Source organism: Staphylococcus sp. GDX8P114P-2 (assembly GCF_017892945.1).
Lineage (GTDB): Bacteria > Bacillota > Bacilli > Staphylococcales > Staphylococcaceae > Staphylococcus > Staphylococcus arlettae.
Window position 1 is genome coordinate 1 of the sequence record NZ_JAESMB010000016.1, and the last position, 115343, is coordinate 115343.

The 115343-nt window shown below is 33.3% G+C and carries 107 protein-coding genes and 1 tRNA gene (1 of these 108 running past the window's edge); 95 read left to right on the forward strand and 13 right to left on the reverse strand.

Going from position 1 to position 115343, the window contains the following annotated elements:
* Nucleotides 1-326: 326 nt before the first annotated feature.
* Nucleotides 327-1235, reverse strand: coding sequence for a COX15/CtaA family protein (locus tag KA845_RS08650; protein ID WP_021458950.1), 909 nt, complete (start codon nt 1233-1235; stop codon nt 327-329).
* A 291-nt stretch (nt 1236-1526) separates the two neighbouring features.
* On the opposite strand from KA845_RS08650, the gene cyoE reads away from it, so the two are divergent.
* From cyoE to KA845_RS08670, 4 genes are all read left to right on the forward strand, one after another.
* The gene (gene cyoE / locus KA845_RS08655) at nt 1527-2438 is read left to right on the forward strand and encodes a heme o synthase (RefSeq protein WP_002510873.1); all 912 of its coding nucleotides are present in this window, start codon (nt 1527-1529) and stop codon (nt 2436-2438) included.
* Nucleotides 2439-2462: 24 nt separating this feature from the next.
* Entirely contained in the window at nt 2463-2924 is a 462-nt protein-coding gene (locus tag KA845_RS08660) for a DUF420 domain-containing protein (protein WP_002510874.1), read from the forward strand.
* Between the two features lie 193 nt (nt 2925-3117).
* On the forward strand, nt 3118-4167 hold the full coding sequence (locus KA845_RS08665; RefSeq protein ID WP_021458949.1) for a CAP-associated domain-containing protein: 1050 nt from the start codon (nt 3118-3120) through the stop codon (nt 4165-4167).
* Between the two features lie 12 nt (nt 4168-4179).
* The gene (locus KA845_RS08670; RefSeq protein WP_002510875.1) at nt 4180-4614 is read left to right on the forward strand and encodes a YlbF/YmcA family competence regulator; all 435 of its coding nucleotides are present in this window, start codon (nt 4180-4182) and stop codon (nt 4612-4614) included.
* Nucleotides 4615-4694: 80 nt separating this feature from the next.
* On the opposite strand, the gene KA845_RS08675 is transcribed toward KA845_RS08670, so the two are convergent.
* Complete coding sequence (locus tag KA845_RS08675) at nt 4695-5612, reverse strand: glycerophosphodiester phosphodiesterase family protein (RefSeq protein WP_002510876.1); 918 nt, start codon at nt 5610-5612, stop codon at nt 4695-4697.
* A gap of 117 nt (nt 5613-5729) precedes the next feature.
* Between KA845_RS08675 and KA845_RS08680 the strand changes: the two genes are divergently transcribed.
* Nucleotides 5730-5981 carry a YlbG family protein gene (locus KA845_RS08680; RefSeq protein ID WP_002510877.1) on the forward strand — a complete coding sequence of 84 codons (252 nt, stop codon included), beginning with the start codon at nt 5730-5732 and terminating at the stop codon, nt 5979-5981.
* A gap of 23 nt (nt 5982-6004) precedes the next feature.
* Here the strand turns inward: KA845_RS08680 and KA845_RS08685 are convergent, their stop codons facing one another.
* On the reverse strand, nt 6005-6394 hold the full coding sequence (locus KA845_RS08685) for a DUF7147 family protein (RefSeq protein WP_021458948.1): 390 nt from the start codon (nt 6392-6394) through the stop codon (nt 6005-6007).
* Between the two features lie 74 nt (nt 6395-6468).
* On the opposite strand from KA845_RS08685, the gene rsmD reads away from it, so the two are divergent.
* Nucleotides 6469-7011: a 16S rRNA (guanine(966)-N(2))-methyltransferase RsmD gene (rsmD, locus tag KA845_RS08690; RefSeq protein ID WP_021458947.1), complete on the forward strand. Its 543-nt coding sequence runs from the start codon at nt 6469-6471 to the stop codon at nt 7009-7011.
* 1 nt (nt 7012) lies between these two features.
* Complete coding sequence (gene coaD / locus KA845_RS08695; RefSeq protein ID WP_002510880.1) at nt 7013-7498, forward strand: pantetheine-phosphate adenylyltransferase; 486 nt, start codon at nt 7013-7015, stop codon at nt 7496-7498.
* A gap of 73 nt (nt 7499-7571) precedes the next feature.
* Here the strand turns inward: coaD and KA845_RS08700 are convergent, their stop codons facing one another.
* On the reverse strand, nt 7572-8711 hold the full coding sequence (locus tag KA845_RS08700; protein ID WP_210127970.1) for a nucleotidyltransferase: 1140 nt from the start codon (nt 8709-8711) through the stop codon (nt 7572-7574).
* 126 nt (nt 8712-8837) lie between these two features.
* Between KA845_RS08700 and KA845_RS08705 the strand changes: the two genes are divergently transcribed.
* The 6 genes from KA845_RS08705 to pheT all read left to right on the forward strand — a co-directional run bounded on the left by KA845_RS08705 (nt 8838) and on the right by pheT (nt 15238).
* Nucleotides 8838-9377, forward strand: coding sequence for a YceD family protein (locus KA845_RS08705; protein WP_002510882.1), 540 nt, complete (start codon nt 8838-8840; stop codon nt 9375-9377).
* A gap of 82 nt (nt 9378-9459) precedes the next feature.
* Nucleotides 9460-9633, forward strand: a complete 174-nt coding sequence (gene rpmF / locus KA845_RS08710; protein WP_002435373.1) for a 50S ribosomal protein L32 — start codon at nt 9460-9462, stop codon at nt 9631-9633.
* Between the two features lie 119 nt (nt 9634-9752).
* The gene (locus tag KA845_RS08715) at nt 9753-10694 is read left to right on the forward strand and encodes a M23 family metallopeptidase (RefSeq protein ID WP_250330939.1); all 942 of its coding nucleotides are present in this window, start codon (nt 9753-9755) and stop codon (nt 10692-10694) included.
* 18 nt (nt 10695-10712) lie between these two features.
* Nucleotides 10713-11453 (forward strand): TrmH family RNA methyltransferase, encoded by a 741-nt coding sequence (locus KA845_RS08720; protein WP_002510884.1) that lies wholly within the window; start codon nt 10713-10715, stop codon nt 11451-11453.
* Between the two features lie 324 nt (nt 11454-11777).
* The gene (gene pheS, locus KA845_RS08725; RefSeq protein WP_002510885.1) at nt 11778-12836 is read left to right on the forward strand and encodes a phenylalanine--tRNA ligase subunit alpha; all 1059 of its coding nucleotides are present in this window, start codon (nt 11778-11780) and stop codon (nt 12834-12836) included.
* Nucleotides 12836-15238, forward strand: coding sequence for a phenylalanine--tRNA ligase subunit beta (gene pheT / locus KA845_RS08730; RefSeq protein WP_103388161.1), 2403 nt, complete (start codon nt 12836-12838; stop codon nt 15236-15238). Before pheS ends, pheT begins: the two co-directional genes overlap by 1 nt.
* Before the next feature lie 162 nt (nt 15239-15400).
* On the opposite strand, the gene rnhC is transcribed toward pheT, so the two are convergent.
* Nucleotides 15401-16330, reverse strand: a complete 930-nt coding sequence (gene rnhC, locus KA845_RS08735; protein WP_103388162.1) for a ribonuclease HIII — start codon at nt 16328-16330, stop codon at nt 15401-15403.
* 382 nt (nt 16331-16712) lie between these two features.
* Between rnhC and zapA the strand changes: the two genes are divergently transcribed.
* The 14 genes from zapA (at nt 16713) to KA845_RS08805 (ending at nt 30518) form a co-directional block, all read left to right on the forward strand.
* Complete coding sequence (gene zapA, locus KA845_RS08740) at nt 16713-16982, forward strand: cell division protein ZapA (RefSeq protein ID WP_103388163.1); 270 nt, start codon at nt 16713-16715, stop codon at nt 16980-16982.
* Nucleotides 16979-17500: a CvpA family protein gene (locus KA845_RS08745; protein ID WP_002510889.1), complete on the forward strand. Its 522-nt coding sequence runs from the start codon at nt 16979-16981 to the stop codon at nt 17498-17500. The genes zapA and KA845_RS08745 overlap by 4 nt, the downstream gene beginning before the upstream one ends.
* A 112-nt stretch (nt 17501-17612) precedes the next feature.
* Entirely contained in the window at nt 17613-19325 is a 1713-nt protein-coding gene (polX, locus tag KA845_RS08750) for a DNA polymerase/3'-5' exonuclease PolX (protein ID WP_210127972.1), read from the forward strand.
* Between the two features lie 9 nt (nt 19326-19334).
* Nucleotides 19335-21686: an endonuclease MutS2 gene (locus KA845_RS08755; protein ID WP_021458941.1), complete on the forward strand. Its 2352-nt coding sequence runs from the start codon at nt 19335-19337 to the stop codon at nt 21684-21686.
* 80 nt (nt 21687-21766) lie between these two features.
* Entirely contained in the window at nt 21767-22081 is a 315-nt protein-coding gene (gene trxA, locus KA845_RS08760) for a thioredoxin (RefSeq protein WP_002510893.1), read from the forward strand.
* Between the two features lie 203 nt (nt 22082-22284).
* The gene (gene uvrC / locus KA845_RS08765; protein WP_021458940.1) at nt 22285-24087 is read left to right on the forward strand and encodes an excinuclease ABC subunit UvrC; all 1803 of its coding nucleotides are present in this window, start codon (nt 22285-22287) and stop codon (nt 24085-24087) included.
* 301 nt (nt 24088-24388) lie between these two features.
* Nucleotides 24389-25000 (forward strand): succinate dehydrogenase cytochrome b558 subunit, encoded by a 612-nt coding sequence (locus KA845_RS08770; RefSeq protein ID WP_002510894.1) that lies wholly within the window; start codon nt 24389-24391, stop codon nt 24998-25000.
* A gap of 50 nt (nt 25001-25050) precedes the next feature.
* Nucleotides 25051-26814 carry a succinate dehydrogenase flavoprotein subunit gene (gene sdhA / locus KA845_RS08775; protein WP_002510895.1) on the forward strand — a complete coding sequence of 588 codons (1764 nt, stop codon included), beginning with the start codon at nt 25051-25053 and terminating at the stop codon, nt 26812-26814.
* A gap of 2 nt (nt 26815-26816) precedes the next feature.
* On the forward strand, nt 26817-27614 hold the full coding sequence (gene sdhB / locus KA845_RS08780; RefSeq protein WP_002510896.1) for a succinate dehydrogenase iron-sulfur subunit: 798 nt from the start codon (nt 26817-26819) through the stop codon (nt 27612-27614).
* A 156-nt stretch (nt 27615-27770) separates the two neighbouring features.
* Entirely contained in the window at nt 27771-28604 is an 834-nt protein-coding gene (gene racE / locus KA845_RS08785; protein ID WP_002510897.1) for a glutamate racemase, read from the forward strand.
* The gene (locus KA845_RS08790; protein ID WP_210127974.1) at nt 28579-29160 is read left to right on the forward strand and encodes an XTP/dITP diphosphatase; all 582 of its coding nucleotides are present in this window, start codon (nt 28579-28581) and stop codon (nt 29158-29160) included. Before racE ends, KA845_RS08790 begins: the two co-directional genes overlap by 26 nt.
* Complete coding sequence (locus KA845_RS08795) at nt 29160-29669, forward strand: metallophosphoesterase family protein (protein ID WP_210127976.1); 510 nt, start codon at nt 29160-29162, stop codon at nt 29667-29669. Before KA845_RS08790 ends, KA845_RS08795 begins: the two co-directional genes overlap by 1 nt.
* Before the next feature lie 232 nt (nt 29670-29901).
* A tRNA-Arg gene (locus tag KA845_RS08800) sits at nt 29902-29975 on the forward strand.
* Nucleotides 29976-30299: 324 nt separating this feature from the next.
* On the forward strand, nt 30300-30518 hold the full coding sequence (locus KA845_RS08805) for a hypothetical protein (protein ID WP_002510900.1): 219 nt from the start codon (nt 30300-30302) through the stop codon (nt 30516-30518).
* 623 nt (nt 30519-31141) lie between these two features.
* Here the strand turns inward: KA845_RS08805 and KA845_RS08810 are convergent.
* The gene (locus KA845_RS08810) at nt 31142-31579 is read right to left on the reverse strand and encodes a GNAT family N-acetyltransferase (protein WP_021458938.1); all 438 of its coding nucleotides are present in this window, start codon (nt 31577-31579) and stop codon (nt 31142-31144) included.
* 275 nt (nt 31580-31854) lie between these two features.
* Here KA845_RS08810 and KA845_RS08815 point away from each other — a divergent pair, with 275 nt between their 5' ends.
* A complete protein-coding gene (locus KA845_RS08815; protein ID WP_103387971.1) occupies nt 31855-32724 on the forward strand; it encodes a hypothetical protein in 870 nt (289 codons plus the stop codon).
* A gap of 99 nt (nt 32725-32823) precedes the next feature.
* On the opposite strand, the gene KA845_RS08820 is transcribed toward KA845_RS08815, so the two are convergent.
* Nucleotides 32824-33240 (reverse strand): hypothetical protein, encoded by a 417-nt coding sequence (locus KA845_RS08820; RefSeq protein WP_021458936.1) that lies wholly within the window; start codon nt 33238-33240, stop codon nt 32824-32826.
* 683 nt (nt 33241-33923) lie between these two features.
* Here KA845_RS08820 and KA845_RS08825 point away from each other — a divergent pair.
* The 3 genes from KA845_RS08825 to KA845_RS08835 all read left to right on the forward strand — a co-directional run bounded on the left by KA845_RS08825 (nt 33924) and on the right by KA845_RS08835 (nt 36673).
* Nucleotides 33924-34703, forward strand: coding sequence for a helix-turn-helix transcriptional regulator (locus KA845_RS08825; RefSeq protein WP_172606418.1), 780 nt, complete (start codon nt 33924-33926; stop codon nt 34701-34703).
* 659 nt (nt 34704-35362) lie between these two features.
* Nucleotides 35363-35518, forward strand: a complete 156-nt coding sequence (locus tag KA845_RS08830; protein WP_021458935.1) for a hypothetical protein — start codon at nt 35363-35365, stop codon at nt 35516-35518.
* 471 nt (nt 35519-35989) lie between these two features.
* On the forward strand, nt 35990-36673 hold the full coding sequence (locus KA845_RS08835; RefSeq protein ID WP_002510902.1) for a YjjG family noncanonical pyrimidine nucleotidase: 684 nt from the start codon (nt 35990-35992) through the stop codon (nt 36671-36673).
* A 39-nt stretch (nt 36674-36712) separates the two neighbouring features.
* Here KA845_RS08835 and KA845_RS08840 read toward each other — a convergent pair whose 3' ends face one another.
* A complete protein-coding gene (locus KA845_RS08840) occupies nt 36713-37153 on the reverse strand; it encodes an N-acetyltransferase (RefSeq protein ID WP_021458934.1) in 441 nt (146 codons plus the stop codon).
* Between the two features lie 248 nt (nt 37154-37401).
* Between KA845_RS08840 and bshC the strand changes: the two genes are divergently transcribed.
* From bshC to KA845_RS08995, 31 genes are all read left to right on the forward strand, one after another.
* Nucleotides 37402-39015 carry a bacillithiol biosynthesis cysteine-adding enzyme BshC gene (gene bshC, locus KA845_RS08845; protein WP_210127978.1) on the forward strand — a complete coding sequence of 538 codons (1614 nt, stop codon included), beginning with the start codon at nt 37402-37404 and terminating at the stop codon, nt 39013-39015.
* Between the two features lie 149 nt (nt 39016-39164).
* Nucleotides 39165-39596: a division/cell wall cluster transcriptional repressor MraZ gene (gene mraZ, locus KA845_RS08850; RefSeq protein WP_002510905.1), complete on the forward strand. Its 432-nt coding sequence runs from the start codon at nt 39165-39167 to the stop codon at nt 39594-39596.
* 14 nt (nt 39597-39610) lie between these two features.
* Nucleotides 39611-40546 carry a 16S rRNA (cytosine(1402)-N(4))-methyltransferase RsmH gene (gene rsmH, locus KA845_RS08855; RefSeq protein ID WP_021458932.1) on the forward strand — a complete coding sequence of 312 codons (936 nt, stop codon included), beginning with the start codon at nt 39611-39613 and terminating at the stop codon, nt 40544-40546.
* Nucleotides 40547-40560: 14 nt separating this feature from the next.
* Entirely contained in the window at nt 40561-40959 is a 399-nt protein-coding gene (ftsL, locus tag KA845_RS08860) for a cell division protein FtsL (protein ID WP_021458931.1), read from the forward strand.
* Nucleotides 40940-43138 (forward strand): penicillin-binding protein, encoded by a 2199-nt coding sequence (locus KA845_RS08865; protein ID WP_052032782.1) that lies wholly within the window; start codon nt 40940-40942, stop codon nt 43136-43138. Before ftsL ends, KA845_RS08865 begins: the two co-directional genes overlap by 20 nt.
* 192 nt (nt 43139-43330) lie before the next feature.
* Nucleotides 43331-44296 (forward strand): phospho-N-acetylmuramoyl-pentapeptide-transferase, encoded by a 966-nt coding sequence (gene mraY, locus KA845_RS08870; protein ID WP_002510909.1) that lies wholly within the window; start codon nt 43331-43333, stop codon nt 44294-44296.
* A gap of 1 nt (nt 44297) precedes the next feature.
* On the forward strand, nt 44298-45647 hold the full coding sequence (murD, locus tag KA845_RS08875; protein WP_021458929.1) for a UDP-N-acetylmuramoyl-L-alanine--D-glutamate ligase: 1350 nt from the start codon (nt 44298-44300) through the stop codon (nt 45645-45647).
* 15 nt (nt 45648-45662) lie between these two features.
* Entirely contained in the window at nt 45663-46541 is an 879-nt protein-coding gene (locus KA845_RS08880) for a cell division protein FtsQ/DivIB (protein ID WP_021458928.1), read from the forward strand.
* Nucleotides 46542-46652: 111 nt separating this feature from the next.
* Nucleotides 46653-48077, forward strand: a complete 1425-nt coding sequence (gene ftsA, locus KA845_RS08885) for a cell division protein FtsA (RefSeq protein ID WP_002510911.1) — start codon at nt 46653-46655, stop codon at nt 48075-48077.
* Between the two features lie 29 nt (nt 48078-48106).
* On the forward strand, nt 48107-49282 hold the full coding sequence (gene ftsZ / locus KA845_RS08890; RefSeq protein WP_002510912.1) for a cell division protein FtsZ: 1176 nt from the start codon (nt 48107-48109) through the stop codon (nt 49280-49282).
* 171 nt (nt 49283-49453) lie between these two features.
* The gene (gene pgeF / locus KA845_RS08895; protein WP_210127980.1) at nt 49454-50242 is read left to right on the forward strand and encodes a peptidoglycan editing factor PgeF; all 789 of its coding nucleotides are present in this window, start codon (nt 49454-49456) and stop codon (nt 50240-50242) included.
* A gap of 18 nt (nt 50243-50260) precedes the next feature.
* Nucleotides 50261-50935, forward strand: a complete 675-nt coding sequence (locus KA845_RS08900) for a YggS family pyridoxal phosphate-dependent enzyme (RefSeq protein WP_021458926.1) — start codon at nt 50261-50263, stop codon at nt 50933-50935.
* 5 nt (nt 50936-50940) lie between these two features.
* Complete coding sequence (locus tag KA845_RS08905) at nt 50941-51543, forward strand: cell division protein SepF (protein ID WP_021458925.1); 603 nt, start codon at nt 50941-50943, stop codon at nt 51541-51543.
* Between the two features lie 13 nt (nt 51544-51556).
* Nucleotides 51557-51847 (forward strand): YggT family protein, encoded by a 291-nt coding sequence (locus tag KA845_RS08910; RefSeq protein ID WP_002510916.1) that lies wholly within the window; start codon nt 51557-51559, stop codon nt 51845-51847.
* 144 nt (nt 51848-51991) lie between these two features.
* Nucleotides 51992-52714 carry a YlmH family RNA-binding protein gene (locus tag KA845_RS08915; RefSeq protein WP_021458924.1) on the forward strand — a complete coding sequence of 241 codons (723 nt, stop codon included), beginning with the start codon at nt 51992-51994 and terminating at the stop codon, nt 52712-52714.
* A 104-nt stretch (nt 52715-52818) separates the two neighbouring features.
* Nucleotides 52819-53412, forward strand: a complete 594-nt coding sequence (locus KA845_RS08920) for a DivIVA domain-containing protein (protein WP_002510918.1) — start codon at nt 52819-52821, stop codon at nt 53410-53412.
* Nucleotides 53413-53650: 238 nt separating this feature from the next.
* Complete coding sequence (gene ileS / locus KA845_RS08925) at nt 53651-56401, forward strand: isoleucine--tRNA ligase (protein WP_210127982.1); 2751 nt, start codon at nt 53651-53653, stop codon at nt 56399-56401.
* Nucleotides 56402-56652: 251 nt separating this feature from the next.
* On the forward strand, nt 56653-57450 hold the full coding sequence (locus KA845_RS08930; protein ID WP_210127984.1) for a VOC family protein: 798 nt from the start codon (nt 56653-56655) through the stop codon (nt 57448-57450).
* 281 nt (nt 57451-57731) lie between these two features.
* Entirely contained in the window at nt 57732-58205 is a 474-nt protein-coding gene (gene lspA / locus KA845_RS08935) for a signal peptidase II (protein ID WP_002510922.1), read from the forward strand.
* A 16-nt stretch (nt 58206-58221) separates the two neighbouring features.
* Complete coding sequence (locus tag KA845_RS08940; protein ID WP_021458920.1) at nt 58222-59139, forward strand: RluA family pseudouridine synthase; 918 nt, start codon at nt 58222-58224, stop codon at nt 59137-59139.
* Nucleotides 59140-59513: 374 nt separating this feature from the next.
* Nucleotides 59514-60041: a bifunctional pyr operon transcriptional regulator/uracil phosphoribosyltransferase PyrR gene (gene pyrR / locus KA845_RS08945; protein ID WP_002510924.1), complete on the forward strand. Its 528-nt coding sequence runs from the start codon at nt 59514-59516 to the stop codon at nt 60039-60041.
* 193 nt (nt 60042-60234) lie between these two features.
* Nucleotides 60235-61545, forward strand: coding sequence for a uracil-xanthine permease family protein (locus tag KA845_RS08950; protein ID WP_002510925.1), 1311 nt, complete (start codon nt 60235-60237; stop codon nt 61543-61545).
* Between the two features lie 10 nt (nt 61546-61555).
* Nucleotides 61556-62467 (forward strand): aspartate carbamoyltransferase catalytic subunit, encoded by a 912-nt coding sequence (locus tag KA845_RS08955; RefSeq protein ID WP_002510926.1) that lies wholly within the window; start codon nt 61556-61558, stop codon nt 62465-62467.
* A complete protein-coding gene (locus tag KA845_RS08960) occupies nt 62454-63728 on the forward strand; it encodes a dihydroorotase (RefSeq protein WP_002510927.1) in 1275 nt (424 codons plus the stop codon). The genes KA845_RS08955 and KA845_RS08960 overlap by 14 nt, the downstream gene beginning before the upstream one ends.
* Nucleotides 63728-64828, forward strand: coding sequence for a carbamoyl phosphate synthase small subunit (locus KA845_RS08965; protein ID WP_002510928.1), 1101 nt, complete (start codon nt 63728-63730; stop codon nt 64826-64828). The genes KA845_RS08960 and KA845_RS08965 overlap by 1 nt, the downstream gene beginning before the upstream one ends.
* Entirely contained in the window at nt 64821-67994 is a 3174-nt protein-coding gene (gene carB / locus KA845_RS08970) for a carbamoyl-phosphate synthase large subunit (protein ID WP_021458919.1), read from the forward strand. The genes KA845_RS08965 and carB overlap by 8 nt, the downstream gene beginning before the upstream one ends.
* A gap of 30 nt (nt 67995-68024) precedes the next feature.
* Nucleotides 68025-68717 carry an orotidine-5'-phosphate decarboxylase gene (gene pyrF / locus KA845_RS08975; protein ID WP_021458918.1) on the forward strand — a complete coding sequence of 231 codons (693 nt, stop codon included), beginning with the start codon at nt 68025-68027 and terminating at the stop codon, nt 68715-68717.
* A complete protein-coding gene (gene pyrE / locus KA845_RS08980; RefSeq protein ID WP_103387964.1) occupies nt 68718-69329 on the forward strand; it encodes an orotate phosphoribosyltransferase in 612 nt (203 codons plus the stop codon).
* 24 nt (nt 69330-69353) lie between these two features.
* Nucleotides 69354-69536 carry a hypothetical protein gene (locus KA845_RS08985; protein WP_002510932.1) on the forward strand — a complete coding sequence of 61 codons (183 nt, stop codon included), beginning with the start codon at nt 69354-69356 and terminating at the stop codon, nt 69534-69536.
* 451 nt (nt 69537-69987) lie between these two features.
* On the forward strand, nt 69988-70833 hold the full coding sequence (locus KA845_RS08990; protein ID WP_002510933.1) for a YitT family protein: 846 nt from the start codon (nt 69988-69990) through the stop codon (nt 70831-70833).
* A gap of 81 nt (nt 70834-70914) precedes the next feature.
* Nucleotides 70915-71325: a VOC family protein gene (locus tag KA845_RS08995; protein ID WP_002510934.1), complete on the forward strand. Its 411-nt coding sequence runs from the start codon at nt 70915-70917 to the stop codon at nt 71323-71325.
* A gap of 48 nt (nt 71326-71373) precedes the next feature.
* On the opposite strand, the gene KA845_RS09000 is transcribed toward KA845_RS08995, so the two are convergent.
* The gene (locus KA845_RS09000) at nt 71374-73071 is read right to left on the reverse strand and encodes an Rqc2 family fibronectin-binding protein (RefSeq protein WP_021458916.1); all 1698 of its coding nucleotides are present in this window, start codon (nt 73069-73071) and stop codon (nt 71374-71376) included.
* Nucleotides 73072-73227: 156 nt separating this feature from the next.
* Between KA845_RS09000 and gmk the strand changes: the two genes are divergently transcribed.
* The 14 genes from gmk to KA845_RS09070 all read left to right on the forward strand — a co-directional run bounded on the left by gmk (nt 73228) and on the right by KA845_RS09070 (nt 89011).
* Complete coding sequence (gene gmk / locus KA845_RS09005; protein ID WP_002510936.1) at nt 73228-73851, forward strand: guanylate kinase; 624 nt, start codon at nt 73228-73230, stop codon at nt 73849-73851.
* Nucleotides 73851-74054 carry a DNA-directed RNA polymerase subunit omega gene (rpoZ, locus tag KA845_RS09010; RefSeq protein ID WP_021458915.1) on the forward strand — a complete coding sequence of 68 codons (204 nt, stop codon included), beginning with the start codon at nt 73851-73853 and terminating at the stop codon, nt 74052-74054. Before gmk ends, rpoZ begins: the two co-directional genes overlap by 1 nt.
* Before the next feature lie 188 nt (nt 74055-74242).
* Complete coding sequence (coaBC, locus tag KA845_RS09015) at nt 74243-75454, forward strand: bifunctional phosphopantothenoylcysteine decarboxylase/phosphopantothenate--cysteine ligase CoaBC (protein ID WP_210127986.1); 1212 nt, start codon at nt 74243-74245, stop codon at nt 75452-75454.
* A 1-nt stretch (nt 75455) separates the two neighbouring features.
* Nucleotides 75456-77873: a primosomal protein N' gene (gene priA / locus KA845_RS09020; protein ID WP_021458913.1), complete on the forward strand. Its 2418-nt coding sequence runs from the start codon at nt 75456-75458 to the stop codon at nt 77871-77873.
* A 1107-nt stretch (nt 77874-78980) separates the two neighbouring features.
* Complete coding sequence (locus tag KA845_RS09025; protein ID WP_021458912.1) at nt 78981-79676, forward strand: GNAT family N-acetyltransferase; 696 nt, start codon at nt 78981-78983, stop codon at nt 79674-79676.
* A 361-nt stretch (nt 79677-80037) separates the two neighbouring features.
* A complete protein-coding gene (locus KA845_RS09030) occupies nt 80038-80526 on the forward strand; it encodes a peptide deformylase (RefSeq protein WP_021458911.1) in 489 nt (162 codons plus the stop codon).
* The gene (gene fmt / locus KA845_RS09035) at nt 80519-81451 is read left to right on the forward strand and encodes a methionyl-tRNA formyltransferase (protein ID WP_002510941.1); all 933 of its coding nucleotides are present in this window, start codon (nt 80519-80521) and stop codon (nt 81449-81451) included. The genes KA845_RS09030 and fmt overlap by 8 nt, the downstream gene beginning before the upstream one ends.
* Nucleotides 81451-82758, forward strand: a complete 1308-nt coding sequence (rsmB, locus tag KA845_RS09040; RefSeq protein WP_210124513.1) for a 16S rRNA (cytosine(967)-C(5))-methyltransferase RsmB — start codon at nt 81451-81453, stop codon at nt 82756-82758. The genes fmt and rsmB overlap by 1 nt, the downstream gene beginning before the upstream one ends.
* A 4-nt stretch (nt 82759-82762) precedes the next feature.
* Complete coding sequence (gene rlmN, locus KA845_RS09045; RefSeq protein ID WP_002510943.1) at nt 82763-83857, forward strand: dual-specificity RNA methyltransferase RlmN; 1095 nt, start codon at nt 82763-82765, stop codon at nt 83855-83857.
* Nucleotides 83858-83863: 6 nt separating this feature from the next.
* Nucleotides 83864-84610: a Stp1/IreP family PP2C-type Ser/Thr phosphatase gene (locus KA845_RS09050; protein ID WP_002510944.1), complete on the forward strand. Its 747-nt coding sequence runs from the start codon at nt 83864-83866 to the stop codon at nt 84608-84610.
* The gene (pknB, locus tag KA845_RS09055) at nt 84607-86640 is read left to right on the forward strand and encodes a Stk1 family PASTA domain-containing Ser/Thr kinase (protein WP_103387961.1); all 2034 of its coding nucleotides are present in this window, start codon (nt 84607-84609) and stop codon (nt 86638-86640) included. The genes KA845_RS09050 and pknB overlap by 4 nt, the downstream gene beginning before the upstream one ends.
* A gap of 208 nt (nt 86641-86848) precedes the next feature.
* Nucleotides 86849-87724 (forward strand): ribosome small subunit-dependent GTPase A, encoded by an 876-nt coding sequence (gene rsgA / locus KA845_RS09060; protein ID WP_021458909.1) that lies wholly within the window; start codon nt 86849-86851, stop codon nt 87722-87724.
* A complete protein-coding gene (gene rpe / locus KA845_RS09065) occupies nt 87724-88368 on the forward strand; it encodes a ribulose-phosphate 3-epimerase (protein ID WP_002510946.1) in 645 nt (214 codons plus the stop codon). The genes rsgA and rpe overlap by 1 nt, the downstream gene beginning before the upstream one ends.
* A gap of 4 nt (nt 88369-88372) precedes the next feature.
* Complete coding sequence (locus KA845_RS09070; protein ID WP_002510947.1) at nt 88373-89011, forward strand: thiamine diphosphokinase; 639 nt, start codon at nt 88373-88375, stop codon at nt 89009-89011.
* A gap of 60 nt (nt 89012-89071) precedes the next feature.
* Here KA845_RS09070 and rpmB read toward each other — a convergent pair whose 3' ends face one another.
* The gene (gene rpmB, locus KA845_RS09075; protein ID WP_002510948.1) at nt 89072-89260 is read right to left on the reverse strand and encodes a 50S ribosomal protein L28; all 189 of its coding nucleotides are present in this window, start codon (nt 89258-89260) and stop codon (nt 89072-89074) included.
* A 236-nt stretch (nt 89261-89496) separates the two neighbouring features.
* On the opposite strand from rpmB, the gene KA845_RS09080 reads away from it, so the two are divergent.
* The 5 genes from KA845_RS09080 (at nt 89497) to recG (ending at nt 95457) form a co-directional block, all read left to right on the forward strand.
* Nucleotides 89497-89868 carry an Asp23/Gls24 family envelope stress response protein gene (locus KA845_RS09080; RefSeq protein ID WP_002510949.1) on the forward strand — a complete coding sequence of 124 codons (372 nt, stop codon included), beginning with the start codon at nt 89497-89499 and terminating at the stop codon, nt 89866-89868.
* Between the two features lie 15 nt (nt 89869-89883).
* Nucleotides 89884-91542, forward strand: coding sequence for a fatty acid kinase catalytic subunit FakA (gene fakA, locus KA845_RS09085; RefSeq protein ID WP_002510950.1), 1659 nt, complete (start codon nt 89884-89886; stop codon nt 91540-91542).
* A 319-nt stretch (nt 91543-91861) separates the two neighbouring features.
* Nucleotides 91862-92527, forward strand: a complete 666-nt coding sequence (gene sdaAB / locus KA845_RS09090; protein WP_002510951.1) for an L-serine ammonia-lyase, iron-sulfur-dependent subunit beta — start codon at nt 91862-91864, stop codon at nt 92525-92527.
* 12 nt (nt 92528-92539) lie between these two features.
* A complete protein-coding gene (gene sdaAA, locus KA845_RS09095; RefSeq protein WP_002510952.1) occupies nt 92540-93409 on the forward strand; it encodes an L-serine ammonia-lyase, iron-sulfur-dependent, subunit alpha in 870 nt (289 codons plus the stop codon).
* Nucleotides 93410-93411: 2 nt separating this feature from the next.
* The gene (gene recG, locus KA845_RS09100) at nt 93412-95457 is read left to right on the forward strand and encodes an ATP-dependent DNA helicase RecG (RefSeq protein ID WP_103387959.1); all 2046 of its coding nucleotides are present in this window, start codon (nt 93412-93414) and stop codon (nt 95455-95457) included.
* Between the two features lie 58 nt (nt 95458-95515).
* Here the strand turns inward: recG and KA845_RS09105 are convergent, their stop codons facing one another.
* The gene (locus tag KA845_RS09105) at nt 95516-97096 is read right to left on the reverse strand and encodes a M4 family metallopeptidase (protein WP_103387958.1); all 1581 of its coding nucleotides are present in this window, start codon (nt 97094-97096) and stop codon (nt 95516-95518) included.
* A gap of 318 nt (nt 97097-97414) precedes the next feature.
* Between KA845_RS09105 and fapR the strand changes: the two genes are divergently transcribed.
* The 14 genes from fapR (at nt 97415) to rplS (ending at nt 111067) form a co-directional block, all read left to right on the forward strand.
* Nucleotides 97415-97984 (forward strand): transcription factor FapR, encoded by a 570-nt coding sequence (gene fapR, locus KA845_RS09110; RefSeq protein ID WP_103387957.1) that lies wholly within the window; start codon nt 97415-97417, stop codon nt 97982-97984.
* Entirely contained in the window at nt 97977-98957 is a 981-nt protein-coding gene (gene plsX, locus KA845_RS09115; protein WP_103387956.1) for a phosphate acyltransferase PlsX, read from the forward strand. Before fapR ends, plsX begins: the two co-directional genes overlap by 8 nt.
* Nucleotides 98958-99884: an ACP S-malonyltransferase gene (gene fabD / locus KA845_RS09120; RefSeq protein WP_002510958.1), complete on the forward strand. Its 927-nt coding sequence runs from the start codon at nt 98958-98960 to the stop codon at nt 99882-99884.
* The gene (gene fabG / locus KA845_RS09125) at nt 99877-100614 is read left to right on the forward strand and encodes a 3-oxoacyl-[acyl-carrier-protein] reductase (RefSeq protein WP_021458903.1); all 738 of its coding nucleotides are present in this window, start codon (nt 99877-99879) and stop codon (nt 100612-100614) included. Before fabD ends, fabG begins: the two co-directional genes overlap by 8 nt.
* Before the next feature lie 133 nt (nt 100615-100747).
* Nucleotides 100748-100981: an acyl carrier protein gene (locus tag KA845_RS09130; RefSeq protein ID WP_002510960.1), complete on the forward strand. Its 234-nt coding sequence runs from the start codon at nt 100748-100750 to the stop codon at nt 100979-100981.
* 162 nt (nt 100982-101143) lie between these two features.
* On the forward strand, nt 101144-101914 hold the full coding sequence (gene rnc, locus KA845_RS09135) for a ribonuclease III (protein ID WP_371861089.1): 771 nt from the start codon (nt 101144-101146) through the stop codon (nt 101912-101914).
* A gap of 54 nt (nt 101915-101968) precedes the next feature.
* Nucleotides 101969-105538, forward strand: a complete 3570-nt coding sequence (gene smc / locus KA845_RS09140) for a chromosome segregation protein SMC (protein ID WP_107377644.1) — start codon at nt 101969-101971, stop codon at nt 105536-105538.
* Nucleotides 105535-106755 (forward strand): signal recognition particle-docking protein FtsY, encoded by a 1221-nt coding sequence (gene ftsY / locus KA845_RS09145; RefSeq protein WP_002510963.1) that lies wholly within the window; start codon nt 105535-105537, stop codon nt 106753-106755. Before smc ends, ftsY begins: the two co-directional genes overlap by 4 nt.
* Nucleotides 106742-107077 carry a putative DNA-binding protein gene (locus KA845_RS09150; RefSeq protein ID WP_002510964.1) on the forward strand — a complete coding sequence of 112 codons (336 nt, stop codon included), beginning with the start codon at nt 106742-106744 and terminating at the stop codon, nt 107075-107077. Before ftsY ends, KA845_RS09150 begins: the two co-directional genes overlap by 14 nt.
* Nucleotides 107078-107091: 14 nt before the next feature.
* Nucleotides 107092-108456 carry a signal recognition particle protein gene (gene ffh / locus KA845_RS09155; RefSeq protein ID WP_002510965.1) on the forward strand — a complete coding sequence of 455 codons (1365 nt, stop codon included), beginning with the start codon at nt 107092-107094 and terminating at the stop codon, nt 108454-108456.
* Nucleotides 108457-108924: 468 nt separating this feature from the next.
* Nucleotides 108925-109191: a 30S ribosomal protein S16 gene (gene rpsP, locus KA845_RS09160; protein ID WP_002510966.1), complete on the forward strand. Its 267-nt coding sequence runs from the start codon at nt 108925-108927 to the stop codon at nt 109189-109191.
* Nucleotides 109192-109371: 180 nt separating this feature from the next.
* Entirely contained in the window at nt 109372-109878 is a 507-nt protein-coding gene (gene rimM / locus KA845_RS09165; protein WP_002510967.1) for a ribosome maturation factor RimM, read from the forward strand.
* A complete protein-coding gene (gene trmD / locus KA845_RS09170; RefSeq protein WP_002510968.1) occupies nt 109878-110612 on the forward strand; it encodes a tRNA (guanosine(37)-N1)-methyltransferase TrmD in 735 nt (244 codons plus the stop codon). Before rimM ends, trmD begins: the two co-directional genes overlap by 1 nt.
* 104 nt (nt 110613-110716) lie before the next feature.
* Nucleotides 110717-111067 carry a 50S ribosomal protein L19 gene (rplS, locus tag KA845_RS09175; RefSeq protein ID WP_002510969.1) on the forward strand — a complete coding sequence of 117 codons (351 nt, stop codon included), beginning with the start codon at nt 110717-110719 and terminating at the stop codon, nt 111065-111067.
* A 55-nt stretch (nt 111068-111122) separates the two neighbouring features.
* Here rplS and KA845_RS09180 read toward each other — a convergent pair whose 3' ends face one another.
* Both KA845_RS09180 and KA845_RS09185 read right to left on the reverse strand, forming a co-directional pair.
* Nucleotides 111123-113735, reverse strand: coding sequence for a YfhO family protein (locus KA845_RS09180; RefSeq protein WP_210127988.1), 2613 nt, complete (start codon nt 113733-113735; stop codon nt 111123-111125).
* Nucleotides 113736-113740: 5 nt separating this feature from the next.
* Nucleotides 113741-115343, reverse strand: partial view of a YfhO family protein gene (locus KA845_RS09185; protein WP_210127990.1) — the 3' portion only. Its footprint extends 995 nt past the window's final position; 1603 of the gene's 2598 nt are visible here — the last part of the coding sequence; its start codon lies beyond the right edge, outside the window — the gene reads right to left on this strand; the stop codon is at nt 113741-113743.

The window sequence follows — 115343 nt, forward strand, 5'->3', positions numbered from 1 at the left end:
ATGAACTGACCCCAATTAGTGGGAATAAAATAAAAACACCTCCGTATGATTCATTTTAAATGAATTCAACGAAAGTGTTTTTATTTTATTCCCACTAATTGGGGTCAGTTCAGATTATTGCCTAAGGTTTGTTTGTTTATAGTTAATAGTTAATTTTAGTAAATAGCAGAGGTCTTTTAGATCAATGTTAGCTCTTTGGTATCACCAAATGGCTGAGGCAGTGCCCGCGGAAAGCGTGCACAAAAAAACTGCCAACAAAGTCGGTGGACTTTGTCGACAGTATAAGAGATGCGACGTCAAAGCGTTTCTCTTTTTTAATGATTTAATCAACCGCCACTTCGTATTGTTCGTAACATAAGAACGATGAAATAAGCGATTAGACCAAATAAAAACGTAATGAATAAAGCATGTAGTAATGCGATAAACAAATTAACATTCGTCATCATTGATAATGCACCAGTAATTACTTGTAAAATAACAAGGATAAATGCAGTAGTATATCCGTAACGAATTGTACGATTATGTTGATAATGATTTATGGCATGAATAAATGTTATTAAAATCCATACAAAAGCGATAAATGCCATACCTCTATGTGCAAAATTAACCCAGTCCGCCACATTATGTGGTATTAAATCATTAAATGGTAATGGCCATGCACCATATGCTAGACTTGCTTCTTTATGTCTAACTAATGCGCCCGTGTAAATTGTTAAATATACAATTACAGCCATAATCCAAGTATAAACACGTAAAGGTTTTCTGATAAATAACTCGTCAGCTTCATATTTTTGATCAATTTCATATATAATTAAAGTCAGTACGAAAACGGAAGAGAAACTTATTAAAGAGATACCAAAATGCAACGCTAAAACATAAGAATTTTGTTGCCACATTACAGCTGCTGCACCAATTAATGCTTGTAATAGTAAAAAGCCAACACTAATCATACATAAAGGTTTAACTTCTTTAATATGACCAATATGCTTCCAAGCAACGATTGTTAACCACAAGACAACCATTAAAGATAATCCTGAAACAGCTCTATGACTTAATTCAATTAATGTTTGTATTGGTAAGTTTTGTGGCAAAAATGCACCGTGACACAATGGCCAGTCTGATCCACAACCATCAGCTGAACCAGTTTTTGTAACTAACGCTCCACCGAGTTGTACAAAAGCCATAATAATTGTTGCTAAAATGGATAACCATTTTAGGTTTTGTTTTTTAAACAATAATGAACACCCCACTAAAAATAACCTGATTCAGACTAAAATTTCCAATACATAATAGTATAGTATAATTTACAAGTTTTGCAAAAAGTACAATAACTATAAAATGACTAGTAATTTATAGTCTTTAAACTCACTTAAAAACAATTATAACAAGAATAATTATATAAATTGTGTCTTAATCATGACGATTTTGAATGTCGCTAAAGTGTCACAAATAAATTTTATTAAATCTAGTCAACGCATTAAATATGCTTTATCATAGATATTATATGAGAAATTAGGAGGGGAACTATGAACAAAGAGCAAACTTTGTCACATTCAACAAGTCGTGTAACCTATAAAGAGTTACAACAAATTATCAAAATGGGACTTGTACAAGGTAACTTGATTCCTGCTTTCGCAGGTTCATGGCTGGCGATTGTTTTGGCAAACCATTCCTTCCTCATGTCAATACCACAAATTCTTATGATGTTAATAGGGTCAACATTAATTATGGGTGGCGCATGCGCGTTGAATAATTATTATGATCAAGATATTGACAGTATCATGCCAAGTAAACAAAAAAGACCAACTGTTAATGGCAGAATATCAGAAAGAAACTTATTACTGTTAAGTTTCGGCATGATGCTGATAGGGGAAGCGTTATTATTTGCATTAAATGTACCATCTGGAGTAATCGGTCTATTGGGCATAGTAGGCTATGTTTCTTTTTATTCAATTTGGTCAAAACGTCACACAGTATGGAATACTGTAATTGGTAGTTTCCCAGGGGCAGTACCACCACTTATCGGTTGGACTGCAATAGAAGGAAATATAAGTATGACAGCAATTGCACTATTTTTAGTTGTATTTTGTTGGCAACCAATCCACTTTTATGCATTGGCTATCAAGAGAAAAGATGAATACTCATTAGCGAATATTCCAATGTTACCATCTGTTAAAGGTTTTAACAGAACGCGTATAGGAATGTTTGTATGGTTAGTGTGTTTATTACCATTACCATTTTTATTTGCAGACTTAGGTGTTACTTTTATAATTTTAGCCACGTTGCTTAACTTAGGGTGGTTAGCAATGGGATTAACGAGTTTCAAGAAAAATGTAGATCAAACGAAATGGGCAACAAATATGTTTATATATTCTTTGAATTATTTAGTTGTTTTCTTTGTTCTTACAGTTATCGTTTCGTTAATTCAGATGTTTTAAATTTTAAATATAAGGATGGAACTTATGAATTTACCAATTTTACCGACTATAAGTACGTCATGTATTATTATTAGTGCAATATTAATCGCAATAGGCTGGCGATTAATTTGGAAACGAAACATAGAAGCACATAAAAAAGTAATGTTAACAGCAGCTGTTTTTGCACTTATATTCTTTATTATTTATGCCTCACGCACTATTTTTATAGGAAACACTGCTTTTGGTGGTCCTGATTCAATAGAGATATACTATACAATTTTCTTAGTATTTCATATTAATTTAGCAACAATTGGTGCAATTTTAGGTATAATTCAAATAATCACAGCATTTAAAGATAAATTTAACATTCACCGTAAAGTAGGGCCTGTAGCATCGATTATTTGGTTCTTTACAGCTATTACGGGTGTCGCTGTTTATTTATTGTTATATGTTATTTATCCTGGAGGAGAAACAACTTCTCTATTAAAAGCTACATTTGGAGGATAATTAACAGAACTCAAAGCTTAGCATAAGGCTAAGCTTTTTATTTTTGTACAATTTGAAGTGTAATCAATAGTCATCGAATTATTATTAGGCTAAACTGATACATCTAGGTTACTGTTAAACCATGATGAAGATTCTTGCTAATGACTTGATAAAATGTGTACAATGACCATATGATGAATTAGGTGGGTGAATGATGAATAAGCTAATAATAAAAGTTATTGGTGCTTTAGTTTTAATATTATTCCTAATTTATTTATTTTATTCTCCAAGATTAAAATTTGATGTATTAGAAAATCCAAATAACAATAGTAAACAAACAACGTCGAATAAAGATTACAAACAGCAAAAGGGAGATACAGAAAATAAAACACCTGAAAGTGGTGTAGGTACTTGGATAGGAAAAAATATTAATAATTTAACAGATAAATATGGTCAAGCTGATCGTGTTTATCCATATCAAAATGGATTTAAAACATATGTATTTAAAGATAAAGATCAGTATTATTTAGTTTCAGCGAAAAAGAACGTTATCAAGTCTGTCTATGCTACTGGAACAAAATCTGATGTATCGCCATTAAAAATATCAGATAATGCTTCGAGTGTGTTTGAAGATTTAACAATTAATCCAGAACCAACAATCTCAACGCAGAATAAAACATATGATTTAGAACTATCAGATGAAGATATGAAAACACAAACTTTAGTTAAATTTGATCATATGTATGCTCAAGTTTATACAGACCAACAAACTAACAAAATTGTTGGCGTTCGCTATTTAGATAGTGAAGCTTTAACAACTTTCAAACCGTATCAAACAGTGGAAAATGAAGAAGCTAATGACAAAAAAGAAAAAGAGCCTAAAAGACCATATGAACAAAATGCCAACCAATTAATGACTTTGTATGAAATCACTAATGAAATGCGTAAATTAAAAGGGGCAAAACCTTTAAATGTTAAGAATGAGCTATCTCATATAGCTTCATATAACTTATATGAGGCAACAGATTCAGAAAGTGTAGAATTTACAGAAGAAGCATTAAAACAACAACTAGATGCACGACAAATTCCATTTAATTCAGCGAGTCAAAACGTTGGATATGAATTTAATGATGTGCCAACGTTGATTCATAGTTGGTTAAATTCAGACATTCACCGTTCACGAATGTTGAACACTAAGTACAATACTATGGGTGGAGAAGTAATGGATGATTATTATACATTAATCTTTGTTGAAGATAAGTAAGGAGGATATAAGATGATAACGGAAGAAACAGTAAAAGTCCTCGACAAAATTGAAATGTTAGGTGAAATGATTGGTAACTCAGACTTATATGACGCGTATCGTCAAGCGGAGCAAGCGTTAGAAGCTGATGATGAAGCCCATTTATTGTACCAAGCATTTTTGAAGTCGAAAGAATCATACGATGAAGTGATGCGCTTTGGCAAATACCATCCTGATTATCAAACAGTAATGATGGACACGCGAAAACGTAAAAGAGCATATGAAATGTTACCTGTAGTGATGGACTTTAAACAAAAAGAGATGGCACTTCAAACACTTGTTGACGAAGTGATTACCAAACTAGCACACGCTGTTTCACAAAATGTGAAAATTGAAGCAGGTAATCCATTTTTCCAAAAAGATGTTGGTGGTTGTTCCACTGGCGGTTCGTGTAATTGTTCTATTTAGCAATTGTTATAGACAGTGATATAAATAAATTGAAAATTTTTAAGTAAAAAAGTTAGCGAACAAAGATGTTTGCTAACTTTTTATTTAATATTATTAAAACGTTGAGCTAAATCTGGTCGATCGGTAACTATCGAATGGACACCATGTTTCGTTAATTCTTGCATTAAATCTAAGTTGTTCACTGGGCTATAACTAGGAACTATATTTAAACGTAGTAACCATTGAATATAGTTGTATTCTAGACGTTTTGTATGGTTTATTTGAGGTGTTAATTGAAAAAAGTGTGATTTAGGTTTGAACGTATGTCCTATTCCTAAAATGTATTTAATAAATGCTTCAGTCATTTCCTTTTGACTTGCTCCAACAGCAATCTCTTCCTCATTGTAGTCAGCGAATGCTGTTAAATGTTCTACGAATGGACTCATAACAACAACACGGTGTTGTGCGTGATGCTGTACGATAATATCAAAGAGCAACTTAGGTATACGATGTGCATTAGTAGTATCAGGCGCATCTAAGATATGTACAATGATTAATTGATTAGGATATTTTGTTAATACCTCTGATAGCGATAGTATTTTAGCCAAATGATGGTCTCTGTATGGGTGGTGTTTATTTATATCTGTAAAGTAATATCCAGCATCTAAATGTTGTAATTCAGCTAAATTATGAGTCATAACAGCGCCCGAACCATTTGTTGTGCGGTCAAGTTCACTATCATGAAAAGCAACTAAATGATAATCTTGTGTTAACCTAATATCAATATCAAAACCAGTTACTTTGTGGTTATTGGCATAATCAAAAGCAAGTTGTGTGTGCTCTGGACGAACGGCCATACCGCCTCTACGTGCAAAAATATAAGGGCTTGCATGAGTGAAAAACGTAGGGACAGCCATATTTGTGCGTTTGTAGTTATATTTTTTGAGAAAGAATAAACTGCCAACTACTCCCACTGTGCCTATAAAAGCACTTTTGATTAATACATTAAATTTAGTCATTATAGATAACCTCCTATAAACTATATACCCAAACATCGTACTACTACATATAATTGTTATTTATAAAAATAAAAAGTCATGATATTATAAAGTGGCTAACAAATGGAGTGAAATAATATGGATATTATAGCGAGAACAAGTTTAGTTATTTATTTGAAACATATGAAACACGAACGTCAAATTAGGAAATTCGGTCACATCGTCCATTCAAATAAGCAAAAAAAATATGTCATGTTGTATATAAATGAAGATGAAGCGGACGCCATTGTACACAAGTTGATGAAGCTAAAATATGTGCGTAAAATTGACGGGTCACCATACAAATATTTGAAGAAAGTTTATGAAAAAGAAAGACATGAACTTTCATAAATATAACGAGCGCTAATTTGAATTTATTGTAACGGTGGAATCCAATTTTGCATGCGTAAAACACTGGTCAAATAATTAAAATATAGATCTAAATCATGATACGTTTCAGGTGGTTGGACATCAATCCCTTTAAACGATAGATTATATTGTTCTGCGTATTCTTTAATGAGTTCAAATTTTTTATTAGTTTTTGGATACGGATAATTAAAGGCATTTATCATAATGTACATAGCTTGAAAATGTCGTTCTGTTGTTGGATGCATAATTATCGCTACAGAAGAACGCTGTTTGTCCGACATGGGTGTATGAAAATTGACAATGGCTGCAATTCGTTGATGGTTATATTCAATTAATGTTGTAAATTCAAACAAATCGGTGAGACCTTCACCTAGCAAAATAAATGATTGTTTCATTTTATATGTCTCCTTTTACGTTGTGCATATAAAATTATATAAAATTTGGTGTGAGATTGGAAGTGTAGATAACAATGAGAGTAATTTCAGGTGTACACAAAAGTAAACCGTTAGAAAGTATGGAAGGGCGTAATACACGACCAACTATGGACAAAGTCAAAGAGGGGATTTTTAATAGTTTACATGAAGTATCGGGCTTAGGCTTAGATTTATTTGCAGGCAGTGGTGCCTTAGGTATAGAGGCACTGTCTAGAGGTATGGAAAAAGTTATTTTTGTAGATCAAAATTTTAAAGCAACACAAGTCATTAAAGGTAATTTAAAAAGTTTAGGTATTGAAGCACAAGCAGAAGTATATAAAAACAATGCAGATAGAGCGTTAAAAGCATTAAGTAAACGAGAGATTCAGTTTGATTACATCTTTTTAGACCCACCCTATGATAAAGGGCTTATTGACGAAGCATTAGAAGCAATAGCAAAATTTGATTTATTAAAAGAACATGGTATTATCATCTGTGAGTTTAATCATAAAGAAACTATAAAGTATGAACCATTTCATAAAATAAAGCAGTATCATTACGGGCTAACAGACACATTGTTACTAGAAAAGGGAGAATAATATGACTACTACAAAAGCTGTGATTCCAGGAAGTTTTGACCCAATTACTTTTGGACATCTAGATATCATTGAAAGAAGTACGGATCGATTTGATGAAATACATATTTGTGTATTAAAAAACAGCAGTAAAGCAGGCACTTTTTCGGTGGATGAACGGATGGCTTTAATTGAAGAATCTGTTAAAGGTTTAGACAATGTCACTGTGCATGCCTTTAGTGGGCTTTTAGTGGATTTCTGTGATGAAATTGGTGCACAAACTATTATTAGAGGACTACGTGCTGTAAGTGATTTTGAATATGAACTGAGATTGACTTCAATGAACAAAAAACTTAATAGCGATGTTGAAACATTGTATATGATGACGAGTACTAATTATTCATTTATTAGTTCTAGTGTGGTCAAAGAGGTAGCTGCATATAAAGCAGATGTTTCTGATTTTGTGCCAGAGCATGTTGCAAAAGCATTGAATGAAAAGTTTAAAAAATAATAGCTGTGCAAACGTATAACTACCTAGTGCATCCACACTAGGTAGTTATACGTTTTTTGTAAACAGTAGGTTTTTAAGTTTCAGTACGAATTACCGGGGTGTTGAAATCGGTAGCTTGTTGTTGTGACAATAAATTATAAACTGTTGTTGCGCGAATTTCGGAAGAGAAAAAGTGTGCATTTTGCTTATTGATATTAGTAATAAAATGACGTTCTGGGAACTGCTTTTTGAGTTGCTTTAGATAGCGTTGTCCTTGTTGTGACATTCCTAATATATGCACGGCTTCGATATTTTGTGGCTTGTCACCTTGATAGAACTGTAACAATATATTCATTAAGACACGTTGTATATGTGTATAAGTATAACGTTTAGTTTTTAAAAGTTGCATTAATTCAGCAAAAGAGGTTGCTTGTCCAATATACTTTTTAATACGTTGTTCTAGTCCTTCATTCATTAAATGAATGCCTTGTAATGCTTCAATAGAGTGTGTGATGATAGCATACTTTAAAAATGGAAAGCACTGTTCTACTGTCAAATGTGGCGCAGTATATAGCTGTTGAATATCATTAGGTACGACAGACTGCCAACTTGGATCATTGTCTTGTAGTGCATTTCTAATAGAAGTACCACTAGCATATGTTGGATTGATAATATTACTCTCATGGTGATTAGTTTGATGACGTGAAATGGTCCAAGGTTGGATATGTGGCGCATATTGTTGAATTGCTCTCACATAGGATACACCTAATGTATTATTCGGTGACTTTAAAATTGTATTATTATTCGTCAGTTCACTTATAATTCGAGGATAACTTTTACCTTCTTTTACTTTTTGGGTGAAAGCTGGTGTATGTTCCAATTGTGTTAATTGTTGCGCTACTTGTTGAAATTCTGTGATATTTCCAGATTCGCTGCCAAATGACAAGTGATCAACATTGAGGTACTGTGCAACCTTAACAGCACTTTCAGCAAAGTATTGGCCTGCAGATATTGCTGCAAACGCAGGTAATTCAACAACAATATCGACGGCTTGTAATGCCATACGTGTGCGCAGAAATTTATTATAAAATGCAGGGGCACCACGCATGACAAATTGTCCGCTCATGATTGCGACACTAATATCTGCTCCTGAGATTGACTTTGATTGTTTGGCATGGTATAAGTGACCATTGTGGAAGGGATTATACTCTGTTACTAACGCAACGCTTTTCATTTGCATTTCTTCCTTTCGGTATTCATTATAGATATTGTAACAGATATAAAAGTGTTAAGAAAAAATCTTGACAACTTAAATCTATAAAGTTAAAATAAATTTTGTGCTTGTTAGAGGTGAAGCCATATGAAATGGTCAATAACGCAATTAAGAAAATACCAAGATGAGCCATTTGTATTTAAGCAAACGGTGAATTTTGATCATTTGAAAGACTCATTGGATTTGTTAGATTTATCTGCCATTACGGTAGAAGGTGAACTAACCGTTAAATCAAACGAGGTTATCGCAGATATGCATATTACTGGTGTTTATACCATGTCATGTGCCAGAACCTTAGTTCCTGTAGAAGTGCCGCTAGATACTACTTCTCAAGAAATTTTTGATTTAGAGGGATTTGATTCATACAGTGAAGATGATGAACATTATCACGATGCCACTGATGGAATGATAAATTTAAAAGATATTGCAGAAGAACTTGTCATCATAGAAAAGCCAATGCGTGCATTTGCAGAAAATAGTGATCAAATGATGCGCGAAGGTAATGGTTGGGAAGTTATTGACGAAACGCAAGCGGCTGAACTTAAAAAAGAACAAGAAGCGTCAGAGTCTAAGCAAGTCGATCCAAGGCTTCAAAAATTACAACAATTATATGACGAAGAGCAATAGCAGTTTCAAGTAATCTATAGTATAATAGATTATTGAATCTGAACATTAATGATTTTGTGTTTGAATATAAGGAGGATAAATCATGGCAGTACCAAAAAGAAGAACATCTAAAACAAGAAAAAATAAACGTCGTACTCATTTCAAAATTTCAGTACCAGGTATGACAGAATGCCCAAGCTGTGGCGAATACAAATTATCTCACCGCGTATGTAAGAACTGTGGTTCATACAATGGTGAAGAAGTTGTATCAAAATAATTTCAATATGTAAATGACTTCATTAAGTCAACACAATCGTTCATTAATTATTAAGTCAATAATTTTTGGACGATTTTTTTAGATATGTAAATCTAATGACAATGATTGGTAGTGACAATGTGAGCACATTAAAACAGCAGAACATTATAGAGAAAATTGAAGCAAATGATTTCGAGTGGTTATATAACCATTTTAGTGACTATTTTCAAGATGTAACTTCATTAGTAGAGTTAAAATCAATACTAAAAGAGTATAATAAAATTAGCACTACCCACACGCTTTTTCGCCATATAAAAGTCAATAAAACAGATGAATTTATTTGGATAGCTGACAATGGGCAAGCAGGCGTTAGTGTGACACTTAATAAATATAATGAAATTGTCAGTATGGTGTTATTACCATTAGAAAAAAATAAATCGCAAAAATTGACAAAACAATATTATACGATGCCAATTGAAGGAGAATATTTTGTTAGTGCCGGCGGGGATAATGAATTATTAAATCATCATTTTAATTTTAAATATCAGCGTAATGCTTATGATTTAACAATGGTAAATGAAGATATGACTTATCAAGGTACACCTAATCAAAATGAAAATTATTATTGTTATGGTCAATCAGTTGTAGCTCCAGCCAATGGAAAAGTAGTACAAACATTAAAAAATATTAAAGACAATACCCCAGGTGAAGCCAATACGAATCATCCAGAAGGTAATTTCGTTATCGTTCAACATCAACTAAATGAATATAGCATAGTAGCCCATTTGCAAAGTGACTCTATCAAGGTAGATGTAGGTGATATTGTAAGAAGAGGACAACATATTGCTAACATAGGTAACTCTGGCAACAGTAGTGAACCGCATCTCCATTTTCATATTATGAATAAAATTAAAACACATAGTGGTTATACTTATAAAATTAAATTTTTAGACCAAAATGAGCCACTAAGAGGCGATAAGGTTTATTATTCAGGTGATAAAATGAAAATAGAATCACATCACGCGCTCACAAATGTATTGAAAAATTATGGCTTACATCTTTTACACAGATTTAAAAACTAAAGATAGTGAGGATATGTTATGGAAAACATTACTTCTGCACAAAATAGTAAAATTAAGCAAGCTACTAAATTAAAAAAGAAACGGGAACGAGATAAAACAGGTTTGGCATTAATTGAAGGTCATCACTTGATTGAAGAAGCTTTTAAAAGTGACATAAAAATTTTACAATTATTTATGGTTGAACAAGGTCGATTAGATAGCCAAATTGTGGACTATGCTGAAACATGTTTTGAAATTAACATCAAAGTAGCTGAAGCACTGTCTGATACTGTTACACCTCAAGGTTTTTTCGCTGTGATCGAAAAACCAACTTATGATACTACTAAAGCAACACAAGTTTTGCTAATAGATCGTATTCAAGATCCTGGTAATTTAGGGACATTGATTAGAACTGCAGATGCGGCTGGTTTAGATTTAATCGTCTTAGAAAAAGGGACTGCGGATCCGTATCAAGATAAAGTATTACGAGCAAGTCAAGGCAGTGTGTTTCATTTACCAATCGTTACTGACGACTTACATACATTTATGCAATCATTCCAAGGAGATATCTTTGGTACGGCTCTTAACGATGCAAAACCATTTAATGAGGTGGCAAATGTAAATCATTTTGCACTATTGTTAGGTAATGAAGGTGAAGGTGTTAACCCTGACTTATTGGCCGAAACAACACAGAATTTAAATATCCCTATTTATGGTAAAGCTGAAAGTCTCAACGTAGCCATTGCTGGTAGTATTTTAATGTATCATTTGAAAGGTTGACCCTTACTACCAACATCGTATATAATTATTTTGAATGAAAAAAATATAAACCAATAAAAAGACGTAAATTATCACTAATTATTGTTCAGGGAGAATAATCATGACTGTAAATTATTCCAATAATGTATAATTTTTTTCACCTTTTTGGTTACTTAAAGAAATTTAAGTCGGCTCACATTCCGTTACCAATGTCTAACAAGTGTATGCAATTGCATAAATTTGGGTGGTACCACGGAAAGACTTTCGTCCCTTAATTACAGAGGGGTGAAAGTCTTTTTTTGTAATAATGAAGTAAATGAAACGGTAATATAAGGAGGAACTACTATGGCTCTACCAGTAGAAATGTCGGAATTAAAGCAACAAGCTTTAATAGATATAAATGAAGCTAATGACGAACAAATATTACAAGGAATAAAAGTGAAATATCTTGGTAAAAAAGGTTCGGTTAGTGCATTAATGAAACGTATGAAAGATTTGCCTAATGAGGAAAAACCTGCATACGGTCAACAAGTGAATGAAGTACGTCAAGCTATTGAAAATGCAATTGAAGCACGCCAAGGAATTTTAGCAGAGGCTAAATTGGAACAACAATTAGCGACTGAAAAAATTGATGTGACTTTACCTAGTCGTAAAATTGCTATCGGAGCAAAACATCCTTTAACGCGCACAATTGAAGAAATAGAAGACTTGTTCCTCGGTTTAGGTTATGAAATTGTTGATGGCTACGAAGTGGAACAAGATTATTATAATTTTGAAGCTTTAAATCTTCCTAAATCTCACCCAGCAAGAGATATGCAAGATAGTTTTTATATTACTGAAGAAATTTTAATGCGTACACATACGTCACCTGTTCAGGCGCGAACTATGGAACAACGTAATGGCCAAGCACCTGTAAAAATTATTTGTCCAGGTAAAGTATATCGACGTGATTCAGATGATGCGACGCACAGTCATCAATTTACTCAAATTGAAGGATTAGTAGTTGATGAAAATATTAAAATGAGTGACTTAAAAGGTACTTTGGAATTACTTGCTAAAAAACTTTTTGGTGATGCACGTGAAATCCGTTTACGTCCAAGTTATTTCCCATTTACAGAACCATCTGTCGAAGTTGATATTTCATGCTTTAAGTGTAAAGGAAAAGGCTGTAACGTTTGTAAACATACTGGCTGGATTGAAATATTAGGCGCTGGTATGGTACATCCTAATGTACTAGAAAAAGCTGGATTTGACTCAGAGAAATATACTGGTTTCGCCTTTGGTATGGGTCCAGATCGAATTGCTATGTTGAAATATGGCATTGAAGATATTCGTCATTTTTATACTAATGATGTAAGGTTCTTAAATCAATTTAAAGCAGTAGAAGATAGAGGTGAAGCGTAATGTTAATTTCAAAAGAATGGTTAGAATCATATATAGATATAAATCAACCAGTAAATGTATTGGCTGAAAGAATTACACGTACAGGGATTGAAGTAGACGATATTATAGATTACACCGAAGATATCAAAAATTTAGTTGTAGGTTATATTACTGCTATAGCACCTCATCCTAATGCTGACAAATTAAATGTTTGTACGGTAGACATTGGTGAGAGTGAACCTGTACAAATTGTGTGCGGTGCACCTAATGTCGATAAAGGACAAACGGTAATTGTAGCAACAGTAGGTGGAAGATTACCTGGTGGTATTAAAATCAAAAGAGCAAAATTACGTGGCGAACGTTCAGAAGGTATGATTTGTTCATTACAAGAAATTGGTATTGCCGAAAATGTAGTTCCAAAAGCATTTGAAAATGGTATTTTTGTATTTCCAGAAGCAGTCGCTCCAGGAACAAATGCATTGGATGCATTATATTTAAACGATCAAGTAATGGAATTTGATTTGACACCAAATAGAGCTGATGCATTAAGTATGATAGGTACTGCTTATGAAACAGCGGCACTTTATAATACGACAATGACAAAACCACAAAGTACTACTGAAACAGCGACAAGTTCCATCTCAGACCAATTATCTGTCACGATTGATGCTACAGATCATGTACCATATTATAGTGCGCGTGCAGTAGTTGATGTGACAATTGCACCATCTCCAATATGGATGCAAGCGCGTTTAATGAAAGCAGGCATTAGACCAATTAATAATGTAGTAGATATTTCGAATTATGTATTGTTAGAATATGGTCAACCTTTGCATATGTTTGATAAAGATCAAATCGGTTCTGATTCTATCGTGGTACGTCATGCAAATCATCAAGAAACGATGAACACGTTAGATGACCAACAGCGCCAGTTACAATCTTCAGATTTAGTGATTACAAATGGTCAAGAACCAATTGCTATCGCTGGTGTTATGGGTGGAGATTTTTCAGAAGTCACAGCGGAAACAAAAAATGTAGTTATTGAAGGTGCTATCTTTGATCCAGTGTCAATTCGTCATACTTCAAGACGATTGAATTTACGCAGTGAAGCGTCAAGTAGATTTGAAAAAGGTATCGCTACTGAATTTGTAGATGAAGCAGTAGATAGAGCATGTTACTTACTTGCAACGTACGCCAATGGTACGGTATTAGCTGATCGCGTTGCAGCAGGTGATTTAGGTAGTTTTGTAACACCTATTGAGATAACAGTAGCAAAAGTAAATAACACAATAGGTTTTAATCTAACAGTTGAAGATATCGAAAGTATTTTTGTACAACTTGGCTTTGAAACACATAGTGACGGTGACACAATTAAGGTGTTAGTACCGTCAAGACGTAAAGACATTACAATTAAAGAGGATTTAATTGAAGAAATTGCTAGAATTTATGGTTATGATGAAATTCCATCTACATTGCCTGTGTTTGATCAAGTTACGAGTGGTGAACTAACAGATAACCAAGCTAAAGCGCGTCAAATTAAAGCGACTTTAGAAGGGGCAGGTTTAAGTCAAGCTATTAATTACTCACTAATTAGTAAAGAGCGTGCGCAAGACTTTACATTAGAGAAACATAACACAATTGATTTATTAATGCCTATGAGTGAAGCACATGCGACGTTACGTCAAAGTTTAATTCCACATTTGATAGATGCAGTAGCTTATAATGTAGCTCGTAAAAATGATGACGTGCGTCTCTATGAACTTGGTAGAGTTTTCTTTGGTAACGAGGAAGGCGAATTACCAGATGAAGTTGAATATTTAAGCGGAATTTTAACAGGGGATTATGTTGTTAACCAATGGCAAGGTAAAAAAGAAGCAATTGATTTCTTTATTGCCAAAGGTTTTGTAGATCGTATTGCCGAAGTATTAGACCTATCATTCGCTTATGAAGCTACAGAAATTGATGGTTTACACCCTGGCCGTACAGCTCATGTCTATTTGAATGACCAAGTTGTTGGTTTTATTGGTGAGTTACATCCAAATGTCGAAAAAGATTATGATTTAAAACAAACTTATGTCTTTGAATTAAATTATGATAAGTTAATGGCTGTCGCAGTGGGCTATATTAACTACGAACCAATTCCTAGATTCCCGGGAGTAACAAGAGATATAGCTTTAGTTATTAATAGAGATCTGCCATCAGCAAAATTATTAGACACAATTAAACAAAATGGTGGAGATATTTTCCAAAATGCACAAGTCTTTGATGTATATCAAGGTGAACATGTTGCAGAAGACGAAAAATCTGTAGCTATTAGAATTAACTATTTAGATACTGCAGATACATTAACAGATGATAAAGTAAATGCTGTACATGACAATATTTTAGAAGCATTAGTTGCCCAAGGTGCGACAGTAAGATAATGCTCACAAAAAGAGGACTAATCTTTAAAATGGATTGGTCCTCTTTATATTTTGCTATAAAAAATAAAGAAAACGTCAATTTCCATATCTTCTCGATAGAAATTGACGTTTATTTTTGAGTCAGAGACGTTTTATGTCTAGGGCTCTTTTTTATGTTTAATTTTATTGATATTTTGAGGTAACGAGTTGCTGAGCTTTATTACGATTGGCAAAATGCTTTTTACTTAGATGATCAAGAAAACTTACACCATGTCGCTCAATAAGTTTTGCTGCAAATAGATCAACTTTTTTACTGGCACCTTTAGGCACTGTGGCATTAAGTTGTTGTGACATTTTGTCCATGTGTTTTACGAAAGCATATCTGGAAATAATACTAGCTGCGGCAATAGCAATTGATTTAGATTCACCTTTGGTTTCAAATTGAGTTTTTGATTCACAAGGTAACGCTGATAACGTATAGCGTTTGTAAACTTTAGGTTCCGCGAATTGATCGACAACAATATAATCTAGCGGTGCGCTATTTAACTTTGTAACTACGTTTTTTATTGCCTCATTATGTAGTACAGCTTTCATTTTCACTTGAGACCAACCAGTATGTTGTTTGTCATTATAGCAATCATTATCTAAAGTCAGTAAAGAATGTGGAATGAAAGTCACTAATTGTTCAGCAAGTTCTACAATTTTAGCATCAGTTAATTTTTTGGAGTCGTCTACACCCAATGTTTTTAAAATAGCTACATTTTCAGTAGAAACATATGCAGCACATACTGTTAAAGGTCCAAAATAATCGCCACTACCTGCTTCATCGCTTCCTATACAATTAAATTGGTTATAGGCTATAGAAGTTGCTGGCGTTTGTTTGGTTGTTGAAGGTGATGTTGTTGCTGTTTTCTTAGGTAGCAATTGTTGTGCAATAGCTTCTGCATCTTTACCTTGGAACATCACTTTATTAGAATTATAAATTGATATCACTGTACTTTTATACTTTGTTTTTGCTTTCATACCTTGTGGTAATTGCGCTGTATCAAAGTCAATTTGTTGCATTAATGTTTGTATTTCAGTGTTAGTTAATTTATGTACGATATTTCCCATAATGTGTCACCACTTTTGAATTTTAATTGTTTGAAAGACAACGTTAATCTTATCATAAATGTAGAAAATTTAGCGACTATATCATCAATTCAACGGAAAGATAAAAGTATACATTACCACATAATATTCTACGTATTAGTGAGTTATAAAGGTATTTAGCAAATATTTGAACAAAAAGACATCGATTTAATTAATTTTGCTGATTTACTAAATTATCAATCAGCAAATAATAATTATTAGCAGTTCTATATCAATTCAAATACAGGTCTTACAAAATAATTTACAGTCATGTATAATGGTGTGTGATAAATATATTAATAATTTTTAATAAACATAAATTTAACTATATATTGGAAATTACTGAAAAAGGTAGGCGCTAAATATGGGTGATTTTAAAAATCGAATTAACGTCAATATCAATGACCAACACTATACAATTGTTGGTACGGATAATCCAGAGCATATACGCTATGTAGCGAATTTAGTAGATGAAAAGCTAAAGGAGTTAGGCCGTAAAAATGCTGGTTTAGATACTACAAGAAAAGCAATCTTAACAGCGGTTAATGTGATGCATGAAAAAGTGCAATTGGAAGAGGACAATGAACGTTTGCAACAACAGATTAAACAACTCCAAGATAGAAAAGACCAATGATAATCGATGTACTAAGTCTATTATTTATTATTTTTTTAGGATTTATTGGATTTAGACGTGGTACAGCATTTAGTGTTTTACATATAGGTACGACGATGGTAGCCTTATTTATTGCTAAATCCTATTATTTACCAATAGCAGAGCGCTTGGAATTGTTTTTGCCTTATCCTAAAACACAGGCTTATGATATAACATTTGCAATATCATTTAATCATCTAGAAACTCGTTTCTATCATATTATTGCCTTTATTGTAATAGCATCACTGGCAAAACTTATTTTTTATGCCATTATCGTTACGTTTGACAATTTAATATTAGCACATAAGTTAAGTAAGATGAGTAGGGGAATAGGAGTCATTGTCAGTATATTTGCGGCAAGTATTTATCTCGTACCGTTGCTATATATTACTTCACTTTACCCTAACGCGTGGATTCAATCCCAATTGACATCTTCGATAATTGCGAAGCAACTTATAACACAACTACCCATACTATCTCAGTTTGTTGTGAATATTTAATATCTTTCATAGGTGATGAAGGATAAAAACATAGGAGGATAAGACAAAGCGGCCATACTGCTACCAAGGCAAAAGTCATTTGTTTTATCTTTTTTTTATGGAGGGAATTGTAATGACTAAAAAAGATATCATTCAACTATTAGAAAAAATTGCTATATATATGGAATTGAAAGGTGAAAACACATTTAAAGTCTCAGCATATCGTAAAGCAGCACAAAGTCTAGAAATTGACGAACGACCACTTGATGAAATTAACGATGTCACTGAGCTAAAAGGTATCGGAAAAGGTGTAGGTGAAGTCATTAATGAATATTACCAAACAGGAGAATCAATGACTTTAAATAGTTTAGAACAAGAGGTGCCTGCTGGATTAATTCCATTGATGAAAATACAAGGTTTAGGTAGTAAAAAAATTGCCAAACTGTATAAAGAGTTAAATGTCATTGATAAAACAACTTTACAACAAGCATGTGAAGCAGGGAAAGTCAGTGAATTAAGTGGTTTTGCTAAAAAGACAGAACAAAATATTTTAGAAGCGGTTAAAGCATTAGGTGCTAGAAAAGAGAAATACCCAATAGATCAAATGCGTGGTTTAAATCTAAAAATAAAAGCGCATTTGGAGACTATTAATCAAATTGATAAATTTGAAGTTGCAGGTAGCTTTAGACGCTTTAAAGAGATGAGTAAAGATTTAGATTATATTATTAGCACAGATGAACCTGAATTAGTGCAACAAGCATTATTAACAATACCAAATAAAGTCAAAGAAGTTGCCGTGGGCCAAACTAAAGTATCACTTGAAATTGATTATGACGATGAAATTATCGGTGTTGATTTCAGGTTAATTGAACCTGCAGCTTTTTATCATACGTTACAACATTTTACAGGGTCAAAAGATCATAATATACGTATTCGTCAAATGGCAAAGGAACGTAATGAAAAAATTAGTGAGTATGGTATAGAACAAGCAGATGGTAATTTATTACAGTACCAAAGCGAAGCTGAAATTTATCAACATTACGACGTAAATTGGATTGCTCCTCCATTAAGAGAAGATGGTAGTGAATTTGATAAAAATTTAGAGCAAATTGTACAGTTAAATGATATTAATGGCGATATCCACATGCATACAACATATAGTGATGGTGCATTTAGTATTAGAGATATGGTGGAAGCAAATATTGCCAAAGGCTATGAATTTATGGTAATTACTGACCATTCACAAAGTTTAAAAGTAGCGAATGGTTTATCTGAAGAACGGTTATTACGCCAAATCGACGAAATTAAACAATTAAATGCTGAATATGATGAAATTGATATATATTCAGGCATAGAAATGGACATTTTACCTAATGGTGATTTAGATTATAGTAATGAAATTTTAGCGCAATTAGATTATGTTATTGCTGCAATACATCAAAGTTTTAATCAATCTGAAGCAGAGATTATGCAACGTTTAGAAAATGCATGTCGTAATCCTTATGTTAAACATATTGCACATCCAACTGGACGTATTATTGGTAAAAGACCAGGTTATGAACCTAACATTGAGCAATTATGTGCTTTGGCAGAAGAAACGAATACAGTGTTGGAAATTAATGCTAATCCTAAAAGATTAGATTTAAGTGCTGATGTGTTGAGAAAACATCCCAATCTAATGCTAACAATTAATACTGACGCCCACCATATTGACCATTTAGATTTTATGGCTTATGGGGTAGCAACTGCGCAAAAAGGATTTGTAACAAAAAATCGAGTTATTAATGCAATGTCGCGCACAGCTTTTCAGTCATTTGTAAACGACAATATTAAATTGAAGAAGTAGAGGGATTAGATGAGACAGAAATCATTAGATGTCTTAGAATTCGATAAAATCAAGCAGAGTGTTGAAAATGAGGCCATGAGTGATATTGGTCGAGAAAAAGCTCGCGGCATGACACCTGCTATAGATTTTGATACTGTAACTTTTCAAATCGCAGAAATAGATGAAATTGCCCAAATTTATAATAAACATCGCATGCCTAGTATGAGTGGGTTGGCACAAGTGCAACAATATATTCATCGGGCGACAATTGATGGCGTATTAAATGTAAATGAGCTCAATGTGATCAAACGATTGATCCAAATACAAAATCAATTTAAGACGTTTTACAATCAATTAGTAGAGGAAGACGAAGGAGAAATCCAGTTCCCGATTTTAAATGATAAAATGGAACAATTACCGATTTTAACGGATTTATATCAAACAATACATCAAAAATGTGATGCTTATGATTTGTTTGATGATGCTAGTTATGAACTACAAGGTATTCGCAGTAAAATTTCAAATACAACACAAAAAATCAAACAAAATCTAGATAAAATCGTCAAAAGTCAAAGTAATCAAAAGAAATTATCAGATGCTATTGTTACTGTTCGTAATGATCGCAATGTTATACCTGTAAAAGCTGAATATCGTCAAGACTTTAATGGTATCGTTCATGACCAATCAGCTTCAGGACAAACACTTTATATCGAACCATCATCTGTAGTTGAAATGAATAATACAATCAGTAGGTTAAAAAATGATGAGGCTGTCGAACGTGAGCGCATATTAATTGAAATAACGGCACAAGTTGCAGCAGAAGCAGACGCATGCCTAACTGCAGAAAATGTTATGGGACAAATTGACTTTTTAACAGCTAAAGCGAGATATGCACGCTCAATTAAAGGAACAAAACCAACATTTCATCAAGATCGAACAGTCTATTTACCTAAAGCATTTCATCCATTATTAGATAGAGATACTGTTGTCGCCAATACGATTGAATTTGCTGAAGATATTTCAACTGTTATTATTACAGGTCCAAATACGGGTGGTAAAACAGTAACGTTAAAAACTTTAGGACTTATTGTCATCATGGCTCAATCAGGCTTATTAATACCTACTTTAGATGGAGCCCAGTTAAGTGTATTTGAAAATGTCTTTTGTGATATTGGTGATGAACAATCTATTGAACAATCACTGTCTACTTTTTCATCACATATGACGAATATAGTCGAAATTTTAGAAGAAGCGAATGGTAATAGTTTAATACTTTTTGATGAGTTAGGCGCAGGTACCGACCCGAGTGAGGGTGCAGCGTTAGCTATGAGTATTTTAGATTATGTACGAGCAGTTGATTGTCTAGTTATGGCAACGACCCATTATCCTGAGCTCAAGGCTTATAGTTATAATAGACAAGGTGTCATGAATGCCAGTGTAGAATTTGATGTGACAACATTAAGTCCAACATATAAATTATTAATGGGCGTACCTGGACGTTCAAATGCCTTTGATATTTCTAAAAAATTAGGTTTGAAAATGAGTGTGATTCAAAAAGCTAAATCCATGATTGGTCAAGATGAGCAAGAAATAAATGAAATGATTGCGTCGCTAGAACATAATTCTAAACGCGTTGATGAACAACGTATTGAATTAGACGAATTGTTAAGAGATGCACAAGCTACACATGATGCACTAACAAAGCAATATCACAACTACCAAGCATACGAACGTCAACTCATGGATGAAGCCAAAGAAAAAGCTAATCAACGAGTTAAAGCAGCTACTAACGAGGCTGATGAAATTGTTAAAGACTTACGTAAGTTGAGAGATCAAAAAGGTGCAGATGTAAAAGAACATGAACTTATCGATAAGAAAAAACGTCTAGATGACCAATATGAAGCTAAATCCATTAAGCAAAATGTCAAAAAGCAAAAATGGGACAAAATCACTGCGGGTGATGAAGTGAAAGTATTAACCTATGGACAAAAAGGGGAAGTACTTGAGCTGTCAGGAGATGACGAAGCGGTAGTTCAAATGGGTATTATTAAAATGAAATTACCACTTCAAGATTTAGAAAAAACGCAAAAAACTCAAGAACAACCAACGAAAATGGTTAAGCGTTCCAATAGACAAAATATTAAAATGGATTTAGACTTAAGGGGCTATCGATATGAAGAAGCATTGAGCGAATTAGATCAATATATCGATCAAGCTGTGTTAAGTAACTACCAACAAGTGAATATTATTCATGGTAAAGGTACAGGCGCATTACAAAAAGGTGTACAAAACTATTTGAAAAAGCATAAAAGTGTGGCATCATATAGGAATGGAATGCCAAGTGAAGGTGGCTTCGGTGTTACCGTTGTAGAATTAAAATAATAGTGAGCAAGTATTATGCATACGAAAATAAAATTTGTTATAATTTGCTCATCATTTGAAAATAAGGAGGATTGGCATTTATGGCAATCGTAAAAGTAACGGATTCAAATTTTGATGAAAATATTCAATCTGGTGTTAATTTAGTAGACTTCTGGGCAACTTGGTGTGGACCTTGTAAAATGATTGCACCAGTTTTAGAAGAGTTAGCAGGCGACTATGATGGAAAAGCTAATATTTTAAAATTAGATGTAGATGAAAACCCATCAACTGCAGCTAAATTTGAAGTAATGAGTATTCCAACATTAATCGTATTTAAAGATGGAGAACCAGTTGATAAAGTAGTAGGTTTCCAACCAAAAGAAAACTTAGCTGAAGTTATCGACAAACATCTATAAGCATAAAATAAATAAAGTGGACTGTATTTGTAATTTATTGTCCAACTGCACTAAAGTTTATTAATATGACTTTCAGTGCAACAGTCAGCTATTGTTAATACGTTAAATAAGAGAGTGTGGAACATTTACAATGTCTCACGCTCTTTATTTGTATAAATATTGGCAATATGATGATTAAAATTGTAACGAAGGGAGGTAAAACTATGGTGGAACAATATCAAGCAAACATTAAACAAAAATTAACAGTAGTACCTATGGAACCGGGCTGTTATTTAATGAAAGATCGCAATAATCAAATTATTTATGTCGGAAAAGCAAAAAAGTTACGAAATAGATTACGTTCATATTTTACTGGCGCTCATGACGCAAAAACTACAAGACTAGTTGGTGAAATACGTAATTTTGAATATATTGTCACATCAAGTGAAACAGAATCACTTTTATTAGAGTTGAATTTAATTAAACAATATCAACCACGTTATAATATTTTATTAAAAGATGATAAAAGTTATCCCTTCATTAAAATCACAAAAGAAAAGCATCCAAAACTTATTGTGACACGTACGGTCAAGAAGGGCAGTGGTAAGTATTTTGGGCCATATCCAAATGCATACTCAGCGCAAGAAACGAAAAAATTACTAGATCGTATTTATCCATTTAGAAAATGCGATAAAATGCCAGATAAGTTATGTCTGTATTATCATATAGGTCAATGTATGGGGCCGTGTGTTTATCCTGTAGATTTAAATAAATATGCTGAGATGACAAAAGAAATCACGGATTTCCTAAACGGTGAAGATAAAACAATAATGCGTAATTTAGAACATAAAATGCAAGCTGCGAGTGAAGATTTAGACTTTGAACAAGCGAAAGAGTATCGTGATTTAATACAACATATTCAAAATCTCACGAAGAAACAGAAAATTACTTCGACCGATAATACAGTTAGAGATATATTTGGTTATAGTGTCTCTAAAGGTTGGATGTGTATTCAAGTGTTTTTTATAAGACAAGGTAATATGATTAAACGTGATGCTACAATGATTCCTATCCAACAAACTGAAGAAGAAGAGTTTTATACTTTTATCGGGCAATTCTATGATTTAAATCAACATATCCTCCCTAAAGAAGTACACATTCCTAAACATTTAGATAGTGAAGTTGTTCAATCGGTAGTAGATACGAAAATTGTTCAACCGCAAAAAGGGAAGAAAAAAGAGATGGTTGATTTAGCCAATCATAATGCTGAACTTAGTTTAGAGAATAAATTCGAGTTAATTGCTAAAGATGAATCTCGTACGATAAAAGCAATAGAAGAGATTGGTGATAGAATGGGAATTCAAACGCCCATTCGAATTGAAGCGTTTGATAACTCTAATATTCAAGGTGTTGATCCTGTATCAGCAATGGTGTCATTTGTTGATGGAAAACCAAATAAAAAGGGCTATCGCAAATACAAAATTAAATCAGTCGAAGGGCCTGATGATTATAAATCAATGCGTGAAGTTGTACGTAGAAGATATAGTCGTGTCTTAAATGAAGGGTTACCGTTACCAGATTTAATTATCGTTGATGGTGGTAAAGGTCATATGAATGGTGTAATTGATGTTTTAGAAAATGAACTCGGTTTAGATATTCCAGTTGCAGGTTTGAAAAAAAATGATAAACACCAAACTGCAGATTTATTATATGGTAAAGAAGCAGAACTTGTACCATTGAAAAAGAATAGCCAAGCGTTTTATTTATTACAACGTATACAAGACGAGGTACACCGTTTTGCTATTACATTCCATCGCCAAACACGACAAAAAACTGGATTACAATCTGTATTAGATACCGTTGAAGGAATAGGTGCAAAACGTAAAACTAAATTATTACGTACATTCGGATCGATTAAAAAAATGAAAGATGCGTCAATTGAGGAATTACAACAAAGTGGTTTACCACTAAATGTTGCGAAAAACCTACATGATGCATTACATGACAATAGTGACAAAAAAAATTAGGCATGAGAATCATTCTCATGCCCAATTTACAATTATTTAGTGTTACAATAAGAAATAACGAGGTTTCTTTTTTTGGGTTTATTTGGAAGCGTTTTCTAATTGAGAAATATTATCATTTAATTATGGAACATTGTATGTAGTGTAATATATAAACGTATTGAAAATTTAATGCTTAGTTTATATTCAATTATATCACATGTAAGTTTCATTTTTTTGATGATTATACTTTGCTTAATTGGTTTGCGTGTTAAAAAGCAATAAAGAAATCAAAATTTAATTGTTTCACAGGGGGGACTTCCTTTTGGCTTATACGAAAAATCAATTCTATTTAAGACGCTTACATTCATTATTAGGCGTAATACCTATAGGTGGCTTTTTATTAGTTCACTTAATGGTTAACCACCAAGCGACTAAAGGTGCAGAAGCGTTCAATAAAGCAGCTGCATTTATGGAATCATTACCATTTTTAATCGCTTTGGAATTTGTCGTGATTTATATTCCGATATTGTATCACGCAGTTTACGGTGTACATATTGCCTTTACGGCAAAAGAAAATGTTGGTCATTATTCAGCATTTAGAAACTGGATGTTTTTATTCCAACGTATCACGGGTGTAATTACTTTTGTTTTCATTGCAATTCACTTATGGCAAACAAGAATTCAACGTGCATTAGGACATGAAGTTAACTTTGATATGGTACATGACATTGTAACTAACCCAGGATGGTTAATTTTCTATATCGTTTGTTTATTAGCTGTGACATTCCACTTTGCAAACGGCTTATGGTCATTCGGTGTAACGTGGGGTATTTTACAATCTAAAAAATCTCAACAAATTTTCACATGGGTTTCACTAGTCGTATTTATAGTTGTATCATATATAGGAATTAGCGCGATTTTAGCTTTCCTATAAGTTTTTTAATTTAATTTGATTTTTAGAGATATTTAGGGGAGTGACAAGATATGGCAGAGAAGAAAGTTATTGTTGTCGGTGGAGGACTTGCCGGTCTGATGTCAACAATTAAAGCAGCAGAGCAAGGTGCACAAGTAGACTTGTTCTCACTTGTACCTGTTAAACGTTCACATTCAGTGTGTGCGCAAGGTGGTATAAATGGTGCAGTAAATACTAAAGGTGAAGGCGATTCACCGGACATACACTTTGACGATACAGTATATGGTGGGGACTTTTTAGCAAACCAACCTCCAGTTAAAGCAATGACTGAAGCAGCACCTAAAATTATCCATTTACTTGACCGTATGGGTGTAATGTTTAACCGTACCAACGAAGGATTACTCGATTTTAGACGTTTTGGTGGTACAATGCATCATAGAACAGCTTATGCTGGTGCAACAACCGGACAACAGTTGTTATACGCACTAGATGAACAAGTAAGAAGTTTTGAAGTAGATGGTTTAGTAAATAAATACGAAGGCTGGGAATTCTTAGGTATAGTTAAGGATGACGAAAATACAGCTAGAGGTATTGTTGCACAAAATTTAACTACTTCAGAAATCCAATCATTTGGCTCAGATGCTGTAATTATGGCTACAGGTGGACCTGGAATTATCTTTGGTAAAACTACTAATTCTATGATTAATACAGGATCTGCTGCTTCAATTGTTTATCAACAAGGTGCTAAATACGCTAATGGTGAGTTTATTCAAATTCATCCAACAGCAATACCAGGTGATGATAAGTTAAGATTAATGAGTGAATCAGCACGTGGTGAAGGTGGTCGTATTTGGACTTATAAAGACGGTAAGCCTTGGTACTTCTTAGAAGAAAAATATCCGGATTATGGTAACTTAGTACCACGTGATATTGCAACACGTGAAATCTTTGATGTCTGTGTTAACCAAAAATTAGGCATTAACGGTGAAAACATGGTTTACCTTGATTTATCACATAAAGACCCACATGAATTAGACGTTAAATTAGGTGGTATCATTGAGATTTACGAAAAATTCACTGGTGATGATCCTAGAAAAGTACCAATGAAAATCTTCCCAGCAGTACATTACTCTATGGGTGGCTTATATGTTGACTATGATCAAATGACGAATGTTAATGGTCTGTTTGCTGCTGGTGAGTGTGATTACTCACAACACGGTGGTAATCGTTTAGGTGCGAACTCATTACTATCAGCGATTTATGGTGGTACTGTTGCAGGGCCAAATGCTGTCAAATATATTCAAGATATTGAAAAATCATATAGTGATTTAGATGAGACAATTTTTGAACGTCGTGTACAGGAAGAACAAGAAAAATTCGATCACTTATTAGCAATGAAAGGTGAAGAAAATGCCTATAAACTTCATCGCGAATTAGGTGAAATTATGACAGCTAATGTAACTGTAGTACGTGAAAATGAAAGTTTATTAGAAACAGATCGTAAAATTGTAGAATTGATGGAACGTTATAAAAATATTGATATTGAAGATACACAAACTTGGAGTAACCAAGCAGTATTCTTCACTCGCCAATTATGGAATATGCTTGTATTAGCTCGTGTTATTACTATTGGGGCATACAATCGTAATGAATCTAGAGGTGCACATTTCAAACCAGAATTCCCAGATAGAAACGATGAGGAATGGTTGAAAACAACTTTAGCAGAATATCAAGGAAAAACAGAAGCACCAAAATTCACCTACGATCCTGTAGATATTAGCTTAATTCCACCTCGTAAACGTGACTATACGCAAAAGTCTAAAGGAGGTAAATAATCATGGCAGATACTCAACAAGCAACTGAACAACAAAACCAACAAAAAACAATCAAATTAATTATCAAGCGTCAAGATAATGATCAAGCAAAGCCTTACGAAGAAGAATTTGAAATTCCATACAGAGAAAACTTAAACGTTATCGCTTGTCTGATGGAAATTAGACGTAATCCAATCAATAGTAAAGGTGAAAAAACGACACCGGTTATTTGGGATATGAACTGTCTTGAAGAGGTTTGTGGTGCTTGTTCTATGGTTATTAATGGTCAAGCAAGACAATCATGTTCAGCTATCGTTGATCAACTTGAACAACCAATTAGATTAGAGCCAATGAGCACTTTCCCAGTTATTCGTGACTTGCAAGTTGACCGTTCTAGAATGTTCGATAACCTAAAACGTATGAAAGCATGGGTACCAATTGACGGTACATATGATTTAGGTCCTGGACCACGTATGCCAGAGAAAAAACGTCAAACTGCTTATGAATTATCTAAGTGTATGACTTGTGGTGTATGTTTAGAAGTTTGTCCTAACGTTACAAGTAAAAATGACTTCGTTGGTGCACAAGCTATCTCACAAGTTAGATTATTTAACTTACATCCAACAGGTTCAATGACAAAAGACGAAAGATTAGAAGCACTAATGGGCGGTGGAGGCTTACAAGAATGTGGTAATTCACAAAACTGTGTAAATGCTTGTCCAAAAGGCATCCCATTAACTACTTCTATCGCAGCATTGAATAGAGAAACTTCATTCCATATGTTCAAATCATTCTTTGGTTCTGACCATCAAGTAAATTAATATTTATATACCAACATCTGTGGCGTAAACAGGTGTTGGTTTTTTTATGAAAAAATTTATATAAAATTTCTAAGTAATATAAAGTGAGATAGATGAATTAAAAAAAGTATCTGTGCTACAATAGTAGTTACTAATATTAAGAGGATGAACGCATATATGGATAAACCAATCGGAGTTATAGATTCAGGAGTTGGTGGTTTGACTGTTGCTAGTGAAATTATCCGCCAACTTCCCAATGAAACAATTTATTACTTAGGAGATATTAAACGCTGTCCTTATGGTCCGAGAGCAAGTGAGGAAGTTAAAGCATTTACTATTCAATTGGCACAAAAGTTATTACAATATGATATTAAAATGCTAGTTATTGCATGCAACACTGCAACTGCAGTGGCATTAAAAACGCTACAAGAACAATTAACAATTCCTGTTATTGGCGTTATAGAACCTGGCGCAAGGACTGCAATTATGACTACTAAAAATCAAAATGTTTTAATTTTAGGTACAGAAGGTACAATAAAATCTGAAGCTTACCGTCATCATATTAAGAATATCAACCCAAATGTCGAAGTATCAGGCGTAGCATGTCCAGGATTTGCACCTTTAGTAGAGCAAATGCGCTATAAAGATCCGACAATTACGAGCATCTTAATCCATCAAACTTTAAAACAATGGCGTAATTGTAAAGCTGATACAGTAATATTAGGATGTACGCATTATCCATTACTGTATAAGCCAATCTATGACTATTTTGGTGGTAATAAAACAGTGATTTCATCGGGATTAGAGACAGCTAGAGAAGTTAGTGCATTACTAACATTCAGTAACGAACATGCAGGTTATCAAAAAAATCCTAAGCATAAATTTTTTGCGACAGGGGATACAGAACATATCGAAAGAATTATTGCAGAATGGCTAAAAATGAATGTTACAGTCGAAGTAGTCGATGTAGAGGAGGAAGTAGTAAGTGAAAGATATAGTCATAGCATCTAATAACAAAGGAAAAATAAACGATTTTAAAGTTATTTTTCCTGAGTATAATATCATTCCAATCGGTGATTTAATTCCAGGTTTCGATGTTGAAGAAACAGGTACTACTTTTGAAGATAATGCTAAATTAAAGTCTGAAGCAGCAGCACAAGCTTTAAATAAGCCTGTAATCGCAGATGATAGTGGATTAGAAGTATTTGCTTTAAATGGTGAGCCTGGCGTATATTCAGCTAGGTATGCAGGTTTAGAAAAAGATGATGATGCAAATATCAAAAAAGTATTAGAGCAGCTAGGTGACACAGAGGATCGTCGTGCTCAATTTGTTTGTGTCGTTAGCCTAAGTGTACCAAATGAAAAAACAATTCAATTTAAAGGCACAGTTCAAGGTGAAATTACACTAAATAAAATTGGTGATGAGGGATTTGGCTATGATCCAATATTCTACGTACCAGATTTAAATAAAACCATGGCACAGCTACAAGCGCATGAAAAAAGTGAGATTAGCCATCGAGGTAAGGCAATCGACCAATTACAACGCTATTTAAAGGATGATAATTAATGTCGAAATGGATAATTGTAAGTGATAATCATACGGAAAAAGGTATCTTATTTGAAGTGATTAATCACCACCCAGATGCTGATGTAGCCATACATCTTGAAGATTCTGAGTTTACTTATGAAGATAGTGAACTTAGTTATTATTATAAAGTAAAAGGGAATACCGATTTTTATCCAGAATTTGAAAACGAACAAGTCATAAATAGTGAAAGCTGCCGAGCATTTATTACACATGGGCATCTATATCAAGTTAATCGTAGTAGAATGCAACTGGCCGAACGTGCCCTTGAAGCAAACTGTCAATTAGCATTTTATGGGCATACACATGTTGCAAAATATGAAAATATTGCAGGTGTGCATGTCATCAACCCTGGTAGTATTAGTCAATCAAGAAGCAGTGAAGAAGAAAGTTATGCAGAACTGTTAATTGCTGAAGACACTAATGCAGTTACTTTGAATTTTAGAAATCGTCGACATGAAATAATAGAAACAATTAATTTTGAATTATGATCTCTAAAAGCGTGTAAGTGAATGTCGAATTATAATGCATAGTAAGTGGGGTTGTAACTATGCATTATAATTTATATTTACTTAATGATCGTTATTGAAAAAAAGAGGGTTATTAGGTTATAAATCGTGCAAAATGGCTATTTATAGTGAAAAATCATCATTATTTTAATTATAAAAGTATTGCTTTATAAAGATGAATTAGATATAATAATTATTGTGTTCAAAACGTGATGTCCTGGTAGCTCAGCTGGATAGAGCAATGGCCTTCTAAGCCATCGGTCAGGGGTTCGAATCCCTTCCAGGACGCTAACAGAGCTTTATAGCTCACAATTAAAAAAGAAACCCCATTATGATGGGGTTTCTTTTTTTGTTATACAATGCCACACTATAGAAAATAATAATCACTATATAAAAGAATAGATATTCTCAAGTGAAGCAAACTTGAGAAAATGATGATTAGAAATTATAGAGCAATCCTATACGACATATGAACTTAAGACTGTATTTTTTATGTACACTTATATTATGGTATGAAGTTATGATTATTGGTATAATTGATAGTTTTCGTTTATGTTTAGTGCAATGTATTTCAGTGTATTGTTGTAGTATTAAAGATAAGGGGGATTAGAAATGAAATGTGAAGTGATTTTAAAAAATGATAAAACAATTTATGTAGATGATTTTAATTGCATTGAATATACTGATGGGTATGATGCTGAAACGAAATTATTTGAAAATAAAGATTTCGGGGGCTTAGATTTGCTAGACGATGTTACATATACAATTATTGGCAGTAGTATCATAAAAGTTAAAGGAGAACAAATTCTTTATTTACATTTTAAAAAATAAGTATCTCATCTAATCAGGATTGAATAGCGATTGGGAAAAATATTTTGAATAACTACAGAAAAATATAAAGCAAATGAATACTTGATTTTGTTTAACTAATAAATGAGTGTATAAATCAACTATAATTATAATTTCTATCTAATATAGTAGATGTTTTATCCTTAAATCAGTACAACATGAGTTATGTTGTCAATCATTCAACTAATTTTAGAAATAATAAGCGTAAGAGGAATAGTACTAACAAAGCAACTAAGAACGCAATATGTTATATTTTAGCTAATAATCTTTTTTGGATATGCAAATAAATCTTGGCAACAAAATATATTGCCAGGTGTGTTAGTTAATAAAAAGGATGCACAAGAATCACTAAATTGGGTTAAGTTTATTGCCCAAGACGAAAATTGTGTAGAAGCAATAGCAAATCATGATACGAACACAGAACCACATACAATAGTTTTATAATTTTGGAAAGAGTTAATGTAAGGTTTTTTTGTACAACCACCTATTATGATCAATGGGTGGTTGTTTTATGTGCGTCGCTAGTATGAAAGTTTAAATGAATATGACTCGAAAAAATATTTCATAATGTGACTGGGGAAGAGTCCATAAAAGTTGATTATTAGTCACAAGTCGAGTTCCATCATGCTTCCTTCATTTGATTTCATAAATCCCGTTTTTTCATAAAAATATTCTGCAAGTTCCCCACCTGTAATTAGAAAAATTTTATTTATACCATCAACTTTGAGTGAGTTAGAGACAGAGTTCATTAAATTTTTACCTACACCTTTTTGTTGAAATTCAGGTATGACATGGAATTCATCAATACAAAATTGATTCATATTACTGAAATAATAATCTATTCTACCGATACACATAGCGATTATTTTGTTATTGTTTTCAATTACATAACCCTTAGAATTGAAGCCACTCAAAGTGGCTTCAATCCTAAGTAACGCTTCTTCTTCAGTCCATTTATTATACCACGGTGCTCCTTTGTATGCTGAAACTAAATTTTTAGCACAATTAGTATAATCATCGCTTTTAATTTTTCTGAATTTCATATTTATACCCCATTTTGATTGTATAAGAATTTTAGTATCTGTTTTTGTAATTATCGTTTTACAAACGAGTTTCTTCTTGTCTTAATAGTACTATATATATATTGTGTGTCACAATGTGAATATATTTTACTTAAGCAAACGTTTTTATTACTTTATGAACTTACATTTACATTTGACCTGCTAATTATCGTACATTGTTTTTAGATTAAAGCATGCCATTATTTATTTTTCTGCGTTATGTATAGCATAATATCAATTAAAACAAGAGGTAGTGTATGATTAAAACAAAGTTTAAATTGGAAAAAAACAAACGACGTTTTATTCAGCCGATAAAACAATTTATTGATTGGATAGAAGTATATCGAGAATTTAATCAAAATATACATATAATAATTCACGATTATCCCATATTGTCCTACGGTTATGTGAACGATTGCCAAATAGATATGTATCATAAAACAATTTACTATTCCCTATATGATATAGAAAATGATATGAAAAAGAATTATAGTAAGAAATTTAACATAGACATTATAACTAATGTCATGATTGAAGTGTTTGAAGATTTAAGTTTACAGTTAAGTAAATTTTACATTATTAATCAAGAGAACATGACTATACATGACTTCATAGTTAATTATGAGAAGTTTGAAAAGCAAATGTACCATGAACAAAGATGTATGGTTTATCAATTTGCCTGTATGAATACTAAATATAGTAAACATCTAAAAAGTGGTTTAAAGATAACATATGATAATGCTATACCTTATAAATTACAACATGCTATAGAGTTGTTTGAAGGTTTTATAACAGAACATATGAAATTCCCAATTAAAACTAAAGTAAAAATGACTTATGAGAATTTAATTGATTGCGATGGTTATTTTAAGTATCCAAACAATTTATTTAAGTACCCCAAAATTAAAATATCTTTAAATGATTTTGAGTGTATAGAAAATGAGTTAGGTTCATTCGATGCTGTTTTGAATATCTTAAGAATTTTAGCACATGAATTAGGTCATTATCATGCTTTTGTTAATGGGGTTTGGAATTATGATCAACACAAGCGAGAAATCGACGCATACAATTTTGAAAATTTAATAATACAAAAATTTATAGATGAAGTCTATTATAATTACTATTAATAGCAATTAACGTTATTAGAATATAAGTATAATAGATATTTATGTCTTTGAGGGGATTAAAAGTAATGAAATATGTTGTTAGGTAAAGTTGTACCTTTCCTATTGTAAATAGGATTTAATTTCATTTATGAATGCTATAAATGTATTTTTATCTACTTCTAAGCGTATAGACGGACCTGAATCACTTGGACTGTTTGAGTAATTCAATCCAGAATCAAAATTTAAATAAAAGATTATATCAGTTGTAATACTTTCAAAAACGGTAAAAGATATGTTTAGCTCGTAAAATGCATATTCTATTTTGTCCAACTTGTCAGTGAGGTTATTAATTTGATCAATTTCGGGAGAAAATAACACAAATTCATCATTAATTGTATTATCTTCATAAGTAACTGTTAAAGCAAAAATAATCGTTCTCAAATCATCTTCTACATAAGTATTTTTATGTTTTAAACTTATTGAAATATTACTGCATTTATAATTATTATCCTTAAGAACAATAGTATTTTTAGACATGAATTATCCTTCTTTCTCCACATTTTGTAATTTTCATCTTAGTCACAATATAGTAAAGGGGATAACAATCCCATTATGAATAGGCAACTTGATAAGATTAATAATTAAAAAAACAGCACCAACTCTAAAGAGTAAATGCTGTTTATTCTTAAACTTGAGATTGGCAATAATACTAAATGTTTGTCGATAGGATATATCGACTAAATACAGTGTAGCAAATAAAAGTGAAAAGAGCGTAATAGTCATTACAATAGTAAAAAAAGGGACACTATAAGTAATATGGAGAGTAGTTTGTGTAACAAGATTTAGTCATTTGATTCAGCATCATCCACTGATGAAATGAGCTTTTACTGTTCAATTTAAAAATTTTACTTTTAAATTGAATGCTATTTACGTATTTATAAAGAGAAGCTTATTATATGAATAGTCTTAAAAACTATAATTTAAAAAAAGATACATAAATAACAATGTTTGGACGAAGTATTAACTTTTAATATAGATGGCATAATGAGCTACACACTTGAATAAAATAATTTACGTTTTGTATTTATCATCGTATGACGTGATTTTATAAATACTAAGTAATGTGAGATTAATAAAGAAATAAGCATGTTTAGTAATAATTAGTAAATATGAAGAGGAGTGGTTTTATAGATTACCGTTATAATATACATACTAATTGTATGGAAGTATTTGGAAACAGTGATGAAGTTAAAATTTGTTTCGTCGCTGCGGGTACTATTGCAATTAAAAAGGATATGAATTCAATTCAATATATGCAGGGTGAAATCTTTGTACTTACACCTTATGATCAATTACCACTCATTAAATTTACTGGTGTGTTAATAGAATTAAGTATGAACGTGCTTATTTTCAATAGGTTTGCTTTTTATAACATAGAGCATGAAAAGAGTGTTTACTCAGAAAGACATGATTTTTTGAAGCGGCATTTTTTAGAAGTTATATCACAAATTAAAAAACAACAGTGGTTCGATGCTGATGTTAGTGTTATAAAACTTATAAATTATGTGCGTATGTATAATTATTATAATCCAGACGATATTAAGGTTCTGAGTCCTGTAATCAAACAAGTATTGGATTATATTAACGTTAATTATCAGCAAGGTTTAACACTAAACGATTTAGCACAGCAATTTTATGTAAATCCAAGTTATCTGTCGCGACTATTTTCAAAAGAGATGAATATTACTATGGGAAACTATATCAAGAAATTTAAAATATATAAAATAGCGTTGGAGATGTTAATAACTCAAACTACTGAAGGCTTCTATGAAAAGTACGGATATAAAAATTATTCAACGTATAATAAGAATTTTAAAAGTGTATTTGGTGTGCCACCTGAGCAGTTTTTACAAGATAGGAAAAAGTTGAAGGTAAATGACAATAGGTACAAAAACTTTACTGAATTGAAAAATTTTTGTGATGGTATAGAAACTGCATAAATGAATAGCAAAATAGTTCTAGTGTAAATTACACTTACTAAGAAAATATAAAATCAATATGATAAGTAAAATATGTAATTTGCATAAAAAGTAGCGCGCTTTCTGAACTATCATAGTGAAGTGAAGTATGAAACATTCATGATGATATTTTAATTAACGTAATTTAATTGTATGAAAATTTAGATTTATAACAAAAGCACATGGATTTTTGTTAGTTATAGTAGAAAAATAAATTAACTAAAGTAAATTTATAACCTTTGTACATGCGATTATGTAGCTAATCAACTCCATTTTGTGAATAATGTAATAAAATGTGTATATCTATGTAAGTATATAGTCTTATTATTTATATTACTATTTCTTTTCAATGAAATTAATGATATATTACAAATATGTTACAAGTTATTGTGCAAACTTGTAACTAAAAAGTTCTCTACATCTAGTTATGCTCAAACTAAGATGTAATTTAAATTACTTCATGTTAATGAACAAAGACATTCATTTGTAAAGGCAATCGGTTGCGATTGCCTTATTTTAATAATCTTTATAAAAATTATACATTTTTTAATTGTGCAGTAATCGTATTGTAAATTGAATATGCTATTATCTGTGGAGTAACAATTAAAGTTAGAAAAATAAGCTTGTCTGGAGAGATGACATTGAAGGATAAATTACAAAAAAGTTTAAATAAATATGTTGAAAATGGCAAACTTGAACAAGGTTTGCATAAAGTTAATGACCAAGTAAGAAAAAGAAAAGGTAAGGATTTTTCTAAATATATTGATAAAATAATGAAGAAATTACAACACAAATAATTGTTGCTAAGTATAATTAATGGATTAACGGTAAAGAAAAATTGTGATGGGTTAGGGTATGTACCTTAACCTTAGACTGTCGACAAAGTTTCTGACTTTTGTAGGCAGTTTTTTTATGCACGCTTTCCTCGGGCACTGCCTCAGCCTGTAGTCTTCGGCGGGTGCTATTACCGCAGGAGTCGGCATAAATCACTGCTAATATTACCCAAAATATTATAATATATAAATTAAACAGTAGTGATGTTTATTCTGTTAATTAATTGGTAAAAGATAGCAATATGAAATGATTTTTGATTATGAATTAGTTACTAACAATCATTTGTTGCGCTATGTTGATGCGATATTAGTTTTAAATTTTGCATATAGGCTTGTCGAAGACAATATTATGCTAGGGTATACACCTTAGTCTTTTTCTATATTCGATAAATTGTTAAACTAATCTTATAGGTAGCATAGATTGGAGATTAAGATATGACTAGAAAAACGGTACTTCTAGATTTTGATGACACATTGGTTAATTTTAACGACGCCGAAGAATTTGCTTTTTATGCTTTGGCAGAAAATTATCAATTAACATTAAATGAACAAGATTTAATAACATTCAAAGAGATTAACCAAGCGCATTGGGAAGCATTCCAAAATGAACGTTTAACTAAGGAAGAGGTATTGAGTAAGCGATTTGAAGCTTATTTTGCATTACATAAAATGAATGTCAATGGTGCTCATGCCGATCAAGTTTTTCGAGACGCTTTAGCAAATGCGCCTTTAAGTTATTTTGAACATACTTTAACTACATTACGTCAATTAAGCAAAGTGCATGATTTGTATATTGTTACAAATGGCGTATTAGAAACCCAAGAAAAGCGTATTGCTAAGTCTTTATTTAAAGATTATTTTAAAGGCGTCTTCGTATCAGAACAGACAGGTTTTCAAAAGCCAATGCCCGAATTTTTTGATTACGTTTTTAATACAATTGGCCATGAAAAACGTAAAAATAGTATCATTATAGGAGATTCTTTAACTTCGGATATTCTCGGTGGGAAAAATGCAGCAATTGCAACCTGTTGGTTTAATCCAAGACAGAATACTAATAATACACAAATACATGCTGATTATACTATTCAATCATTTGATGAATTATTAACTATTATATAGAAAAAGGTTGTGTAGCAAAAAGCCACACAACCTTTTATTTTATGGTTCCCATGTTAAAATGTCATGGTTTTCATTATTTTGTTGCTCTAAATCTTTAAAGCCATGTTTAAGGAAAAATTGCTTAGATTGATTACGAGCAATGACTTTTATAGGCAAATCTTGAGATTTTGCGAAGTCTAATAGATCAGTACCATAACCACGATTTTGGAAGTCTTTTAATACTTCTAATTTCCAAATTACTAAATAATCATCGAAGTTAGGGAAGTGTTCTTCTTCAACTTCTCCTTTTCTATATAAAGCCATCCTTGCACCGAGTCTATCACCGACGTAAACGCCGTAAAATGGAGAGTCGGAACTAGCGTCAATCATTTCTCCACGAAGCTCATCTACAAGATATAAATCTTTATTTCCGAAGTTTCTAAAATCTTCGAATAGTTCATCAGTTTTATAGTTAATATCAAGACGCTTTACTTCAGACATAGCATCTTCCCCCTTTTTAGTATTAACTTTATTATACCTATTTCTATTATATTAGTACAATAAACAATGTTCTAAACGTATATAAATCATTTTGTTTCCGATAGTTTAAAACTGTGGCAGAGATATTATTACAATAATGGATGTATTAGGTTATAGAAAAAATTTAAAATTTGTAAGCCGTTAAATTGTCATTGAAGAATATAAACTTTATACTTATTAGGAATAGAGTAACATAAGGAGAATTACGAATGGATTGTATGACAACGAAATTAAATGATAAAGATCAATTTATAGAAAAAATTAAAAATAGTGATTCTACATTAGCAGCTTTTTATAATTATGATGCTATGAATGAACAAAATTATAAGTTGAAACTAGATCAAGCTACAAATGGTCGAGAAAAAGCTGTAGCTGCAGTTATCAGTAACTACATGGAAGATTTATCACTTAGTGAAGCTCAAGAAAATAATATTGCTCAGTTACAACAGGGGGCTAAAGTTATAATAGGAGGCCAACAAGCGGGTTTGTTTGGAGGTCCGTTATATACATTTCATAAAATTTTTTCTATTATCTCATTAAGTAATTCGCTTTCTTCCAAATATAATCAACAAGTTATCCCAGTGTTCTGGATCGCTGGTGAAGATCATGACTTTGAAGAAGTAAATCATACATTTACGTATAATAATAAGGAAACGAAATTATATAAAACTAAATATCATACAATGGAGCCTCCTGAAACAAGCGTCTCTAATTATTATCCAAACAAATTGCAATTGAAAGATGCATTGAAGCAATTTTTAAAACAACAGCCGGAAACAAATCATACAAAAGAATTAATAGAATTGTGCCACTCAATAATAGAGCGTTATGACAGCTGGACTGATATATTTAAAGCTTTATTACATGAAGTGTTTAAAGCTTATGGATTATTGTTAATTGACGCGCATAATCCTGACTTGCGTCAAATAGAAAAACCATTTATCCAAACAATTATTGAGCAACATGAAACTATTGATCATGCATTTAGAGCCACACAGGGGCAAACAATGGCAGCTGGACTAAATCAAATGATTCAAACGAATACAAATGTACATTTATTTTTAGAAGAAGATAATATGCGCCAATTAATTTCTTATGAAAATGGTGAATTTGTATTAACTAAGTCTGACAAACGTTACTCAAAACATGAGCTCTTACAGCTTGCGGAACAAGAGCCAGAAAGGTTCTCAAATAATGTTGTGACTAGACCGCTAATGGAAGAATGGCTATTTAATACAGTTGCTTTTATAGGAGGGCCAAGTGAAATTAAATATTGGGCAGAGTTACACGGCGTGTTTAACACGTTATCTGTAGATATGCCGATAGTTTTACCTCGTTTAAGAATCAGCTATATTAATGAAAGAATTGAAAAAGTAATCAATAAATATCAACTATCAGTAGATGACATTTTAACAAATGGTGTCCATAATGCTAAAGCATCTTTTATTCGTGAACACGCATCTCAAACTGTAATTGATCAAATTGAAGAAATGAAACAACAACAACAATCATTTTATGAAACAATAAAATCTGAAGTGGCAGGTAATAATGATAATGAGCAATTAGTTGCAAAAAACAATGATATCCATTTAACACAGTATGATTATTTGCTCAAACGTTATTTATTAAACATAGAACGTGAAAATGCAATTAGTATGAAACACTTTAATGAAATAAATGAATCTCTCCACCCAATGGATGGATTACAAGAAAGAATTTGGAATCCACTACAAATAATGAACGAATATGGGATAGATGTGTTCAGTCCCTCCACTTATCCACCACTTCGTTACACTTTTGATCATATTATCTTAAAACCTTGATAACATAAGGATTTAGCCCGATTTATCGTATTGATAAATCGGGCTTTTTTTGTTTGTATAAACAAAATTTTGGTGAAATTTGTATAATTAGTGGAGGATAGTGGGGAGATGTGGTAAATTATATATATGGGAAGGTGAGGTGAGTATAAATGTTCATGGGTGAATACGAACACCAATTAGATACAAAAGGACGTATGATTGTTCCATCTAAATTTCGATATGACCTAAATGAACGTTTTATTATCACCAGAGGCCTTGATAAATGCCTGTTTGGTTACACTTTAGAAGAGTGGCAAGTTATTGAAGAGAAGATGAAATCTTTACCAATGACAAAAAAAGACGCACGTAAATTTATGCGTATGTTCTTTTCAGGTGCTACTGAAGTTGAGTTGGACAAGCAGGGACGTATTAATATCCCACAAAATCTAAGACAATACGCAAATTTAACTAAAGAATGTACAGTGATCGGTGTATCTAACCGCATTGAAATTTGGGATAGAGATACTTGGAATAACTTCTATGACGAGTCAGAAGATAGTTTCGAGGAGATTGCTGAAGATTTAATAGATTTTGATTTTTAAATGGAGGAATTGAATTGTTTCATCATATCAGCGTAATGCTAAAAGAAACCATTGATTATTTGAATATTAAAGAAGATGGTGTGTATGTCGACTGTACGCTTGGTGGAGCAGGTCATGCCCAATATTTACTGAATCAATTAAGTGATAATGGACATTTGATTGCAATAGATCAAGATACTACAGCCATTGAAAATGCGAAAAATGTATTGAAAGAACATTTACACAAAGTGACATTTGTTCATAGTAACTTCCGTGAATTATCTGAAATTTTAAATGAATTAAATATTGAAAAAGTTGATGGCATTTATTATGACTTGGGTGTATCTAGTCCACAATTAGATGTACCTGAAAGAGGTTTTAGTTATCATCATGATGCAAAACTTGATATGCGTATGGATCAGACACAGGAGTTATCAGCGTACGAAGTTGTTAATGAATGGAAGTTTGAAGAGTTAGTAAGAATTTTTCATCGTTATGGCGAAGAAAAATTTGCAAAACAAATCGCCCGACGCATAGAACAAAACAGAGAACTTAAACCTATTGAGACAACGTTAGAATTAGTCGAAAGTATCAAGGAAGGTATTCCAGCAAAAGCACGACGCAAAGGTGGACATCCAGCAAAACGAATTTTTCAAGCTATTAGGATCGCAGTTAATGATGAATTAGCAGCATTTGAAGATTCTTTAGAACAAGCTATAAATTATGTAGAAGTAAACGGTAGAATTTCAGTTATTACCTTCCATTCATTAGAAGATCGTTTGTGTAAACAAATGTTCCAAGAATATGAAAAAGGACCTGAAGTTCCAAGGGGATTACCAGTTATACCTGAAGCATACACGCCTAAATTAAAACGTGTTAACCGTAAGCCCATTACTGCTACTGATGAAGATACAGATAGTAATAATAGAGCGCGTAGTGCCAAGTTACGTGTTGCAGAAATTTTAAAATAAGGAGTGAACCTTGAGTGGCTGTAGAAAAAATTTACGAACCATATAATGAAGCAGAACAACATTCTCCTGAGAGACAACCCTCGACAAAACCACAAACCAAAACGGTAAAGAAGAAAGTTGTAGTACAATTAACGAAGTTTGAAAAAATGTTATACATAGGATTAATAACAATTATTGCTTTGATAAGTATATATATGCTATCTTTAAAAATGGATGCGTATGATACTCGAGGTAAAATTGCAGATTTAGATACAAAAATTGAAAAACAAGCAAGTGAGAACAGCGCAATTGAATCTGAAATTAAAAAGAACTCTTCTTATGAACGCATTTACGACAAGGCTAAAGATGAAGGAATGAGCCTGAAGAACGACAATGTAAAGGTAGTGCGTAATAATGGCGAAGCGAAAAATTAAATTAAAAAAACCCAGAATACCTAAGATACCAATAAAACAAAATAAAATAGGGGCAGTCCTACTCATCCTTGGATTCGGGCTGCTCTTTTTTATGTTAATCTTAAGGTATTCTTATATCATGCTAACCGGACACTCATCTGGTGAGGACTTAATTTTAAAAGCCAACGAAAAATATTTAGTAAACACGCAACAGCAACCCGAAAGAGGTAAAATATATGATCGTAATGGTAAAATTTTAGCTGAAGACGTGGAACGTTACAAATTAGTAGCGGTAGTTGATAAAAAGGCAAGTGAAGGTAGTGACAAGCCTAAACACGTTGTAGATAAAAAGAAAACAGCTAAAAAATTATCAGAAGTGATAGATATATCTGCAAAAGATATCGAAAAAAGACTACAGCAAAAAGGTAGTTTCCAAGTTGAATTTGGACAAAAAGGAACAGATTTAACATATCAAGAAAAAGAAAAAATTGAAAAGATGAATTTGCCAGGTATTACATTGTATCCGGAAACTGAACGCTTTTATCCTAATGGTAACTTCGCATCACATCTTCTTGGCATTGCTCAAAAAGATCCAGATTCAGGAGAGCTAAAAGGTGCGATGGGTGTAGAAAAAATCTTTGATAGTTATTTATCAGGACAAAAAGGTTCATTGTCATATATTCATGATATTTGGGGTTACTTAGCTCCTAATACTAAGAAAGAAAAAATGCCGAAGCGTGGCGATGATGTGCATTTAACCATTGATTCTAATATTCAAGTCTTTGTAGAAGAAGCACTTGATAAAATGGTTGACCATTATGAACCAAAAGATTTATTTGCGGTAGTTATGGATGCTGATACAGGTGAAATCTTAGCATTTAGTCAACGACCAACATTTAATCCTGAAACAGGTAAAAACTTTGGTGAGAAATGGGCAAATGATTTGTATCAAAACACTTATGAACCTGGTTCTACCTTTAAATCATTTGGTTTAGCAGCGGCTATCCAGGAAGGTAAATTCGATCCTAATAAAAAATATGAATCTGGACATAGAGATATAATGGGCTCAAGAATCTCTGACTGGAATAAAGTTGGTTGGGGCGAGATACCAATGTCTCTAGGATTTACTTATTCATCTAATACATTAATGATGCATTTACAAGATTTAGTTGGTGCAGATAAAATGAAATCGTGGTATGAAAAATTTGGATTTGGTGAAAGTACAAACGGTATGTTTGATGGTGAATCGACAGGTGGAATTGCGTGGGAAAATGAAGCGCAACAAAAAACGTCAGCCTTTGGACAATCTACAACTGTAACACCAGTACAAATGTTACAAGCGCAATCTGCTTTTACAAATAAAGGAGAAATGCTGAAACCATGGTTCGTTGATTCGGTAACAAATCCAGTTACAAAAGATACTTACTATAAAGGTAAAAAGCAAACAGCTGGTAAACCAATTACTGAAAAAACAGCAAAACAAGTTCGTAAAGAACTAGATAAAGTTGTTAATAGTGAAAAAAGTAATGCCAAAAATTATCGAATTGATGACTATGAGGTAGCAGGTAAGACAGGTACTGCTCAAGTAGCCGATTCAGATAATGGCGGTTATGTCGAAGGTGAAAATCCTTATTTTGTAAGCTTTATCGGAGATGCGCCGAAAGATGATCCTGAGGTAATTGTTTACGCAGGTATGAGCTTAGCGCAAAAAAATGATCAAGAAGCATATGAAATGGGAGTTAGCAAAGCATTTAACCCAATTATGGAAAACACATTGAAATATTTAAATGTTGATGACAAGAAGACAAAAGACATGTCAGACGTTAAATATAGTAAAGTACCTAATGTCTCAGGAAAAACAGTTCAAAAAGCAGAAGATAGTCTTAATGCTAAGTCATTGAAACCTATCGTTATCGGAGATGGAGAAAAGGTTGAAAAACAATCTGTATCTGCTGATAAAGAAGTCTTGCCTAATAGTAAAGTATTACTATTAACAAACGGCAACATTACGATGCCAGATATGAAAGGTTGGACTAAAGAAGATGTCATTGCTTTTGAACGTTTAGCAAATGTAAAAATAGAAACTAAAGGCAGTGGCTTTGTTAACGAACAATCTGTATCAGAAGGTCAGCAACTTAAGAAAAATGATAAAATTGAAGTGAAATTCGAAGCAGAAAACGTAGATAGTGAAGCAAAATAAATAAAGCGAATTAACACACAGCTTTAAATAAATGAGGTGTAAATAAGAGGTCAAGACAAAGTTTGGTAAGTTTAATATTAGGTGCTTTTTATCCTAATATGTACCTTTGTCTAGCCTCTTTCCTCATGTTATATTGTTTTAGGTGTTAATGAGATATATTACAATTCCATAATATATAAAAAGGAGAATAAGATGGTTTATTTACTCGCAATAATTGCATTTTTAATTACATTTATATTAGTACCAGTTTTAATACCTACCTTAAAAAGGATGAAGTTTGGTCAAAGTATTAGAGAAGAAGGCCCTCAAAGTCACATGAAAAAAACTGGAACACCAACAATGGGTGGCTTAACATTCCTAATTAGTATTATCGTAACTTCTATATTGGCGATTATATTCATGGATAATTCTAATCCGGTCATTTTATTATTATTTGTCACAATTGGTTTTGGATTGATTGGATTTATCGATGATTATATCATTGTTGTTAAAAAGAATAATCAAGGCTTATCGAGTAAACAGAAATTTTTAGCACAGATTGCTATTGCGATTATCTTTTTCATATTAAGCCAAGTATTCCAATTAACTAGTTTTTCTACAGGCATCCATATTCCATTTACAGGCATTGAAGTTCCATTATCACTTGCTTACGTAGTTTTTATTGTCTTTTGGCAAGTTGGTTTTTCAAATGCGGTTAACTTAACAGATGGATTAGATGGATTAGCAACAGGTTTATCAATTATTGGATTTGTAATGTTTGCAATTATGGCGTATTTCCAAGGTGCAAACTCAATTGGGCTATTTTGTATAATTATGATTTTTGCACTACTTGGTTTCTTGCCATTTAACATGAACCCTGCGAAAGTCTTTATGGGCGATACTGGTAGTTTAGCCCTTGGTGGTATTTTCGCTACGATTTCAATTGTATTAAATCAAGAATTATCATTACTATTGATTGGATTTGTATTTGTTGCTGAAACATTGTCAGTAATGATTCAAGTAACATCTTTCAAATTGACAGGCAAACGAATTTTCAAAATGTCACCATTACATCACCATTTTGAATTGGTGGGTTGGAATGAAAAGAAAGTTGTAACAGTATTTTGGACAGTTGGTTTAATCACAGGTTTAATCGGATTATGGATGGGAGTGCACTAAAATGCTAAAATATACAGGTTTAGAAGATAAAGATGTCTTAGTCATTGGTTTAGCAAAAAGTGGTTACGAAGCAGCAAAGTTGCTTAATAAATTGGGTGCACGTGTAGTAGTTAATGACGGCAAAGATTTGACACAAGACTCTCACGCCAAAGATTTAGAAAATATAGGGATTAAGGTAGTTGGTGGAGAACATCCATTAACATTGTTAGATAATGACCCTATCATCGTTAAAAACCCTGGCATACCTTATACTGCACCTATTTTAGAAGCAGCAGTTGCTAAAGGATTAACGATCTTAACAGAAGTTGAATTAAGTTACTTGGTTTCTGAGGCTCCTATTATTGGTGTTACAGGCACAAATGGTAAGACTACTGTGACATCGTTAATAGGTGATATGTTTCAAAAAAGTAGGTTAGTTGGTAGAATTTCTGGGAATATAGGATATGTTGCCTCAAAAGTGGCACAAGAGGTAACTGCACAGGATTATTTAGTTACAGAGCTTTCATCTTTCCAATTGCTAGGAACAGAGCAATATAAGCCTCATATCGCTATAATTACTAATATTTATTCGGCACATCTAGATTATCACGAAACATTAGAAAATTATCAAAATGCCAAAAAACAAATATATAAAAATCAAGATGAAAATGATTACTTAATTTGTAATTATCAACAACGCCATTTGATAGAATCAGAAAATGTTAAAGCACGTACATTCTACTTTTCAACGCAACAAGAAGTTGAAGGTATTTACATCAAAGATGGTTATATCGTGTTCAAAGGATTTAGAATTATCCATACGGATGACTTAGTGTTACCAGGAGAGCACAATTTAGAAAATATTTTAGCAGCTGTACTTGCTGCATTATTGGCTGGTGTACCTGTAAATGCGATTATTGATAGTTTAACAACATTCTCTGGCATTGAGCATAGATTACAATATATTGGCTCAAATAAAACCAACAAGTATTATAATGACTCAAAAGCAACAAATACATTAGCAACTCAATTTGCGCTCAATTCTTTTAAACAACCAATTATTTGGCTATGTGGAGGACTTGACAGAGGCAATGGTTTTGACGAACTTATCCCATATATGAATAATGTTCGCGTAATGGCTACATTTGGTGAAACGCAAGATAAATTTGTGAAACTCGGAGAAAGCCAAGGTAAATATGTAGTGAAAGCTATAGATGTTGAAGACGCAGTCAACAAAATTCAAGATATTATTGAACCTAATGATGTAGTCTTGTTATCACCAGCTTGTGCAAGTTGGGATCAGTATAATACGTTCGAAGAGCGTGGCAACAAATTCATCAATAGTTTCAAAGCACAATTACCGTCTTTTTAAAGGATGTGACGAATATTGGCTGATAAAGTAAAGAAGTTTGACTCAGAATACTTAAAAGAAAAGCGCGAACGACGTCGAAAACAACAAAAACAAATACAATATGTTATATTTGGGATACTGTTGTTTATAATAATAATCATTTTACTTTATATGTTTACACCACTGAGCAAGATTAATAATGTCAAAGTGGTGGGGAATGATAACGTATCGAAAAGTAAGATTGATAAAATGGTCAATGTCACTTCAAAGTCAAGGATGTACACTTTTAGTACGAAAGATGCAGAAAATAAATTAAAACAACATAAGTTAATTAAAGATGCTAAAGTAACAAAACATTTTCCTAACTCAATGACGATTAAGGTGACTGAATATCAAGTAGTGGGGTTGGTTAAAAAGAAAGATAAATATGTACCTATTTTAGAAGATGGTAAAGAACTAAAAAATTACAGTGGCACAAGTACGGATGACGGACCTATATTAGAAGGTTTTGAGAAAGATAAAAAAGAGAAAATTATCAAGGCTTTAGCAGAAATGCCATCTAAAGTTAGAGCGATGATTTCAGAAATCAAATATGATCCTAAATCTAATTTGAAGAATCAAATAAAGTTATTTACTACGGATGATATTCAAATTATAGGAAATATTAATACAATAGGTAATAAAATGAAATATTACCCTCAGATGTCACAATCACTTGAACGTGATGACTCTGGTAATTTGAAAAAGTCTGGATATATTGATTTGTCTGTAGGTGCTTCATTTATACCATATTCACAATCTGATGATTCTGAGTCAGAAAGTGATAAGGATTTAGAAGAAGGTACCGCAAAAGAAGATAAAGCAAAAGACGAATTACAAAGTGCGTTAAATGACATAAATAAGAATTCAGACTAAACTAATTAAAAATTTTGACAAATACATGTGTTTATAGTTCACAAGCTACGCAACGTATTGTAAACTAAACATAGTGTAAAATAGAAAGTAACTGTCAGGAGGTGCCTATCTATGGAGGAACATTATTATGTAAGTATAGATATAGGTTCATCAAGCGTAAAAACAATTGTAGGCGAAAAATTTCACAATGGTATTAATGTGATAGGTACAGGACAAACCTACACAAGCGGTATTAAGAATGGCTTAATTGATGATTTTGACATCGCTAAGCAAGCGATTAAAGATACAATAAAAAAAGCCTCAATTGCTTCTGGTGTAGATATTAAAGAAGTATTTCTAAAATTACCGATTGTCGGTACTGAAGTTTATGATGAAGCTAATGAAATTGAATTTTATGAAGATACTGAATTAACAGGAGAGCACATTGAGTCTGTATTAGAAGGCATTAGAGAAAAAAATGATGTCCCTGAGACAGAAGTGATTACCGCTTTTCCAATTAAATTTGTTGTAGATGGTGATAATGAAGTTTCTGACCCTAAGGAATTAATTGCAAGACATTCACTTAAAGTCGAAGCTGGCGTAATCGCAATCCAACAATCAATTTTAATTAATATGATTAAATGCGTAGAGTCATGTGGAGTCGATGTATTAGATGTTTATTCTGATGCTTATAATTACGGCTCTGTATTATCAGCAACTGAAAAAGAGCTTGGCGCGTGTATAATTGATGTCGGTGAGGATATTACACAGATTGCCTTTTATGAGCGCGGCGAACTTGTTGATGCTGACTCTGTTCAAATGGCAGGAAGAGACATCACAGAAGATATTGCGGAAGCATTTAATACAACTCATGAAACAGCTGAAAAAATCAAACATCAATACGGACATGCTTTTTTTGACTCAGCTTCAGATCAAGATGTATTTAGTGTTGACCAAATCGATAGTGAAGAAGACGTCCAATATACACAAAAAGATTTAGCTGATGTTATCGAAGCACGTATGGAAGATATCTTCTTTAGTGTATTTGATGTTTTACAAGAATTAGGATTAACAAATGTAAATGGTGGTTTCATTGTCACTGGTGGTTCTGCAAACTTACTCGGCGTCAAAGAATTACTACAAGACATGGTAAGTGAAAAAGTTAGAATTCATACACCATCACAAATGGGAATCAGAAAACCTGAATTTTCTTCAGCAATTTCAACTATTTCTAGTAGCATTACTTTCGACGAATTATTAGATTATGTTACAATTAGTAATCATGATAGTGAAGATTTCGAAGAAGAAGTAATCGAGTCTGATAATAGAGAAAGTGCTTCCAAATCAAATGGTTTTGATTGGTTTAAGAAAAAATCAAACAAGCAAGATGATGAACCATCATATGTATCTGATGAACCAAGTACAACGACAACATCAGAATCGTCACATAGTACAACTGAAAATGACGATACATACGAATACGAAAACAAAAATCATGAGCCTGAACAAAAAGAAGAAGGTAAATTTAAAAAATTGATGAAATCTCTATTCGATTAATTGGCCATTAAAACTAGGAGGAAATATAAATGTTAGAATTTGAACAAGGATTTAATCATTTAGCGACAATAAAAGTCATCGGTGTAGGGGGCGGCGGTAATAACGCTGTAAACCGTATGATTGACCATGGAATGAATAACGTTGAATTTATTTCAATTAACACAGACGGACAAGCATTAAACTTATCAAAAGCAGAATCTAAGATTCAAATTGGTGAAAAGTTAACTCGTGGTTTAGGCGCTGGTGCTAACCCTGAAATTGGTAAAAAAGCTGCTGAAGAATCACGCGAACAAATTGAAGACGCGATTCAAGGTGCTGACATGGTATTCGTTACTGCTGGTATGGGTGGCGGTACAGGTACTGGTGCTGCTCCAGTTGTAGCTAAAATTGCTAAAGAAATGGGATCGTTAACAGTAGGTGTTGTAACTCGTCCATTCGGTTTCGAAGGACGTAAACGTCAAACACAAGCTGCAGCAGGTGTTGAATCTATGAAAGCTGCTGTCGATACATTAATCGTAATTCCAAACGACCGTTTATTAGACATCGTTGATAAATCAACACCAATGATGGAAGCCTTTAAAGAAGCAGATAACGTACTACGACAAGGTGTTCAAGGTATTTCTGATCTAATCGCTGTATCAGGTGAAGTAAACCTTGACTTTGCAGACGTTAAAACAATCATGTCTAACCAAGGTTCAGCATTAATGGGTATTGGTGTTTCTTCTGGCGAAAATCGCGCAGTTGAAGCAGCTAAAAAAGCTATTTCTTCACCATTACTTGAAACTTCAATTGTAGGCGCTCAAGGTGTGTTAATGAATATTACTGGTGGCGAATCACTATCATTATTCGAAGCACAAGAAGCAGCTGATATTGTACAAGATGCAGCGGATGAAGATGTGAATATGATTTTCGGTACAGTTATTAATCCTGAATTACAAGATGAAATTGTAGTTACTGTTATTGCTACTGGTTTCGAAGACAAACCATCAGTTCAAGCACGTAAAGCTTCTAATACTGGATTTGGTTCAAGTGCTACTAGCTCAGCAAAAGATGATTCATTTGCTTCTAACTCAGCTCAATCATCACAATCAACACAATCTTCTGAGTCATCAAGTGAAGGTAGAAGTCATACAACAAAAGAAGATGACATCCCAAGCTTCATCAGAAATAGAGAAGAAAGACGTTCTAGAAGAACAAGAAGATAATTAAAGTTATTACTGTGATTATCTGTTAATAATGGTAGGGAATTAGAATCAACTTAACCATTTTATAATGTCATCAGATCCAGAGATCTGGTGACATTTTTCATATAGTTAGACAACTGAATACTATGTATTTAATAAAACATAATGATTAATCATTTGGAGGACTGAAACATGACGGAAAAATTTGAAAAGTATAATCATGTTTTATTGTATAAACCGCAAAATATCGACAATATCACTCTTGGTATTACCACTAGAGAACAAGGAATCAGTCCATACCCTCAAAATGCCTTTAATATGGCCAGATATATTGATGATGATCAAAATAATGTGACGCAACATCAACGACAATTAGCAGAAATTATCAACTATCCACGTGAACAATGGGTCTTTCCAATTCAAACACATGAAAATCGTGTCGCACATATTACACAGTCACAGCGCGGTACTAATATTGATGAATTAACAGATGCATTACATGGTATTGATGCTATGTATTCATATGATTCGGATGTCTTACTGACGATGTGTTATGCTGATTGTGTACCTATTTACTTTTATAGTGCAAAAAACAACTTTATTGCGTTAGCGCATGCTGGTTGGAGAGGTACAGTGAGCGAAATCGTTATTGAAGTAATTAAAAAGATTGATTTTGATTTACAAGAATTATCGATAGTCATTGGGCCTGCTACCTCAAATTCATATGAAATTAATGAAGATATTAAATCAAAATTTGATACTTTAGCTATCCCAAGTGAAGATTATATCGAGTTTAGAGCTGAAGATCGATATGGTATCGATTTGAAACAAGCGAACAAATTATTATTAATGCATGCTGGCGTCCCAGAAGCTAATATTTATATTACTAATTATGCAACTTCTGAAGACTTATCATTGTTTTTCTCGTATAGAGTTGAACAAGGAAAAACTGGTCGGATGTTAGCATTTATTGGACAGTAAATTAAGAGGTGTAATACAGTGAATGTACAACAAAATTATGACACAATAAAAACTGAATTAGATACATCAATAAAGAAAGCAGGAATTTCCACACAACCTAACGTGATTGCTGTTACAAAATATGTTACAATAGACCGTGCTAATGAAGCTTACGATGCAGGCTTAAGACACTTTGGAGAAAACCGTGTTGAAGGTTTTCTAGCGAAACAAAATGCTTTACCTGACGACGCAGTATTTCATTTTATTGGTACACTTCAAACACGAAAAGTAAAAGAAGTTATTAATCAAGTGGATTATTTTCATGCGTTAGATCGTTTGAAATTAGCTAAAGAAATTCAAAAACGAGCAGAGCATAAAGTAAAATGTTTTGTTCAAGTTAATGTCTCCGAGGAAGAATCTAAACAAGGCATAACTATCAATGAAATTAATGATTTTATCGAGGCTATTAAAGAATATGACAATATAGAAGTTGTTGGTTTAATGACAATGGCACCTCTAACAGGTGATGTTGACTACATTAGACAGTTATTTAACACATTAAAAGAGAAACAATCAGAAATTCAAGCGCTCAATTTATCATATGCGCCCTGTACAGAATTATCAATGGGAATGAGTAATGACTATCAACTTGCAGCAGAAGCAGGTGCGTCATTTGTGCGAATTGGGACTAAACTTGTAGGAAAAGAGGAGTGAGCCCGATGGCTTTAAAGGACTTATTTAACGGATTTTTCGTAGTTGAAGAAGAGGATGAAGAATTAGAGGCGCCACCAGTAGAAGAAAACGAGAATCAACGACAACAAAAGCAAGCACAGGCTCAGACTAACTTTAATGAACAAGCACAACAACCTAAATATGACAATACAGAAAGCGCACGTGCAATTCAATCAGTGCCTAAAAAACAATCTTCAAGACAGCAAAATGGGTCAAATGAACGTAAATATCAAGTGAACCACAATTCACCGAAAAACAATACAAGGAATGTTGTTAATATGAATCAAGACCAAGGTAATCACAATTATTTACAAGAAAGTTCAAAAATGTGTTTATTTGAGCCACGTGTTTTTTCAGACACTCAAGATATAGCTGATGAACTTAAAAATCGCCGAGCTACTCTTGTGAATTTACAACGTATTGATAAGGTGTCTGCAAAACGTATCATCGATTTCTTAAGTGGTACGGTATATGCAATTGGTGGAGACATTCAACGTGTCGGCTCAGACATCTTTTTATGTACACCAGATAATGTAGAAGTAGCTGGTAGTATTACGGACCATATTGAAAATATGGAACAAGGTGAATAGAGGTTAGAAAATTATGGATATTGGACTTTTAGCTACTATTTTTAATTTTATATTAATCGTAGTACAAATATATTATTACGGAATGATTGTCTATTTCTTTATGTCATGGATTCCTAATGCTAGAGAAAATAAATTTGGCCAATTTTTATCAAAAATATACGAACCATTTTTAGAGCCTTTTAGGAAAATCATCCCACCAATCGGTTTTATTGATATTTCATCAATTGTAGCTATTATAGCACTTGTACTATTTCAAAGAGGTTTAGCCAATATATTTAACTTAATCATTAGTAATTTGGCTTAACGTTCAAACGAAGTACATATTAGATATTTAGTAATGTTAAAGCACCTGTCGTTTAAGACGTTAGGTGCTTTATATCGTTGTTAGGGGTGAACTAAAATAGATATTTATCAACATTTTCGACAAGAGGAACGGGCAATTATCGATATGTTACTCGATAAATGCCAACAAGCAAACGAACAATATGCGCCTGTATTAACACATTTCTTAGATCCGAGAGGGCAGTATATTTTAAAAGTCATCGTGGGAAGCTTTGAAGATTTAGATGTTCATTTTTATGGTGGCAATCAAGCAGAAAGACAACGTGCCATTATTGCACCTACTTATTTTGAACCTAATGCAGACGATTTTGATATTGTGCTAATCGAGATTGACTACCCGCAAAAGTTTGTAACGTTACAACATCAACACATCTTAGGCACTATAATGTCATTGGGAATAGAACGTGAACAATTAGGTGATATCATTGTCAATGAGCGTATACAGTTTGTTTTGACAAAACAACTAGAATCTTATATTATATTAGAACTTACGCGTATCAAAGGTGCTACAGTAAAACTTAATACTATTCCACTGACAAATATGATACAATCTAATGAGCAATGGAAATATTTTGAAACAACGGTGAGTGGTTTACGATTGGATGTCGTACTTAAAGAAATGATTCGTAAATCTAGAACTATAGCCAAACAACTTATTGATAAGAAGAGAGTCAAAGTGAATCATACTATAATTGATGCTAGTGATTTTCAATTAGCACAAGAAGATTTACTATCAATTCAAGGATATGGCAGAGCGGTCGTTGTCGAAATCGGCGGCAAAACAAAAAAAGATAAAGTACGCATCAGTTACAAAACTCTTTTTAAATAATGTATAATAAAAGTGTCTTAAAAACACAATAAAATATTGAAAGAAATGGTAGACACATATTTTTGAATTAACTAAAATAGTGTAGTATAGAAGGAGGATATCCCATGCCTTTTACACCAAATGAAATTAAAAATAAAACATTTACACGTGTGAAAAATGGTTTAGAACCTACTGAAGTTGAAAGTTATTTAGAACAATTAAGTAATGAAATAGAACGATTAAAAGAAGATAAACAACAATTAGAAAAAGTCATCGATGATAAAGAAACTAATATTAATTCTTATAAAGAAGTACATCAATCTGTAAGTGACGCTTTAGTGCAAGCACAACATGCTGGTGAAGAAACAAAAGCAGCAGCTACGAAAGAAGCAGAAGCAACAATATCAAAAGCACAAGGACAAGCAAATCAAATTGTTAATGATGCTATTGAAAAGGCACGTCGTTTGTCATTCCAAACAGAAGATATGAAGAGACAATCTAAAATATTTAGATCTCGTTTCCGTATGCTAGTTGAAGCGCAATTGGATTTATTAAAAAATGAAGATTGGGACTATTTATTAAACTACGATTTGGATTCAGAACAAGTTACAGAAGAAAATATTAACCATTTGCATGATAATGATTTAACAGAAGCTGAAAAAGCTCAAAAAGCGGCACAAGATAATAATAATCAATCATCAGATAGTGAATCTAAATAATTACAAATACTATATAGACGCGTAAATAACCATACGTATATCACAGCGAATTAGGGATAGTGTGAGCCTAATATATACCGGTTGTTTATATCACTATATGGCACAGTTTCATAATTATAACGAGAGAACTCTAAGTTGAGTTAATCAGGGTGGTAACGCGGTTAAATCGTCCCTGTTAATTGAACTTAGAGTTCTTTTTTAGTTCTAAAATTTAAAGTGAATATGAGGAGTGAAGAAAATGGATTATAAAGAAACATTATTGATGCCTAAAACGGCTTTTCCAATGCGTGGCGGTTTGCCGAATAAAGAGCCGAAAATTCAAGAGCAATGGGATCAACAAAATATATACCAAAAAGCATTACAACAAAATGAAGGAAATCCTTCATATATTCTACATGATGGACCACCGTACGCTAATGGTAGCTTGCATATGGGCCATGCATTAAATAAAATTTTAAAGGATATCATTACTAGATATAAAACAATGCAAGGTTTCTATACACCATATGTGCCAGGATGGGATACTCATGGTTTACCTATTGAACAAGCACTTGCGAAAAAAGGTGTTAAACGTAAAGAAATGTCTATTTCTGACTTCAGAAAAAAATGTGAAGCATTCGCATTAGAACAAATTGAATTACAGAAAAAAGACTTTAAACGTCTTGGTGTTAAAGGTGACTTTAATAATCCATATATTACTTTAAAACCAGAATATGAAGCTGCTCAGTTACGTTTATTCGGTGAAATGGCAGATAAAGGACTAATTTATAAAGGTAAAAAACCTGTTTATTGGTCACCTTCAAGTGAGTCATCATTAGCAGAAGCCGAAATTGAATATCATGATAAACGTTCAGCTTCTATATATGTAGCGTTTGATGTGAAAGGTGGTAAAGGCATTGTAGATAATGATGCAAAATTTATTATTTGGACAACTACACCATGGACATTGCCTTCAAATGTTGCAATTACAGTGCATCCTGATTTAACTTATGCTCAATATAAAGTTAATGGTGAGAAGTACATTGTTGGGAAAGATTTAATCTCAGACGTTGTGAACCAACTTGAGTGGGATGAAAATGAGATTGAGTTAGAAAAAGAGTTTAGAGGTTCTGAATTAGAATATGTTGAAGCACAACATCCATTTATGGATCGCACTTCTGTAGTAATTAATGGTACGCATGTTACAACAGATGCTGGTACAGGATGTGTTCATACAGCACCTGGTCACGGTGAAGATGACTATATTGTCGGACAAAAATATAATCTACCTGTTATTAGCCCAGTTAATGATAAAGGTGTTTTCACTGAAGAAGCTGGACAATTTGAAGGCTTATTTTATGATAAAGCTAACAAAGAAATTACAGATCTATTGAAAGAGAAGCATGCATTATTAAAATTAGAATTTATCACTCATAGTTATCCACATGACTGGCGTACGAAGAAACCAGTTATTTTCCGTGCTACGCCTCAGTGGTTTGCATCTATTGATAAAGTGCGCTCAGACATTTTGGCAGCTGTTGAAGATACACACTTCAAAGTTGATTGGGGTAAAACAAGAATTTACAATATGATTCGTGATCGTGGTGAATGGGTAATCTCACGTCAACGTGTTTGGGGTGTACCATTACCTGTATTTTATGCAGAAAATGGCGAACCTGTAATCACAACACAGACAGTTAATCATGTGGCTGATTTAGTAGAACAATATGGTTCAAATGTATGGTTTGAGCGTGAAGCTAAAGATTTACTTCCAGAAGGTTTTACACATGAAGGTAGCCCTAATGGCACATTTACTAAAGAAACGGATATTATGGATGTGTGGTTTGATTCTGGTTCTTCACATCGTGGCGTATTAGAAGCTAGACCAGAACTATCATTCCCGGCAGATTTATATCTTGAAGGTAGTGACCAATATCGTGGTTGGTTTAATTCATCAATCACTACAGCAGTTGCTACAAGAGCACAATCACCATACAAAATGTTGCTATCCCATGGATTCGTTATGGATGGTGAAGGTAAAAAAATGAGTAAATCATTAGGAAATACGATAGTGCCAGATCAAATTGTAAAACAAAAAGGCGCGGATATTGCTCGTTTATGGGTAAGTAGTGTTGATTACTTGGCAGACGTTCGTATTTCTGATGAAATTTTAAAACAAACTTCTGACGTTTATCGTAAAATTAGAAATACGCTAAGATTTATGTTAGGTAATGTGAATGATTTTAATCCTGAAACGGATGCATTACCAGAAACAGAATTATTAGAAATTGATCAGTATTTACTCAACCGTTTACGTGAATTTACAGCTAGTACAATTGAGCATTATGACAACTTTGATTATCTAGATATCTATCAAGAAGTACAAAACTTTATCAACGTTGAACTAAGTAACTTCTATTTAGATTATGGTAAAGATATTTTATATATTGAAGCTCAAGATGCACATAAACGTCGTAGTATGCAAACAGTGCTATATCAAATTATTGTCGACATGACGAAATTGTTAGCACCAATTTTAGCGCATACAGCTGAAGAAGTATGGTCACATATTCCTCACGTTAAAGAAGAAAGCGTACATTTAACGCGTATGCCTGAAGTAGTAGAAGTAAACCAGGAAATATTAGAAAAATGGAATACTTTTATGAAATTACGCGATGATGTGAACCGTGCGTTAGAAGTGGCACGAAATGACAAAGTTATTGGTAAATCGTTAGAGGCTAAAGTTATTATTGGTAATAATGCCCAATTTGATGTGACTTCATTCCTAAATCAATTTACGGATCTTGAACAATTGTTTATTACTTCTCAAGCAGAAGTAGTAGACCAAGTTGACAACGGTACATCATACCCTTACGGTGATATTCGCATCGAACATGCTGAAGGTGAAAAATGTGAACGTTGTTGGAATTATAGTACAGAATTAGGTAACGTAGGAAAATTAGAAAATCTCTGTCCACGTTGTCAAGAAGTTGTGAAAACTTTAATTTAAAACTGTACAAACTAAAAATGAATGACTGATAAATAGCTTATGTAACATATATAACGACGAAAGTGATTGTTTAGGTGCACAATAGGTTGATATTTTGCACTGTGAACAATGCAATCAATGTTAATGGGGACGCGTATATGAAATCAAATGATTGTTATTTGGTTTCTATAGCGTCCCCAGTTTTTTTTATTTTGTCATTATAAATGAATAAAGTATAATTAATGAAATAGATTTGTAGAAAGGTGTTTCATATGTCTGAAAACGTAAAAGACCATTTTATTAATGGCATTACTTTAAATGTTCGAGATAAGGCTTTGATGAAATGGTTTTATGGAGAAGTTCTGGGCTTAAATATAGTAAATGAATCATATACTGAAGTACGTTATGAGATAGGCCAACACAATCATTTTATTATATTTAAACAACTTGCAGCAGGTAGAGAACCTTTGCAATCAGAAGCAGGTTTATTTCATTTAGCCATTGAACTGTTCTCATATAGTGAACTTGCGGATTTACTAGTACAGCTAAATCAATATCATATTCCAATGAATGGTGGAGAGCATAGATTTGCAACTTCCTTATATATAGAAGACCCTGAACATAACGGGTTAGAGTTTTATGTTGCAAATCAAAATATTAAGCCAATTAGTACCAATGAAAAAGAACATAACCATGGCATCCAGCCAATTGATGTTTCACAACTTATGACACATGTTTCACAGGAACAGTGGCAACATATACCAGATTTAGCTAAAATTGGCTATGTTAATATCAAAACTATAGGTATAAATGCTGTTAAGCAATATTATCAAGATTATTTTGGTATGAGCGCAATGATTAGAGAAACAGAAGACGCTTTATATTTTGAAAATAGTAATCAGCAACAACATTTAGTATTAAATAATTGGAATTCTCATATTAAACGTATGAACAATGAGCAAACATATGGTTTAGCGTGTATTGATATGCATAATCCTCAAACAACTCATAAGCAATTACAAGGTCCTGATGGGATATTGTACAGGTTTAATCAGCTAAAGGTAAAATGACAACATGAAAATGAGCTGTTGATACTGTGTTTCACTTTAGTGTTATTTAAGAATATCAGAATGAAAATATGGTCATGTAGTATAGTTAGCAACTGTTAATTAGTTGGTTCACACTAGCTATGTAAAATGTGTTTTAGCAATACTTATCATTTTACAACATCTACATAAGTAGATTTTTGAAAAATAATTAATTGTGTTGTGACAACTCGAACTTTTTTTATACTAACGAGTAAGCTATAATGAAAGATGTTGTACAGCAAGGTGAAATAGGAGGAACGATCATGAAACGTCAGTATTATGTTGGATTATCGTTAACAGTTACTTTTTTAATAATTATTATTGATCAGTTAACGAAGTATATTATTGCCACTTCAATGAAGATAGGTGATTCAGTAGAAGTATTGCCAGGATTTTTAAATATTACTTCACATCGTAATGACGGAGCAGCTTGGGGCATTTTAAGTGGGAAAATGGGCTTTTTCTATGTTGTTACAGTTATTATTTTAGTTGTGTTGATAGTGTTCTATATACGAGAAGCCAAACATAATTTGTTTATGCAACTTGCACTAAGTTTATTATTTGCTGGCGCTTTAGGGAATTTTATTGATCGTGTGCTACATGGAGAAGTGGTAGATTTTATAGATACTTATATTTTAGGGTATGATTTTCCAATTTTTAACGTGGCCGATTCTAGTTTAACAATAGGAGTTATTTTGATTATTATAGCTCTATTAACAGATATAAATAAGGAATGATAGGAGTATTATTAATATGGATAGACATGAATTTGTTATAGATAGTCCAGCATCAGCCGGGCAACGTATAGATAAAGTATTACCTGAATTTAATGCTGATTGGTCACGCACACAAATGCAAGATTGGATTAAGGATGGGCTTATTAGTGTTAATGGTAAAGAGGTTAAATCAAATTATAAAGTGAAGATGAATGATACGATTGAAGTAACTGAAAAAGAAGTCGTAGAGGCAGACATACAACCAGAAAATTTAGACTTAGATATTTATTATGAAGATGATGATGTTGCGATAGTCTATAAACCTAAAGGTATGGTAGTGCATCCTTCAGCTGGTCATTATACAGGAACTCTAGTAAATGGGTTGATGTATCAGATGAAAAATTTATCAGGTATCAATGGCGAGGTTCGTCCTGGAATTGTTCACCGAATAGATAAAGATACATCGGGTTTATTAATGGTCGCTAAAAATGATATTGCTCATCGAGGCTTAGTAGACCAACTCGTAGATAAATCAGTGACACGTAAATATACAGCTTTAGTACATGGCAATATTCCACATGATTACGGTACTGTAGATGCACCAATTGGTCGTAATAAAAATGATCGTCAAGCAATGGATGTTGTAGACGACGGAAAAGAAGCGGTCACACATTTCAATGTCAAAAAGCATTTTAAAAATTATACTTTAGTAGAATGTCAATTGGAAACAGGACGTACACATCAAATACGTGTGCATATGAAATATATTGGTTTCCCACTTGTTGGCGACACTAAATACGGTCCTAGAAAAACGATGGATATTGGTGGACAAGCATTACACGCTGGAGTTATTGGTTTTGAGCATCCGATAACAAAAGAATACATTGAGCAAGAAGCACCATTGCCACAATATTTTAATGAAATTTTAACTGAATTAGAAGAAGTAGAATCTTAATTAACAGTAGTATCTACAGCGTGAAAATTAACTTGAATAAATAGAATTCTAATATAGTCGCTTGACTTAAAATAACTAGTGGGTTAAACTAATGACAGTTTAAAAAGAAAACGTTCATCTTTAATTGAAAGTCCAGAGAGGCTTCGAAGATATGAAAATATAGTTGGAATAGAGCATAATATTCTATATATTACAGGAGTTATCATACTTTTGTAGTGGACTACGTGAAGAAAGAGCTACCGGCGGGTAAGCCGTCCAGCGTTCGCGTGTCAGACTGTATATCTAAACCTCATGTCTTCAATGAAGATGTGAGGTTTTTTTGTATCATTGAAGCGCTAGTTATTTTTGAAAACACGAGGAGGCGAGTATATAACATGGCAGAACGAGTTATTATGGATGAGGCTGCGATACAAAGAACAGTAACACGAATTGCACATGAAATATTAGAATACAATAAAGGCACAGATAATCTAATATTACTTGGAATTAAAACACGTGGTGCTTTTTTAGCAAACCGCATACAACAAAAAATTAACTCAATTGAAAATATACAAGTTCCCACTGGTACAATTGATATTACGCAATTTCGAGATGACTTAGAACAAGTTTCAACGACTATGACTGAAAAGTCATATGAAATTGACGTGGATATTACGAATAAAGTAGTAATTATCATTGATGATGTATTATACACAGGCCGAACTGTGAGAGCATCATTAGACGCAGTACTTAAACATGCTCGACCTAAAAAAATTGGTCTAGCAACCTTAGTTGATCGAGGACATCGTGAACTGCCAATAAGAGCAGATTTTGTTGGCAAGAATATACCTACTGCACGTCATGAAGATGTAGAAGTATTTGTAGATGAAATCGATGAGCAAAATGCAGTAATAATTAAATAGACCTTTTAATTCAGTACGAGAGACTGGAAAAGGAAGTGAGTCGCGATTAAGTAGCGGCTCACTTGATACAAACAAAATTTAGTATAGGTATAACTGTTGGCAGTTAAACGCTATTTAAATTACTTTGTATACCTTTGACGTCTCTTTACATGAATTCATGTAAAGAGTTTTTTTGAAGGGAAGCGAATTAAAAATGGAAAATGACATGATGTTTGAACGTACAGCTAAACCAGTGTTAGATGTACGAGATAGGCCAAAATTAGGAAAGTGGGCGTTTTTAAGTACACAGCACCTCTTTGCAATGTTTGGAGCAACAGTACTTGTCCCGTTCTTAACCGGATTGCCAATATCAGCAGCGTTAATTGCTTCAGGAGTTGGCACATTATTATATATCTTAATAACACAAGCAAAGATACCGGCTTATTTAGGATCTAGTTTTGCTTTTATTACTCCAATCATTTCGGGTTTAAAAGCACACAATTTAGGAGACATGTTAGTTGCTTTGTTCATGAGTGGGGTAATGTACGTCATTATAGGCCTATTTATCAAAATCAGTGGTACCAACTGGTTAATGAATTTGCTCCCACCTGTAGTAGTTGGTCCTGTAATTATGGTCATTGGATTAAGTTTAGCTCCTACAGCAGTAAATATGGCGATGTTTGAAAATTCGAATGCTATGGAGGGGTATAACTTAAATTATTTAATAGTAGCAATGATTACGCTTGTAGTTACCGTTGTGGTTCAAGGTTATTTCAAAGGCTTTTTATCACTCATTCCTGTCTTAATAGGAATTGTGACTGGTTATGTAGTAGCGGCATTTATGGGAATTGTTAATTTTGCGCCCATTGCGCAAGCAAAGTGGTTTGCGATTCCTGATATTTATTTACCATTCAAAGATTATACACCTACATTTCACTTAGGCTTAATCCTTATTATGATACCGATTGTCTTTGTCACTGTGAGTGAACATATTGGCCATCAAATGGTAATTAATAAAATTGTAGGTAAAAACTTCTTTAAAGATCCTGGCTTAGATAAATCAATTATCGGCGACGGTGTATCGACAATGTTTGCTAGTATTATTGGCGGGCCACCAAGTACAACATATGGTGAGAACATTGGAGTACTGGCAATAACAAAAATTTATAGCATTTATGTTATTGGTGGTGCAGCAGTTATTGCAATAGTACTAGGTTTTGTAGGTAAATTTACAGCAATTATTTCATCAATACCGACACCAGTTATGGGTGGTGTTTCCATACTCTTGTTTGGAATCATCGCATCAAGTGGCTTGAGAATGTTAGTAGAAAGTGAAATCGACTTTGCACAAAATCGTAATTTAGTTATCGCATCTGTGATACTAGTAATTGGCATTGGTAATTTAATGCTGGATTTAAAAAGTACAGGTATTAACTTGCAAATAGAAGGCATGGCATTAGCGGCATTAGCAGGCATTATACTCAACGTAATTTTACCTAAATCAACGAAGGCAGTTAAAGACTAGGAGGCTAATCATGAATCATCTATTATCTATGGAACATTTAACTACAGCTGAAATAAATACATTAATACAAAAGGCAATTGAATATAAAGAACAAGGAATTCAAACCACACAATTTGATAATAAATATGTTGCTAATTTATTTTTTGAAAACTCAACTAGAACAAAAAGTAGTTTTCTTGTGGCTGAGCAACAACTCGGTTTAAAATTAATAGATTTTGAAACATCAACTTCTTCGATTCAAAAGGGCGAGTCGTTATATGACACATGTAAAACACTTGAAAGCATTGGTGTGAACTTATTAATTATTCGACATTTCCAAAATGAATACTATGAAGAATTGAAAAATATTAACGTGCCAATTATCAATGCAGGCGATGGTAGTGGTCAGCATCCAACACAAAGTTTGCTAGATTTGATGACAATTTATGAAGAATATAGTTCTTTTGAAGGTATGAATGTTTTAATTTGTGGCGATATCAAAAATTCACGTGTCGCCAAAAGTAATTATTTTAGTTTGAAAGCTTTAGGAGCCAACGTAATGTTCTCCAGTCCTGAAGCATGGCGTGATGAAACATTAGATGCACCATATGTAGATATAGATGAAGTTATAGACCAAATCGACATTGTTATGCTGTTAAGAGTTCAGCATGAACGTCATGATAATGGTGATGTTAATACTTTTGAAACAAACAGTTATCATGAAGAATATGGTTTAACACAAGCAAGATATGATCAATTGCAAGCACATGCTATAGTAATGCACCCAGCACCGGTCAATAGAGGTGTAGAAATTGATAGTAACCTAGTAGAAGCATCAAAATCCAGAATATTTAGACAAATGGAAAATGGTATGTATTTAAGAATGGCTGTCATAGATTATATTTTACAAACGAAAGGGGAACAAACAAATGCAATTAATTAAAAACGCACAAATATTACGAGATGGTGAATTATCAGTAGCATCAATTTTGATAGAGGGAAAATATATTAAAGAAATTGGCACGGATATTAGTGTAGATTCAACAGTAGAAGTTATTGACGCACAAGGTCAGTTCATAGCACCGGGTTTAATTGATGTGCATGTTCATTTAAGAGAGCCAGGTGGTGAGCATAAGGAAACTATAGAAACAGGAACAAAAGCAGCTGCACGAGGTGGCTTTACAACAGTTTGCCCTATGCCGAATACACGACCAGTACCAGACTCTGTCGACAATATAGAGCGTTTAAATCAATTAATTGCAAATAACGCACAAGTGCGGGTGCTACCTTACGCAGCTATTACTGAACGTCAAGCTGGTAAAAAGCATGTTGATTTTGCTGCGTTAGCAGAGCACAATGCATTTGCTTTTACAGATGATGGTGTTGGAGTACAAGAAGCAAGTATGATGTATGAAGCTATGCAACAAGCTGCAAAAGTCAATAAACCAGTTGTAGCACATTGTGAGGATAACAGTCTAATTTATGGAGGGGCTATGCATGAAGGTAAACGTAGTGAAGCATTAGGAATACCAGGCATTCCCAATATTTGTGAAGCAGTTCAAATTGCTAGAGATGTATTACTAGCGGAAGCAGCTAATGCACATTATCATGTTTGTCACGTATCTACTAAAGAGAGTGTTCGTGCAATTAGAGATGCTAAACAAGCTGGTATTCATGTGACAGCAGAAGTAACACCGCATCATTTGTTGTTAACTGAAGACGACGTACCTGGTGACGACGCAATTTTCAAAATGAATCCTCCATTAAGAAGTCAAGAAGATCGAGCGGCATTACTCGAAGGCTTAGTAGATGGAACGATTGACTGTATTGCTACTGATCACGCACCACATGCTGCAGACGAAAAAGCACAACCTATGACTAAGGCACCATTCGGTATTGTAGGTAGTGAAACAGCATTCCCACTGTTATATACGCATTTTGTAAAAAATGGCAGTTGGACATTACAACAACTTGTAGATTATTTAACGATAAAACCGGCACAAACGTTTGATTTACCTTATGGTAAGTTGGAAGTAGGTAGCTTGGCAGATTTGACGATTATCAATTTAGATACTGAACGTGAAATTAAAGCTGAAGATTTCCATTCTAAGGCGTTTAATACACCATTCTTAGGTTACAAAGTATATGGTAATCCAGTACTAACAATGGTCGAAGGTGAAGTGAAATTTAAGGAGGAAATGTAATGTTAAAAACGCGTTATCTCGTATTAGAAGATGGATCATATTATGAAGGGTATCAATTAGGTTCAGATCAACTTACAATTGGAGAAATTGTATTTAATACAGCAATGACAGGCTATCAAGAAACTATTTCAGACCCGTCATATACTGGACAAATCATTACATTTACGTACCCGTTAATTGGTAATTATGGTATTAACAGAGATGATTTTGAATCATTAATTCCCACGCTTAATGGTGTAGTGGTGAAGGAAGCAAGTGCCAAACCAAGTAATTTTAGAATGAAAAAAACGTTGCATGAAGTGCTCGATGAATATGATATACCAGGTATTTCAGGTGTAGATACGCGCAGTATTACACGTAAAATTAGACAACATGGTGTTTTGAAAGCAGCTTTTACTGACAATAAAGAAGAAATTACTCAAATCGTAGATAAGTTAAAAACATATGTGTTACCACACAATGAAGTAGAAACTGTCTCTACAAAAACATCATATATTTCAACTGGATATAAATATAGTGTAGTATTAGTAGACTTTGGAAAAAAAGAAAATATCGTGCGTGAACTGAATGCCCGAGGTTGTAATGTGACGGTCGTACCACATAATACTACAGCTGATGAAATTATAAGAATGGAGCCAGATGGCGTAATGTTATCCAATGGTCCAGGTGACCCAGAAGCGGTCAAAGAAGCAGTAACAATGATTAAAGGTATCTTAGGACAAATTCCATTTTTCGGTATATGTTTAGGCCATCAACTATTTGCCCTTTCTCAAGGTGCACAATCATTTAAAATGAAATTTGGTCACCGTGGTGCAAACCACCCAGTTAAAGACTTGAAAACTAATAAAATAGCTTTAACTAGTCAAAACCATGGTTATGCGATAGATAAAGATTCGCTACAAAACACTGATTTAGAAGTAACGCATATAGCTATCAATGACGGAACAGTTGAAGGATTGAGACATAAATTTTTACCGGCTTTTTCTGTTCAATACCATCCAGAAGCATGCCCTGGTCCTTCTGATTCTAATTACTTATTTGATGAATTTATTGAGATGATGAACAACTTTAATACAAAGGAGTCAATTGCCAATGCCTAAACGTAATGATATAAAAACAATATTAGTAATCGGATCTGGACCTATAATAATTGGTCAAGCTGCAGAATTTGATTATGCTGGAACACAGGCTTGTTTAGCTTTAAAAGAAGAAGGCTACAAAGTCATTTTAGTAAACTCAAACCCTGCAACAATCATGACTGATAAAGAAATTGCTGACAAAGTCTATATTGAACCACTAACGCACGATTTTATTGCACGAATAATACGAAAAGAACAACCAGATGCATTATTACCAACACTTGGTGGTCAAACAGGCTTAAATATGGCAATACAATTACATAATAGTGGTGTACTCGCTACAAATAATGTGCAATTACTTGGTACAGAATTGGACTCTATTCAACAAGCAGAAGATAGAGAGTTATTCAGAACATTAATGAACGATTTGGATGTACCAGTACCAGAAAGTGACATTGTCAATACAGTTGAACAAGCATTCGAATTTAAAGAGCGTGTTGGATATCCATTAATAGTAAGACCTGCGTTCACTATGGGCGGTACTGGTGGCGGTATTTGTTACAACGATGAAGACTTACAAGAAATAGTCTCTAACGGCCTACATTACAGTCCAGCTACACAATGTTTGATTGAAAAATCTATCGCAGGATTTAAAGAAATCGAGTATGAAGTTATGCGTGACAAAAATGATAATGCAATTGTTGTGTGTAATATGGAAAACATTGACCCTGTAGGTATTCATACTGGAGATTCAGTTGTGGTAGCGCCGAGTCAAACATTATCAGATATCGAGTATCAAATGTTACGCGATGTATCCTTAAAAGTAATACGTGCATTAGGAATTGAAGGTGGATGTAATGTGCAGTTAGCTTTAGATCCACATTCTATGTCCTATTACATTATCGAGGTTAATCCTCGAGTGTCACGTTCGTCTGCACTTGCGTCTAAGGCAACTGGTTATCCAATAGCAAAATTAGCAGCTAAAATTGCTATTGGTTTAACACTTGATGAAATGTTAAACCCTATAACTGGAACTTCATATGCTGCATTCGAACCAGCGTTGGATTATGTTATTTCAAAAATCCCACGTTTCCCGTTCGATAAATTTGAAAAAGGTGAGCGTATATTAGGTACACAAATGAAGGCCACTGGTGAAGTTATGGCAATAGGTCGGACGTATGAAGAGTCATTACTAAAAGCTATACGTTCATTAGAATATGGTGTCCATCATTTAGGATTACCTAATGGCGAAACTTACGATTTAGACTATATTAAAAATCGTATTCAAGACCAAGATGATGAGCGATTATTCTTTATTGGTGAAGCTATTCGTCGAGGGACAACATTAGAAGAAATTCATGACATGACACAAATTGATTATTTCTTTTTAAATAAATTTCAACATATTATCGATATTGAGCACGATTTAAAAGCACATAAAGGTGATATCAATTATTTAAAATTTGCCAAAAATTACGGTTTCAGCGACCGTGTTATAGCACATCGTTTTGAAATGACTGAGCAAGAAGTATATGAATTGAGAAAAGCACATGGTATAACACCGGTGTACAAGATGGTTGATACTTGTGCAGCTGAGTTTGAGTCAGCAACGCCTTATTATTATGGAACTTATGAACAAGAAAATGAATCAGCAGTAACAGAAAAAGACAAAATCCTAGTACTTGGTTCTGGACCAATTCGTATCGGTCAAGGCGTTGAATTCGATTACGCAACGGTGCATGCAGTGTGGGCAATACAAGATGCAGGTTATGAAGCAATCATAGTTAATAATAACCCTGAGACAGTTTCTACAGACTTTTCAATTTCTGATAAGTTGTATTTCGAACCACTAACTGAAGAAGATGTTATGAGCATTATTGATTTAGAGCAACCTAAAGGCGTTGTTGTTCAATTTGGCGGACAAACAGCAATTAATCTTGCAGACAAATTAAGTAAGCATGGTGTGCAAATATTAGGAACAACGTTAGATGATTTAAATCGTGCTGAAGATAGAAAAGAGTTTGAGGCATTATTGCATACAATTGATGTACCGCAACCACAAGGGAAAACAGCAACATCACCAAAAGAGGCACTTGCAAATGCTCAAACAATTGGTTATCCCGTAGTAGTACGACCATCATATGTACTTGGTGGTAGAGCTATGGAAATTGTTTACAGTGATGAAGAACTAGAAAATTATATGAATCAAGCAGTTAAAGCTAGTCCTGATCATCCCGTGTTAGTAGACCGTTATTTAACAGGTAAAGAAATTGAAGTGGACGCCATTAGCGATGGCGAAACGGTAATTATTCCTGGAATTATGGAACACATTGAACGAGCGGGAGTACATTCTGGTGATTCTATTGCAGTTTATCCACCACAAACATTAACGCAAGCAGAGATTTATACATTGGAAGATTATACTATTAGATTAGCAAAAGGATTAAATATTGTAGGTCTCATCAACATCCAATTTGTAATTGCACATGACGGTGTTTATGTACTTGAAGTAAACCCACGTTCTAGTCGTACTGTACCGTTTTTAAGCAAAATTACAAATATCCAAATGGCACAACTCGCAATGAAAGCAATAATGGGTGAAAAATTAAAATCATTAGGCTACCAAGAAGGCATTCAAGCATATACCGAAGGCGTCTTTGTTAAAGCACCCGTATTCAGTTTCAATAAATTAAAAAATGTCGATGTTACATTAGGGCCTGAAATGAAATCTACTGGCGAAGTAATGGGTAAAGATCAAACTTTAGAAAAAGCATTATTTAAAGGTTTAACAGCAAGTGGAGTGGAAGTTAAAGATCATGGTACTGTACTAATGACTGTCAGTGATAAGGATAAAGAAGAAATTGTGTTGTTAGCACAACGTTTAAATGAAGTGGGTTATAAGATATTAGCTACAGAAGGTACAGCACAGAAATTAATGGAACATCATATTCCCGTTGAAATTGTAGGTAAAATTGGTGCTGAAGGTGATTTGTTAACGCGCATCCAAAATGGAGAAGTTCAAATTGTCATTAATACCATGACTAAAGGGAAAGAAGTGGAAAGAGATGGTTTCCAAATTAGAAGAACTACAGTTGAAAATGGTGTACCATGTCTCACATCTTTAGATACAGCAAGTGCACTTACAAATGTAATAGAAAGTATGACATTTACTATGAGCAACATGTAATTATCATGAATAAGAGGTGTAAAGACGTTGATGAAGAATCTACCAATTATAGCATTAGATTTCGATTCTGCTAGTGCAGTGCATGACTTTTTAGATCAATTTGATGAACCTTTATTTGTTAAAATAGGGATGGAACTATTTTATCAAACTGGGCCTCAATTAATAGACGAAATTAAAGCTAAAGGTCATAACATATTTTTAGATTTAAAACTACATGATATTCCTAATACTGTAGGTAAAGCCATGGAAGGATTAAGTAAGTTAAATGTTGATTTAGTAAATGTGCATGCTGCAGGTGGCATCATGATGATGAAGCAAGCAGTCCAAGGACTGCGTAAATACAACCAAGACATTAAAATTATAGCTGTAACCCAGTTAACATCAACTTCAGAAGCAATGCTACATGACGAACAAAAAATAAACACCACTATGGATGAAGCGGTACTAAATTATGCATCATTAGCACATACTGCGGGTTTAGATGGTGTAGTGTGTTCACCGCTTGAAACGACAATGTTAACCGAACAGTTTGGTCCAACATTTTTGAAAGTTACACCTGGTATAAGATTAAACAGTGCAACAACTGATGATCAACAGCGTATTACAACACCACAACAAGCAAAAGAATTGGGATCTACGCATATTGTAGTCGGTAGACCAATTACTCAAAGTGATTCGCCAGTTGAACAATACAATATTATTAAAGAAAGTTGGTTACAATAAATGACAAAAGCGATTGCACAATCATTATTAGATATAAAAGCGGTGAGTTTATCTCCTAATAATTTATTTACGTGGAGTTCTGGAATTAAATCACCTATTTACTGTGATAATCGAGTTACATTAGGATATCCGACTGTGAGAAAAGCAATTAGAGACGGTTTGACTGATTTAATAAAGCTTCATTTTCCAGAAGTACAAGTAGTATCAGGTACTGCTACTGCTGGTATTCCTCATGCTGCTTATATTTCAGAGCAATTAGACTTACCTATGAATTACGTTCGTTCTAAAAGTAAAAGTCACGGAAAACAAAATCAAATTGAAGGTGCAAATTGCCAACAGCAAAAAGTAGTTGTAGTTGAAGATCTTATTTCTACTGGAGGCTCCTCTATTACTGCAGTTAATGCATTGAAAGAAGCAGGTGCAGAAGTGTTAGGTGTTGTAGCTATATTTACTTACGGTTTAAAAAAAGCTGATGATCAATTCGCTGCAGAAAAGTTGCCATTTTATACACTGAGTGACTATAACGAATTGATTGAAGTTGCACAAGAAAATGGAGAAATTTCTGCTAATGATATACAGACATTAGTTGATTGGAGAGACAACTTGTCATAAAATGATAGGTGGAGGGGATACTCTATGTCCAATAACCCAGATGAGATTTATCGAAAATTTTCGCATGTAAATAAATTTTTACAAAAAGATGAAGATTTTAGACACAATGTAAAACAAGAGAATAGTCATGAATGGCTGTCGAATTCAACAGACAAAGATATTTTTAAAAAAGCAAAGTCCGATATCAAGCAAAAAGGACATATTTAAAACCACATAAATAAGAGGTCGAGACAAAATAGTGTGCACACATCATTGTGAGTGGATACATTATTTTGAATCTCGACCCCTTTTTATATTTATCTAATATAAAGTTTAATTAATAAGTAACCGATTAATAAGACAAGAACAGCAATAGCTACAGGAATAATATAAAACATCATAAATTAAAACCTCCATAGGTATTTGTTATTAATTTTAACGGTTTCTATATAAATGTAAAGTTTTGGCTTTCTATAAACCCGACTATTAAATATATCATGAGTAAAATTCCAAAGCAATTTTGCAAGCTATTTATTGTAATGAAGCTTTAAAGCTAACGTGATGAGAGTTATGTCTTTTTGAGTGAAATATGCTACACTAATTTTATTTCTATGCAATTAAATAAAAGTGTTGAGGTAGTAACATCAATATAAGAAACTACTGGGGGTTAAAAGATCATATGAAAAAATTTATACAAGAACATTATAAAAACGTCTTATTTTGTTTAATTGGCTCATTTATCAATGCACTTGGTGTTAATTTGTTTATTATTGGTGCCAATATGGGGGACGGTGGTACGATAGGTATCGCGTTGGCATTAAAATATACATTAGGATTTTCTCCTGCAATAAGTTCATTAATTATTAATACCCTCGTTATTATAATTGGTTGGAAATTTTTAAGTAAATGGACTGCAGTATATACGTTTATTACAAACACTTCACTCTCGTTATTTTTAGATTTAACGAGTAGTTGGCACCTTGGACTGCATGATTTTATTATTAGTGCAGTATTTGGCGGTGTCTTTATTGGTATTGGTTCAGGTTTTATCATAGCTGCCAACAGTACTTCTGGTGGTACCTCAGTTGTAGCAAAAATGCTTAATAAATATTTTGACGTGAAAACATCACAGGGCATTTTTATTTTAGATGGTATTGTGGTATTATCATTTTTACTCGTATTACCAGTCAAAAATGTCTTGTTCACTGTAATAATGCTCTTTATTACAGAAAGAGCTACAGCATTTATTGTCGAAGGCTTTAATCCGAAAAAAGCAGTTACTGTTATTTCGTCAGAGAATGAGAAAATTAGTGATGCCATTAATTCCTTTACTGGAAGAGGGTCCACACTGCTTAATGGTAAAGGTGGTTACGGAAAAACTGAAACGAGTATGCTGTATGTCGTAGTACCTCAATCACAAGTTACTCGTGTAAAAAGGATGATAAGTGAGATTGATGATAATGCATTTTTAGTTATTCATGATGTTCGTGATGTCTTAGGTAATGGATTTATGAATGTGAAGTGATGGATCGTACAGCGCTTTATTCGATTTCTCAAAGTATATGTTTTATCATTAAGTTACTGAAGTAATGAAAGGGGAATTAGAATGAGCATACCCAAAGTTACAACATTTTTAATGTTTAATGGTAACGCTGAAGAAGCAATAAATCTCTACATGGATGCTTTTGAAGATGCTGAAATATTATCGATGGTCAAATATGACGAAGAGAGTGGGGAAATGGCTGGTGCAGTACAGCACGCTATTTTTAGAATTAAAGACCAAGTGTTAATGGCCATTGATAATATAAATGGAGTCGATATAGAAATAACACCAGCAATGTCTCTATATGTAACAGTTGATAATGCAATGGAGATGGAACGTTTATTTAGTAAATTAAAAAGTGGTGGTGCTATTTTAATGCCGAAAACGGAAATGCCACCAACTTTCAAAGAATTTACATGGATTGTTGACCGTTTTGGAGTCAATTTCCAACTTGCCTTACCAGAAGAAAATTAATAATAAAAATCCGAAGTTCTATGCAATGACAGAACTTCGGATTTTTGTTTATTCGTTTTTCATAGATTGAATGTGATTATAATCTGGTGTTACAAATAAAGTTTTTTGATTATCATAAGTGACAAAACCTGGTTTGGCACCTGAAGGCTTATGCACATGTCGAATTTCAGTGTAATCTACAGGTATTTGACTAGATAATCCAGCTTTAGAAAAATAACCTGCTAACATAGCCGCTTCTTTAATGGTATTTTCCGTAGGATTGTCAGCCAATATAACTACATGTGACCCAGGAATATCTTTAGTATGGAACCATAAGTGATGTTTTGCTGCTTTTTTATTCGTTAAATGGTCATTTTGCTTATTGTTTTTACCGACTAATATGGGCATACCATCTGTTGATGTGTAACTTTGTAAATGTATAGTGTGTTTCTTTTTTTGTTTTTTTTGTTTTCGTTGCTTCATAAATCCTTGTTCAGCAAGCTCATCTCTTATATCATCAATTTCATCAACTGAAATGTGCGTTAACTGTTGCTCTATACTTTCAAAGTAAGCAATGTTTTCTTGTGTTAATTCCATTTGATGTTGTAATTCATGTTCACGTGTTTTCAATTTATTGTATTGTTTATAATAATGTTGAGCATTAACTGATGGTGATTTTGTTGGATTTAATGGAATTGTCAATTCTTCGTTCGTATAATAATTCAATACTGTAACACTATCATCACCTTGTGCAATACGATAAATATTAGCAGTAATCAATTCACCAAACAGCTGTTGTTGTTCTTTGTCCTTAGTTCCTTCCAGTTCAGCTGCCAATTTGGATAATTTATTTTGATTTTTTTGCAATTGTTGATGAACAAATTTTACTAAATCATTCGCACGTTGTTTAACACGTTCGCGTTCGCCACGTGCATCATAGTAGCGATCTAATAGTTCATTTAATGAAGCATAAGTTGTTATATCATCATCGAATTGGTGCAGGCGCATAAAATAAAAATCCTCTTTGCCTGTTTCGTGATTTTTGTGGAATATAGGTACAGGTGTTTCATTTACTTCAGCCATAACTTCATCAAATGCCACTGGTAAAGTTTGTGTTGTCATAAATTGTTGCCTATTAACAATTTCATTTGCAATTAACGGACTAAAGCCTTCAAACGTATTGAGTAACTGCTTAGCAATTTTACCGCTATTAAAATCAATGTATTGTAAAGCATCCGTACCAGTCACGTTGAATGGATTAATTTTATTTTGTGTTGGCGGTGCATCATAAGTAAAACCAGGCATTACAGTACGATATTGATTTGTGTTAGGAGTAAGATGTTTAAAGCCATCGATGATTTTACGCTTATCATCAACTAAGATTAAGTTACTATGTTTACCCATAATTTCTAAAATAATTGTGCGGTATATAGTGTCACCAATTTCATCCTTGCTTTCGACATCAATTTCAATACGACGATCATTGTCGATTTGACGAATTGCTTGAATAAACCCACCCTCTAAATGCTTACGAAAGACACGTGCAAACATAGGTGGGTTAAATGGATTGTCATATTTTTTATCCGTAATTTGTAGACGAGAAAAATTTGGATGTATAGATAGTAATAGTTGGTGATTTTTGCGATTTTGACGAACTACCATAATAATTGTATCGTTTTCGGGTTGATTAATTTTATGAATTCTACCACGTGTTAAAAATTGTAGAGATTCAATCATTTTTCTAGTGAACAGGCCATCATATGCCATTTTTTTCAGCCACCTTACATTAAGTCATTCATTTAATTGTAACATGTAGAGAATCATGAGTCATAGTTAAAGTTTATATGAGTATGCTATACAACTGAAGTGTGGTTATGGTATTATATGTTAATAATATAGTATAGCTTAGAGAGGTTATAAGTCATGGATAATGAGAAAGGTTTGTTAATCGTTCTTTCTGGGCCATCCGGTGTTGGAAAAGGTACGGTAAGAAAAAAAATATTTGATGATCCAACTACTTCCTACAAATATTCTATTTCGATGACGACACGTGAAATGCGTGAAGGAGAAGTAGATGGTGTAGATTATTTCTTCAAAACTAAGGCTGAATTTGAAGAATTGATTAAACAAGATCAATTTATCGAATATGCAGAATATGTTGGAAATTATTATGGTACGCCAGTTCAATATGTTAAAGATACAATGGACCAAGGTCATGATGTTTTTCTAGAGATTGAAGTCGAAGGTGCGAAGCAAGTACGTAAAAAATTTCCAGATGCGTTATTTATTTTTCTGGCACCGCCGAGTTTAGACCATTTACGTGAACGTTTGGTTGGTCGAGGTACAGAATCGGATGAAAAAATCCAAAGCCGTGTGCTAGAAGCACGCAATGAAGTTGAAATGATGAATTTATACGATTATGTGGTAGTTAATGACGAAGTTGATTTAGCTAAACAACGTATACAATCTATTGTTGCTGCAGAGCATTTAAAAAGAGAACGTATTGAAGCAAAGTATAGAAAAATGATATTGGAGGCCAAAAAATAATGTTATATCCACCATTAAACCAATTAACTGACAAAATTACTTCTAAATATTTAGTAGCTACTACGGCTGCTAAACGTGCAAGAGAATTAGAAGATCACGAAGACACTGAATTATTAGAGAGATACCGTTCTAAAAAAGCTGTAGGCAGAGCTTTAGAAGAAATTGCTGGCGGTAAAGTATATCCTGATAAAGTTGAAAAATAACTTTTCTAAGCTATTGGAATATTGATAGATTGGCACACCCTGAAATTCAAGGTGTGTCTTTTTTATAACAATGTTTTTTTGTGTATAATGATTTTAATAGCACTTATAATAGTGACGATATTTCTGTTACTTAAGTAGCAATAGATAATTAAACAGAGACCGATGTTAAACATGGAGGTAAATGGAAAATGAAACGAATTTTATTAGCCGTTTCGGGTGGCATTGCAGCATATAAAGCCATTGATTTAACGAGTAAATTAACTCAAGCAGGATATGAAGTTAGGGTTATGCTCACTGAAAATGCACAAGAATTTGTAACACCATTAGCGTTTCAAGCAATTAGTAGAAATCCAGTCTATACCAATACTTTTAAAGAAGAAAATCCTGCTGAAATTCAACATGTCGCATTAGGTGATTGGGCAGATGCAATTGTCGTGGCACCAGCAACAGCAAATCTAATTGCTAAATTAAGTAATGGCATTGCAGATGATATGATAACGTCTACCTTATTAGCTACAGAAACACCTACATTTATTGCACCGGCTATGAATGTACACATGTATGAAAATAACAGAACGCAACATAATATGGCTGTTTTGAAATCAGATGGCTATCAATTTTTAGAACCTGGTGAAGGGTATTTAGCATGCGGTTATGTAGCAAAAGGGCGTATGGAAGAACCGCTTCAAATTTTAACGCGTTTAGAAACATTCTTTAACGAAGAGCCAGTAACAAATCACACACATAGTTCCTTTGCTGGCAAGCGTGCTTTAGTAACTGCAGGACCAACTATAGAAGAATTGGATCCAGTGCGTTATTTGTCAAACCATTCTTCAGGTAAAATTGGATATGCTTTATCAGAAGCATTGGCTGATAGAGGTGCCAAAGTAACATTAGTGTCGGGACCCACCCATTTAGCTCAGCCTGAACACGCAAATATTGAAGTGATACAAGTACAAAGCGCCGAAGAAATGTTCGAAGCGGTGAAGTCTAAATACAAACAGATAGACATTGTTTTTAAAGCAGCTGCAGTATCTGACTATACACCAGCAGAAGCGTTAACGCATAAATTAAAAAAGCAAGATGGCGAATTAGCTGTCACATTTAAACGTACACCGGATATTTTAAAATATTTAGGGGAACATAAAACACATCAATATTTAGTGGGCTTTGCTGCTGAAACTCAACATATTACAGAATATGCTCAACAGAAACTACAAAAGAAGAATGCCAATGTAATTATCGCTAACAACGTAGGTGATAAGTCAATTGGATTTAGCTCGGATGACAATGATTATACAATGCATTTTGCTAATCAAGAGGTTATAGCATTAGGTAAAGATACTAAAATTAATTTAGCAGCGAAAATTTTAGACGCATTAGAAACTAGGTGGCAATAAAATGATAGCAAAAGTAATCGTCGACATACCATCGAAAAGTGTAGATTTCACCTTTGATTACATTATTCCTCAACGATTACAATTTATGATAGCAGTTGGAATGAGAGTTATAGTGCCATTTGGCCCACGTACGGTACAAGGTTATGTAATGCAAATATCTGAAGAACCAGATTCATCCATTGAGCTTTCAAAGTTAAAAGAAATCAAAGAAATACAAGATATTAAACCTGAACTGACTACTGAATTAATAGACTTAAGTGCATGGTTTAGTAAATATTTTGTGACCAAACGCATTTCTATTTTAGAAATCATGCTACCAAGTGCGCTCAAAGCTAAATATACGAAAGTTTTTACTATACAAGATACTGAGCAAGTTCCGAGTCACTTACTAGCAAAATTTGATTCACAGGGACAATATGCATACAAAGAAGCACAAAAAAATAACGACTTAGAGTCGCTATCTCAATTGTTATCAATAGGTGTCGTTGCGGAACAAACGATATTATCGCAAAATACTAAAAAGAAAAAACAACGTGCAGTCAAAGTTGTGCCAGAAGTGGACCATGAAGCGGTATTAAATGATCTAGCAAGTACTAAAAAATTACAAAAACAACATGACTTATATGCCTACTTACTCGAAGAACAACATCATACAGTATTATTAACAGAGCTAGAATCAATGGCATTTTCTAAATCAAGTATTGATGGTCTTGTGAATAAAGGTTGGATAGAAAAGTATGATACTGTAATTTCTCGTGATCCATTTGAAGCTAGAGTCTTTGAAAAAGAAGACAATCAACAATTAACTGCAGATCAGCAACAAGCATATAATAGTATATTAGAAACGATAAAAGCCGAAAAACAACAAACATATTTATTACATGGGGTTACAGGTTCAGGTAAAACGGAAATTTATTTACAAACTATCGAAGAAGTATTAAATAAAGGGCAACAAGCCATGATGTTAGTACCAGAAATTGCATTAACTCCACAAATGGTATTGCGATTTAAACGGCGTTTTGGTGATGATGTTGCGGTACTTCACTCAGGCTTATCTAAAGGCGAACGCTATGACGAATGGCAAAAAATTCGTGATGGTCAAGCGAGTGTTAGCGTAGGTGCACGTTCCAGTGTATTCGCCCCTTTTAAAAATTTAGGGATGATTATTATTGATGAGGAACATGAATCTTCATATAAACAAGAAGACTATCCTCGTTATCATGCTAAAGACATTGCAGAATGGCGTAGCCAATACCATCAGTGTCCATTAGTTTTAGGAAGTGCTACACCAAGTTTAGAATCATATGCACGTGCTGAAAAGGGTGTTTATCAATTATTATCTTTACCGAATAGGGTAAATAATCAAGCGTTACCAGAAATAGATATTGTTGATATGCGTAAAGAATTAAGTGAGGGCAATCGTTCGATGTTTTCAGAGAATTTACGTAGCGCTATTCAACAACGGTTAGATAATAAAGAACAAATCGTCCTTTTTCTAAATCGTCGTGGTTATGCTTCATTTATGTTATGTCGTGACTGTGGTCATGTACCACAATGCCCAAATTGTGATATTTCGTTGACGTACCATAAATCATCAGACTTACTAAAGTGTCACTATTGTGGCCATCAAGAACAACCGACAAATCAATGTCCAAATTGCGAAAGCGAGCATATACGTCAAGTTGGTACCGGAACACAGCGTGTAGAAGAATTGCTACAACAAGTATTTTCAGAAGCACAAATTATAAGGATGGATGTAGATACTACGTCGAGAAAAGGTGCTCATGAAAAATTGTTAAATGATTTTGGTGCAGGCAAAGGTGATATTTTACTAGGCACACAGATGATAGCTAAAGGGTTAGATTTTCCTAATATTACTTTAGTAGGTGTCTTAAATGCGGATACGATGCTCAACTTACCAGACTTTAGATCAAGTGAACGCACTTATCAATTGTTAACTCAAGTCTCAGGTAGAGCTGGAAGACATGAAAAAGAAGGCCAAGTAATTATACAAACATATAATCCTGAACATTATGCTATAAAAGATGTGCAAGCGAATGATTTCACTGCATTTTATTATAAAGAGATGAATTATCGAAAATTAGGTAAATATCCACCATATTTCTTTTTGATTAATTTTACGATAGCACATCAAAATATGAAAAAAGTTATGGAAGCATCTAAACATATTCATCAAATATTATTACAACACATTTCTGATAAAGCTTTTGTTTTAGGTCCGTCACCAGCTGCTTTGTCACGTATAAACAACGAATATCGCTTTCAAATACTGGTAAAATATAAAAATGAACCAGCATTACATGAAGCTTTACAATATTTAGATGATTATTATCATGAACAATATATAAAAGACAAATTATCGTTAAAAATAGATATCAATCCACAAATGATGATGTAAAATAGGTTGATAAATGGCTTTATGCCAATATTTTCAAGAGTTTGATTACCTTATTAAATAATAAAAAGGGCAGATAGTTTAACTTGAACTATTCACTAAGCTAGAGAAAAGATACCTGAAAGATTTAAACAGTTCATATACAGAACAGAGATAAACCCTTCGCATTAATTTGCGAAGGGTTTATTTATTTCAATTTATATGTTGTAGTGATTTATGCCTATTTTTGCGAGAAAAGCACGAGCCGAAGACTACGCAGGCTGAGGCAGTGCCCACGGAAAGCATGCACAAAAACTGCCAACAAAGTCTAAGTCCAATTTCACATTGACTTAATGTAATAAATAATTATTAGGAAATAATTCAGAGATAAACATCATTTTAGTTGATCTCAATTGTCATTTGATGTATTCAACATAATAGACAACTTTACTACTTAATATAAATACCAATATTTTCCTATCATAAATGGCAGCTTTTTGAGCTGACTCCTGCGGGAAAAGCACGAGCCGAAGACTAAATAGGCTGAGGCAGTGCCCGCGGAAAGCATGCACAAAAACTGCCAACAAAGACGGTAACTTTGTCGACAGTCTGGTATAGAATGATGTCTCTATAGATGGAAGAATATTTAATCATTGATGTTAAATTATTGTTTTTACTAACAATAATTAATATTTTACCTTTCAATTATACTGTCTATACAAACATATAAATGAATTATAGAATTTACTATGTGGAGTGACTTCCGCTTCACATTAATATTAACTTAAATCTATGATGACCGAGATATATTTACAACTACTAAGCAAAGAGGCTAGGACAATGTTGATTCGTCCTAGTCTCTTTTCATATTGACAATACTGGTTGCATTGAAAATGCGCTTCAAATCAAGTTTTTTTCAACGTTAAGTTAAAAAATAATTATACAATATAATGACCGACATATTTACTTTTTACAAGTTAGAATGCTATATTATTTATAATTCACAAACGTATACAGTAATAAATGGTAAGCGTTGGAAACAAAATAATAGGTAAGCCCACTTTTCAAACTCAGAACACTTTCATAAATAAAAATACCTTCATCTATAACATTAAGTAAGGAGAAATTAACATGCCATATAATAAATATAATCAACAAATTGGTTTCGCATTGCCAGACTTTGAAATGCCTAAAAAACCTACTGCACAAGTATTAGAAGGTAATTATAGCCGCTTAGAAAAAATTGATAATACACATATTGATGATTTATTTAAAAATTTAGGAAATGAAAAAGACAATAATAATTGGACATACTTACCAAGAGAGCCAATCACTGATTATAATCAGTTTAAACAATTTATTCAAAATCAAATTGACTCAACAGATCCTTACTTTTTCGCAATAGTTGATAAAGAAACAAATGAGGCATTAGGTGAATTAGCGTTATTAAGAATTAATGTACAGGATGGATCGATAGAAGTAGGTCATATACAATATTCAACAAAGTTACAGCGCACACGTATCGCCACGGAAGTTCATTTTTTATTAGCTCAATATATTTTTGAAACTTTAGGATTTCGACGTTACGAATGGAAATGTGATGCTTTAAATAAAGCTTCATTTCGTAGTGCCCAACGTTTAGGTTTTACCTTCGAAGGTATTTTTAGGCAACATAAGATTTATAAAAATAGAAATCGTGATACAGCTTGGTTTTCAATGTTAGATGCGGAATGGCCTGAAATCAAAAGTGAATTTCAGCGTTGGCTCATACCAAATAACTTTACTTCAACTGGTGAACAACGGACGAAACTTACAATGAAGGAATAAAAATAGATTGTGAAAGTTGTAGTAACTTGTGATAAATCGAGAGTTACTACTATTATGGCATGTATAAGTAGATAAAATTTAAATTATTTAAGAGACGTGAGGACGAACTATTACTTATGACGAAGTAAAGTGACCTTACGTCTTTTTGTTATTATATTAATTGCTCACTCTAGAAGTGTAATTAACTACAAAGCATTATGTCACTGAGCAGCTCAAATTATTATAATTAAGGTGGAAATATTTTGAAGACGTAGTTAGACCTGTAGTATATTTAATTCCAAACGTATCTGGATATTAAGGTCGCAATTTTACTTTAGATAAGTTATAATTGTATGATGAATTTTTGAGAGGTGGCAATGCCATGACGATTCGGCAACTGGTAGCAAAACAACATCCAATATTAACGAAGAAAATAAACAAAGTGGAACGTTTTGATAGCGAGTTAGCGCAGTTACTATTAGATTTAGAAGACACTATGTATGACGTCGAAGCATCTGCGTTATGTGCTCCACAAATTAATATAAATTCTCAAGTTGCAATAATAGATATGGAAATTGACGGTTTATTACAACTTATCAACCCAGTCGTTATTAAGCAATCAGAAGAATGTACAACCGATTTAGAAGGTTCCATAAGTTTACCTGATGTATACGGAGAAGTAACTAGAAGTAATATGATTGTAGTACAAAGTAATGATAAAGAAGGCAATGATGTAGAACTTACTGCATATGATGATGTAGCACGCATGATTTTACATATGGTAGATCATTTTAATGGTGTGTTGTTTACAGAGCGCGCTGAAAAAATTTTAACTGAGGATGAGATGGAGGCGTATTTTGACGATGAGTAAAATAATTTTTATGGGTACACCAGATTTTTCTACAAAAGTATTAGAAATGTTAATTGCAGAACATAATGTTATAGCAGTAGTGACTCAACCAGATAGACCTGTAGGGAGAAAGAAAACTTTAACAGCACCGCCTGTTAAAGAAGTAGCAGTAGCACAAGGTATTCCAGTGTATCAACCTGAAAAGTTAGCGACATCTGAGGAATTAGATACGTTAATTAATTTAGAGGCTGATTTGATAGTGACTGCTGCATTTGGTCAACTTTTACCTACAAGCTTACTTGAAGCACCAAGATTAGGGGCAATCAATGTTCATGCTTCTTTATTACCAAAATATAGAGGTGGTGCACCTATCCATCAAGCAATTATTGATGGCGAATCCCAAACAGGAATTTCTATAATGTATATGGTAGCTAAGCTTGATGCCGGTGATATTATTGCACAACAAGCTATCGATATTGAACAAACAGATGACGTCGGTACGATGCATGATAAATTAAGCTTTTTAGGTGCAACTTTATTAAAAGAAACATTACCATCAATCATTAATGAAACGAATGAGCGCACACCACAAGATGATGCACACGCTACATTTGCTTCTAACATTAGTAGAGAAGATGAACACATTAATTGGAACCAGTCAGCAGATGAAATATATAACCACATTCGTGGCTTATCACCTTGGCCAGTTGCTTATACTACATTAGACGATGCAAACATGAAGATCTATGCTGCTAAAATCGAACGTAATAAACAAGGTGAAGCAGGAAAGATTATCGAAACGACTAAAAAAGCTATTATAGTAGGAACAGGATCAGCTGATGCAATAGCGTTAACTGATATTAAAGTTGCGGGGAAAAAACGAATGCTTGCTGCAAATTATTTAAGCGGTGTCCAAACGTCACTTGTTGGAAAGGAACTTAAATGATGACAACTACGGCTAGAATGTTAGCTTTTGATTCGTTACAAGCGATTATTAACGACAAAGCGTATAGTAATCTTGAAATAAATAATATATTATCTGAATATCCATTATCACGTGCAGATAAAAATTTATATACAGAAATAGTCTATGGTACATTAAAACGTAAATATACGTTAGATTATATGTTGCAACCTTTTGTGCAAACTAAAATTAAAGGATGGGTCAGACTCTTATTATGGATGAGCATTTATCAACATGTGTATTTAAATCGTATACCTCAACATGCCATTATTAATGAAGCGGTGGAAATAGCTAAGTATAAAGGCGGACCGCATAATGGTAATGTAGTAAATGGAATTTTACGTAATTTCATGCGCACAGAATTACCTGATTTCAGTAATATTAACAATGATCAAACACGTATTGCAATAGCATACAGTCTTCCTAAATGGCTTGTAAAACATTGGGTTACTCATTTTGGTATTGAGAAAACTGAAGCGATGGCGCAATCATTTTTGACAAAAGTAAATCAAACCGTCCGTGTTAATACGACTCAAACTACAATAGAAGCAGTCATTGCAAAATTACAAGATGAAGGATTTGAAGTGGAACAAGATCACGATATTGCTGAATGTTTACACATTAAAGGTAACACTATAATTGAGTCTAGAATTTTTAAAGATGGTTTAGTATCTATTCAAGATAAAAGTTCAATGTTTGTAGCGAATGTTTTAGCACCCGAGCCTGGCGACAGCGTTTTAGATGCGTGTAGTGCACCTGGAGGAAAAGCATGTCATATCGCTGAGCTGATGGCAAACCAAGGGCAAGTAGATGCAACAGATATACATGAACATAAAATAGAATTAATCAATTTTAATAAAAGAAAGTTACGATTATCTAACATTTTGAGTTATCAAAACGATGCTACGCAAAAATATGATAAAGTTTATGATAAGATTTTAGTTGATGCGCCATGTAGTGGCTTAGGTGTCTTGCGCCATAAACCTGAAATTAAATATGAACAAAGTCAAACGTCTATTCAAGCATTGGTAGAATTGCAATTAGAGATTCTAAACAATATCAAACACAATGTGAAACCAGGTGGTACGATCGTGTATTCAACTTGTACAGTTGAACAATTAGAAAATGAAAATGTAATTTATACATTTTTAAAAGAAAATAAGGATTTTGAATTTGAGTTGATTGAACATCCAATTACTAAAGAACAAGTGAAAACGATGCAGATTTTACCACAAGATTTTAACTCTGACGGCTTCTTTATTACTAAAATTAAAAGGAAGGAACAATAATATTATGATTACAACGGAAAAAAAGAAGAAAAATAAATTTCTTCCAGATTTTGAAAAGCAATCGATTTATTCTTTGCGTTACGATGAAATGCAAAATTGGTTGGTAGAACATGGCCAACAAAAATTCAGAGCAAAACAAATCTTTGAATGGTTATATGAAAAACGTGTTGATAGTATAGATGAAATGACAAACTTGTCAAAAGAATTAAGAAATCTACTAAGCGAACATTTTGCAATTACTACATTAACAACGGTAGTTAAACAAGAAAGTAAAGACGGTACAATTAAGTTTTTATTTGAATTACAGGATGGCTATACAATAGAAACAGTATTAATGAGACATGAATATGGTAATTCGGTGTGTGTTACGACACAAGTAGGTTGTCGAATTGGTTGTACATTTTGCGCGTCCACACTCGGAGGTTTGAAACGTAACTTAGAAGCAGGAGAGATTGTTTCACAAGTACTTACTGTACAAAAGGCCTTAGACGAATCAGAAGAACGCGTTTCTCAAATTGTTATTATGGGAATTGGAGAACCGTTTGAAAACTATGATGAAATGATGGATTTCCTAAAAATAGTAAATAACGATAATGGTTTAAACATTGGTGCGAGACATATTACAGTTTCAACATCTGGTATTATACCGCGTATTTATGATTTTGCTGATGAAGATATTCAAATTAATTTTGCAGTGAGTTTACATGGAGCAAAAGACGAAATACGTTCAAGATTAATGCCTATAAATAGAGCTTATAATGTTGAAAAATTGATGGAAGCTATTCATTATTATCAAGAGAAAACAAACCGTCGTATCACATTTGAGTATGGTTTATTTGGTGGTGTCAATGACCAACTAGAACATGCACGTGAATTAGCACATCTTATTCAAAAATTGAATTGTCATGTGAACTTAATTCCAGTAAACCATGTACCTGAACGTAATTATGTAAAAACGCCAAAAGAAGATATTTTCAAATTTGAAAAAGAACTTAAACGATTAGGTATTAATGCAACAATTAGACGTGAACAAGGTTCTGACATTGATGCAGCTTGTGGTCAATTAAGAGCAAAGGAACGTCAAGTAGAAACGAGGTAGAGCCAAATGCTAAAGGCACAAATTTATTCTGACAAAGGTCAATACCGTGAAAATAATGAAGATACAGGTGGCATATTTTACAATAAAACACAGCAGCAATTGCTTGTTTTATGTGATGGCATGGGAGGTCATCTAGCAGGTGAAATTGCTAGCCAATACGTAACAAACGAACTGCAAAAATGTTTTGAAGAAGAAAATCTGATAGAACCTGATCAGGCAGAAAGTTGGTTACGTACAACATTAAAACGTATTAATAGAGAACTTTATCAGTTATCGACAGACCGCCCTGAATATAGTGGAATGGGAACCACTTGTGTCTGTGCATTAGTCTTTGATGAGTATGTAGTAGTAGCAAATATTGGTGATTCACGTGCTTATCTAGTGAATAGTCGAGAAGTTGAACAAATTACAAATGATCATTCTTTTGTTAATCATTTAGTAATGATTGGTCAAATCACAGAAGAAGAAGCATTTAATCATCCACAACGTAATATTATTACGAAGGTAATGGGGACAGATAAATTAGTATCACCGGATATATTTGTGAAAAAAACTAATTTCTATGATTTTTTGATGTTAAATACAGATGGATTAACCGATTATGTTAAAAACAAACCGATTCAAGATATTTTGAATGATGAAGATGCAACAATGGATAGTTTAGGACATTCGCTTATTGATATCGCATTGACGAATGATTCCAATGATAATATTAGTATAATACTAGCTAAGATTGAAGGTGATAAAGTATGATAGGTACAACGTTGAATGATCGTTACAAAGTGTTAGAAAAACTTGGTGGCGGTGGAATGAGCAACGTCTATCTTGCTGAAGATACGATATTAAATCGTAAAGTTGCTATTAAAGCAATTACGATTTCTCATGGTGAAAAAGAAGAAACGATTAAACGGTTTGAACGAGAAGTACATAATCTAACACAATTGTCCCACGAAAATATTGTTAAAGTATTCGATGTAACTGAGAATGAATCGAGCTTTTTTATAGTAATGGAATATATTGAAGGACCAACATTGTCTGAGTTTATTCAGGCACATAGTCCGTTAGAAATTGATACAGTTATGAATTTTACTAATCAAATTCTTGATGGTATTAAACATGCACATGATACGGGTATTGTACACAGAGATATTAAGCCTCAAAATATATTAATTGAAAAAGACAAAACACTTAAGATACTTGATTTTGGCATTGCTAAAGCTTTAAGCGAAACGACAATGACGCAAACAAATCACGTCTTAGGAACTGTGCAATATTTGTCACCAGAACAAGCAAGAGGTGAAGCAACTGATAGTGGTACAGATATTTATTCAATTGGCGTAGTATTATATGAAATGCTTGTAGGTAAACCACCTTTTAATGGTGAAAATGCAATTAGTATTGCTATTAAACATATTCAAGAAGCAATACCTAATGTTTCAGATCATCGTACAGAAATTCCTCAAGCATTAAGTAATGTAGTATTGAAAGCTACTGAAAAAGATAAGGCAGATCGCTATCAATCTATAGATGCAATGACAACAGATTTAAACAGTGCATTGTCATCTGAACGTGCCGCTGAGGATAAATATGTATCCGAAGATATGACAACTCAAACGATTGCTATTGATAAAGATGAAATAGCAAATAAAGCCAAACAAGAACAAAATAAAGACATCGACCAAACGATGCAAATACCAATTGTAGAACAACAAAAATTCCAGTCATCAGAAGAGCGAATCTATGCGGTGCCAACTAAAAAAAGATCCAAATATAAGAAGTTCTTTTATGCCTTCATATTCGTTTTATTATTATTTGGCTTGTTCGGTTTTATAGCTATGGGGATGTTTGGCAATAAATATTTAGAAACTCCTGATTTAAGTGGTAAAACAGAAAAAGAAGCTGAACAAACATTAAAAGATAATAATTTAAAATTAGGTGAAATATCTAGAGCATATAGTGACAAATATGATGAAAATAAAATCATTAAAACATCACCTAAAAAAGGTCAAAGATTAGAAGAAAAAAGCACAGTTGATATAGTATTATCAAAAGGACCTAATAAAAAAGAAATGCCGAATCTTTATGGTTTATCTAAAGAACAAGCATTAGATAAATTAGAAAATCTTGGTTTTGATAATGTAAAAGTCACTGAATCATATACGAAAAATAATACACCAAAAGGTTTAATTGAAGATCAAAATAAAACTGCAGGCGATAGAGTTAAATTGTCTAGCCAAATTAAACTAACGCAATCTTTAGGTGTTAAACAAGTACATGTCGACAATTACGAGAAAAAACCATTTAAAGAAGCGAAAGAAGCGCTAGAAGCCAAAGGTTTTGATGTTGCTGTAACCGAAGAGCGCAATCATGATAGCATTAAGAAAGACTCGGTTATTAGTCAATCTCCAAAAGATGAAGAAGTTGATGAAGGTTCAACAGTTAGTTTTGTAGTTTCTAAAGGTAAAGAAGAAAAAGATGACAAAGAAGACAAGGCTGACAAAGAAAAAGACAAAGAAGAAGACAAAGATGATGAGTCAGACGTAAAAACATATACTGAAACTTTCAATATAAATTATGGTGGCGAAGACGATGAGAGCCAAGAAGTTAAAGTTTATGTTCGTGACAAAGATCATTCTGGTTCTTCTGCAACTCAAACTTTCAAAATTAAAGATGACAAAACAATTAAAATACCTATGAAAATAGAAAAAGGTGAAACTGCAGGTTATACTGTCCGTTTAGATGGCAAAATAATCGCAGATAAAGACATACCATATGATTTTTAATAATTGATGGAAGGCTAGATAAAGTAGTGAATTGAGTGACTGAGAAGTGCTCGATTTGGCATAAAGTGAAGTTAAGTGCATGTATAAGCTTTACTTTATGTCATTACTACTTTTTATCTAACCTTTTTTAATTAATATTATTTATTATTTAATTTTATAAGCCTTTGCTATAATAATAGAAGTAAACATACTGAAGAGAGGTGCTAGATTGAAAACAGGCCGTATTATTAAATCTTTGAGTGGCGTTTATCGTGTAGATGTCGATGGTGAAATGTTTGATACTAAGCCTAGAGGATTATTTAGAAAAAATAAGTTTTCACCTATAGTGGGTGATGTAGTGGATTTTGAAGTTGAGAATATTACTGAAGGATATATACAAAATGTGCATACTAGAAAAAATGAACTTAAACGTCCACCTGTGAGTAATGTAGACCATTTAATTATAGTGATGAGTGCGATAGAACCATCATTTTCTACACAACTATTAGATCGATTTTTGGTTATTGCTCACTCATATCATATGCGGCCGCGCATTTTAGTTACGAAAAAAGATCTTTTGACGACGGAAGAAGTTCACAAAATTACAGAGCTTCTAACAATTTATGAAGCTATGGGTTACCAAACACAATTCGTTGGATTAGAAGATGATATTTCTGCAATTTTTGACGCTTGGGGAAATGGTTTAGCAGTATTAAGTGGTCAGTCAGGTGTTGGTAAGTCCACTTTATTAAATCACTTTTTCCCAGAGTTAAATATTGAAACGCAATATATCTCTAAATCATTAAATCGAGGTCGTCATACTACACGACATGTAGAATTGTATGAACGGCATAATGGTTTTATTGCAGATACTCCAGGTTTTAGTGCATTAGATTTTGATCATATTCAAAAAGAAGAACTAAAATCGTATTTTGTCGACATTGCTGAATATGGGGAGTTGTGTAAATTTAGAGATTGCAACCATATAAAAGAACCAAAATGTAATGTCAAAATTGAGTTAGAAAATAACAACATTGCCCAATTTCGTTATGATCATTATGTTCAATTATACAACGAAATTAGTAACAGAAAGGAACGATACTAATGGCAAAAATTTATCCTTCATTATTATCAGCAGATTTTTTAAAATTACAAGAAGAGTTAACACAAATAGAAGCATCAGGTGCAGATGGTGTCCATTTTGATGTGATGGATGGACAATTTGTTCCAAATATATCAATAGGATTACCTATTTTAGAAGCAGTACGTAAAGGAACAACATTACCCATTGATGTCCATTTAATGATTGAACAACCTGAACAATATGTTGAATTATTTGCGCAACACGGTGCAGATATGATTTCAGTACATGTAGAAGCAACACCTCATATACATAGGGTAGTGCAACAGATTAAAAATCAAAATGTGAAAGCTGGAGTGGTTTTGAATCCGGGTACACCTATAGATGCCATTAAACCAATTATAAACATGGTAGATTATGTTCTAATTATGACAGTGAATCCAGGTTTTGGTGGCCAGGCATTTATCGAAAATAGTCTAGCTAAGATAGAAAGTTTAGCTGAGTTGAAATCACAACTAAATTTAACTTTTGATATTGAAGTTGACGGTGGCATTAATGATATGACAGCTCAACAAGTCATTAACAAAGGCGCAACAATGTTAGTCGCTGGTTCCTATTTCTTTGGACATAATGATTATGCAACTGCGACAAAACAACTGAAAGGTTGATAATATGAAAGCTAAAATTCTATGTGGTAACCGTAATTTGCCGGCTCAATTACTCGAAACCGCAAATGATGACCACTGGATTGGTGTAGATAGAGGCGCGCTCATTTTAATACAACATGACATTACACCTAAGCTGGCTGTCGGAGATTTTGATTCAGTCACAGATAAAGAAAGAATGTTACTTGTTGAAACGCTGAACATAAACCCCGTTGAGGCTGAAAAAGATGATACAGATCTAGCACTAGCAATAGCAGAAGCAATTGATGCAGGATATGATGATATAGAAATATATGGTGCTACTGGGGCGCGATTGGATCATTTTATGGGTGCTTTGCAAATTTTAGAAAAGCCTGAATATCATCAAGGTAATGTCAATTTGCGTATCATTGATGCTCAAAATGAAATACAATATTTACCACAGGGTCAGCACATAGTTAGTAGAGATGAATCTTATCAGTATGTATCTTTTATACCAGTCATTTATCCAGTTACGATTACATTGCAACATTTTAAATACGAATTATTCAATCAGACATTAGCACTCGGTTCTACATTAACAGTGTCTAATGAGTTGAATGAGGAACGGGGCAAAGTGATAATCGATAATGGTAGTTTGTTAATGATTAAAAGTAAAGATGCTTAAACATAAAAAAAGACCAATCCTCCACATAAGGACTGGTCTTTTTAATGTGCATTATATTTATTAAACTCTAGTAACTTTACCAGATTTTAAAGCACGTGCAGAAACCCAAACTTTTTTAGGTTTTCCGTCTACAAGAATTCTAACTTTTTGAAGGTTAGCATTCCATCTACGTTTAGTAGAATTTAAAGCGTGTGAACGATTGTTACCAGTTGAAGCTTTACGACCTGTTACGTAACATTGTTTGCCCATGAAAGTACCTCCTTTAATAAATATAAATACACGTGTCTACTACATACTTGGATAATATATCATAAATTGAAAGTCATGGCAATAAAATTATAAATATTTAACATTGTACTTTTACAGTGAATAAATTATGCTATAATTATACGATGTGAAATATTGTAGATTTTTCTACGATGCGTTAATTGTAATTCTAAACAATCAAACATCTGTTGAGGGAAAATTTTGAGGGGGCCTATAAAATGACATTGGAAATTAAAAATGATTATGGTAATATCAATATTTCAAATGAAGTGATAGCTAACGTTGTTGGTAGTAAAGCAGTGGAATGTTATGGCATTGTAGGAATGGCTTCAAGACAACAAGTTAGAGATGGCATTGCAGAAATACTTGGGCATGAAAATTATGCTAAAGGTATTGTGGTTAAAGAAAATTTAGGTGAAATAGTTGTGGATATGTATATTATCACAAGTTATGGTGTCAAAATATCTGAGGTCGCAAGTAATGTTCAATCTACAGTTAAATATACATTGGAACAAACATTAAAAATAAAAGTAAAAGCAATTAATATATACGTACAAGGTGTGCGCATAAATAACGGCATGAAAAACTAGGAGGATATTATAGAAATGGTTAGCACAATTAATGGTAAGCTTTTTGCCGATATGATAATACAAGGGGCGCAAAACTTATCAAAACATGCAGACTTAGTGGATTCACTCAACGTGTATCCTGTTCCTGATGGTGATACGGGGACAAATATGAATTTAACAATGACTTCAGGAAGAGAAGCAGTCGAGCACAATTCATCCAATCATATAGGAGCATTAGGAAAAACATTTTCAAAAGGGCTCTTAATGGGTGCGCGAGGTAATTCAGGTGTGATTTTATCCCAAATTTTCAGAGGTTTTTGTAAGGCACTTGAAGAAAACGAAGAAATCAATGCACAACAACTCGCTGAAAGTATACAGGCTGGTGTTGACACAGCTTATAAAGCAATCATGAAGCCAGTTGAGGGGACAATATTAACTGTAGCTAAAGATGCTGGCAGTGCAGCAATTGATAAAGCACAATCGACAGAAGATTGTTTGGAACTTATGTCTTTCGTTGTAGAAAGTGCCAAAGAATCTTTAGATAATACACCTAATTTACTACCAGTATTAAAAGAAGTAGGTGTAGTTGATAGTGGCGGTAAAGGCTTAGTATTGGTCTATGAAGGATTTTTAGCGGCTTTAAAAGGTGAAACTATAGAAGATAATAGCCAAAAAATAGACGCTGAATCATTAGTGACTGAAGCACATGATTTTCATGGTGTGATAAATACTGAGGATATCGTTTACGGTTACTGTACTGAGATGATGGTTAAATTTGATGAACAAGCTAAAACATTTGATGAAAATGAGTTTAGAGAAGATATGAGTCAATTTGGCGATTCATTATTAGTAATTAATGATGATGAAATTGTAAAAGTTCATGTACATACTGAAAAACCTGGTGATGTATTTAATTATGGTCAGCAATACGGCGAATTAATTAAATTGAAATCCGAAAATATGCGTGAACAACATCGAGAGGTAATTAAAAAAGAACAAAACAACCAAACAGCTCAAACTGAAACTACCACTTCTAACGTAGAAACTGCAGTTATTACGATTTCTATGGGTGAAGGTATCTCTGAGTTATTCAAATCGATGGGTGCTACACATGTAATTCATGGTGGTCAAACGATGAATCCATCTACGCAGGATATCATTGATGTGATTAAACAATCAAATTGTAAACGTGCGTTGATTTTACCTAATAACAAAAATATTCAAATGGCTAGTGAACAAGCAGCAGATATTGTAGATGTAGAAGCACTTGTAGTGCCTACACGTTCAATTCCACAAGGCATTGCAGCGCTGTTTAATTATGATAAAGAAGATACGTTAACTGACAATAAAAAACGTATGCTTGAATCATTATCTGTAGTTAAATCCGGTGCAATTACTTACGCGGTAAGAGATACTACAATTGATGGTGTGGAAATTAAAAAAGATGCATTTATGGGCTTAGCAGAAGACAAAATTGTGACAAGTAATGTTGAGCAAAATATAGCGGTTCAACAATTACTACAAGACATGATTGAAGAGGACAGCGAAATCATTACTATTATTGCAGGAGCAGAGGCTGATGATGATACGACTGCAGCCATTGAACAATGGTTAGAAGCGGAATACCCAGAAATAGAAATGGATTTACATCATGGTCAGCAACCAGTATATCCTTATTTATTTTCAGTGGAATAAATTAAAAGGTAGCTGGTACAGTATCTTTTAATAATATGGTTTTGTTTAAATTAGTTTTTTTAGGCGTTTAAATCATAACAAGATACTGGTTAGGGCGGGAATAGGAAATCAATTTTTGTTGGATTTGATTTCACTTCCGCTCTTTTTTGTGCTGTTTATTTAAAGTTTCATCGTTGAGCAATGGTTGAAGTAGCATTATGAATAAGCATTATAACCAGTTTCGGTTTATAAAAGCTTACTCTCTTGTTATAATAATGTAGCATTAGGAAATGTAAGCGCAACACTTTAGAAACATTAAAATTAAGAGTGGGGTATAATTATGAAATATAAAAGTGTATTTGATATTATAGGTCCGACTATGGTTGGACCATCATCGTCACATACTGCAGGTGCTGTAAGAATTGGTTTAGTAGCCAAAGACTTATTTGGTCAAGTTCCAAAACAAGTAGATATATATTTATATGGTTCTTTCATGGAAACGTATCAAGGGCATGGTACGGACGTTGCACTTGTAGGTGGCTTATTAGGTTATGATACAGATGATGATCGTATTAAAAGTAGTTTACAAACAGCAGAAGAGGTCGGAATGAAAGTAAACTTCATAGAAATGGCAGAAGAACGCTCACATCCCAACACTGCTATTCTAAATATGCGTGATGGTGAAAAAGAAATTTCTGTAGAAGGTGTGTCTATTGGTGGAGGAAAAATAGAAGTAGTGGCGATCAATGGCTTTAATATCGCTATCAGTGGTAATTATCCAGCACTACTAGTCTTCCATAAAGATACATTTGGTACGATAGGGCGTGTTGCGAATATTCTTGGGGATTCGAGCATTAACGTTGGTAGCATGCAAGTCTCAAGAAAAGAAAAAGGCGATCAGGCATTAATGACTTGCGAATTAGACGATGCTATAAACGAAGATATTATAGAAAAAATTAAAAACGTCGATGGTGTAGTGACTGTTTCACTCATGGGCGACGCCTAATGGAGGTATAGCATGTTTAAAAGTGTAAAGGAATTAGTGGAAATTTGTGAAACAGAAAATAAAAAAATTCATGAAGTAATGTTAGAACAAGAAATGAGTATCACTGGACTAACAGCTGATGAAGTATATGCAAATATGGATAAAAACTTACAAACTATGGAAAATGCATTGGATGAAGGACTTGAGGGCGTGACATCAACTACTGGTTTAACTGGTGGTGATGCAGTACTTATTAAAAATTATATTGCTAGTGGTCAATCATTAGCAGGTAATACACTCTTAGATGCAGTAAGCAAAGCAGTTGCTACAAATGAAGTTAATGCTGCTATGGGCAAAATTTGTGCTACACCAACTGCAGGTTCTGCTGGTGTCGTTCCAGGTGTATTATTTGGTTTGAAACCGAGATTAAATCCTTCAAGAAAAGATATGCTAAATTTCTTGTTAACATCGGGTGCTTTTGGTTTTGTTGTAGCTAATAATGCATCAATTTCTGGTGCAGCAGGTGGTTGTCAAGCAGAAGTAGGGTCTGCAGCAGCAATGGCAGCCGGTGCTACAGTAGAATTAGCTGGAGGTACGCCACAACAATCGGCCGAAGCTTTTGCAATTTGTTTGAAAAATATGCTAGGTTTAGTATGTGACCCTGTCGCTGGGTTGGTAGAAGTACCTTGTGTAAAACGTAATGCAGCGGGTGCATCAAATGCGATAGTTTCAGCAGATATGGCACTTGCTGGAGTTACATCAAGAATACCGACCGATGAGGTTATTGAAGCAATGTATAAAATTGGACAAACAATGCCTTCAGCTTTACGTGAAACTGGACGTGGTGGTTTAGCTGGAACACCTACAGGGCAACGTTTAAAACAAGAAATATTTGGTGATTAATTATGACAAAAGTCAATTTAATAGAGAGCCCGTATCCCTTAACTAAAATAAAAGGTTTGGGGCCGAAGCGTTTGGCAGTATTAAATGAATTGAATATCCATACAGTTGAAGATTTAATTTTATATTTACCAATGCGCTATGAAGATAATACTGTAATTGACTTAAATCAAGCAGATGATCAATCTATGGTGACAGTTGTGGGTGAAGTTTATTCAACACCAACTGTCGCTTTTTTTGGTCGCAATAAGTCAAAGTTAACTGTACATATAATGGTCAATCAAATTGCTGTTAAATGTGTATTTTTTAATCAACCCTATTTAAAGAAAAAAATTGAGTTACATCAAATGGTCACTATTAAAGGGAAGTGGCAACGTAATAAACAGGAAATTAATGGCACTCGTATGTTCTTTCAACAAAGTAATACAGAAGAAGAACAATTTGAACCTGTTTATCGGATAAAAGAAGGTATCAAGCAAAAACCATTACGTGAGATGATTCGTCAAGTATTACAAGATGTTACTATTCACGAATGGCTGTCAGATGAACTAAGAAAGAAATACAAGTTGGAGTCGTTGTCTGACACGTTAAAAGCTTTACATTTTGCAAAAGATAAACCGTCATTGATGAAAGCACGTCGAACGTATGCATTTACTGAATTATTCATGTTTGAATTACGTATGCAATGGTTAAACCGCTTAGAAAAATCTTCGGATGAAGCAGTTGAAGTAGAATATAATATTACGTTAGTCAAACAATTTATTGAACGCTTACCTTTTGAATTAACAGATGCGCAAAAAAATAGTGTGAATGAAATTTTTCGTGATTTAAAGGCACCTATTCGAATGCACAGACTACTGCAAGGTGATGTGGGATCAGGCAAAACTGTGGTTGCTGCAATTTGTATGTACGCCTTAAAAACGGCCGGCTATCAATCTGCGTTAATGGTACCGACTGAAATATTAGCTGAACAACATGCAGAAAGTTTAGTTCAGTTATTTGGTGATACTATGAATGTAGCTTTATTGACAGGTTCAGTAAAAGGGAAAAAACGAAAATTATTGTTAGAGCAATTAAAAGCAGGAGAGATAGATTGTTTAATTGGGACACATGCTTTGATTCAAGATGATGTTGTTTTCCAACAAGTTGGTTTAGTGATTACCGATGAACAGCATCGTTTTGGAGTGAATCAACGCCAATTATTACGCGAAAAAGGCGCTATGACTAATGTATTATTCATGACTGCGACGCCTATTCCTCGTACATTAGCTATTTCTGTATTCGGTGAAATGGATGTCTCATCAATTAAACAGTTACCAAAAGGACGAAAACCTATCATCACTTCATGGTCAAAACATGAAGCATATGAACAAGTTCTAAATCAAATGACAGCAGAATTACAGAAAGGTCGACAAGCATATGTAATATGTCCACTCATTGAGAGTTCTGAGCATTTAGAGGATGTTCAAAATGTTGTTGCCTTGTTTGAATCATTGCAACAATATTATGGTGAACAACGTGTAGGCTTATTACATGGAAAGTTGACTGCAGACGAAAAAGATACTGTAATGCAGCGGTTTAGTAATCATGAAATTGATATTTTAGTATCGACGACAGTAGTAGAAGTAGGTGTGAATGTACCTAATGCTACATTCATGATGATATACGACGCCGACCGCTTTGGACTGTCGACGCTTCATCAGTTGCGTGGTCGTGTAGGACGAAGTGAACATCAAAGTTACTGTGTATTAATTGCCTCTCCAAAAACTGAAACAGGGATAGAGCGAATGACAATTATGACACAAACAACAGATGGTTTTGAATTAAGTGAGAGAGATTTAGAAATGCGTGGACCAGGTGACTTTTTTGGAGTAAAACAAAGTGGCTTGCCTGACTTTTTAGTTGCTAATGTTGTAGAGGACTATAAAATGTTAGAAGTTGCGAGAGATGAAGCTGGTGAGCTGATACAATCAGGAGCGTTTTTTACTGATGCGTACACCCATTTAAGAGTATTTATCGAAGAAAACTTATTACATACAAGTTTTGATTAAATAATAATAACTAGAGGCTAGGACAAATTTTTGTCCTAGCCTCTAGTATTAATTAATATTATGACTCTGTGACACCTACATCATTCCATGCTTTGTCTACAGCGTCTACTTCTGAGCTATCTTCTCCATAAAGTTCTGTTGCGGCTTTAGTTAATGCGATTTTCGCATCTACAAAGTTAGAATTAGAACTTAAGTATTGTGTTAAAGCTAGATAATAAATTTCTTGAGCTTTGTCTTTACCAATTGCTTTAATAGTTAAATAACCAGCTTTATTTGGAATACCACTATTTGTATGGACGCCGCCATTATCATCAGTACCTGTATAATATTGATCCATATGTGCAGGTTGATTATAATCTTCCGGATTGGATAAACTTCTTAAAGCATCACCGTATTTACCTGGAGTATATATATCTTCACCCAACAACCAATTTTCCGGATCTACAAAGTACCCAAAGACATCAGAAAATGATTCGTTTAATGCACCTGATTGATCTTGATAAGTTAATTGAGCTGTTTTTTCAGTAACGGCGTGTGTTAATTCGTGTGCTACAACATCTTTAGATCCAGAAAATGGTGCGAATTGCTCACCATCTCCATCACCATAAATCATAAATTGTCCAGTCCAAGCCGCATTATTATAATCCTTACCATAATTTACAATGGATTGTATTTTTGCGCCGTTATTATCATAACTATCTCTATCAAAATTATTTAAGTAATAATCATAAACCTTATTAGCATAAAAATGTGCATCGACACCTGCACGTTGTTTTTGGTCAGTGAATTCTGCAGTATCATTTAATATTTCATTATAGTTGATTTCACTTTGATTTGCGGTAAAAGTTTCAATTGCACCATTATGTGTTGTATCTAAAAGAGAATATTTATTATTTGCTTTATCAATATGTAAAGGTTTCTTAGTATCTCCATTCACACCCGTACCACTGCCTTCAGTAGCAACATTTTCAATGACGTTTTGTTTTTTGATAACTTCGCCTGTTTGTGCATCAATTTGTATTTTCCAATGTGCAGGTTTAGGATCGATATAATTTAAGTCAATGTTATAAACTAAACGCTGTTTGTCACTGTTAATTGTGAGTTCATTATTACTCACGATGTCATAGCCTTTTGCGTTTTTAACTTTATCTTGGGATTGATTAATTGCGTCAAAGGCTTTTGTAACCGCACTGTCTTTTGACAGTTTAGCTGTATTGTCGGCTGTGATATGTGGCTTATCAATGCTACCATTAATTAAAGATACATTATTATTTTTGTCGATATGAACTTTAATCGTACTATCTTCAACTGTGACTCCATCTACTTTTGGCTTTAAACTGTAGTGCGTTGTACCATTTTTATCTTGTTGTTGATTAATAACTTTATATTGAGCGAATGGATTTTTGACCTGAGCTTCTTTGTGCTTTTTCGATGAATGTTCAATGATTTGCTGTGCGTTATTTTGCAATAATTGCTCTACATCACTACTATTTGATATTGCTTTTTGTCCAACTTCTTTTTGGAGTTGTTGACCTTTCAAACTGTTACTTTTAGTTAATGATTCAGCATGAATACTATTATTTGAAAGTAAAGCAACAGCCGAAAATGAAACTAATGATAAAGTTATAAATTTTTTCATTACTAGCCTCCGTAACTTCAGTGGTCTGAATTTTTGTATAAACATTTTCACATTTAAAGTAAAATTAAAAAGTGAAATTAAATAAATTGTACGTTTATATTATTTGAAATTCAATAGAAAGACAAAAAGAAATCAAAAAAATTAGAATTTTTCATAAAATTTAATGGTGGAAAATTTTAGAGTGCTCATGGTAGGAATTTTCGTTTTTAGCAAATTTTGATAAACTATGCTACATAATTGTTGAGGATTAGAAATAGAAAGTGTTATGATATGTGAGGAATGTTTAAGACTTGGTACTAAATAACAGGAGGGTTCGCCATGAAATTAAAAAAACAGGCAAGACAAGAATCAATCAAAAATGAAATTGAACGCAACCCTTTTATTACAGATAATGCTTTAAGCGATAAATTTGCAGTGAGCATTCAAACGATTCGTTTAGACCGTACGCAATTGAATATTCCTGAACTTAGAAAACGTATTAAACATGTAGCTAAAGAAAATCATGATAGAATTCGCTCCATTGATGGCAGTGAAATCATTGGGGATGTAATAAATGTAGAGCCAAATAAGCAAGCTGTGTCGATGATTAATATAGGCGAAGACTCAGTATTTTCGCGGAACTATATTGCTCGAGGCCATGTGTTATTTGCTCAAGCAAATTCCCTGTGTGTTGCATTAATACATAAACCTATTGTTTTAACTAGAGAAAGTAAGGTAACATTTTTAAAACCAGTAAAATTAAATGATGTGGTAACCGCAGAAGCTTATGTTATCAATAATGACCATAAATATTATGAAATTGAAGTAAAATCATACGTAAAAGAGCAACAAGTTTTTGGTGGCACCTTTAAAATGTATTATACAAGTGAGGATGAAGGAAATGGTTAAAATTGCGATTGATATGATGGGTGGAGACGATGCTCCTCAAATCGTGCTTGAAGCTGTAGAACAAGCAGTGAAAGATTTTGAAGATTTAGAAATCATTTTATTTGGAGATGAACAGCAAAATACAATTCAACACGATCGTGTTGATTTTCGCCATTGTAGTGAAGAAATTACGATGGAAGACGAACCCGTACGTGCAATTAAAAAGAAAAAAGATAGCTCAATGGTGCGCATGGCAGAAGCTGTTAAATCAGGTGAAGCTGATGGCTGTGTTTCGGCCGGTAATACAGGTGCTTTAATGTCGGCTGGTTTATTTGTAGTAGGACGTATTAAAGGCGTTTCTAGACCAGCATTAGTATTAACATTACCAACAATTTCTGGTAAAGGTTTCGTATTTATGGATGTAGGTGCTAATGCAGAAGCTAAACCAGAACATCTATTACAATATGCGCAATTAGGTAATATATATGCGCAAAAAATTAGAGGCATTAAACAACCTTCAGTAGGGCTATTAAATATTGGCACAGAAGCTGCAAAAGGGAACTCGTTAACAAAAACTACTTTTAATTTAATGGAATCCCAAAATGAGTTCAATTTTAGTGGTAACGTTGAAGCTAAAAGTTTAATGGAAGATGCAGCTGATGTTGTTGTCACAGATGGGTACACTGGAAATATGATTTTGAAAAATCTCGAAGGTGTAGCTAAAGCTTTTGGTAAAATGTTTAAACAAACGTTACTAAGTAGTTTTAAAAATAAATTGGCAGCATTGGTCTTACGCAAAGATTTAACACAACTAACACAAAAAATGGACTATGCTGAATATGGAGGTTCAGTATTGCTCGGAATTGATGGTATTGTGGTTAAAGCACATGGTAGCTCAAGTGCCAAAGCCTTTTATTCAGCTATTAAACAAGCGAAAATAGCAGGTGAACAAGAGATTGTCAAAACAATGAGAGAAACGGTTGGTGAAGCATAAATGGGTAAAACAGCAATTATTTTTCCAGGTCAGGGATCACAAAAAGTTGGTATGGGTCAAGACTTATACAATGTGGATGATTCTGCTACAAACATCTTAAACCAGGCACAAACTGCTTTAGATTTTGATGTATTAGAAACAATGTTCACAGATTCAGAAGATAAATTGGGCCAAACAGAAAACACACAACCAGCATTATTAACGCATAGTGTAGCGTTACATGCAGCATTAAATGACATTGATGCAGATTTTACTATGGGTCATAGCCTTGGTGAATATTCAAGTTTAGTAGCAAGTGGTGTATTGCAATTCGAAGACGCAGTTAAAATTGTAAGAAAACGTGGCCAGTTAATGTCTGAAGCATTTCCTAATGGTGTAGGTAGTATGGCAGCAGTACTTGGCTTAAATTACGAAGAAGTTGATAAAATTTGTCAGTCATTATCTTCATCTGAAGAGTTAATTGAACCTGCAAATATAAATGCGCCAGGACAAATTGTTGTGTCAGGACATAAATCGTTAATTGACAAGCTTGTAGCTGAAGGAAAAGAACTAGGTGCCAAAAGAGTAATGCCTTTAGCTGTTTCAGGACCATTTCACTCATCTATGATGAACGTGATTGAAGCACAATTTTCAGAGTACATTAATCAATTTGAATGGCACGACGCTGCATTTCCAGTCGTTCAAAATGTCAATGCTAAACCAGCTACAGATGCAGCAACGATTAAACAAAATATGATCCAACAATTATATTCACCAGTACAATTTATCCAATCAACAGAATGGTTAATTGAACAAGGTGTAGATCATTTTATTGAAATTGGTCCTGGTAAAGTATTATCTGGGTTAATTAAAAAAATCAACAGAGATGTTAAATTAACTTCTATTCAAACAATTGATGACGTAAAAGGATGGGTTGAACATGAGTAAAAGTGCATTAGTAACAGGAGCATCTAGAGGTATTGGTCGTAGTATAGCACTACAACTTGCCGAAGAAGGATATAATGTAGCAGTCAATTACGCAGGTAGTAAAGATAAAGCAGATGCAGTTGTTGAAGAAATTAAAGCTAAAAATGTAGATAGTTTTGCAATTCAAGCAAATGTTGCTAACGGTGATGAAGTTAAAGCAATGATTAAAGAAGTTGTGAGTCAATTCGGTTCAGTGGATGTACTAGTAAACAATGCTGGTATTACACGTGATAATTTATTGATGCGTATGAAAGAACAAGAGTGGGACGATGTAATAGATACAAACTTAAAAGGTGTCTTCAATTGTATCCAAAAAGTAACACCTCAGATGTTGAGACAAAAAAGTGGTGCAATCATTAATTTATCAAGCGTTGTTGGTGCTTTAGGTAATCCTGGTCAAGCGAATTATGTAGCAACTAAAGCAGGTGTTATAGGATTGACAAAATCATCTGCACGAGAACTTGCATCTAGAAATATTACAGTTAATGCAGTGGCACCGGGCTTTATAGTTTCTGACATGACTGATGCTTTAAGTGATGAGCTTAAAGATCAAATGTTAGAACAAATCCCATTATCACGTTTTGGTGAAGATACAGATATCGCTAACACAGTAGCATTTTTAGCGTCAGATAAAGCAAAATATATTACTGGACAAACGATACATGTAAATGGTGGCATGTATATGGACTAATATTAGTCCTTTATATATGACATATAAGCTTGTCATTTTGCCCATTGTGTTTCTAAATACTACTTGTATTTCATAGGATAAAATGGGAAAATAAAAAGGTCTATCCTTAGACCTTAAAAGGAGGTGAATCGACGTGGAAAACTTCGACAAAGTAAAAGATATCATCGTTGACCGTTTAGGTGTAGATGCTGACAAAGTTACTGCTGAAGCATCATTTAAAGACGATTTAGGCGCTGACTCACTTGATATTGCTGAATTAGTTATGGAATTAGAAGATGAATTTGGTACTGAAATTCCAGATGAAGAAGCTGAAAAAATCAACACTGTTGGTGACGCTGTTAACTTTATTAACAGTCTTGAAAAATAATAAATTAAAATCTGAGCCACATTTACATGGCTCAGATTTTTTTCGTACAAACATTTATAAACTAAAGTAAGATGTATTTCATTAAATCAAGTATAGAAAGAATCATGAATATCTTAGTTTTCTCTTTAGTTTTGGAAGAAATTAACGTAAAATCTACTGTGTATGACTTATTTATGTTTACTAGGAGGTAGTGTATTGACCAACAACAAAAAGATAGAAATGGTTAAAGATTTTAGAGAGAGATTTCAACACAAGATGACTGAATTAAACCTACAATATAATAATGTCGAATTGTATCAACAAGCATTCTCTCACTCAAGTTTTATAAATGATTTTAATATGAATCGTTTAGAACATAATGAACGTTTAGAATTTTTAGGAGATGCGGTATTAGAATTGACGGTTTCACGTTATTTGTTTGATAAATACCCTGAGTTACCAGAAGGGAATTTAACGAAAATGCGTGCCACAATAGTTTGTGAACCCTCACTTGTAATATTTGCCAAAAAAATACGACTAAATGATTTGATTTTATTAGGTAAAGGCGAAGAAAAAACAGGGGGACGTTTGCGCCCTTCACTTGTTTCCGATGCGTTTGAAGCTTTTGTAGGTGCATTATATCTTGATCAAGGATTGGATTCAGTGTGGTATTTTGCTGAACGGATTATTTTCCCATTTGTTGAAGCTGATGTATTAGATGGTGTCGTAGATTTTAAAACGCAATTCCAAGAGTTTGTACACCAACAAAATAAAGGTGACGTAACGTATCGACTCATTAATGAAGAAGGTCCAGCGCACCACAGGTTATTTACATCTGAAGTTATTTTAGAAGATACAGCTGTAGCTGAAGGAAAAGGTAAAACAAAAAAAGAATCTGAACAAAAAGCAGCTGAAAAAGCATATAAAACAATGAAAAGTAAGTTGTCATTATAAAAGTAACCAACTGAACACTAGGTGAAATTGAAATGACTTATTAAGGAGAATAGCATGGTATATTTAAAGTCGATAGACGCATTTGGTTTTAAGTCATTCGCTGAACATACAAATGTTGAATTTGATGAAGGTGTAACAGCGATTGTAGGCCCAAATGGTAGCGGTAAAAGTAATATAACTGATGCAATTAAATGGGTATTAGGGGAACAATCAGCGAAATCTTTACGTGGCGCAAAAATGGAAGATATTATTTTTTCAGGAGCGGAACATCGTAAAGCACAAAACTATGCAGAAGTAAGATTAAGACTAGACAATCACTCTGGTAAATTGCAAGTTGACCAAGATGAAATAACCGTTACACGTCGTTTATATCGGAGCGGAGAAAGTGAATATTATTTAAATAATGATAGGGCGAGATTGAAAGATATCATTGACCTGTTTTTAGACTCTGGTTTAGGGAAAGAAGCATTTAGTATTATTTCACAAGGTCGTGTAGATGAAATTTTGAATGCCAAACCTATTGACCGTAGACAAATATTAGAAGAGTCAGCAGGTGTGCTCAAATATAAAAAACGTAAAGCCGCGTCAGTTCAAAAACTAGATCAAACTGAAGATAATTTGAACAGAGTAGAAGATATATTATATGACTTAGAAGGCCGAGTAGAACCTTTACGTGAAGAAGCGGCGATTGCGAAAGAATATAAGCATTTAACTAAAGAAATGGAACAAAGTGATGTAATAGTCACGGTACACGATATTGAAAGTTATAACCAAAATATTAATGAATTAGATACAACATTAAATCAACTTAAAAGTAAACAAGAGGCTAAAGAAGCTGAAAAATCACAACATGCACGTACTATCGAAAAAAATAAAGGCGAAAGATACCGATTAGATGAAGTTATCGAGTCGTTAAATCAGCGATTAGTCGATGCAACAGAGGCAGTAGAAAAATATAACGGACAATTAAACGTATTAGAAGAGCGCCAAAAAAACCAATCAGCAACGAATGCAAGATTTGAAGAAGAACAAGCTAATTTAGCAGATCAAATAGCGCAATTAGAAGAAGAAAAAACGCAAGCACAAGATCAGTTGCAAACTTTAGTAACAAAACAGAAAGACTTAACTACTGAAATTAACAAATATGAGTCCCAACTTTATGTAACTGATGAGCAACATGACGAGAAATTAGAAGAAATTAAAGACCAATATTATACGCTCATCTCTGAACAATCAGATGTGAACAATGACATACGGTTTTTAGAACATACCATTCAAGAAAATGAAACAAAACAATCGCGTCTTGATTCAAGATTACTTGATGTCTATGAACAATTGAAAACAATTCAAGCAGATATTACACAAACACAACAAAATTTTGATGAAGCACAAGGCAAGTTGAAAAAAGTTGAACGAGATTTATCGCAGTGTGAGCAACAGCTAACACAAACGAAAGCACAGCAAAAAGAATATGAAGATAAGTTACATCAAGCTTATCGTTACAATGAGAAGTTGAAATCTAGAATTGATAGTTTAGCTACTCAACAAGAAGAATACAGCTTTTTCTTTAATGGTGTAAAACATATTTTAAAAGCAAAAAATGACAAATTAACTGGAATTCATGGTGCAGTAGCTGATGTCATTCAAGTACCATCACAGCTTACAAAAGCGATAGAAACAGCTTTAGGTGCATCGTTGCAACATGTCATCGTAAACTCAGAAAAAGATGGTCGTGCGGCGATACAATACTTAAAGCAACAAGGATTAGGGCGTGCAACATTTTTACCACTTAATGTCATACAACCAAGACACCTTGCTACAGATATTTATCGTACTGCACAACAAGCAACAGGATTTATGTCAGTAGCGGCAGAAGCAATTAACACCGACCAACAATACGAAAAAGTCATTCAAAACCTTTTAGGCAATACGATTATTGTAGACGATTTAAAAAATGCGAACGCATTAGCACGAGATATTAAATATCGTACACGTATCGTGACGCTAGAAGGTGATATTGTTAATCCAGGTGGTTCTATGACTGGTGGCGGTGACAGAAAATCAAAAAGTATATTAGCACAAAAAGATGAGCTAACAACTTTACGTCAGCAACTGTCCGACTATCAACAACAAACCACTACTTTTGAACAACAATATAAAGCGTTGAAAACACAATCTGATGAATTGAGTGAGCAGTATTTTACTTATAGTAAAGACTATAATGAGGTGAAAAAAGTTGCTTATGAATATGAATTGGAATTAGATAAATTACGTAAAAGTGAAGCGCATATTAAAAATGAACACGAAGAATTCGAGTTTGAAAAAAATGATGGTTATCAAAGTGAAACGAGCAAAGCAACGTTACAAAATAAGAAAAAACGTTTGGCCGAAATTACAGAAGCGTTAGCACAACTAGAAAATGATATCGAAGTCTATACTAAGTTATCAAAAGAAGGTAAAGAAAGTGTTACGCAAATGCAGCAGCAATTGCATCAAAAACAATCAGATATGGCTGTAGTCAAAGAAAGACTTAAAGGGCAACGCCAAACTGTTGAACGTATCGACAAGCAGTTACAATCTGCTACGGAACAGCAATCAAAAATTGAAGAACAAATTGCCTTCTTCAACTCTGAAGATATGACGGGTCAAAAAGCATTTGATAATGTACGTAAAAATATAGAACAAAGTAAAGCCGAAAAAGAACAGTTTACGGAACAGCTTAATGATGTAAAAGCGCAACGTGTGACTATCAATGAAGAAATAGAGGCTAACGATATTAAATTGGAAGAAGCTAATAGAGATATTTTATCCATCGAAAATCGTTACCAAGACATCAAAGCTGAACAATCACGACTAGATGTATTAATTAATCACGCAATTGATCATTTATCTGAACAATATCAATTAACATTTGAACGTGCACGAGACTTATATGATAATGAAGAAGAAATCGAAACACTACGTAAAAAAGTTAAATTAACCAAAATGTCAATTGAAGAATTGGGCAATGTTAATTTAAATGCGATTGAACAATTTGAAGAAATTAATGAGCGTTATACATTTTTAAATGAACAACGTACAGATTTAAGAGAAGCAAAAACTACTCTTGAGCAAATTATTACGGAAATGGATCAAGAAGTTAAAGACCGCTTTAAAGAAACATTTCATGCAGTACAAGGTCATTTTGAGGAAGTATTTAAAACTTTATTCGGTGGTGGACAAGCAGAATTAAGATTAACAGATGATGATTATTTAGCAGCAGGTGTCGACATTATAGTCCAACCGCCAGGGAAAAAATTACAGCATTTATCCTTACTAAGTGGTGGAGAGCGTGCGCTAAGTGCGATTGCTTTATTATTTGCAATATTAAAAGTACGTTCAGCACCATTTGTTATACTTGATGAAGTAGAGGCCGCACTAGATGAGGCAAATGTGATTCGCTATGCTAATTATTTAAAAAATCTGTCTGATCAAACACAGTTTATTGTAATTACACATAGAAAAGGCACGATGGAATATTCAGATCGTTTGTATGGTGTTACGATGCAAGAATCAGGTGTGTCTAAATTAGTAAGCGTTAATCTTAATACGATCGATGACGTCATGAAGGAGGAACAGTTATGAGTTTTTTTAAACGATTAAAAGATAAATTTACAGGTTCGGAACAACAAAACGAAACACTTGATGAACAAGAACTACAGCAAGATGAAACACTGGATACTCAAGAACAAACAACTGATGAAACAAAGAAAAAGCCTAAAAAATTAAAAGAAGCTGACTTTGATGAAGATGGTCTAATATCGATTGAAGACTTTGAAGAGATCGAAGCTCAACGTTTAGGTGCGAAATTTAAAGCTGGTTTAGAAAAATCACGACAAAACTTCCAAGAACAATTAAATACTTTAATCGCACGATATCGTAAAGTTGATGAAGATTTCTTCGAAGCTTTAGAAGAAATGCTCATAACTGCTGATGTTGGTTTTAATACAGTAATGGAACTTGTTGATGAGTTACGTGATGAAGCACGAAAACGTAATATCCAAGAAACAGAAGATTTACGTGAAGTAATTGTTGAAAAAATAGTAGAAATTTACCATCAAAATGATGATCAATCTGAAGCTATGGATCTACAAGATGGAAGACTTAACGTTATTCTAATGGTTGGTGTTAATGGTGTAGGTAAAACAACAACAATTGGTAAGCTAGCACATCGTTATCAAGCAGAAGGCAAAAAAGTTATGCTTGCTGCTGGAGATACTTTTAGAGCGGGAGCAATTGAGCAACTCAAAGTATGGGGAGAACGTGTTGGTGTAGAGGTCGTTAGTCAAGCAGAAGGTTCTGACCCTGCGGCAGTTATGTATGATGCGATTAACGCTGCTAAAAATAAAGATGTAGATATATTAATTTGTGATACAGCTGGTCGTTTGCAAAATAAATCCAATTTAATGAATGAATTGGAAAAAGTAAAAAGAGTCATCGGACGTTCTATTCCAGAAGCACCACACGAAGTATTATTGTGTTTGGATGCTACTACTGGACAAAATGCCTTATCTCAAGCAAAATCATTTAAAGACGTAACTAATGTAACAGGAATAGTATTGACTAAGTTAGATGGAACAGCCAAAGGTGGTATTGTGTTAGCTATACGTAATGAGTTGCACATTCCAGTTAAATATGTCGGATTAGGTGAAAAACTAGATGACTTACAACCGTTTAACCCTGAAAGTTATGTTTATGGCTTATTCGCAGATATGATTGAAGAAAATGTGGAAGAACTACCAGCAGAAGATACTTCTGATGATGTTACCGATGATGAGGGTCAATCACATGACACAAAATGATTTAATTAAAACTATTCGAATGAATTATTTATTTGATTTTTACCAAGCGTTGTTAACTGAAAAACAGCGTAATTACTTGCAAATGTTTTACTTAGAGGATTATTCTTTAAGTGAAATTGCAGATACTTTTAATGTGAGTAGACAAGCTGTTTATGATAATATTAGAAGAACTGGCGATTTAGTTGAAGATTATGAAACTAAATTAGGACTTTATCGTAATTTTGAAAAGCGAAAAGACTTATATGACCAAATTAAACAACACAGTGATAATGCAGAGCGTGTTTTATCATATATTAAACAATTAGAAGAAATTGATGAATAGAGGAGGGATTCGATATGGCGTTTGAAGGATTATCCGATCGTTTACAAGATACGATGCAAAAAATCCGCGGCAAAGGAAAAGTAACAGAAGCCGATATTAAGATGATGATGCGCGAAGTTCGACTCGCATTGTTAGAAGCCGACGTTAACTTTAAAGTTGTAAAAGACTTTGTCAAAACAGTGTCAGATCGAGCACTAGGATCAGATGTAATGAAATCATTAACACCTGGTCAACAAGTGATTAAAATAGTTCAAGATGAATTAACCCAGTTAATGGGTGGCGAAAATTCAACTATTACAATGGCCAATAAGCCACCAACAGTAGTTATGATGGTAGGTTTACAAGGTGCAGGTAAAACAACAACAGCAGGTAAATTAGCTTTACTTATGCGCAAAAAATATAATAAAAAACCGATGTTAGTTGCAGCAGACATCTATCGACCTGCAGCAATTGATCAATTGCAAACAGTAGGTAAGCAACTAGATGTACCAGTCTATAGCGAAGGCGATCAAGTAAAGCCTCAAGAAATTGTGGAAAATGCCTTACAACATGCTAAAGAAGAACATTTAGATTTCGTAATCATTGATACAGCAGGTAGATTGCATATTGATGAAGCTTTAATGGATGAATTACAAGATGTTAAAACAATTGCGAAACCAAATGAAATCATGTTGGTTGTCGATGCTATGACTGGGCAAGATGCTGTCAATGTTGCACAATCATTTGATGAGCAATTGGAAGTTTCAGGAGTTACATTAACAAAATTAGATGGTGATACACGTGGTGGTGCAGCATTATCAATCCGCTCGGTAACGCAAAAGCCTATCAAATTTGTTGGTATGAGTGAAAAATTAGATGGCTTAGAACCATTCCACCCAGAAAGAATGGCTTCTCGTATTTTAGGTATGGGTGATGTTTTAAGCTTAATTGAAAAAGCTCAACAAGATGTCGACCAAGATAAAGCGAAAGACTTAGAGCAAAAAATGCGAAGTTCTTCGTTTACACTAGATGACTTTTTAGAACAATTAGACCAAGTGAAAAGCTTAGGACCACTTGATGATATTATGAAAATGATTCCTGGTATGAATAAAATGAAAGGATTGGATAATTTAAATATGAGCGAAAAGCAAATCGATCATATTAAAGCTATTATTCAATCTATGACACCAAATGAGCGAAATGATCCTAATACTTTAAATGTGTCGCGTAAAAAACGTATTGCTAAAGGTTCTGGACGTTCTTTACAAGAAGTGAATCGTCTTATGAAACAATTCAATGAAATGAAGAAAATGATGAAACAATTTTCTGGCGGTAAAGGTAAAAAAGGTAAGAAAAATCAAATGGAAAACATGTTAAAAGGTATGAATTTACCATTTTAAACGATGTGACTGGGACATAAATCCCATTGTCAAAATAAGAAGACGAATCCTTAATATGGATTCGTCTTTTTGATATTTAAAGCTTTACGATTTTGACCGTGCGTGCTTGCCTAGGGGTATGGTTCGAGCCTGTAGTCTCTCACACATACTATTCCCCTGGGCGTCAGCACGTTACAAAATCAGTACAATATGTATTTTATTATGCAAAAATTAGGATCTTCAAAACAAACAAAAGTTGAACTATAACTTGGTTTTGTCTTGATGGTATTGTATATACAAAATCGCAATATAATATTATATCGACTTTATGTAATAAATGATGTCTCGGACTCATTATTTTAGCTCAATAGCACAAATATTATTTTCTTTTAAATAGTAAAGAGAAAACTCTTTACAACTTAACTATTAACTGGTAATATTATTTCTTGTAGAAAATAAATTATAGAAATCAAAGGAGAGAATCAAACAATGGCAGTTAAATTACGTTTAACACGTTTAGGTTCAAAAAGAAACCCATTTTATCGTATAGTAGTAGCAGACGCACGTTCACCACGTGACGGTCGTATCATCGAACAAGTAGGTACTTATAATCCAAATAATGTAAATGCTCCAGAAGTTAAAATTGACGAAGCATTAGCATTAAAATGGTTAAATGATGGTGCTAAACCAACAGATACTGTACGTAATATCTTATCTAAAGAAGGTATCATGAAAAAATTCGACGAGCAAAAATAATCGTTGATTATAAAGTGTGATATTTAAGAGTACCATATAGGGTACTCTTTTTTTATAGGCTAAAGTTGAATTTACTCATAGGCAACTGTAACAAAATATATAAACAGAGACTATAGCATGTTATAATTTACGTGATTAATAAAAGTTTGAAGATGAGTATTTTATTTCGGAGGAACATATATGAAAGTTGAAGTAGGTAAAATCGTCAATACACATGGCATTAAAGGTGAAGTAAAAGTAAAATCAAATTCAGATTTTACAGATACACGTTTTCAACCAGGCGAAGTGTTAACGATAGAACAAACACACAAAGAACCAGTAATGTTAACTGTAGCATCACATCGTATGCATAAGGGCCTACATATGCTTACATTTGAAGGTATTAATAATATCAATGATATTGAGCATTTGAAAGGGCAAGTATTATTGCAAGAACGCGATCATGAGGAAATTGAGTTAGCTGAAAATGAGTTTTATTATTCAGATATTATTGGCTGTACTGTCTTTGATGATGAAGATACCCCGATAGGTAGAGTTATCGAAATTTTTGAGACAGGTGCAAATGACGTATGGGTTGTAAAAGGAGATAAAGAATATCTAATACCTTATATTGCTGATGTGGTTAAGGAAGTAGACGTGGAAGGTCGTACAATCCATATAACACCACTGGAAGGATTGTTGGATTAATGAAAATTGATTATTTGACGCTATTTCCGGAAATGTTTGATGGAATATTGAATCATTCGATTATGAAGCGAGCACAAGATAAAGGGGTCTTGCAAACGAATACTGTTAACTTTAGAGATTTTGCTGAAAATAAACACAACCAAGTAGATGATTATCCCTATGGTGGTGGACAAGGAATGGTATTGAAACCTGAGCCAGTATTTAATGCTATGCAAGCAGTTGAACATACTGAAGCAACACGTGTCATTTTGATGTGTCCACAAGGTAAACCATTTAATCAAGCGTTAGCACAAGAACTAAGTGAAGCAGAACATTTAGTATTCATTTGTGGTCATTATGAAGGTTATGATGAACGAATCCGTACACAGCTAGTAACGGATGAAGTATCTATTGGTGACTATGTTTTAACAGGTGGTGAATTGCCCGCCATGACTATGACTGATGCTATCGTTCGTTTAATACCTGGTGTATTAGGTAATCAACAATCACATGAAGACGATTCTTTTCAAGATGGTTTGCTTGAGTTTCCACAGTATACTCGTCCAAGATCGTATTTAGGACATGATGTGCCAGATGTATTGCTCTCAGGCAACCATGCACATATAGAGCAATGGAGACATGAACAAAAGCTGATTAATACTTGGGTTAAAAGACCTGATTTATTAGAACAGTATCCGTTAACAACAGAAGACCAAAAAATATTAGAAACTTATAAAAAGCAATTGAAAAAATAAATAGTCTGTGCTAACATAATTTAAGTGTGCAAAGCACGAAAATCACTATGGTCCGCTGCTATATATTTGTCAAGGCAAGAACATAGGCTGAAGGAGAGAAAAAAATGACTAATCACAAATTAATTGAAGCAGTAACTAAGTCACAATTACGCACTGATATACCTTCATTCCGTCCAGGTGATACTTTAAAAGTTCACGTACGTATTATTGAAGGTAATCGCGAACGTATCCAAGTATTCGAAGGTGTAGTTATTAAACGTCGTGGTGGCGGCGTGTCAGAAACTTTCACTGTTCGTAAAATTTCTTCAGGTGTAGGCGTGGAACGTACATTCCCTGTACACACTCCTAAAATTGAAAAAATTGAAGTTAAACGTCGCGGTAAAGTACGTCGTGCTAAATTATACTACCTACGTAGCTTACGTGGTAAAGCTGCTAGAATTCCTGAAATTCGCTAATCAGTATAAGACGAATAAAAAGACGAGCCTATATTTAGGCTCGTCTTTTTTGTGTTTAATGTTGCTTTTTGCGTACCCATATCGTGAAGCCAATACTCAATAATATGCTCAGTCCAGATATGGTAATTAATACCCAAAAATGTGGGGGTCTATAGTGTAATGTTAATTTTTCTTGACCCTTTTCAGCAGGTATTACAGTCATAATACCATTACCCTTTAAGACAGGGATTTCTTTACCATTACTTTTGGCATACATGCCATCACGATAGGCCATAGGTAATACGATATATCCTTTATCTTGTTTACGTTTCGTCACAGTATAACCATCTCGACGTTGTGCAACATCGACTTCGTTTAGAGATTGTGCACTACGACGTAAAGTATTATAATTTTCGCCATAAATCCCTTTAATGCGATACTTATAAGTACCTTGAGCTAATTTTAACTTTAAGACATCATTAGCTTTAACTCGCATAGTTACTGGGTTAACCAAGCGTCGATATTTATAATCTAATTCATTACGAGTTTGTTTATATTCATTAATGCCTACATAATGTTCTTTATTTGGTGCGAGTAACTGAATGTCTAATTCTACATACATATCTTTATACTGCTTAGCTATAGACTGTGGTAGCTTAAACTCGACACCCCCGTTATTTTTTGTAACGACAAGTTGCTTTTTATCATTTATATATGCATTTTGCATGGATTGCTCTGCTTTAGATAACAAATTATCATTAGCTTCAAATGAAGAGTTAACATATTTATCGTTATTGAATGTAACACCTTGTAACATTGCTTGTTCTTTATCTAATGGTGATTTCAAATCAGATTGGTCGTACACTTTGTTAGTAATATGTGCACTAGGATAATCGATTTCATTTTTAGAATGTATAAATTCAGCTTTACCATTTTTTATAAGTTGATGTTTTTTAAAACCATAAGTCATATTAAGGTCGTTAGGACGACGAATACGATCTTTGACATTCCATAGCGACATTAAGTTTGCACGGTTTGATAATAAGCGATAAGTACTATTTTTGTCTGTATGCATATTGATTTGTAATTGTTTATCGTAGTAATTTAAAATATCCCCATCAAAAATACTTGAGTATAGAGCTATACCATTAAAATGATAAATCATCGGAGAATTCAGTCCATATTGTGACATGTAATCAATTCTGTTTAATGGATCATTTGGGTAAGACTTATTAATTGAGTCGATTTTTTGTGCTAATTCTTTGCTTCGATAGGAAGAATCATCCAAATCAGCAAATGTATTTTCATATTTTTTGATGTTATTAAAATGGTAATCGTTAACAATTAAAGCTTGCTGTATTACAAATAGAGCTAAAAGTATAGGTAGTGCCCATTTTTTAGTAATAAGTGGCTTATTGTAAATCAAGCACCCAACAAAAATCATAATGATTATACACACAATCATCCAATTCATTTTCTGTGCTGTAACTGTGATTGACATAGTTACTATAATCAATAAAGCTGGTATACAAGCATATATATATGATTTTAACGTTAATTCCGCCATATATTGCACAAATAAAGCTATTAAAATAGCAGTAGTTAGTGCGAATAAATAAATCCATCTACGTTGTGGTGTTGAAAATCCATTGAACATACTATCGAAATAAGGTGTTAAAGCTCCGAGGAGCATTATCCAAGTTGCAATGGCAAACATTTTATAATAATAATGTCTGTATAATTTAAAAGCAAATAATGCAACTAAAGCAAAAGCAGTGACAGTAATATAAAAGCCATTGGAAAAGAAATGTGTTTGGCGTGCAAAATCAGTAAAAAGATTAATTTCAAATTCAGGATTAGCTTTGCGATCATTATTTAAAAATGAAGATACTCCCGTATAAAATCCCCAAATAGCTACTAATGTACTTAATACTACTGCAATAGTTATCGTATAAAATTTTTGCCATCGCGTTATGATATCGTTTGGGTGTACAATACAGAGTCGATAAATAAAATAAAAACTTAAAGCAACCGCTTGAAAATAACTAAAATAAAAATTTGAAAATAACGTTAAGGCAATGGCAAAAATGAATAAGCCAAGCTTACGTTGCTTGAAATAACGTTCAATTCCTAATAAAGACAACGGTAAGAAAATGAGTAAATCACCATAAAATGACCAGGTAAAATTAAAATAAATGACAATAGTTGACGCGCCATATAGTAGGGCAGCTAAAAATACTGTGCTGAATTTTAAGTTTAAAGATCTAAAGTAATAAAAAGCTAAAGTATAAGTAACTACCGTTTTAACGAATGCAACGATGAGCTGGTTACCAGGCCAAAATCCAATGTCACTAGGATTTAAATGAAATAATTGTGTTGCTAACCATACAAAAATAAAGTTTATATATGTAAATGGAGAGGTGGCATAGTAATAAGATAAGTCTTTAACATAATCGCCACCTAATCCGAAAGAATGATCATAAAAGCTCTGGAAAGACGTAAAGTGCTCATATAGATACATTTGAAATGGCATCATCTGGCGAAACCCATCGCCATTACCGCTAAAAATAACCCCTTCAGTAAGAAAACGATAAATATAAGGTGTAAATTGCAACAAGGCAACTAAAATCCCCATTGCTATAATACAACACAAACGTGTTATTTTATTTGTCCATAATTGTTTTAACATGCCAACTATCCTCTTTTCTTTTTATGGATCGTGCTTTTTTTATATAACATAAATCGGAAAATAACACTAATGACTATACTAACTAAAGATATAATTATCATAGTAAACCAAAATGGTGGTTTATATTTAATAATGATAGTGTCGTTATTTGAACGTACTGGTACACCAGTCATGAAGTAATTTACTTTTTGTGGAGTGACTTTTTTACCATCCACGAAAGCTGTCATTCCTTGACGATATGGAATATTAATTTGTGCCATACCGCTCTCATGTTTTCCTAAATCAACTTTTACCCCGTTGTTAATATCATGATAATGGTGCGATTGTTGTTGTTTTGTCGCTTGCTTGAGTGTATCGTAATTTTCTCCATGTAATTGAAGTAATTGGAATTGATACGTTCCATATGGACTTATATCAATTGAAATATTACCGTCACTATCTGGTTGGGTTCTGTAAAGCTGTGTGTATACGCCGGTTTTATAAGTCGAATTGTTAAATAAACGATTATTTTGATATTGATTAAGTTGTACTGAAAAATTACTGTCAGGTAGCCCACGCTTAATTTTCATTGTCATATAAAAATCATCGTACTGCTTTCTTATTTTTTGAGGTATATGTAGTTTTATTTGTCCGGAATTTTTAGTAACTTTGATTTTATTTTTACGCTGTTGTTGAATATTATCAGTTGTAATTGTTACATCATTCAATAAATTTTTGGATTTTTGCTGTAAAGCTACACCTTTATGCGGTAAGACAATTCCTGTTAACATAGCATGTTCACGCGCGATTGGCGTATGCAGTTTGCGAGCGTCATAAATTTTATTACTGACACGGACAGCTGGTAAAGGTAATTGGTTTTTATAAATTTCATATTGCCCTTGATGTTCGACTTTTTTAAAATATGACGGTACATTTGATTGATGTTCCTTGCGCATTAAATATTTTACAGATAATAAACTCGCTAAATTTTGTCTACCATTCGTTGATTGATAACGGCTGACAGATTCATTAACCATATTAATTTTTAAATGATCGTAATAAAAGTCTAAAATATTATGATGAAAAATACTGGAATATAGACTTAAACCTTTAAAGTGTTGATACATAGGTGTGTTATCTTGTTCATCGACACGCCAGTCAATACGTTCATCATCGTTTTTAGTTGTTTGCATCTTATTTACAAGTTCACGCTGTTGTTGTGAATTATACATACTACTTTGTACGTAATTTTTGTTTGCCCGCTGTTGGTGGTCTGCAAAATAAATTTGGTATTTGATAAAAACAAAAGATACTAACAATAATAATATAATAATTGACAGACTATACAGTGGTGTTAGTTTTACTTTGTATTTAGGTTGTTGTAATAGCAAAATTAATAAACCTATAACACATACTATTGGTACGAAATAAACCCAAGATACAACAGTGTCAACAAGCCAAGCGCTCGTAAAAATGACGCCTATGGCAATTACTGAAGTCGTACAATAGTGCCGGATAGATAAAGTCTTAAAATATTTTACATAACTTCCAATGAGCATAGCACTACTAAATGCTAATAAATAATGCCACCGTTTCTGAGGAGCGGAAAAACCATTAAATACTTGATCG

Bases quoted from the DNA above. Each gene is read 5' to 3' on its own strand.
- rpmF (WP_002435373.1), top strand. From the start codon at position 9,460: ATGGCAGTACCAAAAAGAAGAACATCTAAAACAAGAAAAAATAAACGT.
- fabD (WP_002510958.1), top strand. From the start codon at position 98,958: ATGGGTAAAACAGCAATTATTTTTCCAGGTCAGGGATCACAAAAAGTT.
- trxA (WP_002510893.1), top strand. From the start codon at position 21,767: ATGGCAATCGTAAAAGTAACGGATTCAAATTTTGATGAAAATATTCAA.
- gmk (WP_002510936.1), top strand. From the start codon at position 73,228: ATGGATAATGAGAAAGGTTTGTTAATCGTTCTTTCTGGGCCATCCGGT.
- KA845_RS08680 (WP_002510877.1), top strand. From the start codon at position 5,730: ATGGATATTATAGCGAGAACAAGTTTAGTTATTTATTTGAAACATATG.
- sdhB (WP_002510896.1), top strand. From the start codon at position 26,817: ATGGCAGATACTCAACAAGCAACTGAACAACAAAACCAACAAAAAACA.
- KA845_RS08950 (WP_002510925.1), top strand. From the start codon at position 60,235: ATGGAAAATGACATGATGTTTGAACGTACAGCTAAACCAGTGTTAGAT.
- sdaAA (WP_002510952.1), top strand. From the start codon at position 92,540: ATGTTTAAAAGTGTAAAGGAATTAGTGGAAATTTGTGAAACAGAAAAT.
- murD (WP_021458929.1), top strand. From the start codon at position 44,298: ATGCTAAAATATACAGGTTTAGAAGATAAAGATGTCTTAGTCATTGGT.
- KA845_RS09030 (WP_021458911.1), top strand. From the start codon at position 80,038: ATGACGATTCGGCAACTGGTAGCAAAACAACATCCAATATTAACGAAG.
- rsmD (WP_021458947.1), top strand. From the start codon at position 6,469: ATGAGAGTAATTTCAGGTGTACACAAAAGTAAACCGTTAGAAAGTATG.
- lspA (WP_002510922.1), top strand. From the start codon at position 57,732: ATGAAACGTCAGTATTATGTTGGATTATCGTTAACAGTTACTTTTTTA.
- pknB (WP_103387961.1), top strand. From the start codon at position 84,607: ATGATAGGTACAACGTTGAATGATCGTTACAAAGTGTTAGAAAAACTT.
- KA845_RS08815 (WP_103387971.1), top strand. From the start codon at position 31,855: ATGATTAAAACAAAGTTTAAATTGGAAAAAAACAAACGACGTTTTATT.
- rpmB (WP_002510948.1), bottom strand. From the start codon at position 89,260: ATGGGCAAACAATGTTACGTAACAGGTCGTAAAGCTTCAACTGGTAAC.
- pgeF (WP_210127980.1), top strand. From the start codon at position 49,454: ATGACGGAAAAATTTGAAAAGTATAATCATGTTTTATTGTATAAACCG.
- KA845_RS08755 (WP_021458941.1), top strand. From the start codon at position 19,335: ATGAGACAGAAATCATTAGATGTCTTAGAATTCGATAAAATCAAGCAG.
- plsX (WP_103387956.1), top strand. From the start codon at position 97,977: ATGGTTAAAATTGCGATTGATATGATGGGTGGAGACGATGCTCCTCAA.
- KA845_RS09025 (WP_021458912.1), top strand. From the start codon at position 78,981: ATGCCATATAATAAATATAATCAACAAATTGGTTTCGCATTGCCAGAC.
- pheT (WP_103388161.1), top strand. From the start codon at position 12,836: ATGTTAATTTCAAAAGAATGGTTAGAATCATATATAGATATAAATCAA.
- rimM (WP_002510967.1), top strand. From the start codon at position 109,372: ATGAAAGTTGAAGTAGGTAAAATCGTCAATACACATGGCATTAAAGGT.
- ftsY (WP_002510963.1), top strand. From the start codon at position 105,535: ATGAGTTTTTTTAAACGATTAAAAGATAAATTTACAGGTTCGGAACAA.
- KA845_RS08905 (WP_021458925.1), top strand. From the start codon at position 50,941: ATGGCTTTAAAGGACTTATTTAACGGATTTTTCGTAGTTGAAGAAGAG.
- KA845_RS08700 (WP_210127970.1), bottom strand. From the start codon at position 8,711: ATGAAAAGCGTTGCGTTAGTAACAGAGTATAATCCCTTCCACAATGGT.
- rplS (WP_002510969.1), top strand. From the start codon at position 110,717: ATGACTAATCACAAATTAATTGAAGCAGTAACTAAGTCACAATTACGC.
- KA845_RS09000 (WP_021458916.1), bottom strand. From the start codon at position 73,071: ATGGCATATGATGGCCTGTTCACTAGAAAAATGATTGAATCTCTACAA.
- zapA (WP_103388163.1), top strand. From the start codon at position 16,713: ATGGGTGATTTTAAAAATCGAATTAACGTCAATATCAATGACCAACAC.
- KA845_RS08675 (WP_002510876.1), bottom strand. From the start codon at position 5,612: ATGACTAAATTTAATGTATTAATCAAAAGTGCTTTTATAGGCACAGTG.
- fapR (WP_103387957.1), top strand. From the start codon at position 97,415: ATGAAATTAAAAAAACAGGCAAGACAAGAATCAATCAAAAATGAAATT.
- KA845_RS08720 (WP_002510884.1), top strand. From the start codon at position 10,713: ATGGAAAACATTACTTCTGCACAAAATAGTAAAATTAAGCAAGCTACT.
- rpsP (WP_002510966.1), top strand. From the start codon at position 108,925: ATGGCAGTTAAATTACGTTTAACACGTTTAGGTTCAAAAAGAAACCCA.
- bshC (WP_210127978.1), top strand. From the start codon at position 37,402: ATGGATTGTATGACAACGAAATTAAATGATAAAGATCAATTTATAGAA.
- racE (WP_002510897.1), top strand. From the start codon at position 27,771: ATGGATAAACCAATCGGAGTTATAGATTCAGGAGTTGGTGGTTTGACT.
- ftsA (WP_002510911.1), top strand. From the start codon at position 46,653: ATGGAGGAACATTATTATGTAAGTATAGATATAGGTTCATCAAGCGTA.
- KA845_RS08665 (WP_021458949.1), top strand. From the start codon at position 3,118: ATGAATAAGCTAATAATAAAAGTTATTGGTGCTTTAGTTTTAATATTA.
- cyoE (WP_002510873.1), top strand. From the start codon at position 1,527: ATGAACAAAGAGCAAACTTTGTCACATTCAACAAGTCGTGTAACCTAT.
- recG (WP_103387959.1), top strand. From the start codon at position 93,412: ATGACAAAAGTCAATTTAATAGAGAGCCCGTATCCCTTAACTAAAATA.
- KA845_RS08840 (WP_021458934.1), bottom strand. From the start codon at position 37,153: ATGTCTGAAGTAAAGCGTCTTGATATTAACTATAAAACTGATGAACTA.
- rnhC (WP_103388162.1), bottom strand. From the start codon at position 16,330: ATGGGAAATATCGTACATAAATTAACTAACACTGAAATACAAACATTA.
- KA845_RS08930 (WP_210127984.1), top strand. From the start codon at position 56,653: ATGTCTGAAAACGTAAAAGACCATTTTATTAATGGCATTACTTTAAAT.
- KA845_RS09070 (WP_002510947.1), top strand. From the start codon at position 88,373: ATGAAAGCTAAAATTCTATGTGGTAACCGTAATTTGCCGGCTCAATTA.
- KA845_RS08960 (WP_002510927.1), top strand. From the start codon at position 62,454: ATGCAATTAATTAAAAACGCACAAATATTACGAGATGGTGAATTATCA.
- trmD (WP_002510968.1), top strand. From the start codon at position 109,878: ATGAAAATTGATTATTTGACGCTATTTCCGGAAATGTTTGATGGAATA.
- KA845_RS08805 (WP_002510900.1), top strand. From the start codon at position 30,300: ATGAAATGTGAAGTGATTTTAAAAAATGATAAAACAATTTATGTAGAT.
- KA845_RS08660 (WP_002510874.1), top strand. From the start codon at position 2,463: ATGAATTTACCAATTTTACCGACTATAAGTACGTCATGTATTATTATT.
- pyrR (WP_002510924.1), top strand. From the start codon at position 59,514: ATGGCAGAACGAGTTATTATGGATGAGGCTGCGATACAAAGAACAGTA.
- KA845_RS09050 (WP_002510944.1), top strand. From the start codon at position 83,864: ATGCTAAAGGCACAAATTTATTCTGACAAAGGTCAATACCGTGAAAAT.
- KA845_RS08910 (WP_002510916.1), top strand. From the start codon at position 51,557: ATGGATATTGGACTTTTAGCTACTATTTTTAATTTTATATTAATCGTA.
- KA845_RS09080 (WP_002510949.1), top strand. From the start codon at position 89,497: ATGACATTGGAAATTAAAAATGATTATGGTAATATCAATATTTCAAAT.
- fabG (WP_021458903.1), top strand. From the start codon at position 99,877: ATGAGTAAAAGTGCATTAGTAACAGGAGCATCTAGAGGTATTGGTCGT.
- rnc (WP_371861089.1), top strand. From the start codon at position 101,144: ATGACTTATTTATGTTTACTAGGAGGTAGTGTATTGACCAACAACAAA.
- fakA (WP_002510950.1), top strand. From the start codon at position 89,884: ATGGTTAGCACAATTAATGGTAAGCTTTTTGCCGATATGATAATACAA.
- KA845_RS08795 (WP_210127976.1), top strand. From the start codon at position 29,160: ATGTCGAAATGGATAATTGTAAGTGATAATCATACGGAAAAAGGTATC.
- sdaAB (WP_002510951.1), top strand. From the start codon at position 91,862: ATGAAATATAAAAGTGTATTTGATATTATAGGTCCGACTATGGTTGGA.
- ftsZ (WP_002510912.1), top strand. From the start codon at position 48,107: ATGTTAGAATTTGAACAAGGATTTAATCATTTAGCGACAATAAAAGTC.
- KA845_RS08865 (WP_052032782.1), top strand. From the start codon at position 40,940: ATGGCGAAGCGAAAAATTAAATTAAAAAAACCCAGAATACCTAAGATA.
- rpoZ (WP_021458915.1), top strand. From the start codon at position 73,851: ATGTTATATCCACCATTAAACCAATTAACTGACAAAATTACTTCTAAA.
- ileS (WP_210127982.1), top strand. From the start codon at position 53,651: ATGGATTATAAAGAAACATTATTGATGCCTAAAACGGCTTTTCCAATG.
- KA845_RS08825 (WP_172606418.1), top strand. From the start codon at position 33,924: ATGGAAGTATTTGGAAACAGTGATGAAGTTAAAATTTGTTTCGTCGCT.
- sdhA (WP_002510895.1), top strand. From the start codon at position 25,051: ATGGCAGAGAAGAAAGTTATTGTTGTCGGTGGAGGACTTGCCGGTCTG.
- KA845_RS08670 (WP_002510875.1), top strand. From the start codon at position 4,180: ATGATAACGGAAGAAACAGTAAAAGTCCTCGACAAAATTGAAATGTTA.
- mraZ (WP_002510905.1), top strand. From the start codon at position 39,165: ATGTTCATGGGTGAATACGAACACCAATTAGATACAAAAGGACGTATG.
- carB (WP_021458919.1), top strand. From the start codon at position 64,821: ATGCCTAAACGTAATGATATAAAAACAATATTAGTAATCGGATCTGGA.
- KA845_RS08990 (WP_002510933.1), top strand. From the start codon at position 69,988: ATGAAAAAATTTATACAAGAACATTATAAAAACGTCTTATTTTGTTTA.
- KA845_RS08915 (WP_021458924.1), top strand. From the start codon at position 51,992: ATGTTACTCGATAAATGCCAACAAGCAAACGAACAATATGCGCCTGTA.
- coaD (WP_002510880.1), top strand. From the start codon at position 7,013: ATGACTACTACAAAAGCTGTGATTCCAGGAAGTTTTGACCCAATTACT.
- KA845_RS08820 (WP_021458936.1), bottom strand. From the start codon at position 33,240: ATGTCTAAAAATACTATTGTTCTTAAGGATAATAATTATAAATGCAGT.
- KA845_RS09105 (WP_103387958.1), bottom strand. From the start codon at position 97,096: ATGAAAAAATTTATAACTTTATCATTAGTTTCATTTTCGGCTGTTGCT.
- polX (WP_210127972.1), top strand. From the start codon at position 17,613: ATGACTAAAAAAGATATCATTCAACTATTAGAAAAAATTGCTATATAT.
- rpe (WP_002510946.1), top strand. From the start codon at position 87,724: ATGGCAAAAATTTATCCTTCATTATTATCAGCAGATTTTTTAAAATTA.
- KA845_RS08940 (WP_021458920.1), top strand. From the start codon at position 58,222: ATGGATAGACATGAATTTGTTATAGATAGTCCAGCATCAGCCGGGCAA.
- mraY (WP_002510909.1), top strand. From the start codon at position 43,331: ATGGTTTATTTACTCGCAATAATTGCATTTTTAATTACATTTATATTA.
- coaBC (WP_210127986.1), top strand. From the start codon at position 74,243: ATGAAACGAATTTTATTAGCCGTTTCGGGTGGCATTGCAGCATATAAA.
- rlmN (WP_002510943.1), top strand. From the start codon at position 82,763: ATGATTACAACGGAAAAAAAGAAGAAAAATAAATTTCTTCCAGATTTT.
- KA845_RS08685 (WP_021458948.1), bottom strand. From the start codon at position 6,394: ATGAAACAATCATTTATTTTGCTAGGTGAAGGTCTCACCGATTTGTTT.
- uvrC (WP_021458940.1), top strand. From the start codon at position 22,285: ATGGTGGAACAATATCAAGCAAACATTAAACAAAAATTAACAGTAGTA.
- KA845_RS08810 (WP_021458938.1), bottom strand. From the start codon at position 31,579: ATGAAATTCAGAAAAATTAAAAGCGATGATTATACTAATTGTGCTAAA.
- KA845_RS09150 (WP_002510964.1), top strand. From the start codon at position 106,742: ATGACACAAAATGATTTAATTAAAACTATTCGAATGAATTATTTATTT.
- KA845_RS08995 (WP_002510934.1), top strand. From the start codon at position 70,915: ATGAGCATACCCAAAGTTACAACATTTTTAATGTTTAATGGTAACGCT.
- KA845_RS09180 (WP_210127988.1), bottom strand. From the start codon at position 113,735: ATGTTAAAACAATTATGGACAAATAAAATAACACGTTTGTGTTGTATT.
- pyrE (WP_103387964.1), top strand. From the start codon at position 68,718: ATGACAAAAGCGATTGCACAATCATTATTAGATATAAAAGCGGTGAGT.
- KA845_RS08835 (WP_002510902.1), top strand. From the start codon at position 35,990: ATGACTAGAAAAACGGTACTTCTAGATTTTGATGACACATTGGTTAAT.
- ffh (WP_002510965.1), top strand. From the start codon at position 107,092: ATGGCGTTTGAAGGATTATCCGATCGTTTACAAGATACGATGCAAAAA.
- rsmB (WP_210124513.1), top strand. From the start codon at position 81,451: ATGACAACTACGGCTAGAATGTTAGCTTTTGATTCGTTACAAGCGATT.
- pyrF (WP_021458918.1), top strand. From the start codon at position 68,025: ATGAAGAATCTACCAATTATAGCATTAGATTTCGATTCTGCTAGTGCA.
- KA845_RS08965 (WP_002510928.1), top strand. From the start codon at position 63,728: ATGTTAAAAACGCGTTATCTCGTATTAGAAGATGGATCATATTATGAA.
- priA (WP_021458913.1), top strand. From the start codon at position 75,456: ATGATAGCAAAAGTAATCGTCGACATACCATCGAAAAGTGTAGATTTC.
- KA845_RS08745 (WP_002510889.1), top strand. From the start codon at position 16,979: ATGATAATCGATGTACTAAGTCTATTATTTATTATTTTTTTAGGATTT.
- pheS (WP_002510885.1), top strand. From the start codon at position 11,778: ATGGCTCTACCAGTAGAAATGTCGGAATTAAAGCAACAAGCTTTAATA.
- KA845_RS08920 (WP_002510918.1), top strand. From the start codon at position 52,819: ATGCCTTTTACACCAAATGAAATTAAAAATAAAACATTTACACGTGTG.
- KA845_RS08705 (WP_002510882.1), top strand. From the start codon at position 8,838: ATGAAATGGTCAATAACGCAATTAAGAAAATACCAAGATGAGCCATTT.
- KA845_RS08985 (WP_002510932.1), top strand. From the start codon at position 69,354: ATGTCCAATAACCCAGATGAGATTTATCGAAAATTTTCGCATGTAAAT.
- KA845_RS08955 (WP_002510926.1), top strand. From the start codon at position 61,556: ATGAATCATCTATTATCTATGGAACATTTAACTACAGCTGAAATAAAT.
- fmt (WP_002510941.1), top strand. From the start codon at position 80,519: ATGAGTAAAATAATTTTTATGGGTACACCAGATTTTTCTACAAAAGTA.
- smc (WP_107377644.1), top strand. From the start codon at position 101,969: ATGGTATATTTAAAGTCGATAGACGCATTTGGTTTTAAGTCATTCGCT.